Annotated in this window: 100 protein-coding genes and 2 pseudogenes (1 of these 102 only partly in view); 67 read left to right on the forward strand and 35 right to left on the reverse strand. The window is 73.0% G+C overall.

Annotated elements, in window-relative coordinates; translation table 11 throughout:
- A protein-coding gene (locus ACZ7LV_RS12785) for an SGNH/GDSL hydrolase family protein (RefSeq protein ID WP_471938642.1) crosses the window boundary here: on the reverse strand, positions 1-1509 show its 5' portion. It extends 225 nt beyond the left edge of the window; the window shows 1509 of its 1734 coding nt (coding positions 1-1509); its start codon is at positions 1507-1509; its stop codon lies beyond the left edge, outside the window.
- A 220-nt stretch (positions 1510-1729) separates the two neighbouring features.
- Between ACZ7LV_RS12785 and ACZ7LV_RS12790 the strand changes: the two genes are divergently transcribed.
- Positions 1730-2137 (forward strand): DUF6278 family protein, encoded by a 408-nt coding sequence (locus tag ACZ7LV_RS12790; RefSeq protein WP_401665581.1) that lies wholly within the window; start codon positions 1730-1732, stop codon positions 2135-2137.
- Positions 2138-2556: 419 nt separating this feature from the next.
- Here the strand turns inward: ACZ7LV_RS12790 and ACZ7LV_RS12795 are convergent, their stop codons facing one another.
- Both ACZ7LV_RS12795 and ACZ7LV_RS12800 read right to left on the reverse strand, forming a co-directional pair.
- Entirely contained in the window at positions 2557-4125 is a 1569-nt protein-coding gene (locus ACZ7LV_RS12795) for a CocE/NonD family hydrolase (protein WP_471938644.1), read from the reverse strand.
- 118 nt (positions 4126-4243) lie between these two features.
- Positions 4244-4993: a hypothetical protein gene (locus ACZ7LV_RS12800; RefSeq protein WP_471938646.1), complete on the reverse strand. Its 750-nt coding sequence runs from the start codon at positions 4991-4993 to the stop codon at positions 4244-4246.
- Positions 4994-5119: 126 nt separating this feature from the next.
- On the opposite strand from ACZ7LV_RS12800, the gene ggt reads away from it, so the two are divergent.
- Complete coding sequence (ggt, locus tag ACZ7LV_RS12805; RefSeq protein ID WP_471938648.1) at positions 5120-6928, forward strand: gamma-glutamyltransferase; 1809 nt, start codon at positions 5120-5122, stop codon at positions 6926-6928.
- A 4-nt stretch (positions 6929-6932) separates the two neighbouring features.
- On the opposite strand, the gene ACZ7LV_RS12810 is transcribed toward ggt, so the two are convergent.
- Positions 6933-9467 carry an ATP-dependent Clp protease ATP-binding subunit gene (locus ACZ7LV_RS12810; RefSeq protein ID WP_471938650.1) on the reverse strand — a complete coding sequence of 845 codons (2535 nt, stop codon included), beginning with the start codon at positions 9465-9467 and terminating at the stop codon, positions 6933-6935.
- Positions 9468-9702: 235 nt separating this feature from the next.
- Here ACZ7LV_RS12810 and ACZ7LV_RS12815 point away from each other — a divergent pair, with 235 nt between their 5' ends.
- The 9 genes from ACZ7LV_RS12815 (at position 9703) to ACZ7LV_RS12855 (ending at position 20485) form a co-directional block, all read left to right on the forward strand.
- On the forward strand, positions 9703-9954 hold the full coding sequence (locus tag ACZ7LV_RS12815; protein WP_471938652.1) for a helix-turn-helix domain-containing protein: 252 nt from the start codon (positions 9703-9705) through the stop codon (positions 9952-9954).
- A 127-nt stretch (positions 9955-10081) separates the two neighbouring features.
- Positions 10082-11416: a hypothetical protein gene (locus ACZ7LV_RS12820; RefSeq protein WP_471938654.1), complete on the forward strand. Its 1335-nt coding sequence runs from the start codon at positions 10082-10084 to the stop codon at positions 11414-11416.
- A gap of 149 nt (positions 11417-11565) precedes the next feature.
- Positions 11566-12408 (forward strand): nitrilase-related carbon-nitrogen hydrolase, encoded by an 843-nt coding sequence (locus ACZ7LV_RS12825; protein WP_401665602.1) that lies wholly within the window; start codon positions 11566-11568, stop codon positions 12406-12408.
- Positions 12405-13691 carry an aspartate aminotransferase family protein gene (locus ACZ7LV_RS12830; protein ID WP_471938656.1) on the forward strand — a complete coding sequence of 429 codons (1287 nt, stop codon included), beginning with the start codon at positions 12405-12407 and terminating at the stop codon, positions 13689-13691. The genes ACZ7LV_RS12825 and ACZ7LV_RS12830 overlap by 4 nt, the downstream gene beginning before the upstream one ends.
- 83 nt (positions 13692-13774) lie before the next feature.
- Positions 13775-15346: a PucR family transcriptional regulator gene (locus tag ACZ7LV_RS12835; protein ID WP_471938658.1), complete on the forward strand. Its 1572-nt coding sequence runs from the start codon at positions 13775-13777 to the stop codon at positions 15344-15346.
- Positions 15347-15510: 164 nt separating this feature from the next.
- Complete coding sequence (locus ACZ7LV_RS12840; RefSeq protein ID WP_471938660.1) at positions 15511-16353, forward strand: nitrilase-related carbon-nitrogen hydrolase; 843 nt, start codon at positions 15511-15513, stop codon at positions 16351-16353.
- 28 nt (positions 16354-16381) lie between these two features.
- Complete coding sequence (hydA, locus tag ACZ7LV_RS12845) at positions 16382-17782, forward strand: dihydropyrimidinase (protein ID WP_471938662.1); 1401 nt, start codon at positions 16382-16384, stop codon at positions 17780-17782.
- 11 nt (positions 17783-17793) lie between these two features.
- Complete coding sequence (locus tag ACZ7LV_RS12850; RefSeq protein WP_471938664.1) at positions 17794-18813, forward strand: TIGR03842 family LLM class F420-dependent oxidoreductase; 1020 nt, start codon at positions 17794-17796, stop codon at positions 18811-18813.
- A 121-nt stretch (positions 18814-18934) separates the two neighbouring features.
- On the forward strand, positions 18935-20485 hold the full coding sequence (locus tag ACZ7LV_RS12855; RefSeq protein ID WP_471938666.1) for an NCS1 family nucleobase:cation symporter-1: 1551 nt from the start codon (positions 18935-18937) through the stop codon (positions 20483-20485).
- Between the two features lie 33 nt (positions 20486-20518).
- On the opposite strand, the gene ACZ7LV_RS12860 is transcribed toward ACZ7LV_RS12855, so the two are convergent.
- Together ACZ7LV_RS12860 and ACZ7LV_RS12865 are read right to left on the reverse strand one after the other, a co-directional pair.
- A complete protein-coding gene (locus tag ACZ7LV_RS12860; protein ID WP_471938668.1) occupies positions 20519-21178 on the reverse strand; it encodes a hypothetical protein in 660 nt (219 codons plus the stop codon).
- 214 nt (positions 21179-21392) lie between these two features.
- Complete coding sequence (locus ACZ7LV_RS12865) at positions 21393-23288, reverse strand: Na+/H+ antiporter NhaA (RefSeq protein WP_471938670.1); 1896 nt, start codon at positions 23286-23288, stop codon at positions 21393-21395.
- Positions 23289-23620: 332 nt separating this feature from the next.
- Between ACZ7LV_RS12865 and ACZ7LV_RS12870 the strand changes: the two genes are divergently transcribed.
- The 10 genes from ACZ7LV_RS12870 to ACZ7LV_RS12915 all read left to right on the forward strand — a co-directional run bounded on the left by ACZ7LV_RS12870 (position 23621) and on the right by ACZ7LV_RS12915 (position 36265).
- A complete protein-coding gene (locus ACZ7LV_RS12870; protein WP_471938672.1) occupies positions 23621-25447 on the forward strand; it encodes a gamma-glutamyltransferase family protein in 1827 nt (608 codons plus the stop codon).
- A gap of 146 nt (positions 25448-25593) precedes the next feature.
- Positions 25594-26439: an inositol monophosphatase family protein gene (locus ACZ7LV_RS12875; protein ID WP_471938674.1), complete on the forward strand. Its 846-nt coding sequence runs from the start codon at positions 25594-25596 to the stop codon at positions 26437-26439.
- Between the two features lie 143 nt (positions 26440-26582).
- Complete coding sequence (locus ACZ7LV_RS12880; RefSeq protein WP_471938676.1) at positions 26583-27992, forward strand: phytoene desaturase family protein; 1410 nt, start codon at positions 26583-26585, stop codon at positions 27990-27992.
- The gene (locus ACZ7LV_RS12885; protein WP_471938678.1) at positions 27989-28501 is read left to right on the forward strand and encodes an O-acetyl-ADP-ribose deacetylase; all 513 of its coding nucleotides are present in this window, start codon (positions 27989-27991) and stop codon (positions 28499-28501) included. Before ACZ7LV_RS12880 ends, ACZ7LV_RS12885 begins: the two co-directional genes overlap by 4 nt.
- Positions 28502-28717: 216 nt before the next feature.
- Positions 28718-32602, forward strand: a complete 3885-nt coding sequence (locus ACZ7LV_RS12890; RefSeq protein WP_471938680.1) for a glycoside hydrolase family 2 TIM barrel-domain containing protein — start codon at positions 28718-28720, stop codon at positions 32600-32602.
- 111 nt (positions 32603-32713) lie between these two features.
- Positions 32714-33355 carry a phosphoribosyltransferase gene (locus tag ACZ7LV_RS12895; RefSeq protein ID WP_401665644.1) on the forward strand — a complete coding sequence of 214 codons (642 nt, stop codon included), beginning with the start codon at positions 32714-32716 and terminating at the stop codon, positions 33353-33355.
- Positions 33356-33378: 23 nt separating this feature from the next.
- Positions 33379-33804: a CBS domain-containing protein gene (locus ACZ7LV_RS12900; RefSeq protein WP_471938682.1), complete on the forward strand. Its 426-nt coding sequence runs from the start codon at positions 33379-33381 to the stop codon at positions 33802-33804.
- A gap of 28 nt (positions 33805-33832) precedes the next feature.
- A complete protein-coding gene (locus tag ACZ7LV_RS12905) occupies positions 33833-34147 on the forward strand; it encodes a DUF6343 family protein (protein ID WP_471938684.1) in 315 nt (104 codons plus the stop codon).
- 52 nt (positions 34148-34199) lie between these two features.
- The gene (gene lpdA / locus ACZ7LV_RS12910) at positions 34200-35630 is read left to right on the forward strand and encodes a dihydrolipoyl dehydrogenase (RefSeq protein ID WP_471938686.1); all 1431 of its coding nucleotides are present in this window, start codon (positions 34200-34202) and stop codon (positions 35628-35630) included.
- Between the two features lie 191 nt (positions 35631-35821).
- Entirely contained in the window at positions 35822-36265 is a 444-nt protein-coding gene (locus tag ACZ7LV_RS12915; RefSeq protein WP_471938689.1) for a DUF7144 family membrane protein, read from the forward strand.
- Between the two features lie 49 nt (positions 36266-36314).
- Here the strand turns inward: ACZ7LV_RS12915 and ACZ7LV_RS12920 are convergent, their stop codons facing one another.
- Positions 36315-36671, reverse strand: coding sequence for an ArsR/SmtB family transcription factor (locus tag ACZ7LV_RS12920; RefSeq protein ID WP_471938691.1), 357 nt, complete (start codon positions 36669-36671; stop codon positions 36315-36317).
- Positions 36672-36728: 57 nt separating this feature from the next.
- Here ACZ7LV_RS12920 and ACZ7LV_RS12925 point away from each other — a divergent pair, with 57 nt between their 5' ends.
- From ACZ7LV_RS12925 to ACZ7LV_RS12935, 3 genes and pseudogenes are all read left to right on the forward strand, one after another.
- Complete coding sequence (locus ACZ7LV_RS12925) at positions 36729-38675, forward strand: heavy metal translocating P-type ATPase (protein ID WP_471939205.1); 1947 nt, start codon at positions 36729-36731, stop codon at positions 38673-38675.
- A 61-nt stretch (positions 38676-38736) separates the two neighbouring features.
- Positions 38737-40191, forward strand: a pseudogene (locus ACZ7LV_RS12930) (AlkA N-terminal domain-containing protein); the annotation flags it as partial.
- Between the two features lie 54 nt (positions 40192-40245).
- A pseudogene (locus ACZ7LV_RS12935) lies at positions 40246-40707 on the forward strand (methylated-DNA--[protein]-cysteine S-methyltransferase); the annotation flags it as partial.
- 16 nt (positions 40708-40723) lie between these two features.
- Here ACZ7LV_RS12935 and ACZ7LV_RS12940 read toward each other — a convergent pair.
- On the reverse strand, positions 40724-41473 hold the full coding sequence (locus tag ACZ7LV_RS12940) for an SIR2 family NAD-dependent protein deacylase (RefSeq protein ID WP_471938693.1): 750 nt from the start codon (positions 41471-41473) through the stop codon (positions 40724-40726).
- An 82-nt stretch (positions 41474-41555) separates the two neighbouring features.
- Between ACZ7LV_RS12940 and ACZ7LV_RS12945 the strand changes: the two genes are divergently transcribed.
- Entirely contained in the window at positions 41556-41756 is a 201-nt protein-coding gene (locus ACZ7LV_RS12945; RefSeq protein WP_401665671.1) for a type II toxin-antitoxin system VapB family antitoxin, read from the forward strand.
- Between the two features lie 35 nt (positions 41757-41791).
- Here the strand turns inward: ACZ7LV_RS12945 and ACZ7LV_RS12950 are convergent, their stop codons facing one another.
- Both ACZ7LV_RS12950 and ACZ7LV_RS12955 read right to left on the reverse strand, forming a co-directional pair.
- Complete coding sequence (locus tag ACZ7LV_RS12950) at positions 41792-42283, reverse strand: NUDIX domain-containing protein (RefSeq protein WP_471938695.1); 492 nt, start codon at positions 42281-42283, stop codon at positions 41792-41794.
- Positions 42284-43016: 733 nt separating this feature from the next.
- A complete protein-coding gene (locus ACZ7LV_RS12955) occupies positions 43017-44090 on the reverse strand; it encodes an ADP-ribosylglycohydrolase family protein (protein WP_471938697.1) in 1074 nt (357 codons plus the stop codon).
- 181 nt (positions 44091-44271) lie between these two features.
- Between ACZ7LV_RS12955 and ACZ7LV_RS12960 the strand changes: the two genes are divergently transcribed.
- The gene (locus ACZ7LV_RS12960) at positions 44272-45408 is read left to right on the forward strand and encodes a glycerate kinase (protein WP_471939207.1); all 1137 of its coding nucleotides are present in this window, start codon (positions 44272-44274) and stop codon (positions 45406-45408) included.
- A gap of 46 nt (positions 45409-45454) precedes the next feature.
- Here the strand turns inward: ACZ7LV_RS12960 and ACZ7LV_RS12965 are convergent, their stop codons facing one another.
- Positions 45455-45658, reverse strand: coding sequence for an aldo/keto reductase (locus ACZ7LV_RS12965; protein ID WP_471939209.1), 204 nt, complete (start codon positions 45656-45658; stop codon positions 45455-45457).
- Positions 45659-45724: 66 nt separating this feature from the next.
- Between ACZ7LV_RS12965 and ACZ7LV_RS12970 the strand changes: the two genes are divergently transcribed.
- Positions 45725-46042: an MmyB family transcriptional regulator gene (locus ACZ7LV_RS12970; protein WP_471938699.1), complete on the forward strand. Its 318-nt coding sequence runs from the start codon at positions 45725-45727 to the stop codon at positions 46040-46042.
- Positions 46043-46141: 99 nt separating this feature from the next.
- Here the strand turns inward: ACZ7LV_RS12970 and pssA are convergent, their stop codons facing one another.
- The 9 genes from pssA to ACZ7LV_RS13015 form a co-directional block, all read right to left on the reverse strand.
- Complete coding sequence (gene pssA, locus ACZ7LV_RS12975; protein WP_365444057.1) at positions 46142-46996, reverse strand: CDP-diacylglycerol--serine O-phosphatidyltransferase; 855 nt, start codon at positions 46994-46996, stop codon at positions 46142-46144.
- Positions 46983-47639, reverse strand: coding sequence for a phosphatidylserine decarboxylase (locus tag ACZ7LV_RS12980; RefSeq protein ID WP_401665688.1), 657 nt, complete (start codon positions 47637-47639; stop codon positions 46983-46985). The genes pssA and ACZ7LV_RS12980 overlap by 14 nt, the downstream gene beginning before the upstream one ends.
- A gap of 172 nt (positions 47640-47811) precedes the next feature.
- Positions 47812-49017 carry an acyl-CoA dehydrogenase family protein gene (locus ACZ7LV_RS12985; RefSeq protein WP_471938701.1) on the reverse strand — a complete coding sequence of 402 codons (1206 nt, stop codon included), beginning with the start codon at positions 49015-49017 and terminating at the stop codon, positions 47812-47814.
- 2 nt (positions 49018-49019) lie between these two features.
- A complete protein-coding gene (locus tag ACZ7LV_RS12990) occupies positions 49020-49538 on the reverse strand; it encodes a MaoC family dehydratase (RefSeq protein ID WP_471938703.1) in 519 nt (172 codons plus the stop codon).
- A 4-nt stretch (positions 49539-49542) separates the two neighbouring features.
- The gene (locus ACZ7LV_RS12995) at positions 49543-50502 is read right to left on the reverse strand and encodes an HpcH/HpaI aldolase/citrate lyase family protein (RefSeq protein ID WP_471938705.1); all 960 of its coding nucleotides are present in this window, start codon (positions 50500-50502) and stop codon (positions 49543-49545) included.
- Positions 50499-52526 carry a protein meaA gene (locus ACZ7LV_RS13000; RefSeq protein ID WP_471938707.1) on the reverse strand — a complete coding sequence of 676 codons (2028 nt, stop codon included), beginning with the start codon at positions 52524-52526 and terminating at the stop codon, positions 50499-50501. Before ACZ7LV_RS13000 ends, ACZ7LV_RS12995 begins: the two co-directional genes overlap by 4 nt.
- Positions 52527-52536: 10 nt before the next feature.
- Entirely contained in the window at positions 52537-53880 is a 1344-nt protein-coding gene (ccrA, locus tag ACZ7LV_RS13005) for a crotonyl-CoA carboxylase/reductase (protein WP_471938709.1), read from the reverse strand.
- Between the two features lie 412 nt (positions 53881-54292).
- Positions 54293-55102: a TetR family transcriptional regulator gene (locus ACZ7LV_RS13010; RefSeq protein WP_471938711.1), complete on the reverse strand. Its 810-nt coding sequence runs from the start codon at positions 55100-55102 to the stop codon at positions 54293-54295.
- A 249-nt stretch (positions 55103-55351) separates the two neighbouring features.
- Positions 55352-57157: a 3-hydroxyacyl-CoA dehydrogenase family protein gene (locus ACZ7LV_RS13015; protein ID WP_471938714.1), complete on the reverse strand. Its 1806-nt coding sequence runs from the start codon at positions 57155-57157 to the stop codon at positions 55352-55354.
- A 398-nt stretch (positions 57158-57555) separates the two neighbouring features.
- Between ACZ7LV_RS13015 and ACZ7LV_RS13020 the strand changes: the two genes are divergently transcribed.
- Positions 57556-58137 carry an adenylosuccinate lyase gene (locus ACZ7LV_RS13020; RefSeq protein ID WP_471938716.1) on the forward strand — a complete coding sequence of 194 codons (582 nt, stop codon included), beginning with the start codon at positions 57556-57558 and terminating at the stop codon, positions 58135-58137.
- A gap of 29 nt (positions 58138-58166) precedes the next feature.
- On the opposite strand, the gene ACZ7LV_RS13025 is transcribed toward ACZ7LV_RS13020, so the two are convergent.
- The 4 genes from ACZ7LV_RS13025 to ACZ7LV_RS13040 all read right to left on the reverse strand — a co-directional run bounded on the left by ACZ7LV_RS13025 (position 58167) and on the right by ACZ7LV_RS13040 (position 61920).
- Positions 58167-58697 carry a GNAT family N-acetyltransferase gene (locus ACZ7LV_RS13025; protein WP_471938718.1) on the reverse strand — a complete coding sequence of 177 codons (531 nt, stop codon included), beginning with the start codon at positions 58695-58697 and terminating at the stop codon, positions 58167-58169.
- Positions 58694-59092 carry a RidA family protein gene (locus tag ACZ7LV_RS13030; protein WP_471938720.1) on the reverse strand — a complete coding sequence of 133 codons (399 nt, stop codon included), beginning with the start codon at positions 59090-59092 and terminating at the stop codon, positions 58694-58696. The genes ACZ7LV_RS13025 and ACZ7LV_RS13030 overlap by 4 nt, the downstream gene beginning before the upstream one ends.
- A 65-nt stretch (positions 59093-59157) precedes the next feature.
- A complete protein-coding gene (locus tag ACZ7LV_RS13035) occupies positions 59158-60714 on the reverse strand; it encodes an alpha/beta hydrolase (protein WP_471938722.1) in 1557 nt (518 codons plus the stop codon).
- A 165-nt stretch (positions 60715-60879) separates the two neighbouring features.
- On the reverse strand, positions 60880-61920 hold the full coding sequence (locus ACZ7LV_RS13040; RefSeq protein ID WP_471938724.1) for an Rv2578c family radical SAM protein: 1041 nt from the start codon (positions 61918-61920) through the stop codon (positions 60880-60882).
- A gap of 180 nt (positions 61921-62100) precedes the next feature.
- On the opposite strand from ACZ7LV_RS13040, the gene ACZ7LV_RS13045 reads away from it, so the two are divergent.
- From ACZ7LV_RS13045 to ACZ7LV_RS13090, 10 genes are all read left to right on the forward strand, one after another.
- Positions 62101-62544 (forward strand): SRPBCC family protein, encoded by a 444-nt coding sequence (locus ACZ7LV_RS13045; RefSeq protein WP_401665723.1) that lies wholly within the window; start codon positions 62101-62103, stop codon positions 62542-62544.
- A 151-nt stretch (positions 62545-62695) separates the two neighbouring features.
- Positions 62696-65083 (forward strand): MFS transporter, encoded by a 2388-nt coding sequence (locus ACZ7LV_RS13050; protein WP_471938726.1) that lies wholly within the window; start codon positions 62696-62698, stop codon positions 65081-65083.
- 142 nt (positions 65084-65225) lie between these two features.
- Positions 65226-67691 (forward strand): ATP-binding SpoIIE family protein phosphatase, encoded by a 2466-nt coding sequence (locus ACZ7LV_RS13055; protein WP_471938728.1) that lies wholly within the window; start codon positions 65226-65228, stop codon positions 67689-67691.
- 163 nt (positions 67692-67854) lie between these two features.
- A complete protein-coding gene (locus tag ACZ7LV_RS13060; RefSeq protein WP_471938730.1) occupies positions 67855-68580 on the forward strand; it encodes a methyltransferase domain-containing protein in 726 nt (241 codons plus the stop codon).
- Between the two features lie 118 nt (positions 68581-68698).
- Complete coding sequence (locus ACZ7LV_RS13065; RefSeq protein WP_471938732.1) at positions 68699-69532, forward strand: M55 family metallopeptidase; 834 nt, start codon at positions 68699-68701, stop codon at positions 69530-69532.
- Positions 69525-70829: a M20/M25/M40 family metallo-hydrolase gene (locus ACZ7LV_RS13070; RefSeq protein WP_471938734.1), complete on the forward strand. Its 1305-nt coding sequence runs from the start codon at positions 69525-69527 to the stop codon at positions 70827-70829. The genes ACZ7LV_RS13065 and ACZ7LV_RS13070 overlap by 8 nt, the downstream gene beginning before the upstream one ends.
- Before the next feature lie 4 nt (positions 70830-70833).
- A complete protein-coding gene (locus ACZ7LV_RS13075) occupies positions 70834-72798 on the forward strand; it encodes a S9 family peptidase (protein WP_471938736.1) in 1965 nt (654 codons plus the stop codon).
- The gene (locus tag ACZ7LV_RS13080; protein ID WP_471938738.1) at positions 72795-73718 is read left to right on the forward strand and encodes a S66 peptidase family protein; all 924 of its coding nucleotides are present in this window, start codon (positions 72795-72797) and stop codon (positions 73716-73718) included. Before ACZ7LV_RS13075 ends, ACZ7LV_RS13080 begins: the two co-directional genes overlap by 4 nt.
- 136 nt (positions 73719-73854) lie before the next feature.
- Positions 73855-75633: a CocE/NonD family hydrolase gene (locus ACZ7LV_RS13085; protein ID WP_471938740.1), complete on the forward strand. Its 1779-nt coding sequence runs from the start codon at positions 73855-73857 to the stop codon at positions 75631-75633.
- Between the two features lie 52 nt (positions 75634-75685).
- Entirely contained in the window at positions 75686-76237 is a 552-nt protein-coding gene (locus ACZ7LV_RS13090) for a GNAT family N-acetyltransferase (protein WP_471938742.1), read from the forward strand.
- Here the strand turns inward: ACZ7LV_RS13090 and ACZ7LV_RS13095 are convergent.
- Entirely contained in the window at positions 76209-76556 is a 348-nt protein-coding gene (locus tag ACZ7LV_RS13095) for a DUF6204 family protein (RefSeq protein ID WP_471938744.1), read from the reverse strand. The genes ACZ7LV_RS13090 and ACZ7LV_RS13095 overlap by 29 nt on opposite strands.
- A gap of 61 nt (positions 76557-76617) precedes the next feature.
- Here ACZ7LV_RS13095 and ACZ7LV_RS13100 point away from each other — a divergent pair, with 61 nt between their 5' ends.
- From ACZ7LV_RS13100 to ACZ7LV_RS13175, 16 genes are all read left to right on the forward strand, one after another.
- Positions 76618-77514 carry an arginase family protein gene (locus ACZ7LV_RS13100; RefSeq protein WP_471938746.1) on the forward strand — a complete coding sequence of 299 codons (897 nt, stop codon included), beginning with the start codon at positions 76618-76620 and terminating at the stop codon, positions 77512-77514.
- Positions 77515-77554: 40 nt separating this feature from the next.
- Positions 77555-79519, forward strand: coding sequence for a DUF5107 domain-containing protein (locus ACZ7LV_RS13105; RefSeq protein WP_471938748.1), 1965 nt, complete (start codon positions 77555-77557; stop codon positions 79517-79519).
- Positions 79520-79610: 91 nt separating this feature from the next.
- Positions 79611-80126: a phage holin family protein gene (locus ACZ7LV_RS13110; RefSeq protein ID WP_471938750.1), complete on the forward strand. Its 516-nt coding sequence runs from the start codon at positions 79611-79613 to the stop codon at positions 80124-80126.
- A gap of 165 nt (positions 80127-80291) precedes the next feature.
- Positions 80292-81713 carry an NAD(P)/FAD-dependent oxidoreductase gene (locus ACZ7LV_RS13115; RefSeq protein ID WP_471938752.1) on the forward strand — a complete coding sequence of 474 codons (1422 nt, stop codon included), beginning with the start codon at positions 80292-80294 and terminating at the stop codon, positions 81711-81713.
- On the forward strand, positions 81710-83557 hold the full coding sequence (locus ACZ7LV_RS13120; RefSeq protein WP_471938754.1) for a transketolase: 1848 nt from the start codon (positions 81710-81712) through the stop codon (positions 83555-83557). The genes ACZ7LV_RS13115 and ACZ7LV_RS13120 overlap by 4 nt, the downstream gene beginning before the upstream one ends.
- A complete protein-coding gene (gene ligD / locus ACZ7LV_RS13125) occupies positions 83554-84480 on the forward strand; it encodes a non-homologous end-joining DNA ligase (RefSeq protein ID WP_471938756.1) in 927 nt (308 codons plus the stop codon). The genes ACZ7LV_RS13120 and ligD overlap by 4 nt, the downstream gene beginning before the upstream one ends.
- 105 nt (positions 84481-84585) lie before the next feature.
- Positions 84586-84933, forward strand: coding sequence for a gas vesicle protein GvpO (locus ACZ7LV_RS13130; RefSeq protein WP_471938758.1), 348 nt, complete (start codon positions 84586-84588; stop codon positions 84931-84933).
- Between the two features lie 75 nt (positions 84934-85008).
- Positions 85009-85434, forward strand: coding sequence for a gas vesicle structural protein GvpA (locus ACZ7LV_RS13135; protein ID WP_471938760.1), 426 nt, complete (start codon positions 85009-85011; stop codon positions 85432-85434).
- Entirely contained in the window at positions 85431-86204 is a 774-nt protein-coding gene (locus tag ACZ7LV_RS13140; RefSeq protein ID WP_471938762.1) for a GvpL/GvpF family gas vesicle protein, read from the forward strand. Before ACZ7LV_RS13135 ends, ACZ7LV_RS13140 begins: the two co-directional genes overlap by 4 nt.
- Before the next feature lie 4 nt (positions 86205-86208).
- Positions 86209-86472, forward strand: a complete 264-nt coding sequence (locus tag ACZ7LV_RS13145; RefSeq protein ID WP_401665770.1) for a gas vesicle protein GvpG — start codon at positions 86209-86211, stop codon at positions 86470-86472.
- Complete coding sequence (locus tag ACZ7LV_RS13150; RefSeq protein WP_471938764.1) at positions 86469-87122, forward strand: DNA primase; 654 nt, start codon at positions 86469-86471, stop codon at positions 87120-87122. The genes ACZ7LV_RS13145 and ACZ7LV_RS13150 overlap by 4 nt, the downstream gene beginning before the upstream one ends.
- Positions 87119-88291: an SRPBCC family protein gene (locus ACZ7LV_RS13155; protein WP_471938766.1), complete on the forward strand. Its 1173-nt coding sequence runs from the start codon at positions 87119-87121 to the stop codon at positions 88289-88291. Before ACZ7LV_RS13150 ends, ACZ7LV_RS13155 begins: the two co-directional genes overlap by 4 nt.
- Positions 88288-88614, forward strand: coding sequence for a gas vesicle protein (locus ACZ7LV_RS13160; RefSeq protein ID WP_401665779.1), 327 nt, complete (start codon positions 88288-88290; stop codon positions 88612-88614). The genes ACZ7LV_RS13155 and ACZ7LV_RS13160 overlap by 4 nt, the downstream gene beginning before the upstream one ends.
- Positions 88611-89453: a GvpL/GvpF family gas vesicle protein gene (locus ACZ7LV_RS13165; RefSeq protein ID WP_471938773.1), complete on the forward strand. Its 843-nt coding sequence runs from the start codon at positions 88611-88613 to the stop codon at positions 89451-89453. Before ACZ7LV_RS13160 ends, ACZ7LV_RS13165 begins: the two co-directional genes overlap by 4 nt.
- Positions 89450-89638, forward strand: coding sequence for a gas vesicle protein (locus tag ACZ7LV_RS13170; RefSeq protein WP_401665785.1), 189 nt, complete (start codon positions 89450-89452; stop codon positions 89636-89638). Before ACZ7LV_RS13165 ends, ACZ7LV_RS13170 begins: the two co-directional genes overlap by 4 nt.
- Positions 89635-89916: a gas vesicle protein K gene (locus ACZ7LV_RS13175; protein WP_401665788.1), complete on the forward strand. Its 282-nt coding sequence runs from the start codon at positions 89635-89637 to the stop codon at positions 89914-89916. Before ACZ7LV_RS13170 ends, ACZ7LV_RS13175 begins: the two co-directional genes overlap by 4 nt.
- A 15-nt stretch (positions 89917-89931) precedes the next feature.
- On the opposite strand, the gene ACZ7LV_RS13180 is transcribed toward ACZ7LV_RS13175, so the two are convergent.
- From ACZ7LV_RS13180 to ACZ7LV_RS13190, 3 genes are all read right to left on the reverse strand, one after another.
- Positions 89932-90102, reverse strand: a complete 171-nt coding sequence (locus ACZ7LV_RS13180) for a hydrophobic protein (RefSeq protein ID WP_401665790.1) — start codon at positions 90100-90102, stop codon at positions 89932-89934.
- 40 nt (positions 90103-90142) lie between these two features.
- On the reverse strand, positions 90143-90964 hold the full coding sequence (locus ACZ7LV_RS13185) for a class I SAM-dependent methyltransferase (RefSeq protein ID WP_471938776.1): 822 nt from the start codon (positions 90962-90964) through the stop codon (positions 90143-90145).
- Between the two features lie 102 nt (positions 90965-91066).
- Positions 91067-92563 (reverse strand): phosphatase PAP2 family protein, encoded by a 1497-nt coding sequence (locus tag ACZ7LV_RS13190; RefSeq protein ID WP_471938778.1) that lies wholly within the window; start codon positions 92561-92563, stop codon positions 91067-91069.
- Between the two features lie 71 nt (positions 92564-92634).
- Between ACZ7LV_RS13190 and ACZ7LV_RS13195 the strand changes: the two genes are divergently transcribed.
- Both ACZ7LV_RS13195 and ACZ7LV_RS13200 read left to right on the forward strand, forming a co-directional pair.
- The gene (locus ACZ7LV_RS13195) at positions 92635-93300 is read left to right on the forward strand and encodes a histidine phosphatase family protein (RefSeq protein ID WP_471938780.1); all 666 of its coding nucleotides are present in this window, start codon (positions 92635-92637) and stop codon (positions 93298-93300) included.
- Between the two features lie 71 nt (positions 93301-93371).
- Positions 93372-94991, forward strand: coding sequence for an ABC-F family ATP-binding cassette domain-containing protein (locus ACZ7LV_RS13200; protein ID WP_471938782.1), 1620 nt, complete (start codon positions 93372-93374; stop codon positions 94989-94991).
- A 33-nt stretch (positions 94992-95024) separates the two neighbouring features.
- On the opposite strand, the gene ACZ7LV_RS13205 is transcribed toward ACZ7LV_RS13200, so the two are convergent.
- Positions 95025-96143 carry a baeRF2 domain-containing protein gene (locus ACZ7LV_RS13205; protein ID WP_471938784.1) on the reverse strand — a complete coding sequence of 373 codons (1119 nt, stop codon included), beginning with the start codon at positions 96141-96143 and terminating at the stop codon, positions 95025-95027.
- 57 nt (positions 96144-96200) lie between these two features.
- On the opposite strand from ACZ7LV_RS13205, the gene ACZ7LV_RS13210 reads away from it, so the two are divergent.
- On the forward strand, positions 96201-96536 hold the full coding sequence (locus tag ACZ7LV_RS13210) for a DUF6158 family protein (protein WP_471938786.1): 336 nt from the start codon (positions 96201-96203) through the stop codon (positions 96534-96536).
- Positions 96537-96617: 81 nt separating this feature from the next.
- On the opposite strand, the gene ACZ7LV_RS13215 is transcribed toward ACZ7LV_RS13210, so the two are convergent.
- From ACZ7LV_RS13215 to ACZ7LV_RS13230, 4 genes are all read right to left on the reverse strand, one after another.
- Complete coding sequence (locus ACZ7LV_RS13215; protein ID WP_471938788.1) at positions 96618-97160, reverse strand: type 1 glutamine amidotransferase domain-containing protein; 543 nt, start codon at positions 97158-97160, stop codon at positions 96618-96620.
- A gap of 91 nt (positions 97161-97251) precedes the next feature.
- Positions 97252-97710 carry a CBS domain-containing protein gene (locus ACZ7LV_RS13220; RefSeq protein WP_471938790.1) on the reverse strand — a complete coding sequence of 153 codons (459 nt, stop codon included), beginning with the start codon at positions 97708-97710 and terminating at the stop codon, positions 97252-97254.
- On the reverse strand, positions 97707-98090 hold the full coding sequence (locus tag ACZ7LV_RS13225; protein WP_471938792.1) for a DUF2795 domain-containing protein: 384 nt from the start codon (positions 98088-98090) through the stop codon (positions 97707-97709). The genes ACZ7LV_RS13220 and ACZ7LV_RS13225 overlap by 4 nt, the downstream gene beginning before the upstream one ends.
- Before the next feature lie 102 nt (positions 98091-98192).
- The gene (locus tag ACZ7LV_RS13230; RefSeq protein ID WP_471938794.1) at positions 98193-100013 is read right to left on the reverse strand and encodes a thiamine pyrophosphate-requiring protein; all 1821 of its coding nucleotides are present in this window, start codon (positions 100011-100013) and stop codon (positions 98193-98195) included.
- A 237-nt stretch (positions 100014-100250) separates the two neighbouring features.
- Between ACZ7LV_RS13230 and ACZ7LV_RS13235 the strand changes: the two genes are divergently transcribed.
- From ACZ7LV_RS13235 to ACZ7LV_RS13250, 4 genes are all read left to right on the forward strand, one after another.
- The gene (locus ACZ7LV_RS13235) at positions 100251-101051 is read left to right on the forward strand and encodes an RNA polymerase sigma factor SigF (protein WP_471938796.1); all 801 of its coding nucleotides are present in this window, start codon (positions 100251-100253) and stop codon (positions 101049-101051) included.
- Between the two features lie 184 nt (positions 101052-101235).
- Complete coding sequence (locus ACZ7LV_RS13240; protein WP_471938798.1) at positions 101236-101874, forward strand: hypothetical protein; 639 nt, start codon at positions 101236-101238, stop codon at positions 101872-101874.
- Between the two features lie 135 nt (positions 101875-102009).
- A complete protein-coding gene (locus ACZ7LV_RS13245) occupies positions 102010-103257 on the forward strand; it encodes an aminotransferase class I/II-fold pyridoxal phosphate-dependent enzyme (RefSeq protein ID WP_471938800.1) in 1248 nt (415 codons plus the stop codon).
- Positions 103254-104336, forward strand: a complete 1083-nt coding sequence (locus tag ACZ7LV_RS13250) for an MBL fold metallo-hydrolase (protein WP_471938802.1) — start codon at positions 103254-103256, stop codon at positions 104334-104336. Before ACZ7LV_RS13245 ends, ACZ7LV_RS13250 begins: the two co-directional genes overlap by 4 nt.
- 465 nt (positions 104337-104801) lie before the next feature.
- Here the strand turns inward: ACZ7LV_RS13250 and ACZ7LV_RS13255 are convergent, their stop codons facing one another.
- Entirely contained in the window at positions 104802-105413 is a 612-nt protein-coding gene (locus ACZ7LV_RS13255) for a DedA family protein (protein WP_471938803.1), read from the reverse strand.
- Positions 105410-106183 carry an MBL fold metallo-hydrolase gene (locus ACZ7LV_RS13260; RefSeq protein WP_471938805.1) on the reverse strand — a complete coding sequence of 258 codons (774 nt, stop codon included), beginning with the start codon at positions 106181-106183 and terminating at the stop codon, positions 105410-105412. The genes ACZ7LV_RS13255 and ACZ7LV_RS13260 overlap by 4 nt, the downstream gene beginning before the upstream one ends.
- Before the next feature lie 82 nt (positions 106184-106265).
- On the opposite strand from ACZ7LV_RS13260, the gene ACZ7LV_RS13265 reads away from it, so the two are divergent.
- The 6 genes from ACZ7LV_RS13265 to ACZ7LV_RS13290 all read left to right on the forward strand — a co-directional run.
- On the forward strand, positions 106266-106667 hold the full coding sequence (locus tag ACZ7LV_RS13265) for a hypothetical protein (protein WP_401665832.1): 402 nt from the start codon (positions 106266-106268) through the stop codon (positions 106665-106667).
- 134 nt (positions 106668-106801) lie between these two features.
- Positions 106802-108937 (forward strand): phage holin family protein, encoded by a 2136-nt coding sequence (locus ACZ7LV_RS13270; protein WP_471938807.1) that lies wholly within the window; start codon positions 106802-106804, stop codon positions 108935-108937.
- 226 nt (positions 108938-109163) lie between these two features.
- The gene (locus ACZ7LV_RS13275; protein WP_471938809.1) at positions 109164-109589 is read left to right on the forward strand and encodes an OsmC family protein; all 426 of its coding nucleotides are present in this window, start codon (positions 109164-109166) and stop codon (positions 109587-109589) included.
- A 64-nt stretch (positions 109590-109653) separates the two neighbouring features.
- Positions 109654-110454: a glycerophosphodiester phosphodiesterase family protein gene (locus tag ACZ7LV_RS13280; RefSeq protein WP_471938811.1), complete on the forward strand. Its 801-nt coding sequence runs from the start codon at positions 109654-109656 to the stop codon at positions 110452-110454.
- 132 nt (positions 110455-110586) lie between these two features.
- The gene (gene dnaK, locus ACZ7LV_RS13285) at positions 110587-112458 is read left to right on the forward strand and encodes a molecular chaperone DnaK (protein ID WP_471938813.1); all 1872 of its coding nucleotides are present in this window, start codon (positions 110587-110589) and stop codon (positions 112456-112458) included.
- 214 nt (positions 112459-112672) lie between these two features.
- Positions 112673-113673, forward strand: a 1001-nt coding sequence (locus ACZ7LV_RS13290; RefSeq protein ID WP_471938815.1) for a HAMP domain-containing protein, incomplete at its 3' end; no start/stop codon positions are given.

A 113673-nucleotide genomic window follows, 5' to 3' on the forward strand; every position in this document is an offset into this window, starting at 1 on the left:
TTCGCCGCCGCACGGCACCAGGGTCGCCGCCAGTACCCGCAGCCCGCGCTCGTGCGCCCGCTCGGCGATCTCCCGCAGCCCCTCGGTCAGCTGCTCCGCGCTCCGGCCCGCCAGCAGGTCGTTGATGCCTTCCAGGACGATCGCCGTGCGCACCGAGGTCTGGGCGTGCACGTCCCGGTCCAGCCGGTGCAGCGCGCTCACGCCGGCCGCGTCCGTGGACACCCCGTCGCCGGGGTAGCGGTCGGCGACCACGCTGTTGCCCGCGATGCCCTGGTTGAGCACCCCGTACCGCGGCACCGCGCTCTGCGCCCGCAGCCGCCCGGCCAGCACGTCGGGCCAGCGCCGGTTGGCGTCCACGGTGGACTTGTCCCCGTCGGTGATCGAGTCGCCGAGCGCGACCACCGACCCGGGCCCGCCGGCCACGTCCACCCCGGTCAGCAGCGGCCAGTTCGTCAGGCCTCCGGTGTACGCGGTGGCGGCGCTCTCCCCGGTGTGGTCGCCCGGTTCGCTCAGATACGACCGCTGCTGCGCGAGCCGGTGCACGGGTGCCGCCGCGACCGGGCCGGGCAGATGGAAGCTCACCAGCAGCTCGTCTCCGGCGGGTACCTCGAAGGCGAGCGGATCGCTGTACGCCTGCGCCCCCGCCGGGATCTCGACATCCCGCGCCCCGCCGAACGTCAGCGGCACCGGCGTCGCCTGGGCCGCCGCGCCCGTGTCCTGCACGGCCACCGTCGCGCCGCCGATCCGTACCGGCGCCGCGGCGAACGTGTTGTCGAAGCGCAGCCGCACCCGGGGTCCGCCCACCGAGGTGTGCACCACCAGCCGCAGCGTCCGGTCGGTCCACGGGCCCACGGCCGGATACCCGGAGGTCGCCGTGGCCCAGCTGCCCGTCCAGCCGGTCGCGGCCGCGCGCACGGACAGGGCGAAGACATGCAGGTCGGGGGCGAGGGGCAGCTGCACGGAGGCGACGGACCGCCCCGCGTCGACGGGCACGGTCACGACGTACAGCCGTGCCTGCTCGGTGAGTTGACCGTCCGGCGTGTTGACGTGCGCCGTCGCCACCGCCTTGGTGGCGAGCGGCCCACGTCGCCAGTCGGGTGCGGTCAGCACGTACGGCGCGACGGTGCCGTCGGCGTAGGAGACGGTGCCTGAGGCGGTGAGATCGGCGCCGGACGTGCTCGCGACCAGGAAGGCGAGCGCGTCGCCCTGGCCGGGCAGCACCACGCTCTGGCCGTCGGCCCGCACGTTGTCCGGCCCGCCCGCGACGGGGTCCGGCCAGGTCAGCGTGGCACCCTGGACGGTGAGCGCCCGGCCGGGCGTCCAGCCGGCGCCGGTGAGGTCCTGGGCGGACAGCGAGGCGCCGGCGCCGTCGAAGTCGGCCGCCGCGGGGCTCGCGTCGTCGCTGACGGCGGTGTTGTCGAAGAGCTGCTCCAGCGGCAGCGGCGCGGCCCGGTCGCGGTCCTGCTCGGCCTGCGCCGAGGCCGTGGGCAGCACGGACGCGATCAGCACGAGAACGACCGCGGCCCCCCGGACACCTCGGCGTACCAAGCGATCCTCCAGCTCTCGGGTGTGACGGCGCGGTGGTGCGGCGATGATCGCGAAGCTAGGGAGAAGGTGGGGTCGGGTCAACGAACCATGCGCGAACTCGGTGTGAAACCGCCCGGACGACCGGATGTGACCGTCCGCGCGCCTGTGGTGCGCACGCGGGTGCGAATGACAGGCTGGAGGTATGAACATCCCTTTCCTGGGCCACCGACGCCGCAGGCCCGGGGTCTTCGACCCCGAGGGCATCGCCGAGCTCCTGGCCGAGTGCGAGCTGCTCCGTTCCCAGGCGGGCCGGGCTGGCGTCCAACTCGACGACACCGTGGACTCGTTGGAGGCGCTCGACCAGCTGCTGCCGCGCTGGCGGGACGACGAGGAGATCCTGCCCTGGCTGGGCAACGACGCGGGTCTGTATCTCGGCACGGTGATCGTGCGGACCGTGCCCGGCGCGGTCTGGGAGATCTGGCCGGACGGCCAGCCGGTGGTGCGGCTGGAGTCCGGCCGTGAGTTCGACGTCGTGACCTCCGGCCAGGAGTGGGCCGCCAGCGGGGCGCCCGAGCTGTCCCAGCTGTACGCCGAAGTGGCCGAATCCTGACCCTTATGATCAATTGCGGTTAAATACGGCTTATGCCCGAAAGTGCGTGTCGGGCATCAACGCCTTCCCCGTCTGGATAGTTTGCGGCAGCCACGGAACGGCCGACAGTGACTGGGGGAGAGCATGGCCGTCGATCCACCGATCGAGTGCCTGCCCGGTGCCACACCCTCGCCGACCGCGTGCGAACGCCGTCGAACGCGGGCCGTGACAGGCCGCGTTCGCGTCCGGCGCAGGTACGAGGCGGCTCACGCGCTGCGCCCTCGCGCCCCAGGCCCCCTCCGCTACGGCCGGACGACTCCTCGCGCCCCGGCCTCGACTAGGATGTGCCGTTCAGCCCTGTGATGGGTGCTCCCCCCACGGCCCCTCGGCCGCAGGGGCAGCGGTACCCCGAGCCAGGCCCGTCCGGCGGCGGCCGGAGATCACTGTTCGCGCAGCGGAATCGACACGTACGACGGGTCGTTCGCGGGCGAGGAGAAGGTCAGCCGCGCGCCGGACGGGTTGTGCTCGATGTAGAGCGGGTCGACCGTGTCGACCACCAGGGCGAGCCGATGGCCCTTCGGCACGTCGTAGGCCGTGGAGAACAGCTCCAGATCGACACCGAACGGCTGTCCGGGCGTGCGGCCGTGGAAGGTGTACGGCGCGTTGGTGACCAACTTGCCCACGCCGAGCGGCCCCACGTCGTACAGGTAGGCGACGAGGGTTCCGCTCCCGGCGGTCGGCGTGAGGGTCGTGTGCAGCTTCGCCGTGCCGCGCACCTGCTGGGCCGTCGCGTACCGCTCGGACTGCCATACGGCGGCCCAGCGGCGCGGCAGCAGCGGGATCGAGGCCGTCGGGGGCAAGCGGGCGATCTGGTCGAGGAGGCTGGACAGGAAGAGGACGCCGCCGTCCGCCCCGGAGTTGACGTCGGTGCGGATCGTGGTGGAGCCGGCGAGGTCGATCTTCCGGCTGGTCGCGGCGACCGACTTCCAGTCCGGGTAGCCCTCGTAGCCGCCGCCCGTGCGGGACTTGAGGCGGACCGGCTGTTCGCGGTCGACCCCATTGTCCTCGCCCCTGAGATGGTGGTCGAACCAGCGCCCGGTGTCGGTCCAGACGTCGTTGGGCAGGCCGAGCAGGCCGGTCGCCTCCGCGGTGGCGTGGTCGCCGGGGCGCAGTTCGAGTCTCTTCGGGACCGTCAGCCGCTCGTAGAAGTCGGCGTACTGGTTGGGCGGGAAGATCGTGTCGCCCCAGGCGTTGGCGAGCAGGATCGCGGCGCCGTTGTCGTTGATCCGGTCGAGGTAGGTCGCGGGGGAACGTTTCTTCCCCCAGGCGATCAGCTCGGGCTCCTTCTCGAGGCGGGAGGCGAGGAAGTCGTCGAAGACCTGCCGGAGTTCGGCGCTGGGCCGCCCGGTCAGCTGTCCCGCGCCCTGCAACAGGGTGGCGGCCTGGGCGTGCTGGGTCCGGCCGGAGTAGATCGAGTCGATCAGGTCGGCCCAGCCGCTGAGGGCGGCGACGGCCCGGACGCGCTTGTCGTGGGCGGCGGCCAGCAGGCTGATGCCCGCGCCGTAGGAGACGCCCGCCATGCCGACGCGCCGCGCGTCGGACGGGGTGTGGGCGAGCGCCCAGTCGATGACCCTGGAGGCGTCGGCCACGTCGGGTGGGCCGGCGACCTCGATGCGGCCGCCGGACTGCCAGAAGCCCCGGGTGTTGTAAGTGACCACGACGTAGCCGGAGTCGGCGAACTTCTGGGCCTGCGCGAGGTACTCGATCTGGGGTGTGGCCCAGCTCGTGGGCAGCACCAGCAGCGGGTGACGGCGGCCGGCGTCGGCGCCCGCGGGCGTGACGACGTTCGCCTTGAGGACCGTGCCGCCGTCGCCGGTGATGTCGACGAAGCGGACGGTGGGCGGGGCCGCTTGGGCGGCGGGGGAGAGCCCGAGGGCGCTACCGGCGACCAGGGTCGCGGCGACGGCGCCCACGGCAGTCGTACGCAGGGCCTTGCGAGGGAGTCCCACGGGTCACTCCTCACTCGTGTCAGTGCAAAGTGACCCGACGGTAACCTCGGCGGCTTACCGCAGGTAACCCATCGGTAAGTTACGTGAAAGTAACAATCATTGAAAGGTACGCGACAGGCTACGACGCCCGGTGCGAGGAGCGTGCCGGGGCGGGGGTGGGTATCGGTGCCTGCGCCGCCCGGGTCACGTCGGCGACCAGCTCGACCACGTCCGGGCCGTAGGCCTGCGAGTTCACCACCTTCAGCAGCAGCACGAAGGTGTGGTTGCCGTGCTTGCGCGCCAGCCGCTCGTGGTGGCGGGCGAGATAGCGGGTGGCCGCCTGGTTGGTGATCGCCCGCTGGCCGCAGAAGAGGAACACCGGTCTCGACTCGCCCGCGATGACACGGGCCAGCAGGACGTACTCCGTGACGCCAGGCTCCATGCGGTAGCGCTCGCTGCCGATCTGGAACGCGCCGCGGTCCGGGCCCGGTTCGGCGTCGATGTTGACGCGCACGCCCGGCAGCATCGCCGACATGTGGGCGAGCATCCGCCGGTTCGAGCCCGGCCCGCCCACACAGAACTCGGTTCGCTCGCCGAAGCCCTGCTGCGCCGCGTCCTGGGTGACCACCTGGGTGTTCGCCCCGCAGTCCTTGATGAGCGCGGAGAGTTCCAGCAGGGCGAACACGTCGTGGCGGTGCACCGCCAGGTCCGGGCTGCCGGCGTCCCGGTTCACCACCAGCAGGGACTCGGAGTTGTCGGGCAGACCGAAGAAGGCCTGCTTGCGCCGGAGCTTGCGCTTCCAGAGATAGGTGCGGGCCACCCAGCCGATCGCGGCGCTGAGGCCGGCCGCGATCACGCCGAGGACGATGTTGCGCACGTCGTCAGTCATGGGCGCGCATGGTAGCGGGCGCAGGGAAACCGTGTTCGAGTGGTGAGTGAGGGTACGCGTGCGCGCTCCTGACGCGGGCATGTCCATGGATTAGGCTGCGCGAACGGTCCCTGACTGGAGGTGCGGATGCGTCGCCCTGTCGTGCGGAAACTGACGGTTCTGGCGGTGTCGGCCGCCGTGGTGTCCGTGGGGGCCGCGGCGCCCCCGGCACCTCGGACGGCGCCGGCGCAGAAGGTCCCGGTCGCCGTGGGGTACGGCGGCGCGGTGTCGAGTGTCGACGCGGACGCCTCCGCCGCCGGCATCGAGGTGCTCAGGAAGGGCGGCAACGCCGTCGACGCGGCGGTGGCCACCGCCGCCGCGCTGGGGGTCACCGAGCCCTACTCCGCCGGAATCGGCGGGGGCGGCTACTTCGTCCTCTACGACGCCTCGTCCCGCACCGTGCACACGATCGACGGCCGCGAGACGGCGCCGCTGAGCGCCGACGAGAACCTCTTCGTGGAGAACGGCAAGCCCGTTCCCTTCGCCGAGGCCGTCACCAGCGGACTGAGCGTCGGCACCCCCGGCACCCCCGCGACCTGGCAGACGGCGCTCAGGAGTTGGGGCAGCAAACCGCTGCGCACCCTGCTGGAGCCCGCCGAACGGCTCGCCCGCGAGGGCTTCACCGTCGACGCCACCTTCCGCGCGCAGACCGCGGCCAACGAGGCCCGGTTCCGCAACTTCCCCGACACCGCCAAGCTCTTCCTGCCCGGCGGCGAACTGCCCGTCGTCGGCTCGACCCTCACCAACGGCGATCTGGCCGCCACCTACGACGAACTGGGCCGCAAGGGCGTCGACACGCTGTACCGGGGCAAGCTGGCCGAGGACATCGTCGACACCGTGGGCCGGCCCCCGGTGGACGCCTCCTCCGGCTACCGCGCCCGCCCCGGCGACCTGTCGCTGCGGGACCTGGCCACCTACCGCACCAAGAGGCAGGCGCCCTCCCGGACCACCTACCGGGGCCTCGGGGTCTACTCGATGGCGCCCTCCTCCTCGGGCGGCACCACGGTCGGCGAGGCCTTGAACATGCTGGAGCGCGGCGACCTCTCCAAGAAGCGGACCAGTCAGGAGCGGTACCTGCACCGCTTCATCGAGGCGAGCCGCATCGCCTTCGCCGACCGGGGGCGCTGGGTCGGTGACCCCGCCTTCGAGGACGTACCGACCAAGGAACTGCTCTCGCAGCGCTACGCCGACTCGCGGGCCTGCCTGATCAAGGACGACGCGGTACTGACCAGCCCGGTCGCGCCGGGCGATCCGCGTGACCCCGCGGCGTGCGCCACCGGCGGCACGCCGGCCCCCACCACGTACGAGGGCGACAGCACCACCCACCTCACCACGGCCGACCGGTGGGGCAACGTCGTCTCCTACACGCTCACCATCGAGCAGACCGGCGGCAGCGGCATCACCGTCCCCGGCCGCGGCTTCCTGCTCAACAACGAGCTGACCGACTTCTCCTTCACCCCGGCGAACCCGGCCGTGCACGACCCGAACCTGCCGGGCCCGGGCAAGCGCCCGCGCTCCTCGATGTCGCCGACGATCGTGCTCGACGGGCACGGCAGGCCCGTGGTGGCCCTGGGCTCGCCCGGCGGCGCCACCATCATCACCACCGTGCTCCAGACGCTGACCGGGTTCCTGGACCGGGGGCTGCCCCTGGTCGACGCGATCGCCGCGCCCCGGGCCAGCCAGCGCAACGCCGCGCAGACCGAGCTGGAGCCGGGCCTGTACGACGACGTCGCGCTGCGCAAGCGGCTGGAGGACATCGGCCACTCCTTCCGCCTCAACCCGGAGATCGGCGCCACCACCGGTGTCCAGCGGCTGCCCGACGGCAAGTGGCTGGCGGCGGCCGAGACCACCCGCCGCGGCGGCGGCTCCGCGATGGTGGTGCGCCCCGCCCGGTGATGAGCTATGCCGCCGCGCCCTCGGTGCGGAAGGCCAGCCTGCCGTTCTCCTCCTCGACCCGTACCCGGTCGCCGTCCTTGACCTGGCCGTCGAGGAGGAGACGGGAGAGCTGGTTGTCCACCTCGCGCTGGATGGTGCGGCGCAGTGGCCGGGCGCCGTACTCCGGCTCGTAGCCCTGGCGGGCCAGCAGGTCGACCGCCGGGTCGGAGAACTCGACCGCGATGCCCTGGGCGTGCATCAGGCGGCGGGTGCGCTCCAGCAGCAGGTTGGTGATCCGGTGCAGCTGTTCCGGCGTGAGCTGGCGGAAGAAGACGATCTCGTCGATCCGGTTGAGGAACTCCGGCCGGAAGTGCTCGCGCAGCGGTCGCAGGATCTGCTCGCGGCGCGCCTGTTCGTCCGCGTCGGCGCCGCCCGAGCCGAAACCGATGCCCGCGCCGCGCCGGGTGATCGCCTCGGAACCGAGATTGCTCGTCATCACGATCACCGTGTTGGTGAAGTCGACGGTGCGGCCCTGGGAGTCGGTGAGACGGCCGTCGTCGAGGACCTGCAGAAGGATGTTGAAGACGTCCGGGTGCGCCTTCTCCACCTCGTCGAGCAGCAGCAGGGAGTACGGGTGCCGGCGCACGACCTCGGTGAGCTGGCCGGCCTCCTCGTGGCCGACGTATCCGGGCGGCGCGCCCACCAGCCGGCTGACGGTGTGCCGTTCCTGGTACTCGCTCATGTCGAGGCGGACCATGCGCTCCTCGCTGCCGAACAGCGCCTCGGCGAGGGCACGGGCCAGCTCCGTCTTGCCGACCCCGGTCGGGCCGAGGAACAGGAAGCTGCCGATCGGCCGGTCGGGGCTGGCGAGCCCGGCGCGGGAGCGCATGACCGCCTCGGAGACGACCCGGACCGCCTCGTCCTGGCCCACGACCCGCTCGTGCAGGTGCTCCTCCAGGCCGAGCAGCCGCTCCTTCTCCTCCTCGGTCAGCCTGCTCACCGGGATGCCGGTCTGCCGCGACACCACTTCGGCGACGGCCTCGGTGGTGACCTCCAGGTTCTGGCCCTCGTCGGCCTGGCCGTCGCCGGAGGCCGCCGAGATCCGCTCCTTCAGCTCCGTGATCCGGTCCCGCAGCTGGGTGGCCCGCTCGTACTGCTCGGCGGCGGCCGCCTGGTCCTTGTCCCGGGCCAGCTGTTCGGCCTCCCGCTCCATCGCCCGGACGTCCGTGCCCTTGGTGCGGGCGCGCAGCCGCACCCGGGCGCCCGCCTGGTCGATCAGGTCGATGGCCTTGTCGGGCAGGCGCCGGTCGGTGAGATAGCGGTCGGACAGCTCGACGGCCGCCACCAGGGCCTCGTCGGTGTAGCGGACCTGGTGGTGGGCCTCGTAGCGGTCGCGCAGCCCGCGCAGGATCTCGATCGCGTCCGCCGGGGTCGGCTCGGGGACCAGGATCGGCTGGAAGCGGCGGGCCAGCGCCGCGTCCTTCTCGATCCGGCGGTACTCCTCCAGGGTGGTGGCCCCGACGATGTGCAGTTCGCCGCGGGCCAGGGCCGGCTTGAGGATGTTGCCCGCGTCCATGGAGCCGCCCTCACCGCCGCCGCCCGCGCCCACCACCGTGTGCAGCTCGTCGATGAAGACGATCAGCCGGTCGGAGTTGGCGCGGATCTCCCCGACGATGGTGTTGAGCCGCTCCTCGAAGTCGCCCCGGTAGCGCGTCCCGGCGACCACACCGGGCAGGTCCAGGGCGACCACCCGGCGCCCGATCAGCACGTCGGGCACGTCGCCGTCGGTGATCCGCTGCGCGAGCCCCTCCACGATCGCCGTCTTGCCGACGCCCGCGTCGCCGATGAGCACGGGGTTGTTCTTGCCGCGGCGGGAGAGCACCTCGATGGTCTGCTCGATCTCCTCGTCCCGCCCGATCACCGGGTCGATGCGGCCCTGCCGGGCCAGTTCGGTGAGATCGCGGCCGTACTTGTCGAGGGTCGGCGTGGCCGTGGGCCGCGCCTGCTCGGTGCGGGCCTGCGGGGCCTCCGGGGACTCGGTCGGCATCCCGCCCGGCGCGAACCGGGCCGCGCCCAGGATGTGCCCGGCGGCGGAGTCGGGATTGGCCGCGAGGGCGCTGAGCACGTGCTCGGGGCTGATGTAGCCGGTGCCGCCGGCACGGGCCAGGTCGTGCGCGTCCAGCAGGGCGCGCTTGACGGCCGGGGTGAGCGAGAGCGAGGTGGGCGGCGGCGCCTCGTTCTGCGGGTGCTGGACCGGGCCCGAGCGCTCGTCGATCTGCGAGGCCAGGCTGTCGGGGTCCGCCCCGGCCCGGCTGAGCAGGCTGCGGGTCGGCTCGGTGGAGAGGGCGGCGCGCAACAGGTGCTGGGTGTCGAGGTCCCGGCTGCCGTGCTCGGCCGCGTACTGGGCGGCGTCGCGCACCATGTCCCGGGCAGGCTGACTGAGCAGCCGGCCGATGTCGATCTGGCGGGGACCCGGACGAGGTCCGCCGAAGAAGCGGGCCAGGAATTCGCCGAACGGGTCCGAGTTCATGCCCTCCGGGCCGGGGAAGCCGCTGGTCATCACAGTTCCGTTTCGCTGGTCGGCGTACGGGTCTGCACGAGTGCGCCGGCGCCGCGCGGCTAAACGTGGGGCACGCTCCTGGCCACCTGTGCCTCTCACACCTTGGCACGATCGGGCGTGCGCGGCATGTGGGCGCCTGCCGCCCGGGCCCGCCCGCGGGGGCAGGCGCCGGGGCAGGGGGTGGCCGTCTTGAGCTGCACCGTGCAAATTACTATACCGGTATTAGAATGGCGCCATGGTGCGCACCCCTCTCACCCCCGAAGAGCGTGAACGCGGCGAGCGGCTCGGGCGGCTGCTGCGCGAGGCGCGCGGCGGCCGCAGCATGGCCGAGGTCGCGGCCGACGCCGGTCTCTCCGCGGAGACCCTCCGCAAGATCGAGACCGGCCGGGCCCCCACCCCGGCCTTCTTCACGGTGGCCGCGCTGGCCCGCGCGCTCGGCCTGTCCATGGACGAACTCGCCGGGGCGTGCGCGCCCGTGACGGTCTGAGGTCACCGGCGCGGGGCGGCCGGTCGGAGGCCGCCGCGTTCCGCCGGAAAACTCCCTGTGACCGCCCCGTAACACGACTGGTGTTGTCTACGGCCCGGAAGGCTTCGCTCCATACGGGGGTCGCGCGATGGCGGTGGGACAACTTCCTGTCCGGATCCAGGAGTTCGCGAACTACCTGACGGGCCTGCTGGCAGGCCTGGACCACGGCGCCGGGTGGTGCGCGGTGTTCTGGCAGCGGGACCCGGAGGGCATGCGGGCCTGCCTCGACGGGCGCGAGGTGCCGCCGTGGGACGTGGTCGAGGCGCTGCTGCACGATCTCGCCGCGCGGTACGGACCCGAGGCCGCCGACGCCGAGAAGGGCCGGGCCCGGCCCCTGCACGCCGCCGCGCTCCTCGCCTACGACACCCGCCCCGGCGGCCGGGACGCCCTCGCCGACCGACTCGACGTCATGCTCCGTGAACAGCGGTACGCCACCGAACGGCTCGCGGAGCTGGGGAGCTTACTGCCCACGGCCGCGAGCCGGGAGGCCGCCGACGCCCTCCGTCTGGACCTGGCGTGGGCCCGCGACGACCACACCCGCGCGACGGCGCGCTGCGCGGAACTCCGCCGGAGGATGGCCGACCTCGACCGCCGCGACGCGAACGCCCCCGACGCGGAGGGTGTCCAGCCCGCTCCCGGCACCCCCGGGTCGCCGGGCCCGGAGGCCGACCGTGGGGTGCAGCGCAGGCGCCGTCGGGGTGGGGCCCGGTTCGCCGGGGCGGCGGAGGAGGCGGCCGGCCCCGCCGCCCCGGCCCCGCCGGCGGTGCCCTTACTGCCCGAACCCGCCCCGGCCGGCGGTCGCGGCCCGCGCGGAGCGCGTTTCGCCGGGGCGCAGGAGGAGCCGGACGCCGCGGTGGCGCCACGGGCCGAGGCGGGAGACGCGGCCGGGGACGCGGCGGCGCGCCGTGCGGCCGCCGGGACGGTCGAGACGCTGCTGCGGCTGCGCGGCGAGGGGCGGACGGGGGAGGCCCACGTCCTGCTGGCGGAGGCCGCGCACGGGCCCGCCGCCGGCTTCCCGCCGCTCGCCGCCGCGATGGAGGCCGCCGGGCTCGGCGCCGACTGGGCAACGCTGCTGTGGGAGGCCGCCTCGCTGCCCGCCGGGCGGCTCGCCGCCGTGGCGGACAGGCTGGCCGCGGCGGGCCGGGAGGCGGACGGCGAGCAGATCCTGCGGCAGGGCGTGGGACGGCCCGCGTACGAGATCGGCCTCGCCGTGCTCGGGCTGACCGGGGAGGGCCGCCACCGCGAGGTGCGCGCCCTGCTCGACGCCTACGTCCGCGTCCGCACCCCCGAGGAGGCCGCGCGCAGCGCCGGCCCCGACCCGCAAACGCTCGTACCGCTCCTGCTGGAGGCCGCGCGAGGCGTCTCCGCCGAACGGCACCGCGACCTCACCCACGCCCTGCGGGTCGCCGGACTCACCGCCTAGCGGCGATCACCCACAGGAGTGCGAAACGGCGCCGGCTCCGCGGGTTGGCGACGATGGTCTTGGCAAGGCCTTCCCCTAGGCATACGTTCGTGCCTCTACGCCGTGCTCTACGGGCGTAGAGGCGCTGACGCCCGTCGAAGGAGCAGCTCATGGCGAACGTCGTCCGTGCCGCTCTGGTCCAGGCAACCTGGACCGGCGACACCGAGTCCATGGTGGCGAAACACGAGGAGCACGCCCGCGAGGCGGCCCGGCAGGGCGCCAAGGTCATCGGGTTCCAGGAGGTCTTCAACGCCCCCTACTTCTGCCAGGTCCAGGAGGCCGAGCACTACCGCTGGGCGGAGCCGGTGCCCGACGGACCGACCGTGCGCCGTATGCGGGACCTGGCACGCGAGACCGGCATGGTCGTCGTCGTCCCGGTGTTCGAGGTCGAGCAGTCCGGCTTCTACTACAACACCGCGGCGGTGATCGACGCCGACGGCTCCTACCTCGGCAAGTACCGCAAGCACCACATCCCGCAGGTGAAGGGCTTCTGGGAGAAGTACTACTTCAAGCCCGGCAACCTCGGCTGGCCCGTCTTCGAGACCGCCGTGGGGAAGGTGGGCGTCTACATCTGCTACGACCGCCACTTCCCGGAGGGCTGGCGCCAACTCGGCCTGAACGGCGCCCAGCTGGTGTACAACCCGTCCGCCACGCACCGCGGACTCTCCTCCTATCTGTGGCGGCTGGAGCAGCCCGCCGCCGCCGTCGCCAACGAGTACTTCGTCGCCGCCATCAACCGGGTCGGCGTCGAGGAGTACGGCGACAACGACTTCTACGGAACGAGCTACTTCGTCGACCCGCGCGGGCAGTTCGTGGGGGAGGTCGCCGACGACAAGAGCGAGGAACTCGTGGTGCGCGACCTCGACTTCGACCTCATCGAAGAGGTGCGGCAGCAGTGGGCCTTCTACCGCGACCGCCGCCCCGACGCCTACGAAGGGCTGGTGCAACCGTGACCAAGGACCTGCTCGGACGCCACCGTGCCGTGCTCCCCGACTGGCTCGCGCTCTACTACGACGAGCCGATCGAGATCACCCACGGCGAGGGCCGGCACGTCTGGGACTCCGCCGGGAACCGCTATCTCGACTTCTTCGGCGGCATCCTGACCACGATGACCGCGCACGCCCTGCCGGAGGTCACCAAGGCGGTGAGCGAGCAGGCCGGGCGGATCATCCACTCCTCCACGCTGTACCTCAACCGTCCGATGGTCGAACTCGCCGAGCGCATCGCGCAGTTGAGCGGCATCCCGGACGCGCGGGTCTTCTTCACCACCTCCGGGACGGAGGCCAACGACACGGCCCTGATGCTGGCCACGACGTATCGCCGCAGCAACACGATCCTGGCGATGCGCAACAGCTACCACGGCCGTTCCTTCAGCGCCGTCGGCATCACCGGCAACCGCGGCTGGTCCCCCACCTCGCTCTCGCCGCTCCAGACGCTGTACGTGCACGGTGGCGTGCGCACCCGCGGTCCGTACGCCGATCTGAGCGACGACGAGTTCATCGCCGCCTGCGTCGAGGACCTGACCGACCTGCTCGGCCACACCCGGCCGCCCGCCGCGCTGATCGCCGAGCCCGTCCAGGGCGTCGGCGGCTTCACCGCCCCGCCGGACGGGCTGTACGCGGCCTTCCGCGACGTGCTCCAGGAACGCGGGATCCTCTGGATCGCCGACGAGGTGCAGACCGGCTGGGGCCGCACCGGCGAGCACTTCTGGGGCTGGCAGGCGCACGGCCGCAGCGGGCCGCCTGACATGCTCACCTTCGCCAAGGGCATCGGCAACGGCATGTCCATCGGCGGGGTCGTCGCCCGCGCCGAGATCATGAACTGCCTCGACGCCAACAGCATCTCCACCTTCGGCGGCACCCAGATCACCATGGCGGCCGGACTCGCCAACCTCACCTATCTGCTGGAGCACGACCTCCAGGGCAACGCCCGGCGGGTCGGCGGGCTGCTGATCGAGCGGTTGCGGGCCGTCGCCGCGCAGGTGCCGGCGGTGCGGGAGGTGCGCGGACGCGGGCTGATGATCGGTGTCGAGATCACCCGGCCGGGCACCGACCAGGCCGATCCGCAAGCGGCCTCGGCCGTGCTGGAGGCGGCCCGCGAGGGCGGGCTGCTCATCGGCAAGGGCGGCGGGCACAACACCAGCGCCCTGCGCATCGCCCCACCGCTGTCCCTGACCGTCGCGGAGGCCGAGGAGGGCGCCGCCGTCCTCGAACGCGCCCTGAGGAGCATCGGCTAGTGCCGCGTCGGTCAGGGTCTGCCCGACGGGGCGAACTCTGGCTGACGCGGCAACAGCACCGAGCGAGGCAAGGGAACGCCACCATGACCACCACCCCGGAGTCCTGGGAGCCCCTCCAACCGGCCCTGTCGGTCCGCCAGATCCTCATGCTGGAGCGGGTGCTCGCCGGAGAGCCCGAAGTGGTGGCCGGCGCGCACCGGCTGGACCGGCCGGTGCGCTGGGTGCACGTCGCCGAGGCCGCCGACGTCGGCGTCATGCTCAGCGGCGGCGAGATGGTCCTCACCACCGGCGTCCTGCTCGCAGGTGACCCCGACAAGCAGGCCGACTACGTGCGCTCGCTGCACCGGGCGGAGGCCGCGGCCGTCGTGCTGGGTCTGGGCCGTGCCTTCCCCGCCGCGCCGGACGCGATGCGGCGGGTCGCCGAGCGGTGCGGCCTGCCCCTGGTCGTGCTGCACCGCCCCTTCCCCTTCGCCCAACTGACGGAGGAGGTCCAATCCCGTCTGGTGCGGCGCAAGTTCGCGGCGGTCAGCCTCTCCGAGGCGGTACGGACCGAACTCACCGCGCTGATCACCTCCGGCGCCCCGCTGCGGCGCCTGCTCGACGAGGTGGCCCGGCACAGCGCCTGCCCCGTCGTCCTGACCAACCTCGCCCACCGCGTCCTCGCCACGGCGGGGGAGCGGCCGGCCGTCGACGACGTGCTGCGCGACTGGGAGCGCATCGCCCGCCAGGCCGGCGGCACCGAGGGCGACGGCTGGATCCGGGCCGAGCTGGGCGGCCGCGGCGAGCGGTGGGGGCGGATCGTGCTGTGCGGCTACCGGGGCGACACCGCCACCGGGCGGCTGCTCGCCGACCGGGCCGCCGAGGCCATCGTGCTGCACCGCCTGCTCGGCGGCTCCTCGGGCAACTGGGAGGAACAGTCGGCGCAGAGTCTGCTGACGGACCTGATCACCGGTGTCGTACCGGCACGGCAACTGCTGCCCAGGGCGCGCGCGGCCGGACTGCCCGTCAACCGGCGCACCTTCGTCCCGCTGGTCGTGCGCGACAGGGAACCCGGCCGGCTCGACCGGGTGATGCGCCTGCTGGGGCTGCCCGGCCTCGCCGCCGAACTCGCCGACGGAGCGACCGCCGTGCTGCTCAGTCTGGCCCGGGACCAGGACGCCGAGGCGCTGACAGCCCACTTCGCGGCCCGGCTGCGCGCCACGACGCGCACCGTCGTGGCCGCCGCGGATCCGCGCGCCGCGTGGGAAGACGTCCCGGCCGGTCTGCGCGAGGCCCAGCACGTGGCCGACGCCGTCGCCGACTCCTCGTCCGCCCTCGACCTCCCGGACGTCGTCCGCCTCAAGGACGTCCATCTGCGGGGCCTGATCCGGCTGTTGCGCGACGATCCGCAGGTGCAGTCCTTCGCCGAGCGGGAGCTGGACGGGCTGCTGTGCGGGCGGGACGGCGAGGCGGGGGCCCTGCTCGCCGTGCTGCGCACCTATCTCGCCACCGGCCGCAACAAGTCCAGGACGGCCCAGCTCCACCATGTCTCCCGGCCCGCGCTCTACCGCCGACTGGAGGCGATACAGACCCGCCTCGGGGTCGACCTCGACGACTTCGAGCAGGCCGCGTCGGTGCACATCGCGCTCCTCGCGCACGACGCGCAACAGGGGTGAAACATGCGACGACCTGCGAATACGGCGGTGAAACATGAGCCTGCGCAAGGGTGACACGGTGGCACGCCGCGGCCGCGCAGACGTGACACGGTGCAACTCAACGACGCCGTACGGACTTCCTAGGCTCACCGCACACCGAGCTACCGGAGCGACCGGAGGTCCCGATGAGCCGAGTGATCCGCGCCGCCGTCTTCCAGACGTCCTGGACCGGCGACAAGGAGTCGATGATCCAGGTGCACGAGCAGGCGGCGCGCGACGCCGCCGCGCAGGGTGCCCAGGTCCTGTGCTTCCAGGAGCTGTTCTACGGACCCTACTTCTGCCAGGTGCAGGACCCGGCCTTCTACGAGTACGCCGAGCGGATCCCGCAGGGGCCGATCGTCGGGCGGTTCCAGGCGCTCGCCCGCGAGCTGGGCATCGTCCTCGTGCTGCCGATGTACGAGGAGGAACAGCCCGGCGTCCTGTACAACACCGCCGCGGTGATCGACGCCGACGGCTCCTACCTCGGCAAGTACCGCAAGACGCACATCCCGCAGGTGCGCGGCTTCTGGGAGAAGTTCTACTTCCGGCCCGGCAACAGCGGCTGGCCCGTCTTCGACACGGCGGTCGGCAAGGTGGGCGTCTACATCTGCTACGACCGGCACTTCCCCGAGGGCTGGCGGGCGCTCGGCCTCGCGGGCGCCGAGATCGTCTTCAACCCCTCGGCGACCTCGCGCGGACTCTCCGGCTACCTGTGGCAGTTGGAGCAGCCGGCGGCCGCCGTCGCCAACGAGTACTTCGTCGGCGCCATCAACCGGGTCGGCGTCGAGGAGTACGGCGACAACGACTTCTACGGCACCTCGTACTTCGTCGACCCGCAGGCCCAGTTCGTGGGGGAGGTCGCGAGCGACAAGGAGAGCGAACTCGTCGTCCGGGACCTGGACATGGCGAGGCTGCGCGAAGTGCGGGACCGCTGGCAGTTCTACCGCGACCGGGCGCCGGGGGCCTACACGCCGCTGACTGCGCCCTGACAGCACTCACCACGGCAGGAGAGGGAGCATGAGCCGTACCGTGATCCGCGGTGGCCTCGTCATCACCGCGTCCGACGAGATGCACGCCGACGTCCTGATCGAGGACGGCCGAATCGCCGCCCTCGCCGCCTCCGGCACCCCGGCCGCCGAGGCCTGGACGGCCGAGACGGTGATCGACGCCTCCGGCAAGTACGTCATCCCGGGCGGCGTCGACGCCCACACCCACATGGAGCTGCCCTTCGGCGGCACCTTCGCCTCCGACACCTTCGAGACCGGCACCCGGGCCGCCGCCTGGGGCGGCACCACGACGATCGTCGACTTCGCGGTGCAGAGCGTCGGCCACAGCCTGCGCGAGGGCCTGGACGCCTGGCACGCCAAGGCCGAGGGCAACTGCGCGATCGACTACGGCTTCCACATGATCGTCTCCGATGTGCACGACGAGACGCTCAAGGAGATGGACCTGCTGGTGGAGGAAGGGGTGACCTCCTTCAAGCAGTTCATGGCCTACCCCGGCGTCTTCTACAGCGACGACGGCCAGATCCTGCGCGCCATGCAGCGCTCCGCCGACAACGGCGGACTGATCATGATGCACGCCGAGAACGGCATCGCCATCGACGTCCTGGTCGAACAGGCGCTGGCCCGCGGGGAGACCGACCCCCGGTACCACGGCGAGGTGCGCAAGGCGCTGCTGGAGGCCGAGGCCACCCACCGCGCCATCCGGCTCGCCCAGGTCGCGGGCGCGCCCCTGTACGTCGTGCACGTCTCGGCGACGGAAGCGGTCGCCGAGCTGGCGAAGGCGCGCGACGAGGGGCTCCCCGTGTTCGGGGAGACCTGCCCGCAGTACCTGTTCCTGTCCACCGACAACCTCGCCGAGCCTGGCTTCGAGGGCGCGAAGTACGTCTGCTCCACGCCGCTGCGGCCCCGCGAGCACCAGGCGGCCCTGTGGCGGGGGCTGCGCACCGACGACCTCCAGGTGGTCTCCACCGACCACTGCCCGTTCTGCTTCGTCGGGCAGAAGGAGCTCGGCCGCGGCGACTTCTCCAAGATCCCCAACGGGCTGCCGGGCGTGGAGAACCGGATGGACCTGCTCCACCAGGCCGTCCTCGACGGACACCTCACACGCCGGCGGTGGATCGAGATCGCCTGCGCCGCCCCGGCCCGGATGTTCGGCATGTACCCGAAGAAGGGCACCATCGCGCCCGGCGCCGACGCCGACGTCGTCATCTACGACCCGAACGCCGAGCAGGTGATGTCCGCCGAGACGCACCACATGAACGTCGACTACTCGGCGTACGAGGGCAAGCGGGTCACCGGCCGGGTCGAGACCGTGCTCTCCCGCGGCGTCCCCGTCATCACCGAGCGGGAGTACACCGGGCACGCCGGGCACGGCCTCTTCACCCCCCGCTCCACCTGTCAGTACCTCACCTAGGAGCGCAGCCCATGGAATTCGGACTCGTGCTGCAGACCGACCCGCCGGCCTCGCGGGTGGTCTCCCTGATGAAGCGCGCCGAGCGCAACGGATTCACCTACGGCTGGACCTTCGACTCGGCCGTGCTCTGGCAGGAACCGTTCGTGATCTACAGCCAGATCCTGGCCAACACCACGAAGCTGACGGTCGGCCCGATGGTCACCAACCCGGGCACCCGCACCTGGGAGGTCACCGCCTCCACCTTCGCCACCCTCAACGACATGTTCGGCAACCGCACGGTGTGCGGCATCGGACGGGGCGACTCGGCGATGCGGGTGGCCGGCCGCAAGCCCAACACGCTCGCCCGGATCAGCGAGGCGATGAAGGTCATCCGGGAACTGGGCAGCGGCCGCCAGGCCGACCTGGGCGGTACGGTGATCCGCTTCCCGTGGATCAAGCCGGACGCCCGGCTGCCCGTCTGGATGGCCGCGTACGGGCCCAAGGCGCTGAAGATGACGGGCGAGGAGGCCGACGGCTTCATCCTCCAGCTCGCCGATCTGTATCTCACCGAGTACATGGTCAAGGCCGTCAAGGACGCGGCCGTCGCCGCCGGGCGCGATCCCGACGAGGTGACGATCTGCGTGGCCGCCCCCGCCTACGTCACCGAGGACGACTCGCCCGAGGCGCTCGCCCACGCGCGCGACCAGTGCCGCTGGTTCGGCGGGATGGTCGGCAACCACGTCGCCGACCTGGTCGCCAAGTACGGCGAGCACTCCGCCGCCGTCCCGGGTGAACTCACCGACTACATCAAGGCCCGCGAGGGCTACGACTACTCCCACCACGGGCGCAGCGGAAACCCCGACACCCGGTTCGTGCCCGACGAGATCGTCGACCGGTTCTGCCTCGTCGGGCCGGTCGAGAAGCACATCGAGAAACTCCACGCGCTGCGCGAGCTGGGCGTCGACCAGTTCGCGGTGTACGACATGCACGACGCCCAGGAAGCGGTGATCGACGCGTACGGCGCGCAGGTCATCCCCGCGGTCCGCTCCTGACCGCAGCACCCCGACCGACCCTCCCGACCCCCCACACCTAGCCTCCCTCCCCGCCGTCCCGGGGAGGGGGCCCAAGGCCCCCGCACGGCCTCTCCCGTCCCACCTTGTCGATTGGCCTGCCATGACCGATACAGTCCCCACGGGGTCGCCCACCGCCCAGCGCACCGACGCCGACGGCCGGATAGAACTGGCCCCCGAGGCCTTCCCCACCGACAGCCCCTTCGCCAACGAGGACCTGCGTCCCGTCCCGGTGGCCGAGCGCAAGTGGACCACGTACAACTTCGCGGCGCTGTGGATCTCCATGGCGCACTGCATCCCGAGCTGGACGCTGGCCTCGGGCCTGGTCGCGCTCGGCATGGACTGGAAGCAGGCGGTCTTCACGATCGCCCTGGCCAACGTCATCGTGCTGCTGCCGATGCTGGCCACCGGTCACGCCGGACCCAAGTACGGCATCCCCTTCCCGGTGCTCGCCCGCGCCTCGTTCGGGCTGCGCGGCGCCAACGTCCCGGCGCTGATCCGGGCGGCGGTGGCCTGCGGCTGGTTCGGCATCCAGACCTGGATCGGCGGCAGCGGCATCTTCGCCCTCGGCTCCAAGCTCACCGGCGGCGAGTGGGAGAAGGCCGGCCAGATCGCCGGCAACCCCTGGCCGCTCTGGCTGTGCTTCCTGCTGTTCTGGGCCCTTCAGATCGCCATCATCTATCGCGGTATGGACTTCCTGCGGCACTTCGAGAACTGGGCCGCGCCCTTCGTGATCGTCGGCGCCCTGGTGCTGCTGATCTGGATCGCGGTGAAGGCGGACGGCTTCGGCGAGTTGCTGTCCCAGCCCTCTACGCTCGGCTGGGGCGTGGACTTCTGGCCCGTCTTCTTCCCGTCCCTGATGGGCATGATCGGCTTCTGGGCGACACTGTCGCTCAACATCCCCGACTTCACCCGCTTCGGCGCCAGCCAGCGTGCCCAGACCCGGGGCCAGACGCTGGGGCTGCCGACCACGATGACCCTGTTCGCGATCCTCGCCGTGCTGGTCACCTCCGGCTCCCAGGCGGTCTACGGCGAGGCGATCTGGGACCCGGTCACCCTCGCCGCGAAGGCCGACAACGTCTTCGGCCTGCTCTTCGCGCTGATCACCGTGCTGGTCGCCACCATCTCCGTGAACATCGCGGCGAACGTTGTCTCCCCGGCCTACGACCTGGCCAACCTGGCACCCAAGTTCATCAACTTCCGTACCGGCGCGCTGATCACGGGCGTCGTCGGGATCCTGATCTTCCCGTGGAAGCTGATCTCGACGCCCGAGTTCTACATCTTCACCTGGCTCGGTGTGGTCGGCGGTCTGCTCGGCACCGTCGCGGGCATCCTGATCGCCGACTACTGGATCGTCCGGCGTACGGTCCTGCACCTGGCGGACCTGTACACGCCGGGCGGACGGTACTGGTACGCGGGCGGCTGGAACTGGCGGGCCCTGGTCGCCTTCGGGGTCGGCGGCCTGCTCGCCGTCGGCGGCTCGTACTCGACGGTGAACGCGGACGGGGTGCGGTCCGGACCCTTCCCGGCGGACGGGCTGATCCCGTTCCTCAAGCCGCTCGCCGACTACGGCTGGGCGGTGGGCCTCGCGGCCTCCCTGCTGCTCTACGTGGCGCTGATGCTGCCGCGTGAGCGGGCGCTCGCGGCCGAGTGAGACCGGGCGTCGCGGCTGGAGGGCGGCCGGTGGCTACCGGCCGCCCTCCAGCGCCGCCACCGCCTCCTTGGCCGCCTTGATGGCGCCCTTGTTCATCTCGTCCGAGCTGGGCGCGTCCTTCGACTCGAAGTCCGAGCCGTTGTAGGTGACGACCACCAGCGCGTTGGACGCGCGCACGACCACCATGGCCTCGCGCGTCTTCTGGTCGTCCTCGGTGGTGAGGTTGACGACCGAGTAGGCCGCCTCGCCCGTGCCGGGGACCTCGCCGCCGCCGCTCTTCTCCTTGACCCGCGAGTCGTACTGCTTCTCCGCCTTCTCGTCCGACTCGCTGATCTCGAAGGAGACGTCGAGCCAGCGGTAGTCGAACCCCTTGAGGGCGTTCCAGGAGCAGGTGCGGCGCACCGCCTTGTCCGTCGAGGAGATCTCCTTGCCGGCCGTCTTGGCGCCGGGCACGAGGGAGGTGATCGTCTTCTGGGCCAGGCCGGAGCACGGCGCGGGGGCGGCGGTGTACGTCTTCGGCGCGGTCGTCGAGGACGGCGCCGAGGCGGACTGGGTCCCGGTCCGGTCCGTCTCCTTGGCCTGGGCGGCGGGGGCACTGGGCTCCGGGGAGCTGAGCGCCCAGCCCGCGCAGGCGAGCACGACGACCGGCGTCAGACGCGCGGTGAGAGCGAGCGGCAGAGGAAGAGAACGCACGACGCACTTCTCGTGGGGGATGGTGCGGAGGTGGTCCGCACTGCGGACGGGACGCCAGTGTCACACGACTCACTGTGGTGCGGAAGTGCCAACTCGCTCCGTGCCTGCGCGGTAACTGAGCCTGACCGCCGACGCGTTGTGTGTCCGGTTATGTCCCCGTGATCGCCGGGGAGCGGGTGCCGGAGCCGCCGCGGGGGAGCCCGCACGGCACGGGTCAGGACGCCACGACGGCCGCGCGCTCGCGGGCACTGCGGACCGCTTCGCTCAGACTCGCGAGGTCGTACGGCCCGCGATGCAGACGGCCGTTGACGAAGAAGGTCGGTGTGCCGGCCACGCCACTGAGGTCGGCCGACTCGACGTCCTCGGCCACCCGGGCGAGTGCCGCGGGCGAGCGCAGGTCCCGCTGGAAGCGCTCCGTGTCCAGCCCGAGATCCTCGGCGTGGCGCAGCAGCTCCGCCAGGCGCAGCTCGCCCTGGTGGGCCAGGAGGGCGTCGTGCATCGGCCAGAAGGCGCCCTGCCCGGCCGCCGCCTCCGCCGCCTGGGCCGCGAGCTGGGCGTGAGGATGGACGTCGCCCAGCGGAAGGTGGCGCCAGACGTAGCCGACGTCCCCGGCGTCGGCGAGCAGCCGGCGCATCACCGGCTCCGCCCGGCCGCAGTAGGGGCACTCGAAGTCACCGTATTCGACCACCGTGACCGAGGCGGTGCGCGGGCCCCGGACGTGGTCCCGCTCCCGGTCCACCGGCAGGGCGAGGTCGACGATGCCCTCCGCTCTGCCCAGCAGGGCCCGGGCACGGGTGGTCCCGGGCAGCGCGTGCACCACCGTGGTGATCGCCCAGGTGAGCGCGAAGGACAGCGGCACGGACGCGAGGATGCCCACCTTGGCCTGCATCAGGTCCTCGCCGTCGAGGGCGAGGGTGGCGATGAGCAGGGAGACCGTGAAGCCCACGCCCGCCGCGCTGCCGCCGGCGAGGACCGCGCCCCAGCCGATCTGCGGGCGCAGCCGTCCCCGGCTCAGCCAGGTCGTCAGCAGCTCCGCGAGGGTGATGCCCAGGGGCTTGCCCAGCAGGAAGGCGACGAGAACGCCGAGGGTGATCGGTGAGGTGAGACTCGCGGCGAGGCCGCTGGAGGTCACATGGACACCGGCGTTGGCGAGGGCGAAGACGGGGACGACCAGGTAGCTGGTGAAGGGGTGGTAGCGCTGCTGGAGGCGCTCGTTGGGAGAGATCGCGGCCTGCAGCCCCTGACGCAGGGAGCGTTCCAGTTCCGGCGTGGGCTGCTCCCGGAAGAGCCGGAAGAGCCCACTGGCGCGCTCCAGGTCCGAACGCGTGGCGGGGTAGGCGTAGGTGATCAGACCGAAGGCGAGACCGGTGACGACCGGGTCGACTCCCGAGCGCAGCAGCGCCCCCCACACACCGACGGCGAGGGCGGCGTGGACGGCGCCGTGGCGGACGTGGAGCCTGCTCAGGACGAGCGCCACCAGGAAGAGCACCAGGGCGACCAGGAGCGCCGGCCAGGACAGAGTGCCGCTGTGGACGACGGCGATGACCGCCAGGGCGACGAAGTCGTCGACGACGGACGCCGTCAGCAGGAAGGAGCGCAGGGCCCGGGGCAGCCGGCCGCCCAGGAGCGCGAGGGTGCCCAGGGCGAACGCGGTGTCGGTCGACATCGCCGCCCCCCACCCGCCGGCGGCGCCGTGCCCCGCGGTGAACGCCAGGTAGAGCGAGACCGGAACGGCCATCCCGGCGATCCCGGCGGCCAGCGGAAGCGCGATGCGTCGGCGGTCGCGCAGCTCGCCCATGTCGAACTCGCGGCGCGCCTCCAGACCGATGACGAAGAAGAAGAGCGCCATGAGGCCGCTGTTGACCCACTCGCGCAGCCCCATGTCGACGCCGGCGGAGCCGGCGCGGACCGACAGCACCGTCGTCCAGGCGGCCTCGTAGCCGCCCGGGGCGAGGTTGGCCCACACCAGGGCGGCGAGCGCCGCGGCCGCCAGGACCAGGGCGCTGCCGGTCTCGGTGCGCAGGAAGTCCCGCAAGGGGGTGCGCGACGTCTCGGAGCGGACGGTCTGTCCGCCGCCCGGCGGTCCGGCGCCGGGTGTGCCGGTGTTCATCGTCCGCGCTCGCGGGCGGGTACGGCGGTCCGCCCCGGCCGCGTGACGTGCCCGGCCGTCACGGGAAGCGAGGCCCCGGTCGTGCGCCGGCCGGCCGCTGGGCAGCATTCATGTTCCGACGTTACGTGGTGACCGCGCACCCCGCCTCGTGAGCCGGACCCGGTCCCGCGCCGTCCGGGAGGCGGGGGAGTGGACGCGCGAGGCGGTGGATAGCCTGCGGGCAGAGCGCGGGGAGGCGGGTGCGTGGCCCGGACTCCCCGGTTGTCCCCGAGCCGATCGTGCGGGCCGACCCCTTCGGCCGACGCACGCGAACGAGCAAGGTGAAAGGCCGCATGTTCACCACCCGTCCCACCCTCCAGGGCACCTTCGGCATGGTGTCGTCCACCCACTGGCTCGCCTCGCAGTGCGCGATGGCCGTGCTGGAGGACGACGGCAACGCCTACGACGCGGCCGTCGCCGGGGCGTTCGTGCTGCATGTCGTCGAGCCGCACCTCAACGGGCCCGCCGGCGAGGTGCCCATCCTGCTCGCGCCCGCCGGTGGCCAGGTGCGGGTGCTGTGCGGACAGGGCGTGGCGCCCGCCGGGGCGAGCGTCGCCCACTACCGGGGGCTCGGCCTCGACCTCGTCCCCGGCACCGGGCCCCTGGCCGCAGCCGTCCCGGGCGCCTTCGACGCGTGGATGCTGCTGCTGCGCGACCACGGCACGAAGCCGCTCGCCGAGGTGCTGAAGTACGCCATCGGGTACGCGGAGCACGGACACGCGCCCGTGGAGCGCGTCGGCGAGACCGTCGAGACCGTGCGCGAGCTGTTCGAGACGGAGTGGACCTCGTCGGCGGAGGTGTACCTGCCGGGCGGCAGGGCCCCGCGCCCCGGCGAACTGCTGCGCAACCCCGCGCTGGCCGCCACCTGGAGGCGCCTGCTCGCGGAGGTCGCCGGGGCGGGGGACCGGGAGGCGCAGATCGAGGCGGCCCGTGAGGTGTGGCGCACCGGATTCGTCGCCGAGGCCCTGACCCGTCAGGCGGGCCGCCCCACGCTGGACACCAGCGGCGAGCGCCACACCGGCACGCTCACGGCGGCCGACCTCGCCGGCTGGTCCGCTGCCTACGAGGCGCCGGCGACCTACGACTGGAACGGCTGGACCCTGTGCAAGGCCGGCCCCTGGAGCCAGGGCCCCGTGCTGCTCCAGCAGCTCGCGCTGCTGCCGCCCGAGCTGCCCGCCTACGGCTCCCCGGACTACGTCCACCTGCTGATCGAGGGCTCCAAGCTGGCCATGGCCGACCGTGAGGCCTGGTACGGCGACGCGGCCGACGTGCCGCTCGACGACCTGCTGTCGGCGCCCTACAACGCGCTGCGGCGCTCACTGGTCGGCGACCGGGCCTCGCACGAGCTGCGGCCCGGGAGCCCCGGCGGGCGCGCGCCCCGGCTGTCCGCCCAGGCGCACGTGGTGGCGGGCGAGGAGCCCGGGTTCAGCCCGATGGGGGTGGGAGAACCCACCGTCGCCAAGGGCCCGGCCTCCCCGGTCCCCGGCGAACCCGACGTCCACGCCGACGGCGGCACCCGGGGCGACACCTGCCATCTGGACGTCGTCGACCGGTGGGGCAACATGGTCGCCGCCACCCCCAGCGGCGGCTGGCTCCAGTCCAACCCCGTCGTGCCCGAGCTGGGCTTCCCGCTGGGCACGCGCCTGCAGATGACCTGGCTGGAGGAGGGGCTGCCGAACTCGCTCACACCGGGACGCCGCCCGCGGACCACGCTCACGCCGTCGATCGCGCTGCGTGAGGGGGTGCCGGTGATGGCCTTCGGCACGCCCGGCGGGGACCAGCAGGACCAGTGGCAGCTGCACTTCTTCCTGGCGGTCGCCCTGCGCGGCACGGTCCGCGGCGGACTCGACCTCCAGGGTGCCATCGATGCTCCGAACTGGCACCAGGACAGCTTCCCCGGTTCGTTCTACCCGCGCGGGATGCGCCCGGGAAGCGTGACGGTCGAGGGGCGGACGGACCCCCGGGTCGTCGAGGAGCTGCGGCGGCGCGGGCACGACGTCACGGTGGGTGACGACTGGTCGGAGGGCCGGCTGTGCGCGGTGGCGCGGGACCCGCGCACGGGCGTGCTGTCGGCGGCGGCGAACCCGCGGGGGATGCAGGGGTACGCGGTCGGTCGCTGACCTGCGGCTCGGGCTTCGGACCGGGGCACCGGCCGCGGCACCGGCCCGGGGCGATCGGGACGGCGGGCGTCGGGAGTTCATCCCGATTCCACCCGGAGTGCACCGGCGGGGCGGGGATTGTCAGCGCCACGTGCTCTCATGGAGGCATGTTCGAAGACAAGGAAACCATCGAGGAGTTTCTCGCACGGCACGCGGCCGACGTCGAGGAAGCGGTGCGCAAGGCCGCGGCCGCCGAGATCATGCCCCGCTTCCGGCAGCTTGCCGCGCACGAGATCGACCAGAAGAGCGGCCCGCACGACCTGGTGACCGACGCCGACCGGCTGGCCGAGCGGCACCTCACCGAGGCGCTCGGCGCCCTGCTGCCCGGCTCCGCCGTGGTCGGCGAGGAGGCGGTGCACGCCAACCCCGCCTCGTACGAGGCGATCCGCGGCGAGGCCCCGGTCTGGATCATCGACCCCGTCGACGGCACCCGGCAGTTCGTGGCCGGCGACGAGGGCTTCTGCACGCTGGTCGCGCTGGCGCACCACGGCGTCGTGCTGGCCTCGTGGACGTACGCGGCCGCCCGGGACCAGCTGGCCACGGCCGTGCGGGGCCAGGGCGCCTTCCTCGACGGCGAGCGGCTGTTCGCGGGCCCGCCCACCCCGGGCCGTGACCTGCGGATCGCCACCTCCCACCCGGACTACACGAGCGACGAGGAGAAGCGTGCGCTGCTCGGCCTGTGGACGGACGGCGTCGCCCCGCGCGAGTGCGGTTCGGCAGGCCTGGAGTATCTCGCCGTCGCCCGGGGCGAGTCGGACGCGACGGCGTTCTCCTGGGAGGCCGCCTGGGACCACGCGGCGGGCCTGCTGCTGGTCGAGGAGGCCGGTGGCGCCCACCTGACGCGCGCGGGGGAGCCGTTCCGCATCACCGGGGGCAACACCCTGCCCTTCACCGCGGCCCGCGACGCGGCCACGGCCCGCCGGGTGGTCGCGCTGCTGTCGTCGGCGGTCTGAGCGGCCCCTTCCCACGCCCCTGCCGCTCCTCACAGGGCGTACGGCGGCAGGGCCGCACCCCCGTCGCGGGGGTGTGACAGTCCCCCGGCATATCCTGATCCTGAGTGGCCATCGGCTGACGAAGGAGTCCGAAGGTGCCGTCGATGCTCGATGCGGTCGTGGTGGGTGCGGGGCCGAACGGACTGACGGCCGCCGTGGAGCTGGCCCGCCGCGGCTTCTCCGTGGCGGTGTTCGAGGCGCGGGACACGGTCGGCGGGGGTGCGCGCACCGAGGAGCTCACACTCCCCGGCTTCCGTCACGATCCGTGTTCGGCCGCCCATCCCCTCGGCATCAACTCCCCGGCGTTCCGCGCGCTCCCGCTGGACCGCTACGGCCTTCAGTGGTTGCACGCCGAACTGCCCATGGCGCACCCCCTGCCCGACGGCACCGCGGCGGTCCTGTCCCGCTCGGTCGGTGAGACGGCGGCCTCCCTCGGCCCGCGCGACGCGGGGGCGTACCGCAGGCTGGTGGAGCCCTTCCTGCCCCACTGGGACACGCTCGCCCGCGACTTCATGTCCCTGCCGCTGACCGCGCTGCCCCGGGACCCGGTGACCCTCGCCCGCTTCGGCCTGGTCGGCCTGCCGCCGTCCACCTGGCTGACCCGCCGCTTCCGCGACGAACCCGCCAAGGCCCTCTTCGCCGGGCTCGTCGCCCATGTGATGGCCCCGCTCACCGGCCTCGCCACCGGCGCGATCGGCCTGGTCTTCGCCCTCGCCGCGCACGCCCGGGGCTGGCCCGTGGCGCGTGGCGGCTCCCAGTCCATCTCGGACGCGCTGGCCGCGTACCTGAAGGACCTCGGCGGCGCGATCCACACGGACTACGAGGTCAAGCGCCTGGACGACCTGCCGCCCGCGCGGGCCTACGTCTTCGACACCTCGCCGACGGCCCTGGCCCGCATCGCCGGTTTCGGCCGCTACTACGAGGGGTACCGGTACGGCCCCGGCGTCTTCAAGCTCGACTACGCGCTGGACGGCCCGGTGCCGTGGACCGCCGAGGAGCCCCGCAGGGCCGGCACCGTGCAGATCGGCGGCAGCAGCGCCGAGATCGGCACCGCCCTGCGTGACGCGTCCCGTCTCGGCCGGGCGCCCGAACGGCCGTTCCTGATCACCGTGCAGCCCGGCGTCGCCGACCCCACCCGGGCCCCCGAGGGCAAGCAGGTCTTCTGGGCCTACGGCCATGTCCCCAGCGGCTGGACCGGCGACCTCACCGACGCCGTCGAGCGCCAACTGGAGCGCTTCGCCCCCGGGTTCCGCGACCGTGTCCTCGCCCGTGCCACCGCCGGACCGCCCGAACTGGCCGCCCGCAACGCCAACTACGTCGGCGGCGACATCGCCTCCGGCGCGTTCAGCGGACTGCAGAGCCTGTTGCGGCCCAAAGCGTCCCTGTTCCCGTACAGCACCCCGCACCCGGCCGTGTACCTCTGCTCGTCGGCCACCCCGCCGGGGCCGGGCGTGCACGGCATGTCGGGACACAACGCGGCGAAGGCCGTGTGGAGGAGGCTGAGACAGACATGACCCCTCACATCACGCTCGTCCAGGGCGACATCACCCGCCAGAGCGCCGACGCCATCGTCAACGCCGCCAACTCCTCGCTGCTGGGTGGCGGAGGTGTGGACGGCGCGATCCACCGGCGCGGTGGCCCCGCGATCCTGGAGGACTGCCGCAGGCTGCGCGCCTCCTCGCACGGCAAGGGCCTGCCGACGGGCCGGGCGGTGGCCACGACGGCCGGCGATCTCGACGCGCGCTGGGTGATCCACACCGTGGGCCCGGTCCACTCCGCGCAGGAGGACCGCTCCGCCCTGCTGGCCTCCTGCTACCGCGAATCCCTGCGCGTGGCCGATGAGTTGGGCGCGCGTACCGTGGCGTTCCCGGCCGTCTCCGCCGGCATCTACGGCTGGCCGATGGACGACGCCGCACGGATCGCGGTCGAGACCGTGCGGGCCACGGGGACGTCGGTCGAGGAGGTCAGGTTCGTGCTCTTCGACGAGCGGGCGTACGAGGCGTTCGCGGGGCAGGTGGGCTGAGCGGGGGCCGGCATGCCGGGCTCCCTCAGGAACGAACAGGGTCCGACGGGGCAATTGCTCGGTCGTGTGCGAAGTCCTAGGGTGAGCCGGGCGCAGCAGCCGACACCGTCCTCGCGAGCCGCGTCCCGCCACGACGGCAACGGCTGTCCCGTCACCGCGAGGTGACCCGCCCTCAGTTCGTGCAGCGCACTGTCCGTCCCGAGGAAGGACACGGTCATGCCGCACAGTCAGCCCTCGTTCGCCGGCCGGCCCGTCGTCAGCCGCCGCCGGCTTCTGGAGTCGGGCGCCGCCGTGTTCGGCGCGCTCGCCCTGTCCTCGCCCCCCGCCACCGCGTACGGCGCCCCGCGCGACGCGGCACAGGCCGGGCCGCCCGAGTGGAACGGCCACATCGACCTGTTCCGGCTGGGGACCGAGCCCCCGCACACCACCCTCACGCCCTACGCGGACGTGGCGCAGGCCCTTGCCGCCGACCGCGGCCGCTCGCCCTACCGGCTGAGCCTCGACGGCACCTGGAGATTCGCCTACGCCGACCGCCCCGACGACCGGGACCCCGACTTCCACCGCACCGACGTCGACGACTCCACCTGGGACACCGTCCCGGTCCCCTCCTGCTGGCAACTGCACGGCTACGACGCCCCGATCTACATCAACATCACCTACCCCTGGTGGGGCCCCAACGGCCGGGGCGAGGACGCGCAGCCCCCGGCCGCCCCCACCCGCCACAACCCCGTCGGCCAGTACCGGCGTACCTTCACCGTGCCCCGCTCCTGGTCGGGGCGGCGGACCTTCCTGCACTTCGAGGGCGTCAAGTCGGCGCACTACGTGTGGATCAACGGGGAGCTGGTGGGCTACCACGAGGACTCCTACACGCCCGCCGAGTACGACGTCACCGAGCACCTGAGGCCCGGCACCAACCAGATCGCGGTGGAGGTCTACCGCTACTCCGACGGGGACTGGCTGGAGGACCAGGACATGATCCGGCTGAGCGGCATCTTCCGCTCGGTCCACCTGTACTCCACCCCGTCGGTGCACGTGCGCGACTTCCGTCTCGACACCCCGCTCGCCGACGACTTCGGCACCGCCGAACTGGCGGTCACCGCGCACGTGCGTGACTACGGCGGCGGCGGTGGGCGCCACACCGTGGAGACCCAGCTGTACGACGCCGGCGGGCACCCGGTCTGGCCCCGGCCGCTCCGGCAGGAGACCGACGTACCGGCCGGCGAGGAGACGACCGTGCGCGCCGCGCGTGCCGTCCCCGCGCCCCGGCTGTGGTCGGCCGAGGACCCGTACCTCTACACGGCCGTCCTGCGCCTGCGCGACCCGGCGGGCAAGGTCGTCGAGACGCTGTCGCACCGGGTGGGCCTGCGTGAGTTCGCGCTCAAGGACGGCCTGATGCGTATCAACGGCAAGCCGGTGTCCCTGCGCGGCACCAACCGGCACGAGATGCACCCCGACCGCGGCATGGCGCTCACCCGCGCCGACCTCGCCCGGGACATCGAGGTGATCAAGCGGCTGAACATCAACACGGTCCGCACCTCGCACTACCCCAACAACCCGCTGTGGCTGGAACTCGCCGACGAGTACGGCCTGTACCTCGTGGACGAGACCAACTTGGAGACCCACGGCATACGCGACGAGTACCCGGGCGACCACCCGGAGTGGACGCGGGCCTGCCTGGCCCGCGCGCAGAACATGGTCCACCGCGACAAGAACCACGCCTGCGTGGTCATCTGGTCGCTCGGCAACGAGGCCGGCGGCGGCAGCACCTTCACCGCCATGCACGAGTGGATACGCTCCTACGACCCCACCCGTGTCATCCAGTACGAGGGCGACGACCGACCCGGCATCAGCGACATCCGCTCCCGGATGTACGAGAGCCCCCAGCGCGTCGAGGCCCGCGCCGAGGACGCGGACGACACCCGGCCGTACGTGATGATCGAGTACTCGCACGGGATGGGGAACTCCAACGGCAACTTCAAGAAGTACTGGGACGTCGTGCGCCGCCACGACGTCCTCCAGGGCGGCTGGATCTGGGACTTCGCCGACCAGGCGCTGACCTGGCCCACGCCGGCCCGCACGCTGTTCACCGAGTCCGGGCCCGCCGCGCTGAGCGGCGAGCTCCTCGCCTCCGCCGGCACCTTCGACCGCGACAAGGGCCTCACCGGTGCCACCGTCTTCGCCCGCGACGACCGCCTCGACCTGACCGGATCGCTGACGCTGGAGGCCTGGATCACCCCGGGGGTGACGGGCGGTCACCAGCCCGTCCTCGCCAAGGGCGACACCCAGTACGCGCTGAAACAGACCGGGGAGAGCCTGGAGTTCTTCCTCCACTCCGACGGACAGTGGATCACCGCGAGCTGGACCCTGCCGGGCGGCTGGAGCGGCCGCGAGCACCACGTCGCCGGAGTCTTCGACGCGGACGCGGGCACCCTCACCCTCCACGTCGACGGCGCCGTACGGGCGACCCGCACCACCGACCGGCGCCCCGGCAGCAACACCGCCCCGCTCGCGCTCGCCACCGACGTCGACCACCCGACCCGTGAGTTCAGCGGCACCGTGCGCCGCGCCCGCGTCTACGCCCGTGCCCTGAGCGCCGCCGAACTCGCCTCCGACGGCCGCGGCCCCGGCGACGACGGCGTGCGCTTCTGGTTCGACGCCGCCACCGTGCGCCGCACCGAACGGCGGCCCGCGCAGCGGACGTTCCTCGCCTACGGCGGGGACTGGGGGGACAACCCCAACGACGGGGCGTTCTCCGGTGACGGCATCGTCAGGGCCGACCGCGGCAGCACCGGCAAGGCCGTCGAGGTCAAGCAGATCTACCAGGCGATCGACGTCTCCGCCGCCCCCGGTGGTCCCGGCGCGGTCACCCTCACCAACGAGTACCTGTTCACCGGCCTGCGCGCGTTCGACGGCCACTGGACGCTCGTCGCCGACGGCACACCGCTCCAGCGCGGCCGGCTGAGCCGCGACCAGCTGGACGTCCCCCCGCTGAGCAGCAAGGACATCACCCTTCCGGTGCGGCTGCCGGGCGACCCGGCGCCCGGCACGGAGTACTTCCTCCAGCTGTCCTTCACCACCAAGGAGCCCACCAGGTGGGCCGAGGCCGGATTCGAGGTCGCCAAGCGGCAGCTTCCGCTCGACGTGCGCGTCCCCGCGGTCACCCCCGCGCCGCTGGACAGCGTTCCGGCGCTCACGTACGACGACGGCGCGCACGCGATCACCGTGACGGGCGAGGGGTTCTCCGTCACCGTCGACAAGGGCAGCGGCGTCATCACGTCGTACGAGGCGGCGGGCACCCGCCTGATCACCTCGGGGCCCGCGCCGAACTTCTGGCGGGCGCCCACGGACAACGACCGGGGCAACGGCCAGCACACCCGCAACCAGACCTGGCGGGACGCCGGCGCCCGGCGCGAGGTGACCGGCGTGCGCGTGCGCGCCCTGCGGGACCGGGCCGTGCGGATCGAGGTCACGGGCACCCTGCCCACGACGACCGAGTCGGCGTACACGACCACCTACACGGTGTTCGGCAACGGCGAGATCAAGGTCGACCACACCCTGCACCCGGGCGCGGCGCATCTGCCGTACCTGCCGGAGGTCGGCAGCCTGCTGGTGCTGCCACGGCGCCTGGACCGGCTGCGCTACTACGGCCGCGGCCCCGACGAGAACCACTGGGACCGCAACAACGGCACCGACGTCGGTGTGTACGACGGCACCGTCGCCGGCCAGTGGACGCCGTACCTGCGCCCGCAGGAGAACGGCAACCGGACCGACGTGCGCTGGGCGGCGCTGACGGGGCGGGACGGGGCGGGTCTGCTGGTCAGCGGGGAGCCGCTGCTGGAGGTCAACGCCTCGCACTTCACCCCGGAGGACCTGTCGTGCGGCAGACGACACGACTACCAGCTCACTCCCCGTGACGCGGTCGTGCTGCGGGTGAACCACCGGCAGATGGGCGTCGGCGGCGACGACAGCTGGGGCGCCCACACCCACGCCGAGTACAAGCTGCTCGCCGACCGCGACTACGCCTGGACCTACCGGCTGCGCCCGCTGCGCGACGTACGGGACGCGATGGCGCGGGCCCGCCGGCCGACGGACACCGCGTAGCGCGGCGCGGCGCCCGGCCAGGACGCCGTCCGCGTGTCGGGCGCCGCAGGTGGGAAACCCGTACGAGCACAGGGGCGAGAGGACGACGCCCTCGTGGCGGAAGGGGAGCACATGCGTTTCCGTGACCGTGCGCACGCCGGCCGGGAACTGGCCGGGCATCTGCGCATCCTCCAGGAGAAGGGGACACTCCCGGACCCCGTGGTCCTCGCCCTGCCCCGCGGCGGTGTCACCGTGGCCCGGGAGGTCGCGCCCGCGCTCGGCGCGCCGCTCGACGTCCTGGTGGTCCGCAAGATCGGGGCGCCGTTCCACGAGGAGTTCGGCGTCGGGGCCCTCGCGGGCGACGAGCCGCCGTTCTTCGACCCCCGGGCCCTGGAGCAGATGGGCCTGAGCGAGGCCGAGCTGGCGCCGATCGTGGCCCGGGAGCGGACCGAGCTGCACCGCAGGGAGGAGCGGTACCGAAAGGACCGGCCGCCCGCCGAGCTGCGCGGACGTACCGCCATCCTCGTCGACGACGGACTGGCCACCGGCTCCACCGCGCGGGCCGCGGTGCGCGCGGTCCGCCACCGGGACCCCGAGCGGATCGTGGTCGCCGCGCCGGTCTGCTCGCACGAGGCCGCCGAGCTGCTGCGCGACGAGGCGGACGACGTGGTGTGCCTGCTGCGGCCGAGCCCCTTCCACGCGGTGGGCCTGTGGTACGAGGACTTCGAACAGCTGACGGACGAGGACGTGCTGGAGGCGCTGCACGGCAGCTGACCCGGCGGGCCCAGGAGGTCTTCATGAGCAGGCGGATACGTGACGTGATGTCTCCGGGCAGCGCGTCGATCGAACCCATGGCGACGGTGGCCGTGGCGGCACAGGTCATGCGGGACCAGGACATCGGCGACGTCCTCGTGGCGTACGGCCGGGACCTGTTCGGCGTGCTCACCGACCGGGACATCGCGGTACGGGCGGTCGCCGAGGCCCGCGACCCGCGCACCACCCCGGTCGGTTCGCTGTGCACGCGCCCGCCCGTGGTCACGGTGGCGCCGGACGACACGGTCGAGCGGGCCCTCACGCTGATGCGCCAGTACGCCGTCCGCAGGCTGCCCGTCGTCGACCACGGCGGCCGTCCGGTCGGCATGGTCAGCCTCGGCGACCTCGCCACCACCGAGGACCCCCGCTCCGCACTGGCCGACATCAGCCGGGCCGCCCCCAACCACTGAGCCACCGCACCACGGAAGGCGGGCCGTCATGCCCCCTGAAGAGCCCCTGCCCGGGGAGCGGCCGGGCGCACGGCACGCTCGCCGCACCGGCACCGAACCCCGCACCGCCCGCAGCCCGCTGCGCCTGCGCATGCTGCTCAACGCCGTGTTCCTGCCCGTGTTCGTGGTGGCGACGGTGCTGTTCGCCCTCTGGGCCGCGAACGCCTCGCCGTCCGGCGTACCCGGTCCTGCGGCGCTGACCGGCCTCGCCGTCGCCTGCGGTGTGCTCGCCCTCGTCGCCGCCGTGGACGCGGTCGTCGTACGGCGCCGGATGCGGCAGGAACGCGACGGGCACCCGACCTGAGACCGGCGTCGCGACGGACCGCGCCGGATCACGACCGAAAGGGACCTGACGCATGGACGAGCGGGACGAGCAGGACGAGCAGGACGAGCGCTTCGACGTCGTCGTTCTCGGAGCGGGCCCCGGCGGCTACGTCGCCGCCGTCCGCGCCGCCCAGCTGGGCAGAAGCGTCGCCGTGGTCGAGGAGAAGTACTGGGGCGGCGTCTGCCTGAACGTCGGCTGCATCCCCACCAAGGCCCTCCTGCGCAACGCCGAGCTCGCGCACATCGTGACCCGTGAGGCCGGGACCTTCGGCATCAAGGTCGACGGCGAGGTCTCCTTCGACTACGGCGAGGCCTTCCGCCGCAGCCGCCGGGTCGCGGACGGCCGGGTCAAGGGCGTCCACTACCTGATGAAGAAGAACAGGATCACGGAGTTCGACGGCCGCGGCATCTTCCTCGACCCCCACACCCTCCAGGTCACCGACTACGAGGGCACCACCCGCACCATCGGCTTCGAGAACTGCGTCATCGCCACCGGCGCCACGCCCAAGCTGCTCCCCGGCACCCGCCGCACCGCGCGCGTGGTGACGTACGAGGAGCAGATCCTCGCCGAGGACCTGCCGCGGTCGATCGTGGTCGCGGGTGCCGGGGCGATCGGCGTCGAGTTCGCCTACGTGCTGCACAACTACGGCGTGAAGGTCACCGTCGTCGAGTTCCTGGACCGCATCGCCCCCCTGGAGGACGCCGAGGTCTCGGCCGAACTGGCCCGCCAGTACCGCAAGCTGGGCATCGACGTGCTGACCTCGACCCGCGTCGACGCCATCGACGAGTCCGGGCCGCAGGTCCGCGTCACGGTCACCGCCAAGGACGGCTCCCAGCAGGTGCTGGAGGCCGACAAGGTGCTCCAGGCCATCGGCTTCGCGCCCAACGTCACCGGCTACGGCCTGGAGAACACCGGCGTCCGCGTCGGCGAGCGCGGCGCGATCGAGATCGACGGCCGCTGCCGCACCTCCGTGCCGCACCTCTACGCCATCGGCGACGTCACCGCCAAGCTCATGCTCGCGCACGCCGCCGAGGCCATGGGCATCGTCGCCGCCGAGACGCTCGCGGACGCCGAGACCATGGAACTCGACTACGCGATGATCCCGCGCGCCACCTACTGCCGGCCGCAGGTCGCCAGCTTCGGCCACACCGAGGAGCAGGCCCGGGAGCTCGGGCACGACATCAAGGTGGTCAAGTTCCCGTTCACCGCCAACGCCAAGGCGCACGGCCTCGGCGACGCCTCCGGCTTCGTCAAGCTGATCAGCGACACCCGGTACGGCGAGCTGATCGGCGGCCACCTCATCGGCCCGGACGTCACCGAGCTGCTGCCCGAGCTGACCCTGGCCCGGCAGTGGGACCTGACCGTCCACGAGCTCGCGCGCAACGTACACGCGCACCCGACGCTCGGCGAGGCGGTCAAGGAGGCGCTGCACGGGCTCGCCGGCCACATGATCAACATGTGAGCGCTGTGCCCGTTCCCGCAGGTGGCGGCCCCTTTCCGCCGGAACGCCGACGTTCCGGGTGTCACCCGACCGGCGTAGTCGAGATGGCGGCACCCGGGCGGCGCCCGGACGCTGGAAGTCACCCGTACGGGGACACCTGCACGGGACATCGACACGGGGACACCGACACGGGGACGGAAGGGACGGCCGCCATGGCTCAGCACGCTGCACATCCGACGGGAAGCCCGCACACCGCGCCGACGGAGCGCCGCGAGGGATGGGTGACCGGGAGCGTCACGTTCGCCGGTGTGCTGATGTTGTGCGCCGGTGTGCTGGCGGTGCTCCAGGGCATCGCGGCGATCGCCGAGGACAACGTCTACGCCCGCGTCGGCACCTACGTCTACGAGATCAACCTCACCGGATGGGGCTGGATCCACCTGGTCCTCGGCGTCCTGGTGGCGGTCACCGGCTGGGGCCTGCTGGTCGGCCAGTCCTGGGCGCGCTACACCGGTATCGCCCTGGCCGCGATCAGCCTGATCCTGCAGTTCATCTTCCTGCCGTACCAGCCCGTCTGGTCGGTCGTGATGATGGCGATCGACGTCTTCATCATCTGGGCGCTGTCCACCTGGCGGGAGGACCCGGCCGCCACCCGCTGACGTCCGCGCGGCGCGCGGGGCGGTTCCCCTCGGGGGCCGCCCCGCTCGGCTACCCGGTGGTGTCGCTGACGCCCAGCCGCAGATGCTCCACGTGGTACACGGCCTGGTCGAGGAGCTCCGCGACATGGTCGTCGTGCAACGCGTAGACCACCGACCGGCCGCGGCGCTCGCCGACCACCAGCCCGAGATTGCGCAGCAGTCGCAGCTGGTGCGAGCAGGCCGACTGCTCCATGCCCACCTCGGCGGCCAGCTCCGTGGCGGGCAGGGGGCCCTCGCGCAGCCGCGCGAGGATCAGCAGCCTGGACGGCGTGGACAGGGCCTGGAGGGTGGTGGCCACCTTGGCGACGTTTCCCTCGTCCAGGCGGAGACGCTCGGTGGCTGAGGTGGCGGCGGCTCCATGACCCATGAGCGGCATCCTACCCGTCACATATGAACGCATGAACGAGTCTTCATGTGTTCCTGTATGGTGTGCGGCGTGTCAGCGACTCTCGCGCCGCAAGCGGCGTCCTCCGCCCCCTCCCCGACGGCACCCCGCCGCCGCACCCGCCTCCTCGCCCTGCCCGAGGCCCGCTGGGCGTCGGCCGCACTGGTGGCCTTCCTGCTGGGCCTCGCCCTGGACCTGGGAGCCGCCCCCGCCTGGGCGTACGGCCCGCCCTACGCCGTCGCCTACCTCGCCGGGGGCTGGGAGCCCGCGCTGGAGGGCCTGCGCGCGCTGCGCCGCAAGAGCCTCGACGTCGACCTGCTGATGATCGTCGCGGCACTGGGCGCGGCGGCGATCGGGCAGGTCCGCGACGGGGCCCTGCTGATCGTCATCTTCGCCACGTCCGGCGCGCTGGAGGCGCTGGCCACCGCCCGCACGGCCGACTCCGTGCGCGGGCTGCTCGACCTCGCCCCCGCCACCGCGACCCGGCTCACCGCGGACGGGCGCGAGGAGACCGTGCCGGCCTCGCGGCTCGCTGTGGGCGACGTGCTGCTGATCCGGCCGGGGGAGCGGATCGGCGCCGACGGCCAGGTGCTGGACGGCACCGGCGAGGCCGACCAGGCGACCATCACCGGCGAGCCCCTGCCGGTCCTCAAGCGCCCCGGCGACGAGGTCTTCGCGGGCACCCTCAACGGCACCGGCGCGTTGCGCGTCCGCGTGGAGCGCGACCCGGCCGACTCGGTGATCGCCCGGATCGTGACGCTGGTGGAGGAGGCGTCCCGCACCAAGGCGCCCACACAGCTGTTCATCGAGAAGGTCGAACAGCGCTACGCGGTGGGCGTGGTGGCCGCGACGCTCGCCGTGTTCGCCGTGCCGCTCGCCTTCGGCGCCGGCCTCACGGACGCGTTGCTACGGGCCATGACCTTCATGATCGTCGCCTCGCCGTGCGCGGTCGTCCTCGCCACCATGCCGCCGCTGCTGTCGGCGATCGCCAACGCCGGGCGGCACGGAGTGCTGGTCAAGTCGGCGGTGGCGATGGAGCGGCTCGGGGAGATCGACACCACGGCACTCGACAAGACGGGCACCCTGACCGAGGGCGCGCCCGAGGTGACGGACGTACGGCCGCTGCCGGGCTCCGGGCTCGACGCGGACGGGCTGCTCGCGCTGGCCGCGGCGGCCGAGCATCCCAGCGAGCATCCGCTGGCGCGGGCGATCGTCGCCGCGGCGCGGGGAAGGGGGCTGTCGCCGGCCACCGCCGACGCCTTCACCGCCCAGCCGGGCCGGGGCGTCACCGCCACCGTCGACGGGCACGAGGTGCGCGTCGGCCGCGCACGGGAGGACGCGGGCCACGATGACGGCCGCACCGTCGTCCAGGTGGACCGCGACGGCACCCCGGTGGGCACCCTCGCCCTCACCGACCGCCTGCGGGCCGGCGCCCCCGCGACCACCGCCGCCCTCACCGCGCTGACCGGCACCCCGCCCGTCCTGCTCACCGGCGACAACGCGCACACCGCCGCCCGCGTCGCCGAGGCCACCGGCCTCACCGACGTCCGCGCGGACCTCTTTCCCGAGGACAAGGTGAAGGCCGTACGGGAGCTTCAGGACGCCGGCCGCAAGGTGCTGTTCGTGGGCGACGGCGTCAACGACGCCCCCGCGCTCGCCGCCGCGCACTCCGGCGTGGCGATGGGGCGCGCCGGCGCCGACCTCGCGCTGGAGACGGCGGACGCGGTCGTCGTGCGCGACGAGCTCGCCACCGTCCCGGCGGTCGTGCGGCTCTCCCGGTCGGCCCGCCGGCTCGTCGTGCAGAACCTGGTCGTCGCGGGTGCGTTCATCACCGTCCTGGTCGTCTGGGACCTGGCCGGGCATCTGCCGCTGCCGCTCGGTGTCGCCGGGCACGAGGGGTCCACCGTGCTGGTCGGCCTGAACGGGCTGCGCCTGCTGCGCGAGTCCGCATGGCGATCCGGGCAGGTCCAGGACAGCGAAGGTTGATGTCGGATTCTCGCCAGCCCCGGGCCGCCCGGTGGACGATGCTGGAGGCATGCAGAAGGGGATGCACATCGACACCGAGCGCTGTCTGCGGGCCGTCCGGTCCAAGGACGCGCGCTTCGACGGCTGGTTCTTCACCGCCGTCCTGACCACCGGCATCTACTGCCGACCGAGCTGCCCGGTGGTGCCGCCCAAGCCGGAGAACATGGTGTTCCACCCGAGCGCGGCGGCCTGCCAGCAGGCCGGGTTCCGGGCGTGCAAGCGCTGCCGCCCGGACACCAGCCCCGGCTCACCGGAGTGGAACCGCCGCGCCGACCTGGTCGCCCGCGCCATGCGGCTGATCGCCGACGGCGTGGTGGACCGCGAAGGCGTTTCCGGTCTGGCCGCCCGGCTCGGCTACAGCGCCCGGCAGATCGAACGCGAGCTGCTCGCCGAACTCGGCGCCGGTCCGCTCGCCCTCGCCCGCGCCCAGCGCGCCCAGACCGCACGGCTGCTCGTCGAGACGACCGCGCTGCCCATGGCCCAGATCGCCTTCGCGGCCGGATTCGCCTCCGTGCGCACCTTCAACGACACCGTCCGCGAGGTCTACGCCCTCACCCCCAGCGGCCTGCGCGCGCGGGTACCCGAGGGACGCAAGGGAGCCACGCCGGGCGCCCTGTCCCTGCGGCTCCCGTTCCGCGCCCCCCTCAACCCCGACAACCTCTTCGGCCACCTCGCCGCCACCGCCGTACCCGGCGTGGAGGAGTGGCGGGACGGCGCCTACCGGCGCACGCTCCGCCTCCCCTACGGGCACGGCGTCGTCGCGCTCACCCCGCACGCCGACCACATCGCCTGCCGTCTCACCCTCGGCGACCTGCGCGACCTGCCCGTCGCCATCAGCCGCTGCCGCCGGATGCTCGACCTGGACGCGGACCCGGTCGCGGTCGACGACCAGTTGCGAACCGATCCGGTGCTGGCGCCGCTGGTGGACAAGGCGCCCGGCCGGCGGGTGCCGCGCACGGTCGACGAGGCCGAGTTCGCCGTACGGGCGGTGCTCGGACAGCAGGTGTCCACGGCCGCCGCCCGCACCCACGCCGCCCGGCTGGTCACCGCGCACGGCGAGCCGGTCGAGGACGCGGAAGGCGGGCTCACCCGTCTCTTCCCGTCGCCCGAGGCGCTGGCGGCCGTCGAACCCGAGTCACTCGCCATGCCGCGCACCCGCCGCACGACCCTCACCACGCTCGTCGGCCAACTCGCCGACGGCTCACTGCGTCTGGGCGTGGAGAGCGACTGGCCGCAGGCCCGCGCCCGGCTGCTGGCCCTGCCGGGCTTCGGCCCCTGGACGGCTGACGTCATCGCGATGCGCGCCCTCGGTGATCCCGACGCCTTCCTCCCCACCGACCTCGGCATCCGCCGCGCGGCACGGGAGCTGGGCCTGCCGTCCACCCCGGCCGCGCTCACGGCGCGCGCGAGCGCCTGGCGCCCCTGGCGGGCGTACGCGGTCCAGTACCTGTGGGCGACCGACAGCCACCTGATCAACTTACCTGCGCGAGAACCCGTACGAGGACGCCCGATGCGACAGCACACAGTCATCGACAGCCCCTACGGCCCGCTCACCCTCGTCGCCGACGACGGCGTCCTGAGCGGCCTCTACATGACCGGCCAGCGCCACCGCCCGGGGGAGGAGACCTTCGGCGGGCGCGACGAGACGCCCTTCGGCGAGACCGTCGAGCAGCTCATGGCCTACTTCGACGGCGAGTTGGAGCACTTCACCGTGGCGCTGCGCCTCAACGGCACGCCGTTCCAGCGCTCCGTCTGGGACCAACTGCGCCGCATCCCCTACGGCCAGACCCGCTCGTACGGCGAACTGGCCGGGGCCCTGGGAAGTCCCCAGGCCTCCCGCGCGGTCGGTCTCGCCAACGGCAGGAACCCCATCGGCATCATCGTCCCCTGCCACCGGGTGATCGGCGCCGCCGGCGGCCTCACCGGCTACGGCGGCGGACTGGAACGCAAGCAGCGCCTGCTGGACTTCGAACGCGGCGCGGCGCTGTTCTAGGGCCTGTCAGTGCCTGTCAGTGCCTGTCAGAAATCTGGCCCTGGCCGGCGAGGTCCCGCAGGAGGCGCGGGAGCGCGGTGCCGATCGGCTCCCGCACGACCTCGTCGGCCCGTTCGTCGTACGGTGTCGGCTCGGCGTTGACGATGACGAGCCGTGCCCCGTGGTCGGCGGCGACGCCCGCGAGCCCGGCGGCTGGCTGCACCTGGAGGCTGCTGCCGACCGCGAGGAACACCTGACAGGCCTTGGTGATCGCGACGGCCTCGCCGAGGACGACCGGGTCGAGCCGCTCGCCGAACATGACCGTCGCCGACTTGAGGATCCCCCCGCACTCCCGGCACGGCGGATCGTCCTCACCGGCCTCGACCCGGGCGAGCGCGTCCGCCATGGAGCCCCGCGCGTGGCACCCGGTGCACACCACGCCGCGTGCGCTGCCGTGCAGTTCGAGCACCTTGCGGGCGGGCATCCCGGCGAGCTGGTGCAGCCCGTCCACGTTCTGCGTGATCACCCGCACCGGGATCCCGGACTTCTCCAGCTCGGCGACGGCCACGTGCGCGGCGTTGGGTTCGGACTTCAGCGCCTCGACCCGCCGCCGCATCTGCCAGGAGCGCCGGCGGATCTCCGGATCGCCCATGTAGTACTCGTAGGTCACCAGCTTCTCGGCCTCGGGATCCCGGCGCCACAGCCCGTTCGGGCCGCGGTAGTCGGGGATGCCGGAGTCGGTGGAGATGCCGGCGCCGCTGAGGAGGGCGACGAGGGGCCTGTTCATGCGGTCGAGGGTAGGGCGGGGCGAACGGGACGGCGAACGGATATACGAGTCGCCGGGGACCGGCCGCTGCTAGGGTCCGCCCATGGCCAAGGTCAATGTCTCGCTCGACGCCGAACTCGTCGTCGAGGCCATGGTGCTCGCGGGGGTCGGCAGCCCGCAGGACGCGGTGGAACTCGTCCTGCGCGACTACATCGAGCGCGGCCACCGCACGGAGGCGAGGACCGCCGAGCGGGACGAGGCGCTCCGCGAGGTGGACGCCGAGCCGCGTGACGTGCAGGGCTGAACCGGCGGCGCCCGCGGCCCGCGTCCCGCGACGGATCAGCCGGCGGCGTGGCCGTTCTCCAGCTCGACCGTGTCCGAGCCGTTCTCCAGGGCGTCCAGGGCGGCGAGGACCCGGCGGCCCGTGGCGCCGGGCAGGCGCTCGGGGAGCTCGTCGGGGGCGACGAACCGCCACGACAGGAGCTCCTCCTCCTGCAGCCGGATCGCCTTGATGTCCTCCTCGCCGAGGACGCCGCCGTCGTAGAGATACGCCACCAGCGGCGGCCGGGCGGTGCCGTGCACCCAGTCGACGGCGAGCAGGCGCCCGAGCTCGCGGTCCAGGCCGATCTCCTCCGCGGTCTCCCGGCGCGCACCCTGCCGGGGGGTCTCGCCGTCGTCGGACTCGATCGTGCCGCCCGGCAGCGCCCAGCCCTCTCGGTAGTTGGGCTCGACGAGCAGCACCCGGCCCTCGGCGTCCCGGAAGAGCGCGGCGGCACCGGCGAGGACGCGCGGCAGGCTCGCGATGTACGTGGCGAAGTCAGGAGTGGTCACCCTGGCAAGGGTAACCAGCGCCCAGGGCGCCCTTCCCCGGCGCACAAGGCCCCCGCCCCCCGCCGTCCCACCCCCGCGCCCCCCGGCACCCGGCGGCTCCGCCCGATCCCCCGGCCCAGGCCCTCCACCCGCGCCGGCGCCTTGCCCCGAGCCCCGACACTCATAAGCTCCGGGCCCTAGCCCTGGGCCTCAGCCCCGCGCCCGGGCTCCCCGACACCTAGCCCCAGCCCCGAGCCTGAGCCCCGACACCCAGCCCCTCGTTCCGGCCTCCAGCCCTCCGCCCCCCGGGCCCTGGCCCTCCGCCCGAGCCCCGACCCCCAGCCCTTCGTTCCGGCCCCCAGCCCTCCGCCCCCGGGCTCTAGCCCTCCGCCCGAGCCCTGACACCCCGTCCCGAGTCCCGACACCCCGTCCCGAGTCCCGGCATCCCGCCGCCCCGAGCCCTGACCCCCGGGCCTTGGTCCGCCCCCCAGCCCCGAGCCGTGACCCCCGGGCCCTGGCCCGCTCCCCGGCATCCAGCCTTCCGCCCGAGCCCGAGCCCCAGCCCTGCGCCCGCGCCCCCGGCGCCTCGCCCCGAGCCCTCGGTCCGAGCCCCAGCCCTTCGCCCGCGCCCCCGGAGCCTCGCCCCTAGCCCCGGCCCTGCGCCCGCGCCCCCGGCGCCTCGCCCCGAGCCCTCGGCCCTAGCCCCGGCCCTGCGCCCGCCCCCGCCCAGCACCCACCCCCTGGGCCCCGGTGCCTAGCCGGACGTCCGGGCCAGGTGCAGGGTGCGCTGTGCCAGTTCGGTGATGCGGATTCCGTCGAAGCCGAAGACCGCGCTGCGTACGGTGTCCTCCAGGGGTTCCTTCCACTGGTCCGGGATCGCGTCCGCGCCGGTCAGGACGCCGGCCACCGAGCCCGCCGTGGCGCCGTTGGAGTCGGTGTCCAGGCCGCCCCGCACGGTCAGGGCGATGGTCCGGGTGAAGTCGCCGTCGCCGTACAGCAGCCCGGCGGTGAGCACCGCGGCGTTCGGGACCGTGTGGATCCAGCCGAGCCCCGCCGTCTCCTCGCCCACCGTGGTGAGCGTGTCCTCCCACGTCATCCGGGTCTCGTGCAGCGACATCACCCGCCGGACCGTGCGTGCCAGCCGGCTGCTCGCCGGGACCACGCCGAGCGCCTCGTCCAGCGCCTGCCGCACGGTGGACACGGTGAACGCGGCCGAGACCAGCGCCGCCGCCCACATGGCGCCGTAGACACCGTTCCCGGTGTGCGAGAGCACCGCGTCCCGGCGGGCCAGCCCGGCCGCCCGCCGGGGCTCGCCGGGACAGGTCCAGCCGTAGATGTCGGCGCGGATCAGGGCGCCGATCCACTCCTGGTAGGGGTTCTCGTACGTCGCCGTGAGCGGCGGCTTCAGACCGCTCGCCAGGTTCCGGTACGCCGCCCGCTCGGCCGTGAAGGTCTGCAGGTACGGCAGCCGCAGCAGCCACAGGTCCCCGACCTGCTCGGTGCTGAACCCGAAGCCATGGGTCTCCAGCAGGTGCAGTCCGAGGATCGCGTAGTCGACGTCGTCGTCCCGGCAACTGCCGTGGATACGGCCCCGGACGCACTGACGCCACTCCGGGCGCAGTTCGGGCCCGGTCCCGCCGGGCGGCGGCTCGGGGATGTAGTCGGTCAGGGGCAGCGCGGAGGCCTGCCGCAGGTAGTCGTCGATACGGTGCCGCGTCCACAGGTCGCCCTGCTCGACCGGTTTGCCCAGCATGTTGCCGGCGATCCGGCCCAGCCAGCCCCCCAGGACGCGGTCGGCGAGCTCTGGCTCGGTGCCCTCAGGGGTCATAGCTCCGGTCTACCCACTTCCGGCCACCGCCACGGTGCCCGCACGGCCGGCCGCGCGGGCGTCCCGCGGACCGGGCCGGGCATGACGGCGGGGGCGTCCTGCGGTTAAGGTCGCAGCGGCGCGACTGGCCCTGACGTGCGCGGGGCCCGGAAAGCGAGGGGAAGACAAGGTGGCTGACGCTGTGGACGGTGCCCGTGGGGTGCTCATCGCCGCGGACAAGTTCAAGGGGTCGCTGACGGCCGTGCAGGTCGCCGAGCGGGTGACGGCCGGGCTGCGCCGCGTCGTGCCGGACCTCGCCGTGGAGGCGCTGCCGGTGGCCGACGGCGGCGACGGGACCGTGGACGCGGCGGTCGCGGCCGGCTTCGAGCGGCGTGAGGTGCGGGTCGCGGGACCCCTCGGGGACCAGGTGACGGCCGCCTTCGCGCTGCGCGGCGACACCGCGGTCGTCGAGATGGCCGAGGCGAGCGGGCTCCAGCGCCTGCCGGCCGGGGTCTTCGCACCCCTGACGGCCTCCACGTACGGCTCGGGCGAGCTGCTGAGGGCCGCCCTCGACGCCGGGGCACGCACGATCGTCTTCGGGGTCGGCGGCAGCGCGACCACCGACGGCGGCGCGGGCATGCTGTCCGCGCTCGGGGCGCGCTTCGCGAAGGCGGACGGGGAGCCGGTGACGCCGGGCGGCGGCGGGCTCGCCGAGCTGGCGTCGGCCGACCTGTCGGGTCTTGACGCGCGGCTCTCCTCGGTGGAACTGGTGCTGGCCAGCGACGTCGACAACCCGCTGACCGGCCCGAAGGGCGCGCCCGCGGTGTACGGGCCGCAGAAGGGGGCGTCCCCGGACGACGTGGCGACGCTGGACACGGCGCTCGGGCACTTCGCGAAGGTGCTGGAGCGGACCGTGGGTCCCACGGCCGGCGAGTACGCCGCGGCGCCCGGCGCCGGCGCGGCGGGCGGCATCGGGTACGGCGCCATGCTGCTCGGCGCCCGTTTCCGGCCCGGCATCGAGGTGATGCTCGACGTGCTGGGCTTCGCGCCCGCCCTGGAGCGTGCGCACCTGGTGATCACCGGTGAGGGGTCCCTGGACGAGCAGACCCTGCACGGCAAGGCCCCCGCGGGCGTCGCGGCGGCCGCGCGGGCGGCGGGCAAGGAGGTCGTCGCGGTGTGCGGGCGGCTCGCGCTCACGCCCGAGGCGCTGGAGCGGGCGGGCATCCGGCGGGCGTATCCGCTGACCGAGATCGAGCCGGACGTGGCGAAGTGCATCGCGGACGCCGGCCCGATCCTGGAGCGCACGGCGGAACGCGTCGCGCGGGACCACCTGGCCTGAGCGCCGCCCGCCGGCCGCTCCCCGAGGCGGCGGCACAGGTGCCGGATCACGCGCCCGGCGCGCTCCCGATCCCGTCCAGCCGGGCCATGGTCTCCGGCGGCAGCTCCAGCTCCGCCGCGGCCAGGTTCTCGCGCAGATGGGACACCGACGACGTACCCGGGATCACGGCGATCGCCGGGGAGCGGTGCAGGAGCCAGGCCAGGGCGACCTGCTGCGCGGAGGCGCCGAGCGCCGCGGCCACGTCGTCCAGGGTCCGCGACTGCGCCGGGACTTAGAGGAGCCCCCCGAGGAGGGTGTCGCCGTCCTGCGCACCCATGTGGGGCCGGACGTGGACGATCCCCGGCTCCAGCACCTGGTGGGGGAGCTGTCCGTGCGCAGCGAGCGCTTCCGGCGGCTCTGGGGCCGCCACGACGTCCGGCCCCACCGCGGACGCGTCAGCCGACTGCGCCATCCGCAGGTGGGCGACCTGGACCTGCACTCGGACAAGCTCGTCCTCGACGGCGAGGACGCGCTGATCCTGGTCGTCTTCCACGCCGAGCCGGGCGGCCGCAGCGCGGAGCTGCTGGACATCCTCGGCAGCCTCAGCGCCCCGCACGAGGACAGACCCGCGCACGAGCCGACCCGGGAACAGTGAGCGGCTGCCCGGGAACGACGCGCACGAAGAAGGGCCCCGAACCTCAGGGGTTCGGGGCCCTTGCTCCACGGATCTCCACGGATCACCGTGCTCCGGCGGCTACGGCAGCTGCGCCGCCCGCGCCTCGCGCCGGTTGTCGCGGAAGTTGTTCACCCGGCGGGCCGTGGCGAACAGCGGGATCACCGCGCCCATGACCAGCTGGAGCGCACAGCCCGTCTGGAGCAGCAGCTGCCCGCTGGGGGCGCCGAAGGCCCAGGCCACCAGCAGCCCCATGCTGAGCACGATCCAGGCGAGCATCGCGCCGGCGAGGCGGCCCCGCGGCTTCGGGTACTCGACGCGGCTCACCATCAGCCACGCGGTGCCCAGGATCGCCAGCAGCGTCGCCGCGAAGGGCAGCTCCAGGAGCACGATCGCGACGACCGTCAGCGCCCCGAAGGGACTGGGCATGCCCTGGAACATGCCGTTGGTCGGCGTCACACAGGAGAATCTGGCCAGCCTGAGCACCACGGCCAGCAGGACGACGATCGCGCCGACCGCCGCCACCCGCTGGTGCGCGTCGTCGGCGACCATCCCGTAGACCAGGACGAAGTACGCCGGTGCCAGACCGAAGCTGATCAGGTCCGACAGGTTGTCCAGCTCGGCGCCCATGGGGGAGGAGCGCAGCTTGCGCGCGACCAGGCCGTCGAACAGGTCGAAGACGGCCGCGCAGAGCATCAGGATGACCGCCGTGGCCGCGCTGTGGCGGGCCATGCCGGTCTCCTGGCTGCCCGTGAGGTGCGGGATCAGGATGCCGGTGGTGGTGAAGTACACCGCCATGAAGCCGCACGTGGCGTTGCCGAGGGTGAGGGTGTCCGCTATCGAGAGGCGGAGAGAGAGCGGCATCTCCTCCTCTTCGTCGGACTCCTCGGCCTCGGGCACCCAGCCGGCCTGGGTCTCCGGGTCAATCACGGTCAATTCGAGTCACCCCAGCCACGGTCTTCTGACCGACCTCGACCGCGACCTCCACGCCCTCCGGCAGATAGAGGTCCACGCGCGAGCCGAAGCGGATCAGTCCGATCCGGTCGCCCTGCTCGACCTTCGTGCCCTCGGGCACGTAAGGCACGATACGCCGGGCGACGGCGCCGGCGATCTGGATCATCTCGATGTCGCCGAGCTCGGTGTCGAAGTGCCACACGACCCGCTCGTTGTTCTCGCTCTCCTTGTTGAAAGCGGGAACGAATCCGCCCGGGACGTGCTCGACCGACGTCACGGTGCCGGCCAGCGGGGCGCGGTTGACGTGGACGTTCAGCGGGCTCATGAAGATCGCGACGCGGGTACGTCCGTCCTTCCACGGCATGATGCTCTGCACCACACCGTCGGCCGGCGAGATGACCCGGCCCTGGGCGATCTCACGCTCGGGGTCGCGGAAGAACCACAGCATCCCCGCCGCGAGCGCGGTGGCGGGGACGGCCACGGCCTTCGCTGCGCCGGAGCGGCGGGCGCGGGCCAGGCTGAGGGCAGCGGTGGCGACGGTCGGCAGAAGCCACGGCGATGCTCCGCGCGCGAGGCGTACGCCGACCAGGCTGTCGCGAGGTGCAGAGGTTTGGCTGTGGGGCATGGATGACCTTCGTAGCGGATGATGCCGCGCTTCTGACGGGGGACGGCGGCTTTCCCGCGATCGTAGCGGCTAAGCGCCACAACTGGGTAAGCCAGGAAGCCGAGTCGGCGGCCGGAGAGTGCCTACGGGGTGTGATCTTCTTCTCGAAGAAAACACCCCGCTTCCGGACAAGTCAGCCCTGGAACCGATACTCTTCGAGCAACCGCCGCCCGATGATCATTTTCTGGATCTCGGCGGTACCTTCACCGATGAGCAGCATCGGAGCCTCGCGGTAGAGGCGCTCGATCTCGTACTCCTTGGAGAAGCCGTAACCGCCGTGGATCCGGAAGGCATCCTCCACGACCTCTTTGCAGTACTCCGAGGCCAGGTACTTCGCCATCCCGGCCTCGAGGTCGTTTCGTTGCCCGGAGTCCTTTTTACGCGCAGCGTTCACCATCATCGCATGCGCGGCCTCCACCTTGGTAGCCATCTCCGCGAGTTTGAACTGGATCGCCTGGTGCTGCGCGATCGGCTTGCCGAAGGTGTGGCGCTGCTGGGCGTACTGGACACCGAGTTCGAACGCACGCTGGGCGACTCCGCAGCCACGTGCCGCCACGTTGACCCGGCCCACCTCGACGCCGTCCATCATCTGGTAGAAACCGCGTCCGGTGACCCCGCCGAGCACACGATCCGCGGGAATCCGCAGGCCGTCCATGATGAGCTCGGTGGTGTCGACCCCCTTGTAGCCCATCTTGTCGATCTTGCCGGGGATGGTCAGGCCCGGGCGGACCTCGCCGAAGCCCGGCTCCTTCTCCACGAGGAAGGTCGTCATCGACTTGTGCGGCGCGGAGCCCTCGGGGTGACCTTCGTCACTTCGCACCAGAACGGCGACGAGGGACGACGTGCCCCCGTTGGTCAGCCACATCTTCTGACCGTTCAGGACGAATTCATCGCCGTCCCGGACCGCCTTGGAGGTGATGGCCGACACGTCGGAGCCGAGTCCCGGCTCGGACATCGAGAAGGCGCCGCGGATGTCGCCGGCCGCCATGCGGGGCAGGTAGTGGTCCTTCTGCTCCTGCGTGCCGTGCTGCTTGAGCATGTACGCCACGATGAAGTGCGTGTTGATGATGCCGGACACCGACATCCAGCCGCGGGCGATCTCCTCCACGCAGAGGGCGTACGTCAGGAGCGACTCGCCCAGACCCCCGTACTCCTCGGGAATCATGAGGCCGAACAGGCCCAACTCCTTGAGGCCGTCGACGATCTGCTGCGGGTACTCGTCGCGGTGCTCCAGCCCGGTGGCGACCGGGATGATCTCCTTGTCCACGAAGTCCCGGACCGTGGACAGGATCTCCTGCTGGACGTCGGTCAGACCGGCGGTCTGGGCGAGTCGCGCCATCGCTACTTCCCCTGTTCCTTTTCCTTGAGTTCGGGCCGGCCGGGCTGCTCGCCGCCGCGCTCCTTGATGTACGTCTCGGTGGGGACCATCACCTTGCGGCGGAACACGCAGACCAGCGTGCCGTCCTGCTTGTAGCCCTTGGTCTCCACGTGCACGATGCCGCGGTCGTTCTTCGACTTCGACGGCCACTTGTCCAGCACGGTCGTCTCGCCGTAGATCGTGTCGCCGTGGAAGGTCGGCGCCACGTGCTTGAGCGACTCGATCTCCAGGTTGGCGATGGCCTTGCCGGAGACGTCCGGCACGGACATGCCGAGCAGCAGGGAGTAGACGTAGTTCCCGACGACGACGTTCTTGCCGAAGTCCGTCGTGCTCTCGGCGTAGTTGGCGTCCATGTGGAGCGGGTGGTGGTTCATGGTGAGGAGGCAGAACAGGTGGTCGTCGTACTCGGTGACCGTCTTTCCCGGCCAGTGCTTGTACGTCGCCCCGACCTCGAACTCCTCGTAGGTGCGCCCGAACTGCATGGCCTCACGCCTCCGGGATCTCGAAGGAGCTGGTGCGCTTCAGGCCGGCGGCCCGGCCCTTGCCGGAGACGACGAGCGCCATCTTGCGGCTGGCCTCGTCGATCATCTCGTCGCCGAGCATCGCCGAGCCCTTCCTGCCGCCCGCCTCGGACGTGTAGTAGTCGTACGCGTCCAGGATCAGCTCGGCGTGGTCGTAGTCCTCCTGGGAGGGCGAGAAGATCTCGTTGGACGCCTCGACCTGGCCCGGGTGCAGCACCCACTTGCCGTCGAAGCCGAGCGCCGCGGCGCGCTGCGCGACCTCGCGGTAGCCGTCGACGTTGCGGATCTGGAGGTAGGGGCCGTCGATCGCCTGGAGGTCGTTGGCGCGGGCGGCCATCAGGATCTTCATCAGGATGTAGTGGTAGGCGTCCGCCGGGTAGCCCGGCGGCTGCTCGCCCACGACCAGCGACTTCATGTTGATGGACGCCATGAAGTCGGCCGGGCCGAAGATGATGGTCTCGACCCGCGGCGAGGCCTGCGCGATCTCGTTGACGTTGTTCAGGCCCCGCGCGTTCTCGATCTGGGCCTCGATGCCGATCCGCCCGACCTCGAAGCCCATCGTCTTCTCGATCTGCGTCAGCAGCAGGTCCAGCGCGACGACCTGCTGGGCGTCCTGCACCTTCGGCAGCATGATGCAGTCGAGGTTGGGGCCCGCCCCCTCGACCACGGTCACGACGTCGCGGTACGTCCACTCCGTCGTCCAGTCGTTGACGCGCACGACCCTGGCCTTGCCCGTCCAGTCGCCCTCGTTGAGGAACTTGACGATGGTGTGCCGGGCCTCCGGCTTGGCGAGCGGCGCGCAGGCGTCCTCCAGGTCGAGGAAGACCTGGTCGGCCGGGAGGCCCTGCGCCTTCTCCAGGAAGCGGGGGTTGCTTCCCGGGACCGCCAGACAGGAACGGCGGGGGCGCAGACGGTTGACGGTCATGCGGAGACCTCCAGGGGGTCGAGCTTGTTCGCTGTGCGGATCTCGTCGACGATACGGCCGATGATCCCGGTGATGTCGAAGTCCTTCGGGGTGAAGACCGCGGCCACTCCGGCGGCCCTGAGCTGCTCGGCGTCGGCGTTCGGGATGATCCCGCCGGCGACCACCGGGATGTCGGGCGCCCCGGCCTCGCGCAGCCGGACCAGCACGTCCGGGACCAGCTGGGCGTGCGAGCCGGAGAGGATCGACAGGCCCACGGCGTGCACGTCCTCGGCGAGGGCCGCGTCCACGATCTGCTCGGGCGTCAGCCGGATGCCCTGGTAGACCACTTCGAAGCCGGCGTCCCGCGCGCGCACCGCTATCTGCTCGGCTCCGTTGGAGTGCCCGTCCAGACCCGGCTTGCCGACCAGGAAGCGCAGCTTGCCGACGCCCAGGTCCTTGGCCGTCAGGTCCACCTTGCGGCGCACCTGGGACAGGGCGCTGCCTTCCTCGACGGGGACGGCCACCGGCGCGGACGAGACGCCGGTCGGGGCGCGGAACTCGCCGAACACCTCGCGCAGGGCCCCGGCCCACTCGCCGGTCGTGACCCCGGCGCGGGCGCACTCCAGGGTGGCCTCCATGAGGTTGCCGGTGCCCTTGGCGGCCTCCTTCAGCCGGTCCAGCGCCTTGCAGGGCCGGGGGTGGTTGAAGGGCGGCTGGTAACGGGTGTCGCGCCACTGCTGGAGCGCGGTGACGACCCGGGCCTCGACCGCGGGGTCGACCGTGTGGATCGCGGTGTCCAGGTCCGCGGTGAGCGGGTTCGGCTCGGTGGTCTCGAAGACGTTGACACCGATGATCTTCTCCTGGCCGGACTCGATCCGCCCCCGGCGCTCGGCGTGCGAGGCGACCAGCTGCGACTTGAGGTAGCCGGACTCCACGGCGGCCATCGCGCCGCCCATCTCCTCGATGCGCTCCATCTCGGCGAGCGACTCCTCGACGAGCTCGCCCACCTTCGCCTCGATCACCGTCGAGCCCGCGAAGATGTCCTCGTACTCCAGCAGGTCGCTCTCGTGGGCGAGCACCTGCTGGATGCGCAGGGACCACTGCTGGTCCCAGGGGCGGGGCAGGCCGAGCGCCTCGTTCCAGGCGGGCAGCTGGACGGCCCGCGCGCGGGCGTCCTTGGAGAGGGTGACGGCCAGCATCTCCAGGACGATGCGCTGGACGTTGTTCTCCGGCTGCGCCTCGGTCAGACCGAGGGAGTTGACCTGCACGCCGTAGCGGAAGCGGCGCTGCTTGGGGTTCTCGATGCCGTACCGCTCGCGCGTGATCCGGTCCCAGATCCGCCCGAACGCCCGCATCTTGCACATCTCCTCGATGAAGCGGACGCCCGCGTTCACAAAGAAGGAGATGCGGGCCACGACGTCCCCGAACTTCTCCTCGGGAACCTGCCCCGAGTCGCGTACGGCATCGAGAACCGCGATCGCGGTGGACATCGCGTACGCGATCTCCTGCACCGGAGTGGCGCCCGCCTCCTGCAGGTGGTAGCTGCAGATGTTGATCGGGTTCCACTTCGGGATGTGGGAGACCGTGTAGGCGATCATGTCCGTGGTCAGCCGGAGTGAGGGCCCCGGCGGGAACACGTGCGTCCCCCGCGACAGGTATTCCTTGACGATGTCGTTCTGGGTCGTGCCCTGGAGCTGGGTGATGTCCGCGCCCTGCTCCTCCGCGACGACCTGGTAGAGCGCCAGCAGCCACATGGCCGTGGCGTTGATGGTCATCGAGGTGTTCATCTGTTCCAAGGGGATGTCCTGGAACAGCCTGCGCATGTCACCGAGGTGCCCGATCGGCACGCCGACCCGGCCGACCTCGCCGCGGGCGAGGACGTGGTCGGAGTCGTAGCCGGTCTGCGTCGGCAGGTCGAAGGCCACCGACAGACCCGTCTGGCCCTTGGCGAGGTTGCGCCGGTACAACTCGTTGGACGCCTCGGCCGTGGAGTGACCGGCGTAGGTGCGCATGAGCCACGGCCGGTCCTTCTGACGCTCAGTCATGCATCGCCCCTCAGATGTTCCGGAAGCGGTTGATCGCGTCGACGTGCTGGGCGCGCATCTCCTCGTCGCGCACGCCGAGGCCCTCCTCGGGCGCCAGGCACAGCACGCCGACCTTGCCCTGGTGGGCGTTGCGGTGCACGTCGTGCGCGGCCTGGCCGGTCTCCTCCAGCGGGTAGACCTTCGACAGCGTCGGGTGGATCCTGCCCTTGGCGATGAGGCGGTTGGCCTCCCAGGCCTCGCGGTAGTTGGCGAAGTGGGAGCCGATGATCCGCTTCAGCGACATCCACAGGTAGCGGTTGTCGTACTCGTGCATGTAGCCCGAGGTCGAGGCGCAGGTGGTGATGGTGCCGCCCTTGCGGGTGACGAAGACGCTCGCGCCGAAGGTCTCGCGGCCGGGGTGCTCGAAGACGATGTCGATGTCCTCGCCGCCGGTCAGTTCGCGGATGCGCTTGCCGAAGCGCTTCCACTCCTTGGGGTCCTGGGTCTGCTCGTCCTTCCAGAACCGGTAGCCCTCGGCGTTGCGGTCGATGATCGCCTCGGCGCCCATCGACCGGCAGATGTCCGCCTTCTGGTCGCTGGAGACGACACAGATCGGGGTCGCGCCGCCGGCCAGCGCGAACTGCGTGGCGTACGAACCGAGTCCGCCGCTCGCGCCCCAGATCAGGACGTTGTCGCCCTGCTTCATGCCGGCGCCGTTGCGGGAGACCAGCTGCCGGTACGCGGTGGAGTTGACCAGGCCCGGGGCGGCGGCCTCCTCCCAGCTGAGGTGGGCCGGCTTCGGCATCAGCTGGTTGGACTTGACGAGCGCGATCTCGGCGAGGCCGCCGAAGTTGGTCTCGAAGCCCCAGATGCGCTGCTCGGGGTCGAGCATGGTGTCGTTGTGGCCGTCGCTGGACTCCAGCTCGACCGACAGGCAGTGCGCGACGACCTCGTCACCGGGCTTCCAGGAGTTGACGCCCGGGCCGGTGCGCAGGACGACGCCCGCGAGGTCGGAGCCGATGATGTGGTACGGCAGGTCGTGGCGCTTGGCGAGGTCGTTGGTGCGGCCGTAGCGCTCCAGGAACCCGAAGGTGGACAGCGGCTCGAAGATCGAGGTCCACACGGAGTTGTAGTTCACCGACGAGGCCATGACGGCCACCAGGGCCTCACCGGGGCCGAGTTCCGGCACCGGCACCTCGTCCAGGTGGATCGACTTGCGGGGGTCCTTGTCGCGGGTCGCGAGGCCCGCGAACATCTCCGTCTCGTCCTTGTGCACGGTGATCGCGCGGTACGACTCGGGGATCGGCAGTGCGGCGAAGTCGGCCGGCGTCGAGTCGGGCGACTGGATCGCGTCCAGGATGTCCTTCACGGTCACGGTGTTGCCTCCGGCGGTGAACGCCCCTGAGGGAGGGGACGCTGAGGGTTACGTCGGTGCTGCTGAGGGATGAGGGAGTGCCGTCGGTCCGGCGGTGGTGCTTGTCCGGCAGCGCTTTGTGGCGCGGGAGGTTGCCTGTGACGCAGGCGTCCGGGCGCGCAAACCAGCGGCTTGCGGGGACAGCCGGCGTACGAAGGGTCGCTGCACGCCGGCCGCCCGGACACCTTCAACGTATGGCACCCCGTGTCATCCGGCAAGGCACTGGGTGCCAGAACTTCCTCTCAGATGAAATCTTTACGTAACAAATGAGCGATGATCGATCGAACGAGGGCTCAGAACGCGCTGAAAAGGTGCCCTGACATGCCAAAACGGCCACCCGGGCAGGGTGGCCGTCCTCACGGTGCGGAGCCGCTCAGCGGTCCTTGAGGGCCTCCTCGATGGTCCTCATGACCTCGTCGAGCGGGGCGTCGGTACGCGCGACCGTCACCAGCACCTCGCCGTGCGCCGAGACCGCCGCCGGGGCGGGCTTCGGCGCCGTGGAACGCCCTATCCCGATGCCCGCCCCGAACGTCCTGCGCACGATCGCGAAGGCGTGGTCGAGCTGCGCCTCCACGTCGCCCTGGCCGCCCGCGCGCAGCCAGCGCCGCAGTACGTGGTTGTGGGCGGTGACGACGGCGGACGCGGCGACCTCGGCCAGCAGCGGGTCGTCGTTGGCGTCGTCGTCGTGCGCGTGCTCGTCGAAGTGGCCCAGCAGATAGCGCGTGAACAGGCGCTCGTAGCGGGCCACCGAGGCGATTTCGGCCTCACGCAGGGTCGGCACCTCCCGCGTGAGCTTGTAGCGGGCGACCGAGATCTTCGGCCGGGCCGCGTACATCTTCATGACTTCCTTGATCCCGCGGCACACCGTGTCGAGCGGGTGCTCGTGCGCGGGCGCCGCGTTGAGCACCGCCTCGGCCCGGATCAGGGTGTCGTCGTGGTCGGGGAAGATCGCCTCTTCCTTGGAGCGGAAGTGGCGGAAGAAGGTGCGGCGGGCCACCCCGGCCTGGGCCGCGATCTCGTCGACGGTCGTCGCCTCGTAGCCCTTGGTCGCGAACAGCTCCATGGCCGCGGCCGCCAGTTCCCGGCGCATTTTGAGCCGTTGGGCGGCGGCGCGACCGCCCGCGGCGCTCTCCGGCGCGTCCGGCGTGGCGGGTGTACGTGAGGACCTGGCGGGCTGGGGCATGCCCCGAACGTACTGCATGTCCGCAGCTCGATGCGCAGGTCCGGGGTTTCCCCCGCCCCTGACGGGCGGGGGAGCGGCGGGCCGGGCGGCCGGGGGGCGGCGGCCCGGCTCCAGCAGCCCGCCCCACTCCCCGCCCGTCCTGAACCGGTCGCCCGGCCGGCCGGGCGGCCCCTCGTGGAGCGGACCGGCGGGGTCCCGCGGGTTCGTGCCGTGCCGCTCTCCACGGCGGGGCCGGTCCACGGGTGGCCCTCAGCGGCGGGCGTACTCGCGGAAGCCGCGGCCCGTCTTGCGGCCGAGGCAGCCCGCGGCCACCAGGTGCTCCAGCAGAGGTGCCGGCGCCAGCCCGGGGTCACGGAACTCGCGGTGCAGGACCTTCTCGATGGCCAGCGACACATCGAGCCCGACCACGTCCAGCAGCTCGAACGGGCCCATGGGGTAGCCGCCGCCGAGCTTCATCGCCGCGTCGATGTCGTCCAGCGACGCGTAGTGGTCCTGCACCATCTTGATCGCGTTGTTCAGGTACGGGAACAGCAGGGCGTTGACGATGAATCCGGCCCGGTCGCCGCAGTCGACGGGGTGCTTCCTGACCTTGGCGCAGACCTCGCGGACGGTGGCGTGGACGTCGTCGGCCGTGAGCACCGTACGGACCACCTCCACCAGTTTCATCGCCGGCGCCGGGTTGAAGAAGTGCATGCCGATCACGTCCTGCGGGCGCGAGGTGGCACGGGCGCACGCGACGACCGGCAGCGACGAGGTCGTCGTCGCGAGGACCGCGCCGGGCTTGCAGACCTTGTCCAGCGCGGCGAACAACTGCCGCTTGATCTCCAGGTCCTCGGCGACCGCCTCGACGGCGAGGTCGACCTCGGCGAAGGCGTCGTAGGAGCCTGCCGGGGTGATCCGCTCCAGCGTCTGCGCCGCCGCCTCGGCCGTCAGCCTGCCCTTGTCGACGGAGCGCGCCAGGGACTTGCCGATCCGGGCCTTGGCCGTCTGCGCCTTCTCCTCGCTGCGGGCCGCCAGGACCACGTCGTAGCCCGCCTTCGCGAACACCTCGGCGATGCCCGACGCCATGGTTCCGGAGCCGGCGACACCGACCGAGCGGACCGGGCGACCCGCCGTGAGGTGCCCGCCCTCCTGGGGCGTCAGCGCGTCCGGCACCACGGTGGCGCCGCCCGGAGCGTCGTAGGTGTAGAAGCCGCGGCCCGCCTTGCGGCCCGTCAGGCCCGCCTCGCTGAGCTGCTTCAGGATCGGCGCGGGGGCGTGCAGCCGGTCGCGGGAGGCGGTGTACATGGCGTCCAGGACCGTGCGCGCGGTGTCGACGCCGATCAGGTCGAGCAGCGCGAGCGGGCCCATGGGCAGTCCGCAGCCGAGCCGCATCGCGGCGTCGATGTCCTCGCGGGAGGCGTACTTCGCCTCGCACATCGCGGCGGCCTGGTTGAGATAGCCGAACAGCAGCCCGTCGGCCACGAAACCGGGCCGGTCGCCGACCGCCACGGGTTCCTTGCCCAGTTCGATCGCGAGGTCCGTGACGGCGGCGACGGCCTGCGGCGCGGTGAGCACCGAGGAGACCACCTCGACGAGCTTCATCGCCGGCGCCGGGTTGAAGAAGTGCAGGCCCAGCACGCGCTCCGGACGGGCCGAGTCGGCCGCGAGACGCGTGACGGACAGGGCGTTGGTGCCGGTCGCCAGGATCGTCTCCGGGCGCACGACGCCGTCCAGTTCGCGGAAGATCTGGTGCTTGATCTCGTACGACTCGGGCGCCACCTCGATCACCAGGTCGGCGTCGGCGGCGGACCGCAGGTCGGTCGAGGTGCGGACGCGGGCGAGGGCGTCCGCGCGCTCCTGCTCGGTGAGGCGGCCGCGCTCGACGGCGCGTGCCGTGGAGGCCTCCAGGGCGGCGGCACAACGCACCGCCTGGGCCTCGCTGATGTCGATGCCGACGACGTCACGGCCCGCCTTGGCCAGGACTTCGGCGATGCCGGTGCCCATGGTGCCGAGGCCGACGACGGCAATGGTCTGGAGCGGGGACAGGGGGCGGTCGGACAGGGGAGCGGCCATCGCGAGACTCCTGGAAATGAGGGTGACGACTGGAAACGCGTCCCGGTGCGCCGAGGGCGCGCCGGGTGCGTGAGAAGTGCGGGTGGTTGCCGGGCTGCGAGCGCACACGCCCGGTGCCGTCGCCGCGGACGTGCACACGTCCGGGGAACGGTGATGACCGACCGGCCCTGTCCCGTGGCCGAGTCGCACTGCGGTACCTGACGTACCGAACCGACTCCCCCACTGCCCGTCGAGCGTGGGAGATGTTCCCGTCGCGGCGGCTGCGTCACCAGGCCGACACGAACGGGTGCGAGTGGGTAACTCGCTCCTATGAGCTTAACTCGCGGGTAACGAGCGCGCCAGCCCTCGGTCTTTGTGATCCGGGTCCCAGACTCCGAGATCGTTTGTACGCTCGCGTCATGGACGAAGAGTTGCGAGCGCTCACGGAGCGCTTACGGCGGGAGGCCGGGGGCGCCGCGGAGTACGAGCGGCTGGCGGCCACCGAGGACCACGGCGAACTCGCCGGCGTGCTCGTCGCGCCCGGCCGGCCCCTGTGGGCCAGGGAACTGGCCGCGTTCCGGCTGGGGCTGGCCGGCGACCGGCGGGCCTTCGAGTCCCTCGTCCTGTTCCTCAACCACCGTGACCCACCGCGCTGCGCGTCCGCCGCCCACGCCCTCGCCCGGCTCGGCGATCCGCGCACCGCCCGCGCCGCAGCGGCCCTCGCCACCAACGAACTGCGCGTCGCCTACGCCCTGCACCCGGTGCGCCTGCTCGTCGCGTTGCGCGCCCCCGAGTCCGTTCCGGCGCTCATCACCACGCTGCGCCGCCGGCTCCGCCCGCACGACCCCTACGGGCGCGTGGCCCTCGCCTGCGTGGAGGGACTGGGGGAGCTGGGCGACAGCAGGGCCGGACCCGTTCTGAACGAGGCCCTGGCGCATCCGGGGCTGGCGGCGGCGGCCGTGACGGCGCTGGCCCGGATCCCCGGGCAGCGGCGGGGATGAGGCTCCGGGGACGAGGCACCGGGGCCGGGCTATCCCGCGTCCGTCAACTCCCGTGCGTACCGCACCTCCGGCACCTGGACCCCCGCCACCTCGAACGGCTCCTGCGCGCCGTCCGCCGCGAAGCCCGCCCGTTCGTAGAAGCGCCGGGCGGCGGTGTTGTCCCGGAGCACCCACAGCAGCATCCTCCGGTGACCGGCGGCCCGGCAGCGGCGCACGGACTCCGTCAGCAGCGCCTGCCCGATGCCCTCGCCGTACCGCTCGGGGTGGACGTAGATCGCGTACAACTCGGCGTCCTCCGTGCGGACTTCGCCGTCCCGGTAGGGGCCGTGACAGGCCCATCCGAGGACCTCGCCCGCCCGCTCGGCCACCAGGTTCACCACCGTGCCGTCGCCCTGCCCGAGACGGGCCCGGTGCCGGTCGGCTTCCTGCCGGACGCTCAGCGCGTCGAGGTAGGACTGCGGCATCAGCCCCCGGTAGGCGCTGCGCCAGCCGCCGACGCGGATCTCGGCCACCCGGTCGCAGTCGGCGAGCCTCAGCTCCCGGACGAGCGGGCCGGTCACGGGGCGACCACGGCGAACGCCTCGATCTCCATCAGGTACTCGGGGCGGACGAGCCCCGCCACCCGCACGGCCGAGGCGGCCGGGAGGCGGTCCCCGGGGATGTGCTCGGCGCGGGCCGCGCGGACGGCGGGCATGTGCGCCATGTCCGTGACGAAGTAGGTGAGCTTGACGACGTCGTCGAACGTGGCCCCGGCCGCGGCCAGGCAGCGGCGCAGGTTCTCGAACACCTGGCGGGCCTGGGCGGCCGGGTCGCCCGCGCCGACCAGTTCGCCGCGCTCGTCGAGCGGGAGCTGCCCGGCGACGGCGACGAAACGGCCGGTGCCGATGACCACGTGGGAGTACTGCTCGGCGGCGGCGACTCCGTCGGGGGCGGGAATCCTGGTCGGCTGACTCATGCGTCCATCGTGGACCACGGGCCGGCCGGGCCCCCGACGGGGGTCGCCCCGTGCTGGTTCCCGCTTCAGCCGCGGAAGCCCAGCAGCCTGTGCAGCGTCGCGCCCTGCGACCGGCCGGCGGACTTCGCCACCAGCGGCTCGGGGTCGGGCAGCGCCGGGCAGACCGCGTCGGCCTCTCCGGCCGCGCGCGGCACCGTGCCGTCGGTCAGATACGCCGCCAGATGCCCGTCGAGGCAGTCGTTCCCGCTCAGCGTGATGCCGTGGTTGCCGCCGTCCTTCTCGACCACCAGGCTGGAGCCGCGCAGCAGCCCGTGCACCGTCGCGCCGCCCTGGTACGGGGTGGCCGCGTCGTGCGTCGCCTGGAACAGCAGGACCGGCGGCAGCTTGTCGTTGGCCACGTCCACCGGCCCCAGCGAGTCCGTCGGCCAGAACGCGCAGGGCGCGTTGTACCAGGCGTTGTTCCAGGTCATGAACGGCGCCTGCGCATGCACCGCCCAGTTGTCCTTGCGCCACTGCGCCCAGTCGCGCGGCCAGCCGGCGTCCCGGCACTGCACCGCGGTGTAGACGCTGTAACCGTTCTCGGAGGCGGCGTCGGCCGCGCCGAAGTCCTCGTACGCCTCCACCAGCGGGGCGCTCCGCCGCTCGCCCACGTACGCCGCGAAGGCCTCGGCGAGATAGGGCCAGTAGCCGTTGTAGTAGCCGCCGGGCAGGAACGTGTCCTCCAGCTCCGACGCGCCCACCGTGCCCTGCGCGGGCCGCTCGGCCAGCGCCGCCCGCATCGCGTACCACCGGTCCTCGACCTTCTGGGGATCGGTGCCCAGCCGGTAGGTGGCGTCGTGCCGGGCGACCCAGGCCATGAAAGCCCGGTGGCGGTCGTCGAACGCGTGGTCCTGCGCGAGGTTCGCCTCGTACCAGACACCGGTGGGGTCGACCACGGAGTCGAGGACCATCCGCCGTACCCGGTCCGGGTGCAGCTTGGCGTAGACGGCGCCGAGGTAGGTGCCGTACGAGTAGCCGAAGTAGCTGAGGCGCGGGGCGCCGAGGGCCTGCCGGATCAGGTCGATGTCCTGCGCGGCGCTGAGCGTGTCCATGTGCGGCAGCTCGCGCGCGTACTTCTCGCCGCAGGCGTCGGCGAAGGACTTGGCGCGCGCGAGGTCGGCCCGCTCGACGGCCTCGGTGGCCGGCACGGAGTCGGCGCGCACCGGGTCGAAATGGCCCGGAGCGCAGTTCAGCGCGGGCTTGCCGGCACCGACGCCGCGCGGGTCGAAGCCGATGACGTCGTACTGGGCCGCCACCGTCTTGGGCAGCGAGGAGGCGACGAACCCGGCGAGGGCGAGGCCGCTGCCGCCGGGCCCGCCGGGGTTGACCAGCAGCGGCCCCTGGTAGGTCTTCGCGGTGTGCGGGACGCGCGACAGGGCGAGGGTGATCTTCCGCCCGCCGGGGTCGGCGTGGTCCAGCGGAACCTCCAGGGACGCGCACTGGAGCGTCGGATGGTTCGCGGTGGCGCACTTCTTCCAGGCGGGCCCGGTCTGCTCCGGGGCGCCGGCGCGGGCGGGGACGGCCGCGAGCGTCCCGGCCACCACGACGGCGGCGCCGCACAGCACGGCTGCACGTTTCTTCAAGGGGGGTCCTCCCAGGACGGAGGGTCGCGGGCCGCGAGTCCCGCGGCCCTCGCCGGATCGTCCCGGAGTGGACACCCGTCAGAACGTGTTCGGTCGATTCTTGACCCGATTGGGCCGCCAGGTGCGCTCGAACGCCCAGGCGGAACGCCTTCGGCCGGAACGCTCTCAGATGAGCGAGAGTTGGGTCTGTCCGGCCGTCGCCGCGGGCGGCGCGGGCTCCGGTTCCCTGATCCGGCGGTGCGCTCCCGCGCGCGTGGGGCCGATGCCGTACTCCTCGGCCAGCTCGTGCACCTGACGGGTGATCCGGCGCTGGTACCACTTCGGGGCGTAGGCCCCGTCCGCGTAGAGCCGCTCGTAGCGGCCCACCAGGTGCGGGTGCTCCCGGCCGAGCCAGGCCATGAACCACTCGCGCGCGCCCGGCCGCAGATGCAGCACCAGCGGGGTCACCGAGGTGGCCCCGGAGGCCGCGATCGCCCGCACGGTGTCCCGCAGTTGGGCCGGACGGTCGCCCAGGAACGGGATCACCGGCGCCATCAGCACCCCGCACCCGATCCCGTGCTCGCCCAGCGTGCGCACCACGTCCAGGCGCCGCTCCGGCGCGGGTGTGCCCGGCTCGACGGTGCGCCACAGCTCGGGGTCGGTGAAGCCGACGGAGACCGAGATGCCGACGTCCGTCACCCGGGCCGCCTGCGTCAGCAGGTCCAGGTCGCGCAGGATCAGGGTGCCCTTGGTCAGGATCGAGAAGGGGTTCGCGTGGTCGCGCAGGGCGCTCAGGATGCCCGGCATCAGCCGGTAGCGGCCCTCGGCCCGCTGGTAGCAGTCGACGTTGGTGCCCATCGCGATGTGCTCGCCCTGCCAGCGGCGCGAGCCGAGCTGGCGGCGCAGCAGGTCCGGGGCGTTCACCTTCACCACGATCTGGGAGTCGAAGCCCAGGCCGGTGTCGAGGTCGAGATAGCTGTGCGTCTTGCGGGCGAAGCAGTACACGCAGGCGTGCGTGCAGCCTCTGTAGGGGTTCACCGTCCACTCGAAGGGCATGCGGGAGGCCCCCGGCACCCGGTTGATGATCGAGCGGGCCCGCACCTCGTGGAACGTGATGCCGGCGAACTCGGGGGTGTCGAACGTACGGGTGGTCACCGCGTCCGCGCCGAACAGCGCGGCGTCGGCGGGGCTGTCGCCGGATTCCAGGGTGAGGTTCTCCCAGCGCATGACGCCTCCTCGGTAGCACTGGTCCCACAATAGAACATCTGTTCCCATGATCGTGCGGGTGTCACCTCCGATCGCGCTCCGAAACGCGATCGATCACATCCGTGCCCCCGATTTGGGCGGCCGGGGACCGGGGTGGTTGGCTTGCCCCGACCCCGAGAACTCAGGTGCTGGAGGAACTCCATGGCGCAGGTCGAGGCCACCACGGAACGCGTCGTAGCGGCGGATGCGGAGAAGGTGTTCGACACCCTCGCCGACTACAGCGGCACACGCGCGAAGCTGCTGCCCGAGCACTTCAGCGAGTACGAGGTGCGCGAGGGCGGCGACGGCGAGGGCACCCTCGTGCACTGGAAGCTCCAGGCCACCAGCAAGCGCGTCCGGGACTGCCTGCTGGAGGTCACCGAGCCGACCGACGGCGAGCTGGTCGAGAAGGACCGCAACTCCTCCATGGTCACCACCTGGCGGGTCACCCCGGCCGGCGAGGGCAGGTCCCGCGTCGTCGTGGTCACCGTCTGGCAGGGCGCGGGCGGCGTCGGCGGCTTCTTCGAGAGGACCTTCGCGCCCAAGGGGCTCGCGCGGATCTACGACGCGATGCTCGCCAAGCTCGCCGCCGAGGTGGAGAAGTAGCCCAAGAGGCCGGTCCGCAAAGGCCGTTGGTCTCTCACCGGTTCGAGTGGATCTCCGGTTCCGGCGGCATGGATCCGTAACTCGTCGTGCTTGTTGGCAGTTGTCGCTTTTACGCGGTAATGGTGCGGCAGCGCGACGAGGGGAGCGGAACGTGGGCGGGACCACTGTGGTGCAGGACGGACCGGTCGTGGCGGTGGCGCCCCCCAGGCTTGTGGCCCCACCGCCCGCCCCGGCCGCCGGACTCGGTCCGCGCCGGGTGCGGCTGGTCTTCTTCGGGCTGATGCTCGCCCTGCTCCTGGCCGCCCTGGAGCAGATGATCGTCGCCACCGCGCTGCCGAAGATCGTCGGCGAGCTGCACGGCCTCGACAAGATGTCCTGGGCGATCACCGCCTACCTGCTCACGGCCACGATCGGACTCCCGATCTACGGCAAGCTCGGCGATCTGCTCGGCCGCAAGGGTGTGTTCCAGTTCGCCATCGTCGTGTTCGTCGTCGGCTCCGCCCTCGCGGGCCGCGCGCAGACCATGGACCAGCTGATCGCCTTCCGCGCCGTGCAGGGCGTCGGCGCGGGCGGACTGATGATCGGCGTCCAGGCGATCATGGCGGACATCGTGCCGCCCCGGCAGCGCGGCAAGTTCATGGGGCTGATCGGCGCCGCCTTCGGTCTCGCCTCCGTCGCGGGCCCGCTGCTCGGCGGCTACTTCACCGACCACCTCTCCTGGCGCTGGTGCTTCTACATCAACGTGCCCTTCGGCCTCGTCACCATGGCCGTCGTCGCCGTGGTCCTCGAACTCCCCAAGCCCCAGGTCAAGGCCCGGCTCGACATCCTCGGCGCCCTGCTGCTCACGGTGGCCTCCACCTGTCTGGTCCTGCTGACCAGCTGGGGCGGCACCGAGTACGCCTGGGGCTCGCGCGTCATCCTCGGCCTCGCCGCCGGCGCCGTCGCCGCCACCGCGCTGTTCGTCCTCGCCGAGCACCGCGCCGCCGAACCCCTCATCCCGCTGCGGCTGTTCCGCGACTCGGTCTTCAACATCACCGGTCTCGTCGGTCTGGTGCTGGGCGTCGCGCTGTTCGGCGCCGCCAGCTACCTGCCCACGTTCCTGCAGATGGTCGACGGGGCCAGCGCCACCGAGTCCGGGCTGCTGATGCTGCCCATGATGGGCGGCATCGTCGCGGCCTCCATCATCTCGGGGCAGCTCATCAGCGCCACCGGCCACTACCGGATCCACCCCATCCTCGGCAGCGCCCTGTCCGTCGTCGGCATGTGGCTGCTCTCCCGCCTGGAGGCCGACACCCCCCGGCTGCACTACAGCATCTGGATGGGCGTCCTCGGCGCCGGGATGGGCATGGTGATGCCGGTACTGATCCTCGCCGTGCAGAACTCCGTGCGCCCCGCCGACCTCGGCACGGCCACCAGCGCCAACAACTTCCTGCGGCAGATCGGCGGCAGCGTCGGTGCCGCCGTCTTCGGCACCCTCTTCGCCGACCGCCTCACCGACTCCCTCGCCGATCGTCTGCCGCGCACGTCCGCCGCGCTGCCCGACGCCGAGTCCATCACCCCCCAGGCCGTCCACGCACTGCCCCCGGCGCTGCGCGACGGCTACATCCAGGCGTACGCCGACGCCATGCCGAGGATCTTCCTCTACCTCGTGCCCGTGCTCGCGGTCGGCCTGCTCCTGTCGTTCTTCCTCAAGGAGAAACCGCTGGTGACCCACCACACCCCCGAGACGGACACCATGCCGGTGAACACCTCGGTCCCGCAGGCCCGTTCGCCGCACGCCGCCGGAATCGCCGTCTGCGGCACCGTGCAGCACCCCGACGGGACCGTCGTGCCGCGCGCGGCGCTCACCCTCATCGACGTCGCCGGACAGCAGATCGGTCGGGGCGCCAGCGGCCAGGACGGCCGCTACGCGCTCGCGACGCCCGGCTCCGGCGCGTACGTCCTGATCGCGGCGGCCGGCGGTCATCAGCCGCAGGCCGTCTCCGTGACCGTCGGAGAGCGCCCCGTCGAGCTGGACGTGGTGCTCGGCGGCGCCGGGCGCCTCGCGGGCAGCGTGCTCACCGCCGACGGCACGCCCGTGCGGGACGCCATGGTCACCCTCACCAACGTGCACGGCGAGGTCGTCTCCAGCACCCGCAGCGGCCGCGAGGGCGGCTATGTCATCACCGAGCTGGTCGCCGGTGAGTACACCCTCGCCGCCAGCGCGCCGGCGTTCCGCCCCGCCGCGCTGCCCGTCACCGTCCAGGCGGCCCGCGAGACCCGCCAGGACGTCGAACTGGCCGGCGGCGCCGTGCTGCGCGGCACCGTACGCGCGAGCGGCGGACGGCCCGTGGAGGACGCCCGCGTGACTCTGCTGGACGCCGCGGGCAACGTCGTCGACACCCTCACCACCGGGCCCGACGGCACGTTCCGGTTCGTCGACCTGTCCTCGGGTGAGTACACGGTCATCGCGGCCGGGTACCCGCCGGTGGCCACCGTGCTCCAGGTGGCGGGCGGGGGGCGCACGGAACGTGACCTCCAGCTGGGCCACGAGGACTGAGCGGCCCCCGGGGGCGCACGAGCGTGCGCCCGCGTGACCGGCGGCCCCAATTCCCGTATTGGCGCACATGGCGTGCGGAGGGCCCCGTACGGTGGTGACCGGGGCACAGATCTTGCACAGCCGTGGAGAGAGGGCCTGGGCCATGAGGCGTGGCACCGACCGGGAAGCACCCGCCGGCCAACTGGCCGGTGGCGCGGCGCCGGTGGGAAGGGTCCCGCTGGCGGTGGTCGTCGTGGACCGCGAAGGCCTCGTCTCCCACTGGAGCACCGGTGCGCGCCGCCTGTTCGGCACCGCCAAGGAAGCGGCGATCGGCCGCCCGGTCGGCGACCTGCTGCCGGTCGCCGGCGCACTGCCGCACCAGCAGGAGGACTCGCCGTACGGGCCCTACGGGGCCTACGAGGGTCTCGGTCCCGACCTCGGGGCCTCGCTCGACGGCGGGCTGTCCTACCCGGCCGCGGGCAGTGCCCGCCTCACCGTGCCGGACGGCGGCCGGGTCGACGTGCTGTGGTGGGCGTACCCGCTCGTGGGGCCCGGCACGGAGCGGCTGCTCGTGCTCGCCGCCGACGCCGACACGCTGCGGCGGCAAGGAGACGGCGGGGACGGCGAGGACGGTGGGGACGCGGCCACCGAGCGGATCGCGCCCGCCTTCGCACTGCACACCGACTTCCCCGGCGCCGACGAACTGGCCCGCGGGCTCCCCGAGATCCTGCCCAGCATGAGTGTCCAGGAGAGCGCCCGGATCGTCGGACAGGTCCTCGAACTGGGCTACCCGATCCTGGAGTTCAGCCAGAACGACCGCGTGCCGGTCACCCCCGACTGGGGTGTGCCCCGGCGGGCCGAGCGCACGGCGCGGCGGGCGCGGCTCGCCCGGGCCCTGGCCGCGGGCGAACCGGTGCCTCAGGAACCGGGCGACGAGCCGGAGGACCTGGAGTACGCCGCCGTGCGCGAGCGGCTGGAGTTCCTCAACGAGGTCAGCGGGAGGATCGGCACCTCGCTCGACCTGGCGCGCACGATCGTCGAGGTCAGCAGGGCGGTCGTACCGCGCTTCACCGATGTCGCGGGCACCTATCTGCGGGAGCAGGTGGTCGCCGGTGAGGGGTTCCCGGACGGGGCGCCCGACACGACGACCATGTGGCACCGGGTGGCCCTGGAGCACACGGACGAGCCGGGCCGCTGGGACGACGTCGTCCCCGTGGGGGAGGCCATGCCGTTCCCGGCGCACACGCCGTTCTTCCAGTGCATGACCACCGGTGAGCCCGTCCTCGTGCCCAGGATCAGCGAGGCGATGGGCCACGCCATCGCCTCGCAGTTCGAGAAGCGCGACATCCGGCCGCTGATCAGCGGCCGCAGCATGCTGGTCGTCCCGCTGAAGGCACGCACCGTGGTGCTCGGGTTCATGATCCTGCTCCGGCATCCGGAGCGCGCCGAGTTCAACGACATGGACCGCGTCACGGGCGCCGAACTCGCCGCCCGTGCGGGCCTGGTGCTCGACAACGCACGCATGTACACCTTCCAGGAGAGCGTCGCCGAGACCCTCCAGGACAGCATGCTGCCGCACATCCCGGCGCGCATGGCGGCCTGCGACATCGCCACCCGCTATCTGCCCGGCACGCTGCTCGGACGGGTCGGCGGCGACTGGTTCGACTCGGTGAAGCTCCCCGGCGCGCGCACCGCGTTCGTCGTCGGCGACGTCATGGGGCACGGCCTGAACTCCGCTGCCATGATGGGACAGTTGCGTACGGCCGTGCAGACCATGGCCGCCCTCGACCTGCCGCCCGCGCAACTGCTGCGCAATCTCGACGGCCTCGCCCAGCGGCTCGGCGACACCTATCTCGCCACCTGCCTGTACGCCGTCTACGACCCGATCGCCGGCGAACTGCACCTGGCCAACGCGGGCCACATCCCGCCCGTACTCGTCCGTGCCGGGGACGGCCGCAGCGAGCTGCTCGACCTGCCCACCGGCGCGCCCATCGGCGTCGGCGGGGTGCCGTTCGAGTCGGTTCGCGTGCGGGTGGAGCCCGGTGACCGGCTGGTGATGTGCACCGACGGACTCGTCGAGATGCGCGGCGAGGACATCGGTGTCGGACTCGCCACGCTGTGCGAATCGGCCGCCCATCCGGCGGCGTCCATGGACGACGCCTGCGACACCATCATCCGCGCCCTGAACACCCGCGGCGGGCGCAAGGACGACGTCGCCCTGCTGATGGCCCGCCTCGGCGGCATCGCGCCCGGCGACGTCGCCGCATGGCGCTTCCCCCTCGAACCCGCCGAGGTCCGCCGGGCCCGCGCGGTGGTCCGCGAGCAGCTGCACGAGTGGGGGCTGTCCGAACTGGCCGCCCCTGCCGAGCTGATGGTCGCAGAGCTGGTCACCAACGCTGTACGGCACTCCCACCACAGGCCGGTGGAACTGCGCCTCGTGCGCGGCGACACCCTGCTGTGCGAGGTGGACGACGACGACCACGACCTGCCCACGCTGCTCAGCGCGGGGTCCCTCGACGAGGCGGGGCGCGGGCTGCGCGTGGTGAGCACCCTGGCGCGCGAGTGGGGCGCGAGCCGGACGAAGGCGGGCAAGACCGTCTGGTGCGAACTCACGCTGCCACGCCGCTGACTGCCCCGGACCTCGGCCCCGGCGGCGTACTCCGCTCGAACGAGCCGTGAAGGTATGCGCGGTGTGCGCGCCGCGTTCTTGTGAGCGCGCGCCGGGCGCGATAGACCCGTACCGGCCCGTCGCGTGTGGCGGCAGATCGGCTTTGCACCCTGGGGAGTTGGCCATGAGCGTGACCAGTCGGTACCGGGAGGCCTGGGACGGGTTCTGGCGCGAGGCGCCGGGCGGGCAGGGCGCCGTCCTGTGGGACGCCGAACCCGTGCTGACCGCCGGACGGCATGTGGCGCTGTTCGAACCGCGGCTGGCCGACCCCGGCCTGCCGATGATCGACCTGGGCTGCGGCAACGGCACCCAGACGCGTTTCCTCGCCGGCCGCTTCCAGCGCGTGCTCGGCGTCGACCTGTCCGCGGCGGCCGTGGCGCACGCCGAGGAGGCGGACCCGGCGGGGCAGGCGGTCTACCGGGAGCTGGACGCCGCCGACAAGACCGAGGTGGAGGTCCTGCACGCGCAGCTCGGCGACGCCAACGTGTACATGCGCGGTGTCCTGCACCAGTGCGAGCCGGGTGACCGCCAGCCGCTCGTCGACGGGATCGCGACCCTCGTCGGCGCCCGCGGCCGGGTCTTCCTCGTCGAACTCGCCGAGGCCGCCGGACTCGCGCTGCGCGCCCTGGCACAGAGCCCCGACGGTCCGCCCGCCAAGCTGGCGCCGGTCTTCCGCCACGGCATCGCGCCCGGTGAGGTCGCCGACGCCGCGGTGCCCGAGTTCCTGACCGCCGCCGGCCTCACCGTGCTGGCCGGCGGCGACCTGCCGCTGACCACCACGGAGACCAGGCCGGACGGCACCCGGATCGAGCTGCCCGCGAAGTGGCTGGTGGCGGGCCGCACCGGGTGAGGCCGCCCCGGCGCGGTCGCGTAGGGTCGAGCGTGCCGGGGCCACCTGGCACCAGGGGAACGGGTACGCGCGATCCCGTCCTGGTCGCCCGTCGATTCTCCGCGTAACGTGACGCACCATGAAGATCCTCATCAGCGCCGACATGGAGGGCGCCACCGGCGTCACCTGGCCGGCGGACGTGCTGCCCGGGACACCCCAGTGGGAGCGCTGCCGGTCGATGTTCACCTCCGACGTGAACGCCGCGGCGCTCGGCTTCTACGACGGCGGCGCCGATGAGGTCCTCGTCAACGAGGCGCACTGGACGATGCGCAACCTGCTGCTGGAGCAGCTGGACGAACGGGTGCAGATGCTCACCGGCCGGCACAAGTCGCTGTCGATGGTCGAGGGCGTGCAGCACGGCGACGTGGACGGGATCGCCTTCGTCGGCTACCACGCGGGCGCGGGCGCCGAGGGTGTCCTTGCCCACACCTACCTCGCGAACTCGATCACCGGCGTGTGGCTGGACGACGTACGCGCCAGCGAGGGACTGCTCAACGCGCGTGTCGTCGCCGAGTACGGGGTGCCCGTCGTGCTGGTGACCGGCGACGACGTGGCCTGTGAGGACGCGCTCGGGTACGCGCCCGAGGCGCGGAAGGTCGCGGTGAAGGACCATGTGTCGCGCTACGCGGCCGTGTGCCGCACACCGGCGCGGACCGCGGCCGACATCCGGGCCGCCGCCAAGGAGGCGGCCGCGCTCGCCGTCCGGCACGAGCCGGCCCGGTCCGGCCCGCACACCGTCGCGGTCGAGTTCGACGCCGAGCACCTCGCCATGGCGGCGACCGTGGTGCCGGGCGTCGCACGGACCGGGGAGCGGAAGGTGGCGTACACCTGCGCGACCATGTACGAGGCGATCCGCACCTTCAAGGCGGTCACCACTGTCGTCTCGGCTGCCGTGGAGGAGCAGTATGGCTGATCAGCAGGCGCTGGACGAGGTCGTGGAGTTCACTTCCGGCCTCATCCGCATCGACACCACCAACCGGGGCGGCGGCGACTGCCAGGAGCGGCCCGCCGCCGAGTACGCGGCCGAGCGGCTGGCCGGAGCCGGTCTCGAACCGACCCTCCTGGAGCGCACCCGGGGGCGTACCAACGTGGTCGCCCGGATCGAGGGCACCGACCCGTCCGCGGACGCGCTGCTGGTGCACGGGCACCTGGACGTTGTGCCCGCCGAGGCGGCCGACTGGAGCGTGCACCCGTTCTCCGGCGAGATCCGCGACGGGGTCGTCTGGGGCCGGGGCGCGGTCGACATGAAGAACATGGACGCGATGATCCTGGCCGTCGTGCGGTCCTGGGCCCGCCAGGGCATCCGGCCGCGGCGGGACATCGTGATCGCGTTCACCGCGGACGAGGAGGCCAGCGCCGAGGACGGCTCCGGCTTCCTCGCCGACCGGCACGCCGCGCTGTTCGAGGGGTGCACCGAGGGCATCAGCGAGTCCGGGGCGTTCACCTTCCACGACGGGTCGGGCCGCGAGATCTACCCGATCGCGGCCGGTGAGCGCGGCACGGGCTGGCTGAAGCTCACCGCGCGCGGCCGGGCGGGGCACGGCTCCAAGGTCAACCGCGAGAACGCGGTGACCCGGCTGGCCGCCGCCGTCGCGCGGATCGGCGCGCACGAGTGGCCGCTGCGGCTCACCCCGACCGTGAGCGCCGCGCTCACCGAGCTCGCCGCGCTGTACGGCCTCGGCACCGGCCTCGACGAGGTCGACCGGCTGCTGGAGAAGCTCGGCCCGGCCGCCAAGCTCGTCGAGGCCACCGTCCGCAACAGCGCCAACCCGACCATGATGGACGCCGGCTACAAGATCAACGTCATCCCCGGCGAGGCCGTGGCCCATGTCGACGGGCGCTTCCTGCCGGGTGGCGAGCAGGAGTTCCGGGACACCCTGGACCTGCTCACCGGACCGGACGTGGAGTGGGAGTTCGAGCACCGCGAGGTGGCCCTGCAGGCGCCGCTGGACTCGCCGACCTACGCGCGGATGCGCGCCGCTGTCGAGGAGTTCGCCCCCGAGGGGCATGTCGTGCCGTACTGCATGTCGGGCGGCACCGACGCCAAGCAGTTCTCCCGGCTCGGCATCACCGGATACGGCTTCGCGCCGCTGAAGCTGCCCGAGGGCTTCGACTACCAGGCCCTCTTCCACGGCGTCGACGAACGCGTGCCCGTCGAGGCGCTGCACTTCGGCGTCCGCGTCCTCGACCGGTTCCTGCGGGACGCCTGACCACATGGGGGAGAACGTGCAGAGCCTGCCGTACGGTTCCTGGCCGTCGCCCATCGACGCGGCCCTCGCCGCCGCGCACGACGGGCACCCGGAGTTCGTGGGGTTCGTCGGCGACGAGGCGTGGTGGACCGAGCCCCGGCCCACCGAGGGCGGCCGGCGCACCCTCGTGCGGCGCCACCCCGACGGCACCGAGGAGTCCGTGCTGCCCGCGCCGTGGAACGTGCGCAGCCGGGTCATCGAGTACGGCGGCCAGCCCTGGGCGGGCGCCTTGGTCGACGGCCGTCCGGTCGTGGTGTTCGTGCACTTCGCCGACCAGCGGCTGTACCGGTACGAGGAGGGCGCCGAGCCCCGTCCGCTGACCCCGGTGTCGCCGGTGGGCGGCGGGCTGCGGTGGGTGGACCCCCAGCTGCGGGTGGAGCGCGGCGAGGTGTGGTGCGTGCTGGAGGAGTTCACCGGCGAGGGACCCACCGACCTGCGGCGCGTCCTCGCCGCGGTGCCGCTGGACGGCTCCGCCGCGGAGGACCGGGACGCCGTCCGCGAGCTCACCGACGACGCGCACCGCTTCGTCACCGGCCCCCGCCTCTCACCCGACGGACGGCGCGCCGCGTGGCTCGCCTGGGACCATCCGCGGATGCCGTGGGACGGCACCGAGCTGGTGCTCGCCGAGGTCGGCGACGACGGCACGCTCACCGGGGCCCGCACGGTCGCGGGCGGCCCGCGGGAGGCCGTCGCCCAGGCGGAGTTCGCCGCCGACGGCGCCCTGCTCCACGTCAGCGACCGCACCGGCTGGTGGAACCTCTACCGGGACGGCGAGCCGCTGTGCCCGCGCGAGGAGGAGTTCGGCGGGCCGCTGTGGCGGATCGGCCACCGCTGGTTCGCGCCGCTGGAGGGCGGGCTCGTCGCCGTCGTGCACGGCCGCGGCGCCACCGCCCTCGGCATACTCGACCCGGAGACCGGCGAGGTGGTCGACGCGGCCGGCCCCTGGACGGAGTTCGCGCCGACCCTCGCGGTGCACGGCGAGCGGATCGTCGCCGTCGGCGCCAGCCCGCGCAGCGCCTACGAGGTGGTCGAACTGGACGCCCGCACCGGCCGGGCCCGGGTGATCGGCGCCGAGCACGACGACGTGGTGGACCCGGTGTTCTACCCGGAACCGCAGATCCGCGCCTTCACCGGCCCCGACGGGCGCGAGATCCACACGCACGTCTACCCGCCGCACCACCCCGGCTGCACCCCGCCCGGCGCCGAGCTGCCGCCGTACGTCGTCTGGGCGCACGGCGGTCCGACCAGCCGCTCCCCGCTCGTCCTCGACCTCCAGATCGCCTACTTCACCTCGCGCGGCATCGGGGTCGCCGAGGTCAACTACGGCGGCTCGACCGGCTACGGCAGGGAGTACCGCGAGCGGCTGCGCGAGCAGTGGGGCGTCGTCGACGTGGAGGACTGCGCGGCCGTCGCGCTCGCCCTCGCCGAGGAGGGCACCGCCGACCCCGGGCGGCTCGCCGTACGCGGCGGCAGCGCGGGCGGCTGGACCACCGCCGCGTCGCTGACCATGACCGACGTCTACGCGTGCGGCACGATCATCTACCCGATCCTCGACCTGGCCGGCTGGGCGACGGGGGAGACCCACGACTTCGAGTCGCAGTACCTGGAGGGTCTGGTCGGACCGCTCGCCGAGGTGCCGGGGCGGTACGCGGAGCGCTCGCCCGCCGGGCACGCCGACCGGATCACCGCGCCCTTCCTGCTGCTCCAGGGCCTGGACGACGTGATCTGCCCGCCCGCCCAGTGCGAGCGGTTCCTGGAGGAGATGGCGGGACGGCAGGTGCCGCACGCGTACATCGCCTTCGAGGGCGAGGGGCACGGCTTCCGGCGGGCGGACACCATGATCCGCGCACTGGAGGCCGAACTGTCCCTGTACGCCCAGGTGTTCGGACTCAACCCGCCCGGGGTCACGACATTGGAGCTGACCACGTGAGGGAACTCGTACGACCACCCCGACTGGCCGCCGGGGCCAGGGTGGCCGTCGTCGCGACCAGCGGGCCGGTGCCCGAGGAACGGCTGCAGAGCGGGCTCGACGTGCTCCGGGGCTGGGACCTCGACCCGGTGGTGGCGCCGCACGTGCTGGACCGGCACGCGGACTTCCCCTACCTGGCCGGCACGGACGCCGACCGGGCCGCCGACTTCCAGGCCGCCTGGTGCGACCCGGCCGTGTCCGCCGTGCTGTGCGCCCGCGGCGGCTACGGGGCGGGGCGGATGATCGACCTGCTCGACTGGGACGCGCTGCGGGCGGCCGGGCCCAAGGTGCTCGTCGGCTTCAGCGACGTCACCGTGCTGCACGAGGCCTTCGCCACCCGGCTCGGACTGGTCACCCTGCACGGCCCGATGGCGGCCGGCGTCGACTTCATCAAGAACGCGCGGGCGCAGGACCATCTGCGGGCCACGCTGTTCGCCCCGGAGACGATGCGCACGATCGCCTCCGGCGGCGGCGCGCTGGTGCCCGGCCGTGCCCGGGGTGTGACGTTCGGCGGCTGCGCGAGCCTGCTCGCCGCCGAACTCGGCACGCCGCACGCCCGCACCGACACCCGGGGCGGGCTGCTGATGCTCGAGGACGTGGGGGAGGAGCCGTACCGGCTCGACCGGATCCTGACGCAGCTGCTGCGCGCCGGCCGCTTCGACGGGGTGGCGGGGATCGCCCTCGGCTCCTGGCTCGACTGCGGGCCGTACGAGAGGCTGCGCCAGGTGTTCGCCGACCGGCTCGGCGGGCTCGGGGTGCCGGTCGCCGAGGAGTTCGGATTCGGGCACCGCGAAGGGGCGTTGACGATTCCGTTCGGGGTCCGGGCGGAGCTGGACGCGGAGGCGGGGACCCTGACGCTGGAGGAACCGGCCCTGCGCTGAGTGCCCGTCAGTTCCCCTGCGGAAACCGCCCTTACGGTGGTTGACCTCGGCTGACACGTGTCACAGCATGTCAACCGGCCGGTCTCCACCGGCCGATGTCCGGGTGTGTCAGGGTTGTGCCCAGCGTGGAGGTCGCGTGTTCCGACGTGTGCCCAGCTCCCGTGCCGTGCTCGCCGCCGTGCTGGGCGTCGCGCTCGCCGTCCCCCTCGCCGTCACCCCGCCCGCCACCGCGGCGACCGGCCGGTACACCGTCACCGCCCTGGAGTTCACGGTCCGGGCGGGTGGGCGCACCTGCACGATCGACGCCGATCTCTACCGGCCGGCGGACGTGGACGGCGCCCGGCCCGCCCCCGCCGTCCTCGCCACCAACGGCTTCGGCGGCAGCAAGGACGACGGCTCCACCGACGTCGTCGGACGGAGCTTCGCGCAGCGCGGCTACGTCGGGCTCGTCTACTCCGGACTGGGCTTCGGCCGCTCGGGCTGTCCCATCTCACTCGACGACCCGGCCGTCGACGGCCGGGCGGCCGCGCGTCTCGTGGACTTCCTGGCCGGCGAACGCGCCGCCGACGACGGCACCCGCGCCGACTACGTCACCCTGGACGGGCCGGGCGACCCGCGGGTCGGGATGATCGGCGGCTCCTACGGCGGAGCGGTCCAGCTCGCCGCGGCCTCCGTCGACCACCGGGTCGACGCACTGGTGCCGATGATCACCTGGCACGACCTCGCGTACTCGCTCGCCCCGAACAACGCCGTCGGCGCCGGCGAGGTCCCCGGCGTCTTCAAATGGCAGTGGACCAACGGCTTCTACCTCATCGGCGAGGGCCGGCCCCTGCTCCAGCCCGCCCTGGACCCCTCCCGCATCACCTCCCTGCCCTGTCTGCACTTCGTCGCCCGGGCGTGCGAGACCGTCCGCACCCTCAACTCCGGACGCTTCACCGCCGACCGGACCCGGGAGCTGCTCGCCTACGCCCGCAGCGTGTCGCCCGCGTCCTACCTGCACCGGGTGAAGGCGCCGACCCTGCTGGTCCAGGGGCAGGCCGACACCTTGTTCAACCTGGGCGAGGCGACCCGGACGTACCGGACGCTGCGGGCGCGGGGCACGCCGGTGCAGATGATCTGGCAGTCCTGGGGCCACAGCGGCGGCGTCGACGATCCGGCGGCGGGCGAACTCGACCTCGCCACGGGCAACCTGGAGACCAGCTACGTCGGCCGCCGGATCCTGGCCTGGTTCGACCGCTACCTGCACCGGAGGGCCGACGTCGCCGCCGGGCCCGCGTTCGCCTGGTACCGGGACTGGGTGAGCGACCCCGGCAGCCGCTACGCCACCGCCGACCGGCTTCCCGCGGCGGGGCGGAAGCTGTACCTCTCCGGCGACGGCAGGCTGGTCGAGGACCGGCGGAAGGTCACGCGGGGCAGCCGGACGTATGTCAACGGGCCGGTTCCCACGAGTCATTCGGAGTCCTCCCTGGCGGCGATGCTGGGGCTGCCGGACCCCGCGCCCCACGACACCGAGGGCACCCACCTGGCCTGGACCGGCGAGCCGCTCGCGCGGGCCGTGGAGGTGGTGGGGGAGCCCCGGGCCACCCTGAGGGTTCTCTCGCCCGAGGCCCGGCAGGACCAGGACTCCGGCGACGCCGCCGACCGGCTGGTGCTCTTCGCCAAGCTGTACGACGTCGCCCCCGACGGCACGCAGACCCTCGTTCACCGGCTGGTCGCGCCGGTGCGGGTGCCGGACGTGCGCGCGCCGTTCACCGTGCGCCTGCCGGCGATCGTGCACCGCTACGAGCGGGGACACCGGCTGCGGTTCGTGGTCGCGGCGAGCGACGGGGCCTACTTCGGCAACCGGGGGACCAGGACGGTGACCGTGGTGAGCGCGCCCGGCGACACCGGGGTGCTCGAGCTGCCCGTGGTCTGAGGACCGGCGGCCCGGGGCTGCGGCGGCCGGGGGCCGGCCGTAGGGTGGCGGGATGCCGCACATCGCCTCCCGCCATCTCGCCGAGGGCCCTCGCGTGGGCATACGCCACTTCACCTACGAGGACGGCGCCGAGTTCACGGCGCGGGTCCGCGAAAGCAAGGACCTGCACCACCCGTGGCTGTTCCCGCCGGACACGGCCTCGGTGTACGCCCGTTACGCCGGCCGGCTGATCGAGGATCCGGGGAGCGCCGGGTTCCTGGTCTGCGAGACGGTCACCGGCGCCCTCGCCGGATACATCAACATCAACAACATCGTGGGCGGCGCCTTCCAGAGCGGTGCCCTCGGCTACGGCGCCTTCGCCCACGCCGCCGGGCGCGGCCTGATGCGTGAAGGGCTGGGCCTGGTGATCGGCCACGCCTTCGGGCCGATGCGGCTGCACCGGCTGGAGATCAACGTGCAGCCCGGCAACGTCGCGTCCATCGCCCTGGCCCGCGCCTGCGGGTTCCGCCTGGAGGGCTACTCGCCCCGCATGCTCCATGTCGACGGCGCCTGGCGGGACCACGAGCGCTGGGCGCTCACCGCCGAGATGCGGACTTGTAGTTGATCTTCATGGTGTCGAGGTCGGTGACCGTCGAGCGCAGCTCCCGGAAGCCGTGGCCGAGGCCCCGCAGGACCGTCTCGGCGCGTTCCTCCGCGAGCGCGGCCGCCATCTCCTCGCCGTCATCGGCGTCGGAGACCACCACGAAGCGCATCGAGAAGTGCTTCAGCGGCGACGCCTGGTACGACAGCGTGCCCTCCTTGGTGAAGCGCATGCTCGTCATCCCGTGGTCGGCGGCCTCCGCCAGCAGCCGCGTGCGGGCCTCGTCGGTCAGCCCGTCCCAGGTGCCCCGGACGATGACCCGGTAAGTGTGCTGCTCGCTCATACGTCGGTCCTCGCGTGAAAGTCGTTGAAGGCCCGACTGTACGTCGGGAAGGATGCCGCGCATGCGGAATATCGTGGTGATGGACGCCCCCTCGAACCTGGGCCTGCGCCCGCCCGCCCCGGGCACCGTGCCCGGCTGCCACAAGCTCGCCGGGGCGCTGCGCGAACAACGGATCGTGCAAAGACTGCGGGCCCTGGAGGGCGGGGTGGTCGTCCCGCCGCGCTACGACCGCGGGGACTGGCAGGAGGGCGACGGGGTGTTCAACGCCGCCGCCATCGCCTCGTACACGCGCAGGCTGGCCGACCGCATCGAACACCATGTGCGCGCCGGGGACTTCCCTCTCGTGCTCGGCGGCGACTGCTCCATCCAGCTCGGCGCCTCCCTGGCGCTGCGCCGCGTCGGCCGGTACGGGCTGGTGGCGGTCGACGCCTCCGCGGACTTCCGGCACCCCGGGAACTCCGACCGGGTGGGCGCGGCGGGCGGCGAGGAACTCGCGCTGGCCACCGGACGGGGCCAGGAGGACCTGACGGACCTGGAAGGGCTCAAGCCCTATCTGCGCGACGAGGACGTACGGCTCTTCGGGATCCGCGACGACGATCCGGAGCGTACGGAACTGGCCGCGCTGAAGATCCCGGTCGTGACCGTCGGTGACCTGCGTGAGTGGGGCGGCGAGGCGCTCGCACGGGCCACCGCCGAGGCCTTCGAGATCCCCGAGGTGCGGGGGTTCTGGGTGCACCTGGACGCCGACGTGCTCGACCCCGAGGTGATGCCCGCCGTCGACAGTCCCGATCCCGACGGTCTGTTCCCCGACGAACTCGTGGCCCTGCTGCGCCCGTTGCTCGCCTCACCGCACTGCGTCGGTCTCAACGTCACCATCTACGACCCCGACCTCGACCCCGAGGGCACCGCGGGCGCGCTGCTCGCGGACGTCGTCGTGGACGCCTTTGCGCAATCCTGACCGGCCGCTCCCCTGGCCGACTCGGCGGTGGGCGGGTTCCATGGAGATCGTGACGACGATCCGACGTGACGTAGTGACACTGCCCGCCGCCGAGTTGGGACCGGACAACCCCCTGCCCCCGCTGCGGACCCTCGACGAGATGCACCGCATCGACGACCGGGACCGCGAGGAGCTGCCGCGTGACATGGCGCGGCAGGTCGGGTACGAGCCCTTGCACAGCCTGCTGCCGGTCGGGGTCCGCGACGGCTACGAACGGGCCCGCACACCACGGGACTTCGACGCCGTGGTGATCGAGAACGACCGGCTGCGCGCCACCGTGCTCCCCGCCCTCGGCGGACGGCTGGTCTCCCTGGTCCAGCTGCCGTCCGGACGGGAACTCCTCTACCGCAACCCGGTGTTCCAGCCCGCCAACTTCGCCCTCAACGGCGCCTGGTTCTCCGGTGGCGTCGAATGGAACATCGGCGCCACCGGCCACACCACCCTGTCGTGCTCGCCCCTGCACGCCGCCCGCGTCCCGGCCCCCGACGGCGGCGAGATGCTGCGTCTGTGGGAGTGGGAACGGCTGCGCGACCTGCCCTTCCAGGTCGACCTCTGGCTGCCCGACGGCTCGGACTTCCTCTTCGTGGGCGTCCGTGTCCGCAACCCGCACGAGCGGCCCGTCCCCACCTACTGGTGGTCCAACATCGCCGTCCCCGAGGAGTGCCGGGTGCTGGCCCCGGCCGAGGAGGCCTGGAACTTCAGCTACGAACGCCGCCTGCGCCGCGTCCCGGTCCCCGCCCACGACGGGATCGACCGCACGTATCCCCTCAACAGCGTCTACCCCGCCGACTACTTCTACGAGCTGCCGCAGGGACGGCGGCCCTGGATCGCCGCGCTCGACGCCGACGGGCAGGGCCTGGTGCAGACGTCCACCGACGTGCTGCGCGGGCGCAAGCTGTTCGTGTGGGGCTCGGGCAGCGGCGGGCGGCGCTGGCAGCGGTGGCTCACCGAGCCCGGCACCGGCGGCTACTGCGAGATCCAGGCCGGGCTCGCCCGGACCCAGCTGGAGCATGTGCGGCTGGAGGCGGAGAGCGAGGTGTCCTGGCTGGAGGCCTACGGCCCGCTGCGGGCCCGCTCGCGGGGCGACGACTGGGCCGCGGTGGTCCAAGAGGCCGAGGCCCGGCTGGAGGCGGTGCTCCCGCGCGCGGACGTGGCGGCGGCCTACGAGGCCTGGAAGCCGTGCGCCGACACCGAACCCGGCGAGCGGCTCGCGACCGGCTCGGGGTGGGGCGCCCTCGAAGTGCTGCGCGGCGGCTGGAAACTGCCCGGCACCCCCTTCGAGGAGGGGGTCCTCGGGGACGCCCAGGCGCCGTGGCTCCATCTGCTGCGCGCCGGATCACTTCCCGAGCCGCGCCGGGTGCGGCCGCCGGGCCGGACGCCGGTCGGGCCGCACTGGCGGGACATGCTGGAGACGGCGCCCGCGACGCCCCTCACCGAGTACCACCTCGGGGTCGCGCAGTGGCACGCCGGGGACCGGGCGCAGGCGGTGCGCAGCTGGGAGCGGGCGCTTTCGCTGGCGCCCTCCGAGTGGCCGCTGCTGCGCTGCCTGGCGGTCGCGGACCAGGAGAACGGCCACCACGAACGGGCCGCCGACCGGTACCTGGAGGCCTTCGACGACCTGTGCCGGGAGCGGCGCGACGACGGCGAGGTGTGGACCGCGGCCACGGCGGCGCTGGGGCGGGAGGCGATCGGCGCGCTGCTCGCCGTGCGGCGTCCGGCTCCGGCGCGGGCCGTGTGGGAACGGCTCCGTCCCGCGACGCGGGCCCGGGGCCGCTTCCGGCTGCTGGAGGCCGAGTTGCTGGCCGCCGAGGGACGGATCGAGGACGCCCGCGCGGTCTTCGAGGCGGGCTTCGAGGTGGCCGACCTGCGGGAAGGGGACGAGGTCGTCGGGCGCACGTGGGACCGGGTCGACGGCGGCCCGCTGCCCGCACGCTACGACTTCCGGATGCGGCCGCCCACGTCCTGAGGCCGGGCCGGCCGCGGCCGGCGCCTGGAGTCCGGCGCCGGACGGGGGCGGGCGGCCGTTAGGCGAGGGCGGCCACGGGTACCCGGCGGCCATGGACCGCATGGATCATCTGGAGCACCTGGACAAGCATCTGGTGGACGAGCTGGCGCAGGTCGCGCGGGAGACGATCCGCGACGAACTGCGCCAGCAGACGCGCAAGCAGCGCCGCAAGGCGACGCTGTACGCCGCGTCCGGCGCCGTCGCCCTGTACGCGGGCGCGGCGGTCGCCCTCGGCGTGGGGCTGGCGCTCGCCCTCGTCCTGCCGGGCTGGGCCGCCGCGCTCATCACCGCGGCGATCCTCGGCGTGGTCGCGTACCTGCTGCGCGGCGCCGCCCGGCCGCACGCCCCCGGGACGCTGCACGGGCGCGCCGAGCTGACGGCGGACCGGGACCGCGCGCACGGCGCCGCCCCGCACGCCGGCCCGCCCGCCGGCCCCGGCGAGGCGTCCTACCCGCCCGTGCCGCCCGTCCCGCCCGCGCCGCCCGGGGCGGCCGCCCCGACCGGGACGCCGGGTCCGCCGCCGCGCACCGACGGCATCGACCCCGGTGGCCCGCACCACCGGGCCTGACCCCGACGGGGCACGCGCACCGACAGGCCGCGGCCGGGACGACGTCCCGGCCGCGGCCTTCTCCTGCGTCCCTCGCCTCCGGTGCGGCGGGTCCGTCCGGGTTTGGGTGGGCTGACCAGGGGGACGCGGAACACCTCGGACGCAACGACCGCCGGAGGCGTAACCGTGAGTCGACCCCGCATCGTGATCGTCGGAGCCGGCTTCGCCGGCTACCGGACGGCCCGCGACCTGTCGCGGCTGGCCCGGGGCAGGGCCGACATCACCCTGCTCAACCCGACCGACTACTTCCTGTACCTGCCGCTGCTGCCGCAGGTGGCCGCCGGAATCCTGGAGCCCCGCCGTGTGACGGTCTCCCTGTCCGGCACCCTGCCGCGGGTGCGGCTGGTCCTCGGCGAGGCGGACGGCATCGACCTCGACGCCCGCACCGTGCACTACTCCGACCCGGAGGGCGGGGGAGGCACCCTGGAGTACGACCGGCTGGTGCTGGCCGCCGGCAGCGTCAACAAGCTGTTGCCCATCCCCGGCGTCGCCGAGCACGCGCACGGCTTCCGCGGCCTGCCCGAGGCGCTCTACCTGCGCGACCACGTGACCCGGCAGGTCGAGCTCGCGGCCGCCGCCGAGGACGCCAAGGGCTGCGCGGCGCGCTGCACCTTCGTGGTGGTCGGGGCCGGCTACACCGGGACCGAGGTCGCCGCGCACGGGCAGATGTACACCGACGCGCAGGTGCGCGGACGCCCCCTGCGGGAAGGGATGCGGCCGCGCTGGATCCTGCTGGACATCGCCCCGCGGGTGCTGCCCGAGCTGGACGAACGGCTCTCCCGCACCGCCGACCGGGTACTGCGGGAGCGGGGCGTCGACGTGCGGATGGGGACCTCCGTGAAGGAGGCCACGCACGACGGCGTGCTGCTCACCGACGGGGAGTACATCGACACCCGCACGCTCGTGTGGTGCGTGGGCGTCCGGCCCGACCCGCTCGTCGACGCCCTCGACCTGCCCATGGAACGCGGGCGGCTGCTCGTCGACCCCTATCTCCAGGTGCCCGGCAGGCCCGAGGTGTTCGCGTGCGGGGACGCCGCCGCCGTGCCCGACCTCGACAAGCCGGGCCAGTACACGCCGATGACCGCGCAGCACGCCTGGCGGCACGGCAAGGTGTGCGCGCGGAACATCGCCGCCTCCTTCGGGGACGGCGAGCGGCGGCCCTACCGGCACCGGGACCTGGGCTTCGTGGTCGACCTCGGTGGCGCCAAGGCGGCCGCGAACCCGCTGGGCGTGGCACTGTCCGGGGTCACCGCCGGTGCCGTGACCCGCGGCTACCACCTCGCCGCCATGCCGGGCAACCGGGTGCGGGTGGCGGCGGACTGGCTGCTGGACGCGGTACTGCCGCGCCAGGCAGTGCAGTTGGGGCTCGTACGGTCCTGGTCCGTGCCGCTGGACACGGCGTCGCCGGAGCTGGCCCGGGTGCCGGCCGGGGTGCGGCACGGCGGCGGCGCACCCGCCGAGGAGCGGCCCGCCCCGGGGACCGGCGGCGACCACCCCTCGCCCGGTCCCGTGAAGCGCACCGACACCTCCGACGAAGGAGACCGATGAACACCAGCGAACTCGTGGAGCTGGCCCAGCAGTTGCGTGTGGACAGCGTGCGGGCCTCCGCCGCGGCGGGCTCCGGGCATCCGACGTCGTCGATGTCCGCCGCCGATCTGATGGCCGTCCTGATGGCCCGTCACCTGCGCTACGACTTCGACCGTCCGGACCACCCGGGCAACGACCGCCTCGTCCTGTCCAAGGGGCACGCCTCGCCCCTGCTCTACTCCGCCTACAAGGCGGCCGGCGCCGTCGACGACGGCGAGTTGCTCACCTTCCGCAAGCTGGGCAGCAGGCTCGAAGGGCACCCCACACCGCAGCGGCTGCCGTGGGTCGAGACGGCCACCGGGTCGCTGGGGCAGGGACTGCCCGTCGGCGTGGGCATCGCCCTGTCCGGCAAGCGGCTCGATCGGGCGGACTACCGCGTGTGGGTGCTGTGCGGGGACAGCGAGCTCGCCGAGGGCTCCGTCTGGGAGGCCGCCGAGCACGCCTCGTTCGAGAACCTCGACAACCTCGTCGCGATCGTCGACGTCAACCGGCTCGGCCAGCGCGGCCCCACCCGGCACGGTCACGACCTCGACGCCTACGCCCGCCGCTTCCAGGCGTTCGGCTGGCACACGGTCGAGATCGACGGGCACGACGTGGACGCGATCGACCGGGCCTACGGAGAGGCACTGTCGACCAAGGGCCAGCCGACCGTCGTCCTCGCCCGCACCCTCAAGGGCAAGGGCGTCGAGGCCGTCCAGGACCGCGAGGGGCTGCACGGCAAGCCGCTGCCCGACGCCGAGGAGGCCGTCGCCGAACTCGGCGGTGTCCGGGACCTGCGCTTCCACGCCCAGGAGCCGCCCGCCGCGCGCCTGTTGCACGCCGTCCGCGAGGACCACGTCGAACTGCCCCGCTTCGATGTGGGCGAGGAGGTGGCGACCCGCGACGCCTACGGCAAGGCGCTCGCCGCCCTCGGCACCGGACGCGGGGACGTCGTCGCCCTGGACGGCGAGGTGAGCGACTCCACGCGCGCGGAGGCCTTCGCCAAGGAGCACCCCGAGCGGTTCTTCGAGTGCTACATCGCCGAGCAGCAGATGGTCGCCGCCGCCGTGGGCATCTCGACGCGGGGCTGGGTGCCGTACGCCTCCACGTTCGCGGCCTTCCTCACCCGGGCCTACGACTTCGTGCGCATGGCCTCGATCAGCGGGGCCGGGATCAACCTGGTCGGTTCGCACGCCGGCGTCGCGATCGGGCAGGACGGGCCCTCCCAGATGGGCCTGGAGGACCTCGCGATGTTCCGGGCCGTGCACGGCTCGACCGTGCTCTACCCGTGCGACGCCAACCAGACGGCGCGGCTCGTCGCCGCCATGGCCGACCTGGACGGCATCCGCTACCTGCGCACCTCACGCGGCAAGAACAAGGTGATCTACGGGCCCGACGAGGAGTTCCCGGTGGGCGGCAGCAAGGTACTGCGCTCCTCCGCCACCGACCGGCTGACCCTGGTCGCCGCGGGCGTCACCGTGCCCGAGGCGCTGGCCGCGGCCGACGCGCTGGACCGCGAGGGCGTCCAGGTGCGGGTGATCGACCTGTACTCGGTCAAGCCCGTCGACCGGCCGACCCTGCGCCAGGCCGCCGAGGACACCGGATGCCTGGTCACCGTGGAGGACCACCGCGAGGAGGGCGGCCTCGGCGACGCCGTGCTGGACGCCTTCCTCGACGGACGTCCCACGCCGCGGCTGGTGCGTCTCGCGGTGCGCACCATGCCCGGCTCGGCCGCGCCCGACCAGCAGCTGCACGCCGCGGGCATCGACGCCGACTCGATCACCGCCGCCGTGCAACTGCTGGTGGAGCAGGCGGTCGTGCGGTGAGCGGTGGCGAGGTGCGCACCGTGCGGGCCGGCCGGCGCACCGTTGAGGTGCACCGGCCGGACAAGGTGCTCTTCCCCGGCGGCGGGGACGCGAAGGAGTACACCAAACGGGACCTCGTCGACTACTACCGGGCCGTCGCGCCGTTCATGCTGCCGCACCTGCGGGGCCGTCCGCTGATGCTCCAGCGCCGTCCGGACGGCCTCGACGGACCGGAGTTCATGCAGAAGAACACGCCGGAGAGCTATCCGGAGTGGATCACCCGCGTCGAGGTCCCCAAGGAGGGCGGCACCGTCTGCCACACGGTCTGCGACGACGCCGCCACCCTCGTCTACCTCGCCGACCAGGCCTGCCTCACCCTGCACCGCTGGCTCTCCCGGGCCGGCGGGCTCGACCGGCCGGACCGGCTGGTCTTCGACCTCGACCCGTCCGGCGAGTCCTTCGCGCCGGTGCGCGAGGCGGCCTGGCGGCTGGGTGAGCTGCTCGACGGACTGAAGCTGCCCTCGGCGCTGATGACCACCGGCTCGCGCGGGCTGCACGTGGTCGTGCCGCTCAACGGGCGTCACGACTTCGACGAGGTGCGGGAGTTCGCCCGCGACGTCGCCGACACCCTCGCCGCCGCGTACCCCGACCGGTACACCACCGCCGCCCGCAAGAAGGACCGCGGTGACCGGCTCTACCTCGACGTGCAGCGCAACGGCTACGCGCAGACCGCCGTCGCCCCGTTCAGCGTGCGCGCCAGGCCCGGCGCGCCCGTCGCCGTCCCCGTCGGCTGGGACCAGCTCGACCACCCCGGATTCGGGCCGCGCCGCTGGACCGTGGCCGACGCCGTCGACCAGGCCCGCACCAACCCCTGGGCCGGCGTGCTGAACCGCGGGCGTGCCCTCGGCCCGGCCCGGCGGCGGCTCGACGCGATGCGTGGCTGACGCACGTACCGCCGCTGCGCAGGCGCGATACGCCCCCGGGGGAAAGCGGGCGACTGCAGAAGGTTTGGCCAAGGGATCAGCGGCCACCCGAACTGCGAGGTGGCCATGACGAACACAAAGAACACATCAGAGTCGCAGGATTCACGTAACTCCCCCAAGAAGCAGGAAGAAGAAGCGAGGGCGGACTCCCGGCCGAGCCCCATGCAGGTGCTGCGCGACGCGCGCCTGCAGCTCGCGGAACTCACCGGAATGGCCGCCGAGACCGTGTCGTCCTTCGAACAGACCGAGGACGGCTGGTCCCTGGAGGTCGAGGTCCTCGAACTCGCCCGGGTGCCGGACACGATGAGCCTGATGGCGAGCTACGAGGTGGAGCTGGACTCCGACGGGCAGCTCACCGGCTACCGGCGGTTGCGCCGCTACGAGCGCGGCAGGGCCGACACCGGCAAGCGCTAGGCGTCCAGCCCTGGCCCCGTACCCCCAGACGTCAATGGACGAGATGGACGAGAAGAACGAGGAGGAACAGCCGGCATGACCGTTGTACCGGCACAGCAGACCGGCGGTGGAGGCGGCAGCAGCGGCCTCTACGACGTGCTTGAACTGGTGCTCGACAGGGGGCTCGTGATCGACGCCTTCGTCCGCGTCTCCCTGGTGGGCATCGAGATCCTGAAGATCGACGTGCGGGTCGTGGTGGCCAGCGTCGACACCTATCTCCGCTTCGCCGAGGCGTGCAACCGGCTCGACCTGGAGTCCGGACCGCGCAAGAGCCCCGGCCTGCCCGACATCGTCGGCGAGATCACCGAGTCCGGCGCGCGCGGCAAGTCCAAGGGCGCCCTCTCCGGTGCCGCGCAGACCATATCCGACGCCTTCAGCCAGGCGCGCGAGGAAGGCGAGTCGCAGTCGCGGCCGCGCGCCCGCAAGAGCACGTCCTCGCGGCGCAGGGAGGAGCAGGAGTGAGCACGTACGTCTACGGCATCGCGTCCGGCGCGCATCCCGCCCTCCCCGACGGCATGGGCGGGGTCGGCGACCCGGCCCGGCCCGTGCGCATCCTCAAGGAGGGCGCGCTGGCGGCCGTCGTCAGTGACGCGCCCGAAGGACTGCGCCCCAAGCGCAAGGACCTGCTCGCCCACCAGAACGTGCTCGCCGAGGCGGGCGCGGCCGGCTGTGTGCTGCCGATGCGGTTCGGCAGCGTCGCCCCGGACGACGCGGCGGTCACGGGTGTGCTCGTGGAGCGCGCCGCGCACTACCAGGAGCGTCTGACGGCGCTGGACGGCCGGATCGAGTACAACATCAAGGCCAATCACGTCGAGGAAGCCGTCCTGCACCACGTGATGGCCGAGAGCCCCGAGATCCGCTCGCTCGCCGAGGCCAACCGCACGTCGGGCGGCGGCGGTTACGAGGACAAGATCCGCCTCGGCGAGATGGTCGCGGCCGCCGTGCAGGCCAAGGAGGCCGAGGACGGGCTCGCCCTCCAGCGGCTCCTGGAACCGGCCGCGGAGGCGACCAGCGTCGGCCCGGAGTCCAGCGGCTGGCTCGCCAACGTGTCGTACCTGGTGGACCGGGGCTCGGCCGAGAACTTCCTGGCGGCCGTGGAGCAGGCCCGCAAGGAGCTGCCGCACCTGGAGGTGCGGGTGAACGGCCCGCTGCCCCCGTACAGCTTCGTCGAGCCCGGCCCCGCCGAGCCGGCGGGCAGCACGGCCGGCGGCGCGGACACCGGGGCCGGGTGACGGCATGGGACTGATCTCGGAGGTGCTGCTGCTGCCGTTCGCACCGGTGCGCGGCAGCGCCTGGGCCATCAGACAGGTGCTCCAGGAGGCGGAGCGGATCTACTACGACCCCGCCACGGTCCGGGCGGAACTCGCCCGGCTGGAGGAGCGACTGGAGGCCGGTGAGATCAGCGAGGAGGAGTTCGACCGGGAGGAGGACGAACTCCTCGACCGGCTGGAGATCGCTTCGCGCAACGGCGCGGGAACGGGCAACGGGACAGCACCATGAATCGAGTGGGACTAGGCCTCGCGGTAGGGGCCGGATACATCCTCGGACGAACGAAGAAGATGAAACTGGCGTTCGCCGTCGGCACGCTCGTCGCCGGCAAGCGCATGAACCTCGGCCCGCGTGCGATCGCGGACCTGGTGTCCGGGCAGCTGCGGAACAACCCGCAGTTCAAGGAGCTCGGCGACCAGCTCCGCCAGGACCTGCGCGGCGTGGGCGGCGCGGCGACGGGCGCCTTGGTGGAACGGCAGCTCGGCTCGCTCGCCGACCGCCTGCACGACCGGACGGCGGGCATGCGCGAGCAGCTCGGCGGCGCCGTGCCGGGCGGCCGGGACCTCGGGTACGACGACGAGGAACCGGACGACGAGGGGCGCGACGAGGACGAGGGCTACGACGACGACCGGGACGACGACGGTCGGCGCCACGACGAGGACGCCGCCCCGAAGGAGCTCCCGGCCAAGAAGGCCGCGGCCAAGAAGACGGCGGCGAAGAAGGCCGCCAAGAAGGCGCCCGCGCGCAAGGCGGCCCCGGCGAAGAAGGCGGCGGCCCAGCGCACCGCCGCGCGCCAGACGGCCTCCGCCAAGACGGCAGGCCGCAAGACGGCCTCCGCGCGCCCCGGCGCCCGGACACCGAAGGGAGGCGGTGACCGATGACCGAGACCCTCGGATCGGCCACGTCCACCGCGGGCCGGGCGGCCCGCTCCAACCCGCTCAGCGAGGTGGCCCACAGCGAGGCCGCGGACCGCCTCAAGGCCGAGGCCCAGGAGTATCTGGCGGCGCAGGCCACCCGGCTGCTCACCGGCGTCGGCCGCAAGCTCGGCGAGACCACCGGCAAGCTCAACGACATCGCCGACGGCCGCAGCCCCGGCTTCCCCCGGCTCGCCCTGGACGGCGGCCGCAAGCTCGCCGAGGGCAAGGGCCCCCTGCGCACCGCGCTGGAGCTCGGGGCGTCCCGGGCCAAGGACAACGTGGTGGGCGCGCTGAAGAACCTGACCGGCGGCAAGGGCAAGGGCAAGGGCGGCTCCGGCCACCGGCCCACCGTGATCCTGGAGTACGTGGACGTCGGCGTGCCGGTGCGCACCGCCTACGACCAGTGGACGCGCTACCAGGACTTCAGCACCTTCGCCAAGGGCGTCAAGAGCGCCCAGCGCGCCGACGACACCAGCTCGGACTGGCAGCTGAAGGTCTTCTGGTCCAACCGCAGCTGGAAGGCCCGCACCACCGAGCAGGTCCCCGACGACCGGATCTCCTGGACGTCGGAGGGCGCCAAGGGCACCACCAAGGGCGTCGTCTCCTTCCACCGGCTCGCCGACAACCTCACCCGGGTCCTGCTGGTGATCGAGTACTACCCGAAGGGCCTGTTCGAGAAGACCGGCAACCTCTGGCGCGCCCAGGGCCGCCGCGCCCGGCTCGACCTGAAGAACTTCGCCCGTCACATCACGCTCCGGGGCGAGGCGCAGGACGGCTGGCGCGGGGAGATCCGCGACGGCGAGGTCGTGCGGGACCACGACGAGGTGGTCGCCGAGGAGGAGCGGGAGGCCGCGGGCGACGAGGCCGGCCAGGACGAGGCCGAGCGGGACGACGACGGCTACGACGGCTACGACGAGTACGAGGACGACTACGACGAGGAGGGGGAGCCCGAGGAGGAGTACGAGGACGAGGATCCTCGCGCGCAGGGGGAACACGGTTCGCAGGACGAGACCGAGGAACCCGAGGAGAGTGAGGAGACGGACGAGCCCGAGGCGACCGACGAGAGGGAGGACCCCGAGGAGTTCGACGACGAGTACCGGGACGAGCGCGCAGAGGCCCGGAGCCGTCGATGACGTCACCGACCCGCCTGCCCGACCCCTACGGTCACGACAGCGGTGCCAACCTCGCCGACATCCTGGAGCGGGTGCTCGACAAGGGCGTCGTGATCGCGGGTGACATCCGGATCAACCTGCTCGACATCGAACTGCTCACCATCAAGTTGCGGCTCATCGTGGCCTCCGTCGACAAGGCGAAGGAGATGGGCATCGACTGGTGGGAGGACGACCCGGCTCTGTCGTCGGGCGCTCGCCGCAAGGAACTCGCGAAGGAGAACGCCGAGTTGCGGGAGCGGCTGGCGGCGCTGGAGACCGGCCGCGCACAGGAGGAGAGCACATGACCGGACTGCGGTACGTGTACGCCGTCTGCCGCCCCTTCGGCGCGGCGCTGCAGTCCCAGCTGACGGGCGTCGCGGGTGCGCCACCCAAGCTGCTGCACCACGGCGGCCTGGTCGCGGTGGTCAGCTCGGTGCCGGAGGACGACTTCGCCGAGGAGCCGCTGCGCGCCCATCTGGAGGACCTCGACTGGCTCACCGCCACGGCCCGGGGCCACCAGGGCGTGATCGACGCGCTCACCACCGTGACCACGCCGCTGCCGCTCCGGCTCGGCACGGTCTTCCGGGACGACAGCGGGGTCCGGATGATGCTGGAGGCCCGCGAGGGCGACTTCCTGCGCACCCTGGACCGGCTGGCGGGCCGGGTGGAGTGGGGCGTGAAGGTCTACGCCGAACCCGCGGCCGGCGAATCCGGTGAGCCGGGCGGGTCCGAGGTGTCCGCCCGGCCCGCCGGCGCGGCCGGGGAGCCCGGCGGCACCGCGCCGGGCCCGGACGCCGTGGACGGGGTGGCCGTGACGGCGATGTCGGGGCGGGACTACCTGCGGCGGCGCAGCCGCAGCGTCAAGGAACGCGAGACGGGCCTGCGCAAGGTCGAGGAGTTCGCCGACCGGCTGCACGAACGGCTGACCGCGCACGCCGAGGACGCGCGCATGCACGCGCCCCAGAGCGCCCAGCTGTCCGGGGCCTCGGGACGCAACGTGCTGAACGCGGCCTATCTGGTGCCGCGCGGCCAGTCCGAGGAGTTCGTGGAGATCGTGGACCGAACGAAGGACGAGATGCCGGGGGTCCGGGTGGAGCTGACCGGCCCGTGGGCGGCCTACTCCTTCGCGGGGGAGAAGCCGTGACGGTGATCGAACGGCGTGAGATCGCCCTGGTGGACCTGCTCGACCGGCTGCTGTCGGGCGGCGTGGTCATCACCGGCGACATCACCCTGCGCATCGCGGACGTCGACCTCGTCCGCATCGACCTCAACGCACTGATCAGCTCCGTGAACGAACAGGTTCCGTCGCCCTGGGGTGATCTGACGTGACGGCACCCCGCAAACTCGACCTGGAGCCCGACACGGTCGAACGCGACCTGGTCAAGCTCGTCCTCACCGTCGTGGAGCTGTTGCGCCAGCTGATGGAACGGCAGGCGCTGCGTCGCTTCGACGAGGGTGACCTGAGCGAGGAGCAGGAGGAGCGGATCGGGCTCACCCTGATGCTGCTCGACGACCGGATGAAGGAGCTGCGGGACCGCTACGGCCTGCGGCCCGAGGACCTGAACCTGGACCTCGGGCCGCTCGGACCACTGCTGCCCCGGGACTGAGCGCCCGGGGGCGCGTCACCAGCGGTACCAGCGTCCCCTGGAGCCGCCGGCGGTCGTGCCACGCAGCAGGAATCCCAGCAGCCACAGGACCAGCACCGCGATGGCGACCCACCAGAGCACCTCGACGGCGAACCCGGCACCGAAGAGAATCAGCACGAGAAGCAGCACGAGCAGGATGGGAACCATGATGAACCTCCTGTCCGCCGAGTTTCCCGAAACGGGTGTCTCAGACGGTTCTGCGGCACAGGATCTCCCCGTGCAGCACGCCGAACCAGCCGTCCTCCGCCGCGCCCCAGTCACGCCAGGCCTGAGCCATGGCCCGCAACTCCGCCTCGCTCGCGTGGCCGGCCTCGACCGCCCGGCGCGCGTACGCGGACGCCACGGTGCGCTCGGCCCACAGCTCGCTCCACCAGGCGCGCTCGTCCGCCGACGCGTAGGTCCAGGTGCTCGACGTCGCCGTGACCTCGGTGAAGCCGGCCCTCAGGGCCCAGGACCGCAGCCGCCGGCCCGCGTCCGGCTCGCCGCCGTTCGCACGGGCCGTCCGCCGGTACAGGTCCAGCCAGGCGTCCAGGCCGGGTGAGGCGGGGTACCAGGTCATCGCGGCGTAGTCGCCGTCGCGGGCGGCGACGATCCCGCCCGGTTTCGTCACCCTCGCCATCTCGCGCAGCGCCCCCACCGGGTCGCCGACGTGCTGGAGCACCTGATGGGCGTGGACCACGCAGAACGTCCCGTCGGGGTGGTCCAGCGCGTGCACGTCCGCCACCTCGAAGGTGACGTTGGCGAGCCCCCGCCCCGCTGCCGTGGCCCGCGCCCGCTCCAGGACCTCGGGCGCCCGGTCGGCGCCGGTGACGTGCCCCTGCGGGACCAGCGCGGCCAGGTCGGCGGTGAGGGTTCCGGGGCCGCAGCCGATGTCCAGGATGCGCATGTGCGGCTTCAGGGAGCCGAGGAGGTACGCCGCGGAGTTGGCGGCGGTCCGCCAGGTGTGCGACCGCAGCACCGACTCGTGGTGCCCGTGCGTGTAGACCGCGGTCTCCTGTGCTCTCGCCATGGCGGTGCCCCTTCTCGTCCGGCCGGATCGCGTCCCTCGGCCACGGTACGCGTCCGGCCGGATGATGAGACGGAAACTTTCACCATACGGACTGACGGAACGTCAGTCCTCCGGGGGGAGCGGCCGGTAGACCACCAGCGCCTCGGGCACCTTCTCCAGCGCCACCTCGCCCTCCACCTCGGTGACCTCGCCGTCGTAGGCGAGCAGCGTGCCCGGGGCGACGCCGGACAGCCGCAGCCGCCGGACCTGGACGGCGGCGTGGGCGGGGGAGCGGGTCAGCGGCCCGGCGAACGCGGCGGCGAGCAGCCGTAGCGCGGGCCTGCGGCCTCCGTGCACCACCCGCACGTCGAGGTGCCCGTCCGCGAGGTCCATCCGGCGGGCCGGGGCGAGCCCCATCCGGTGGTAGGTGCCGTTCCCGGCGAACAGCAGCCACAGCGGGCGTGCCCTGCCGCCCATCTCGGCCTCCAGCGGATGACCGTCGGCGCGCAGCACGCGCAGCGCCGCGAGGACCCCGGCGGGCCAGCTGCCGATCCGGTGCGACCAGCGGTCCCGCTCGCGCACCAGCTCCGGATAGACGCCGAGGCTGCAGGTGTTGACGAAGACGCCCCGCTTGTCGCCGCAGGCGAACCGGCCCACGTCCACACGGACCGCGTCGCCCTGCTCGACGGCCGTGGCCAGCGCCCGGGCCTCCTCCACGCCCAGGTCGAGGGCGAAGTGGTTGAGCGTGCCGCCGGGCAGCACCGCGAGCGGCAGACCGTGGCGCAGGGCGATCTCGACGGCGGTGTTCACCGTGCCGTCCCCGCCGCACACGCCCAGCACCCGGGCCCGTGCCGCCGCCTTCTCCAGCTCCTCCGGCACCTCCTGCGGCCGGCACTCGACGACCTCCGCCCGGGGCAGCGCGTCCCGCAGCGCCCGCACCCGGTCCGAACTGCCCGCCGCCGTGTTGGCCACCACGACCAGCCCCTCGCCCTCGGGCAGTGCCGGGGCGTCGGCGCGTGGCCGCGGCGGCAGGGTGGCCTGGTCGCGGGTCGGCACCAGGGCCCGTACGGCGAAGGCGGCGCCCACGCCGAGGGCCGCGCCCGCCAGCACGTCGCTCGGGAAGTGGACGCCGGTGTACACGCGGGACATGGCGACGGAGAAGGCGACCGGGGCGACCACGGCACCCCAGGTCGGCGACTCCATGGCCACGCCCGCCGCGAACGCGGCGGCGGAGGCGGAGTGACCGGACGGGAAGGACGTGGTGATCGGCTGGCGCTTGAGGCGGCGCACGGACGGTACGGCGTCCAGGACCGGCCGGGTGCGGCGCACGCTGCGCTTGCCGACCGTGTTGATGGTCGCCGACGCCAGGGCGAGGGAGGCCACCCCGCGCACGGCGGCCCGGCGGGCCCTCGGGGTGCGGCTGGCCGCGATGACGCCGGCGGTCGCGAACCACAGCAGCCCGTGGTTCGCGCCGCGGCTCAGCCTCGGCAGAACGGGTTCGGCGGCGGGCCAGTCCCGTGCGGCGGCGAACTCGAACAGCCGGTTGTCCAGCGCGAGCAGCCGCTCACGCAACACGTGGCGGCCGGGTGTGAGGGCGGTGAGGTCGACGTCTGGGCTCATGTAGGGGCGGGTACCCTGAAGTGGCCGTCTTCTGTCCGGCCCGAGGCGGTCGGCACCCGGAGGAACCCATCGTGCGCCTGCTGCTCGTCCGTCACGGCCAGACCCCCTCGAACGTCGCCTATCTGCTGGACACCGCCGTTCCGGGGCCCGGTCTGACCGAGCTGGGGGAGCGTCAGGCCGCCGCACTGCCGGCCGCGCTCGCCGACGAGGACATCGAGGCCCTCTACGCCTCCACCCTGCTGCGCACCCAGCTCACCGCGGCGCCGCTCGCCGCGGCCCGCGGCCTCGACGTCCTGGTCAGGGACGGCATCCGTGAGGTGTTCGCGGGCGACCTGGAGATGCTGCCGGGCGGCTCGCCGCGGGGCGAGGAGTACATGCGCACCGTGTTCGCCTGGGCGGAGGGCGGGACCGGCCTGCGGATGCCGGGCGGGGAGAGCGGCGCGGAGACGCTCGCACGCTTCGACGCCGTGGTCGAGGAGGCCGCCGCCGGCGGGGCCGGGACCGTCGCCATGGTCAGCCACGGCGCGGTGATCCGTATGTGGACCGCCGCCCGCGCCGACAACGTCGACGTGCCCTTCGCCGCCGCCCGCCCCCTCGACAACACCGGCGTGGTGATCCTCGAAGGCTCACCGTCCGACGGCTGGAAGGCCCTGAGCTGGGCAGGTGCCACGGTCGCCCCCGCGGGCGAGGGCGGCCCCACCGGGCGCCCGATGGACGAGAGCGGGCACGCCCGGTAGCGCCCGGGGCGCCGTACCCGACCCGTTATCGGTTTGCCCCGCCTCGCCGGCGGCCCGCACAATGCGGCCTCATGGGACATCTGGAAGCCGCGCACATCGAGTACCACCTCCCCGACGGGAGGACCCTGCTCGGCGACGTGTCCTTCCGGGTGGGCGAGGGGGCCGTCGCCGCCCTCGTCGGACCCAACGGCGCGGGCAAGACCACCCTGCTCCGGCTGCTCTCCGGCGAACTCAAGCCGCACGGCGGCTCCGTCACCGTCAGCGGCGGGCTCGGCGTGATGCGGCAGTTCGTCGGATCCGTACGGGACGAGACGACCGTGCGTGACCTGCTGGTGTCGGTGTCGTCGCCGCGTGTCCGCGAGGCCGCGAAAGCCGTCGACGCCGCCGAGCACGCCGTCATGACCGTCGACGACGAGGCCGCCCAGATGCGGTACGCGCAGGCGCTGGCCGACTGGGCGGAGGCGCGCGGCTACGAGGCGGAGACGCTGTGGGACATGTGCACCACGGCCGCGCTCGGGATGCCGTACGACAAGGCGCAGTGGCGGCAGGTGCGGACCCTCTCCGGCGGTGAGCAGAAACGGCTCGTGCTGGAGGCGCTGCTGCGTGGCACCGACGAGGTGCTCCTGCTCGACGAGCCGGACAACTACCTCGACGTCCCCGGCAAGCGCTGGCTGGAGGAGCGGCTCACCGAGACCCGCAAGACGGTCCTGTTCGTCTCCCACGACCGTGAACTGCTCGCGCGCAGCGCCCAGCGGATCATCTCCGTCGAACCCGGTCCGGCCGGTGCCGACGCCTGGGTGCACGGCAGCGGCTTCGCCACCTACCACGAGGCCCGGCGGGAACGCTTCGCCCGTTTCGAGGAGCTGCGCAAGCGCTGGGACGAGAAGCACGCCCAGCTGAAGAAGCTGGTGCTGAACCTGCGTCAGGCCGCCGCCGTCAGCCACGAGATGGCCTCCCGCTACGCCGCGGCCCAGACCCGGCTGCGCAAGTTCGAGGAGGCGGGACCGCCTCCGGAGCCGCCGCGTGAGCAGGACATCACGATGCGGCTGCGGGGCGGGCGCACCGGCGTGCGGGCCGTCACCTGCGCGGGGCTCGAACTCACCGGCCTGATGAAGCCGTTCGACCTGGAGGTCTTCTACGGCGAGCGGGTCGCCGTCCTGGGCTCCAACGGCTCCGGCAAGTCGCACTTCCTGCGGCTGCTCGCCGGGGAGGACGTGGCGCACTCGGGGCAGTGGAAGCTCGGGGCGCGGGTCGTGCCCGGACACTTCGCGCAGACGCACGCCCACCCCGAGCTCACGGGCCGCACCCTGCTCGACATCCTCTGGCGGGAGCACGCCCAGGATCGCGGCGCCGCGATGTCCCGGCTGCGGCGCTACGAGCTCACCGGCCAGGCCGAACAGACCTTCGACCGGCTCTCCGGTGGCCAGCAGGCCCGCTTCCAGATCCTGCTGCTGGAGCTCCAGGGCGTCACCGCCCTGCTCCTCGACGAGCCCACCGACAACCTCGACCTCGAGTCCGCCGAGGCACTCCAGGAGGGCCTGGACGCGTTCGACGGCACCGTCCTGGCGGTCACGCACGACCGCTGGTTCGCCCGCTCCTTCGACCGCTTCCTGGTCTTCGGCAGCGACGGCCGGGTCCGGGAGACCCCGGAGCCGGTGTGGGACGAGCGCCGCGTGGAGCGGGCCCGCTAGGGCCCGCGCGTCGGGCGGTCCGTGCCGGTCGGATCAGGGCCGGCGCAGCAGCGCGCCGAGGCCGCCCGCCGGTACGTCCCGCTCATCGGCCGCCTCGACGGGGGCCAGCGAGACCACCGGCGCGTTCGTCGCCACCGCCGCGCGCAGCAGGGCGTCGTCCACGCGGGCGGACCAGGAGTTCTGCTCGCCGAGGATCGTCAGCTCGGTGCGGCGGACCGCCAGCTGGTCGGCGTCCTCGCCGACCCAGACCTCGCGGTGCGTGTCGCCGCCGTCGGGGCGGACGACCAGCTCCTCGACACGCTGTTCGCGTACCGCCTGCACCAGCGCGGGCACGCCTTCCGCCGCCCGGGGGCGGCCCTCGTCGTCCGGTGCGGCGCGCGCCGCGAGGAAACGTTCCAGTTCCGCCTCGGCGTGCCGGCGCACATGCGCGGCACGGGCCTGCTCCACGTCCTCGTCGAGCAGCCGGCTGCCCGCACCGTGCCGGGCGTCGACCACCCGCTCGTGCAGCCGCTTGGGCAGCCGCTCGTGCACGGAGCGCCGCTCCCGGTCGTCACCGACGAGGATCAGCAGGTCGGCGCGGGTCTCCTCCTGGCACACGGCGAGCGCGTCGGCGATCTCGGCCGCGTTGTGCTCCCAGGTGTTCTCCACCCGCAGCTGGAAGTGCCGCTCCGACCAGTCGCCGGAACCGGCCCGGTGCACGGGCCACTGCCGCCCGGTGACCGAACCGGCCCTCTCGCGGGTCACGGCGCTGCGCAGTTCGAAGTCGGCGCCCCGGCGGTCGATGTAGGCCACGACGGCCACCGCGTCCTCGCCGGTCAGGTCCAGCAGCGGGGTGGCCCGGGGCAGCGGTGCCCACAGCGCCCGGTCGTGCCGCGGGGCGCGGGCCAGCGGGGGATCGAGGACCACCGCGCCCGCACGGGCGAACAAGGCCCTGCCGTGCGGCTCGGGCAAGTTCTTGAGCTCCTCGATCGCGTTCCGTACGGCCCGGCAGGTCGCCTCGTCGGCGCCCTGCCCGGCGAGCTCCTCGGACATCGCCTCGGCCGTCAGGCTCCGCCGGCGGGGCGTGTCCTCCGGGTGGTGCGACAGGTCGACGTACACGGAGGCCCAAGGGCCCGGATGTTCGTAGAGTGGATGCAGGAACGCGAGATCCATGGCTCCCTCCCGGTTGCCGCTCGGGGGCAGTGCTTGCCGGGCGGGTACCCGTACCGCATGAGAGAACACGACGAGCGGGGCACCACCATGACCGGAGTCGACCCGGGCCGGCTGGACGATCAGCAGCTGATGAAAGAGCTGGAGACCATCCACCGCACACGCCACGACACCCTGCTGTACGGCTCGAACGACGCGCTGCGCGTGCACAACGACCGTATGGCCCAGCTGGAGGGCGAGTACCTGCGCCGCAATCCGCGCCGCTTCGTCGCCCCCGGCCGCACGCGTGACGGCGCCCGGGAGCGCACCTGCGGCGACGAGGCCCGCGACGCGCGGACCCCGGTCGGCAAGTGGGGCTCGGGCGGCCCGGCGGCCCGGGAGTCCGGGCCCGTATGACGGGCGCCCCGCTCCGCGACCGACGGCGGGCCGGGCCGCGCGGTGCGCGGCCCGGCCCGTGGCCGCCTACAGGCGTGGGCGTCAGGCGCTCTCCTGCGCGAACACCTCGAGGAACGTCTCGCAGAACGCCTTGAGGTCGTCCGGCTTGCGACTGGTGACCAGCTTGTTGTCGCCGTGGTCGCACACCTTGACCTGCTCGTCCACCCAGGTGCCGCCCGCGTTGCCGATGTCGGTCCGCAGGCTCGGCCAGGAGGTCAGCACCCGGCCCCGTACGACGTCGGCCTCGATGAGCGTCCACGGCGCGTGGCAGATCGCCGCGACCGGGCGGCCCTGCTCGAAGAAGTCCCGCACGAAGGCCACCGCCTTGTCGTCCATGCGCAGGAAGTCAGGGTTGGCGACCCCGCCCGGGAGCACCAGACCCCCGAACGAGTCGGCCGAGGTCTCGCCCACCACCTCGTCGACGGGGAACGTGTCCGCCTTGTCGAGGTGGTCGAAGGCCTGGACCTCGCCTTGTGCGGTCGACAGCAGGACGGGCTCGTGCCCCGCGTCGGTGACGGCCTTCCAGGGCTCGGTCAGCTCGACCTGCTCGACGCCCTCGGGCGCGGTCAGAAAAGCGATACGCATGATGTCTCAGCGTCCTTCCATGTGCCTGTGCGTGCGGCGGGAAGCGGGTGGTGGGCGGCGGTGGCGGGGCCGCGGGCGGCCCGGTCCCGCCTCATACGGCACCGCGTATGCGGGGGGCCGGGCGCCCGGCGATGTCCGGTTCGGCCCTGCTGATGTCGGCGAGAGCGCTCTCCGGGTCCTGGGCGAGTGCCAGGTCGCCGAGGCTCACCATGCCGACCGGCATGCCGTCCTCGACGACGGGAAGCCGGCGCACCGCCCGCTCGCGCATCAGCGCCACCGCCGTGGAGACCGGGTCGTGGGGGCCGACGACGACCGGGTCCGGCGTGCACATCGACGCCGCGCTCACCGTCAGCGGGTCGATGCCCTCGGCCACCGCCCGCACGGTGATGTCCCGGTCGGTCAGCACCCCGACCACCCGCTGTCCGTCGGCCACCACCACGTCGCCGATGTCCTGGGAGCGCATCAGCTGCGCCGCCTCCACCAGCGAGGCGTCCGGACGGACCGCCACCACCCCCGGCGTCATCACCTCCCGCACGAAGTCGGCCGTCATGAGGTCTCCCTCCGCCGCTCACCATGGGTCAGGGCCTCGGCCAGCTCCTGCACGTTGCCGTAGCGGGCCGAACGGGGCAGCCGCCGCAGCGGCTCGATCAGGGCGTCGGGCGCGTTGCGCCGGCGCAGGGCGCTCATCAGCGCGTCCGGGCCCGCGGGGAACGCGCCACGGCCCAGGATCCGGCCCAGCTCCAGCCGGATCTCGGCCAGCGAGCCCGGCATGGCCGGACCGCCGGCGAGGCGCGGGTCGTCCTCGGCGGTGGGCTCGGGGTCGTGCCACTCCTGCGATCGGGTGGGGTGGCCCGACCGCAGCAGCCCCTGCAGTTCGTGCTTCATCTCCTCGTCCCGGTGGACGCTCAGCCGGTCACTGCCTCGCTGCATGTCTTGCTCCAGTCCTCGGGGTCGGGCACCGCGTACCCGACAGGAGGGCCGCGACACGGGCCGCGCACGACCGCATTCGGCCCGATTTCGCCCTCTCCCCGGCTACTCCCGCTCCGGCTGCTCCTGCGGCTGCTTCTTCTCCCGACCCGGCAGGAACTCCTGCATCTTCGCCTTGAAGCCCTGCCGGACCATGGCGCCCCGGTCGGCGTCGCCCTTCAGGATCGACGCGGCCGTCGCCTCCATCTGCTCCCAGGTCGCGTGCGGCGGGATCGGTGGAACGGCCGGGTCGGTCACGAACTCGATCACCGCCGGCCCGTCGGCCTCCAGCGCGGCCCGCCAGCCCGCCTCGACGTCCTCCGGCTTCTCCACCCGCACCCCGGTCAGGCCGAGCGACCGGGCGAAGGCCGCGTACTGCACGTCCGGCAGCTCCTGGGAGGGCAGGAAGGACGGCGCTCCTCCCATGGCCCGCATCTCCCAGGTGACCTGGTTCAGGTCGCGGTTGTTCCACACGGCGACCACCAGCCGCGGGTCCTGCCACAGGTCCCGGTACTTCGCCGCCGTGATCAGCTCCGCCAGCCCGTTCATCTGCATCGCCCCGTCGCCGACCAGCGCGATCGCGGGCCGGTCCGGGTGGGCGAACTTCGCGCCGATCGCGTACGGCACCCCGCAGCCCATCGTGGCCAGCGTCCCGGAGAGCGAGGAGCGCATGCCGGCGCGCATCGTCAGATGGCGGGCGTACCAGTTGGACGTCGAACCCGAGTCCGACGTGACGATCGCGTCGTCCGGCAGCAGCGGGTCCAGCGCCCGGGCCACGTACTCCGGGTTGATCGGATCCGCCGACAGCGCCGCCCGGCGCTCCATCACGTCCCGCCAGCGGTGCACGTTGTCGCACACCGTGTCGAACCACTCGCGTCCCCGGTCGCCGTCCAGCATCGGGATCAGCCGCCGCAGGGTCTCCTTGGCGTCCCCGACGAGATTCACCTCGTAGGGGTAGCGCATCCCCACCATGTGCGGGTCGATGTCGATCTGCACCCCGCGCGCGCTGCCGAACTCCGGCAGGAACTGCGAGTACGGGAAGGACGAACCGATGGTCAGCAGCGTGTCGCAGTCACGCATCAGCTCGTACGACGGACGCGTGCCCAGCAGGCCGATCGAGCCGGTGACATACGGCAGCTCGTCGCTCAGTGCGTCCTTGCCCAGCAGCGCCTTGGCGACGCCCGCGCCGAGCAGCTCGGCGATCCGCTCCACCTCCGCGCGCGCCCCCGACGCGCCCTGGCCGATCAGGATCGCCACCTTGTCACCGGTGTTGAGCACCTCCGCCGCCCGGCGCAGCGAGTCCTCCGAGGGGACCGCCGTCCAGGCACTGCGGTCCAGGCTGGAGGGCACCATCTTGAACTCGTGCGTGGGCGGCTCGTAGTCGAGCTCCTGGACGTCCCCGGGAATGATGACCGCCGTGGGGGCGCGGCGCGCGTACGCGGTGCGGATCGCCCGGTCCAGCACGTTCGGCAGCTGCTCGGGCACCGTCACCGTCTCCAGGAAGTCCGAGGCGACGTCCTTGAACAGCGAGTGCAGGTCCACCTCCTGCTGGTACGAGCCGCCCATCGCGCTGCGGTGCGTCTGGCCGACGATCGCCAGCACCGGCACATGGTCGAGCTTGGCGTCGTACAGTCCGTTGAGGAGATGGATCGCGCCCGGTCCCGACGTCGCGGCGCACACCCCGAGGCGACCGCTGAACTTGGCGTAGCCGACCGCCTGGAACGCCGACATCTCCTCGTGCCGCGACTGGACGAAACGCGGCTGGTTCTCGGCGCGGCCCCAGGCGGCGAGCAGGCCGTTGATGCCGTCGCCGGGGTATCCGAAGACGTGCTCCACACCCCACTCGCGCAGCCGCTGCAGGACGTGGTCGGAGACCTTGGTGCTCATGGAGTGACCTCCCGGACGAGACGACATGGCAGCACCCGTCACGAGTCACCCTCAGCCCGGCCCGAAAACCCGAGGTGTTTGCGCCCAGGGGCCACGGGCAGGCGCGCCTTCGTGCTTCGGACCGCAGGCACGTCCGTGGGAGCTGCCCGCAGGCTCCGCGTACGGCCCGTCCGACCGGCTGCGCGCTTCCGCGGTGACCCTCCAACCCAAAGCACCGCAAGGGAGTTGGGACGCACCATGCGCACCCGAGTCAGCAGGCGGCACCCGCACGACGACGCACCCGACACCGCCGACGCCTTCCGCCGGCTGGCCGCACTGTCGGCCGGCCCCGAGCGCGACGCGCTGCGCGACGAGCTGGTCGAGGCCTGGCTGCCCATGGCCGACCGGCTGGCCGGACGCTTCCGCAGCCGGGGCGAGAACCACGAGGACCTGCGCCAGGTCGCGGCGCTCGGACTGGTCAAGGCCGTCGACCGGTACGACCCCGCGCGCGGCCACGCCTTCGAGAGCTACGCCGTCCCGACCGTCACCGGAGAGATCAAGCGGCACTTCCGGGACCACATGTGGACCCTCCACGTGCCGCGCCGGGTGCAGGACCTGCGCAACAAGGTGCGGGTCGCGATGCAGGAGCTGTCCGCGGACGGCCCGGGCACCCCGGGGCGGCAGCCCGACGTGGCCGGGATCGCCCGGCACACCGGCATGTCCGAGGAGGACGTACGGGCCGGGCTGGAGGCGCTGGAGAGCTACAGCGCGCTGTCCCTCGACGCCGAGCTGCCCGGCAGCGAGGACGGCCACTCGCTCGGCGACGCGCTCGGCGCGGCCGACCCCGCCCTCGAGACGGTGGTGGACCGCGAGGCCGTCAAGCCCCGGCTGGCCGAGCTGCCCGAGCGGGAGCGGGAGATCCTCTACATGCGGTTCTTCCGCGACATGACACAGAGCCGGATCGCCGAGCAGCTGGGCATCTCCCAGATGCACGTCTCCCGGCTGATCAACCGCTCCTGCGACCGGGTGCGGCAGGAAGTGATGCGGGACAGGTCCTGAGGGCCTGCGCGCGAGATCCCAGGTCTGCGTGGGACCGGAGTGCGCCCACGGCGGGCTTGTCACCTGGTTGGGCGTGCCGTTCCCGCGAATGGGGTCCGGGCGCGGGCAGGAGTGGGGGCCGCGGGCTGTGATGGCTGTGGGGGTGCGGATCCGTACCCCTCCGTCGGTCTAAGGAGTCCCTCCCATGCGCCGCAGCGCCCGTGTCCTGTCCGTACTCCTCATAGCCGGGGCTGCTCTGGGTGGGGCGGTTCCGCTCGCGTTCGCGGATCCGGAGGCGGAGGTGTCGCCCGCGGCCGCCCAGCCGGACGGCACGGTCACCGTCGCCGTCGTCTGCGACGCCCTGACCGGGACACCGCCCGAGGTGATCGAGGCGACCTCCGAGGCCTTCGCCGACGGCACGGTGGAGCTGAAGCTGGTCGTCGACGAGGAGGCCACCGCCACCCCGGCGGCCGGGCCCGTCTACGAGGGCAGCGCCCTCCTTTTGCCCGAGAGCACGTTCACCGCCGGTACGGCGGCCGCCGGCACGGCCTCGGCGTGGAGCGTCGACGGGACCTGCCCCGCTGCGGCCGGCGCGACGGCCAAGGCGTGGAGCACGACCTTCACCGTGCCGGTCGAGGCCGCCATTGCCGGGACACCCGGCTGCGCCGAACCGAAGCAGTGGTGCGGCGGCGGTCCCGCGATCGAGTACGGCGTGCGGGCCGGCAACGGCGGAAGCTTCGAGGACTCGGTGCCCGCGCTGGTCGCCGGCGGCCTGCTGATCGCCGGAGCGGCCGGTGCCGCCGGTCACCGGCTGTGGCGCAGGGACACGCGAGGGGACGCCTGAGGCGGCGCCCTGCTGGGTACGCAGAGCGAGAGCACGACCGGGACCGTACGCATCACACCGCCCGACGCCCCGACCCGGCACCCGGGCGGCACCACACGGCACCGGCAGGCACCGGCAACTGGCGCGGAGGTACGCATGCGGCGGACGGAACCGGAAGGCCACGGGCCCGTCCGTTACGGGCCGCACTTCCCCGACGACGGCCTGCCCGTGCTGCCCGAGCTGTCCGCCGTGCTGGCCGCCGCCGCGGGCCGCGCCGCCGGCGAGCCGGTGGGCGGCGACGGGGCACTGCGGGAGGCGGCGGCCGGCTACTGGGAGCGACGGGGACTGGCCGCCGGTCCCGACCGCGTCGTGGCCGCGCCGGGCGCGCCCGCGTTGCTGCTGGCGCTGACCGCGGCCGTCGGCGGTGACGTGCTGGTGCCGCGGCCCTGCGCCGCCTGGTGGGCGCCGTACGCCCGGCTGCTGGGCCGGCCGGTGTTCCATGTGGCGACACCCGCCGAGTGCGGCGGCGTGCCGGATCCGTACGCCCTGCTGGAGACCGTGCGCCGGGTGCGCGCCGAGGGCGGGGACCCGCGGCTGCTGGTGCTGTCCGTCGCGGACGATCCCACGGCCACGGTGGCGCCGCCCGAACTGCTGCACGAGACCGTCGAGGCCGCCGCCGGCGAGGGACTGCACCTGGTCAGCGACGAGACCTGGCGGGACACCCTGCACGCCCCGCACGCCACGGTGCTTCTCAGCCCGGCGGAGATGTTGCCCGGCCGGGCCACCGTCGTCACCGACCTGGCCGGTTCCCTGCTGCCCGCCGGATGGCCCGCCGCCGTGGCCCGGTTCCCCGAGGGCGAGACCGGGGACGGGCTGCACGCGCGCGTGCTGGATGTGCTGACCGCCCTCGACGCCCGCGTCGCCGGACCGGTCGCCGCCGCGGCCGGCTACGCGCTGGGCGAGCCCGAGCCGCTCGCCGCCCACGCGCGCGCCGTCGTACGCCTGCACGCCGGCGTGGCCGAGGCCGCGCACCGTACGGCGATCGCCGCGGGCGCGCTCTCCCCGCCGCCGCAGGCCGGCCGGCACCTGTACATGGACCTGGGCCCGCTGCGGTCCGGGCTCGCCGCGCACGACGTGGGGGACGCCCAGGAACTGGAGGACTTCCTCGCCGCCCGGCTCGGCACGCCCGCGCCGGGCGGTCACCGCTTCGGGGACGACCTGCCGGCACTGCGCGTACGGCTGTCCACCGGCCCGCTGCTGGGCCGGACCGACGCCGAGCGCGCGGAATGCCTCGCCTCCCCGGCGCCGTTGGAACTGCCGCACGTGGAACGCGCGTTGCTCAACCTCAGGTCGGTACTCGACGATCTCCGTGACGACGCCCAGCGACGGGAGTCTCCTCGATGACGCAACAGTCCGAGTCGACCACGAGCACGTCCGCCCAGGAGGCCGACGATACGGCGTCCAGGGAGGCGGCACCGGCCGTGCCACCGCTCGCGCGGCCCTGCCCGCCGCTCGCCGAGCCCCGTCCGCTCGCCGAACGGCGCGTGTGGCCCCGCACCTTCCACGACCGCCTGACCGCGCCGCTGCCCGGACTCAAGGCCGTCGCCCGGTTCGCCCGCGAAGGCGCCGTACGCCCCGGACGTGAGGGCCTCGCGGACATCCCCCGGGTCCCCTTCGCACCCGGCCCGCTGCCCCGCGTCGACGCCCGTACGATCGCCGTCACCTGGGCGGGACACGCCAGTTGGGTGCTGCGCGTCGGCGGGCTCACGGTACTCACCGACCCCGTCTGGTCCCGTCGCATCCTCGGCACCCCGGCGCGGATCACCCCGGTCGGGGTGCCCTGGAGCGAGCTGCCCCGCGTCGACGCGGTGGTCATCAGCCACAACCACTACGACCACCTGGACGCCCCCACGCTGCGCCGACTCCCGCGGGACACACCGGTGTTCGTCCCCGCCGGGCTCGGCCCCTGGTTCAAGCGCCGCCGCTTCACCCGCGTCACCGAGCTGGACTGGTGGGAGGCCGCCGAACTGGACGGCGTGCGCTTCGACTTCGTCCCCGCCCACCACTGGTCCAAGCGCACCCTCACCGACACCTGCCGCACCCTGTGGGGCGGCTGGGTGCTCACCGACCCCGACGGCGGGCGCGTCTACTTCGCGGGCGACACGGGCTACGGCCACTGGTTCTCACGCATCGGCAGCCGCTACCCCGGCATCGACCTCGCGCTGATGCCGGTCGGCGCGTACGACCCGCGCTGGTGGCTCAGCGACGTGCACTGCGACCCGGAGGAGGCGGTCCGCGCCGTGGAGGACCTGGGCGCCCGGCGGATGGCGCCGATGCACTGGGGAACGTTCGTGCTGTCCGCGGAACCGGTCCTGGAACCCCTCGCCCGCACCTGCGCCGCCTGGGCCCGCACCGGCCGCCCCCGCGACCACCTGTGGGACCTCCCCATAGGAGCCTCCAGGGCCCTGCCCCCCACCCCCTGACCACGCCACACGCCCACCCCGCCCCCCCCACAAACCACCGAACGCACCCCCCGACCTCCAGGGCCGGGAGCACCGCAGCCCCCGGACGCGCCCCACGACCTCCAGGGCCGGGGGGTCCGCAAACCGCCGGACGCGCACGCCGACCTTCAGTAACGCGGGTGTCCGCAAGACGCCGGACGCGCACGCCGACCTTCAGGGGCGCGGGCCCCCGCAAGACGCCGGACGCGCACCCCGACCTCCAGGGCCGGGGGGTTCCGCAAGACGCCGGACGCGCACGCCGACCTCCAGGAACGCGGGCCACCGGAAGACGCCGGACGCGCACGCCGACCTCAAGGGGCGCGGGGAACTGCGCGACCAGCCACCCACGACCCGCACCCCGAAGACACCCGCACCCCCGAGAACCATCCGCCGAGAAGGCCCCGCCCAAGAAAACACCCCGTACCGAAACCCCCCGCCCCCGGAGGCCTACCGCACGCGCCGCCAAACCCCCGGCACCACACTGACGACCAGCGTCAGCGCCACCGCCGCGACGACCCCCTCCCACGGCTCCGGAAACAGCGACCCACCCAGAATCCCGATCAGCTGGTACGTCACCGCCCACGCCAGACACGCCGGCAGGTTCCCCCGGGCGAACCGCCGCATCGGCCACTTCGCCAGCAGACACGCCAGCATCACCGGCAGCCGGCCCGCCGGCACCAGCCGGGACAGCACCAGCACCGCGACACCGTGCGAAGCGAGTTTGTCCTGCGCCTGCGCGAGCCGCTCCTCCGGCGCCCGCGCCCGGATCCCCTCCAGCCACCGCGAGCCGTTCTTCGACTTCAGGCCGCGCCGCCCGAGCCAGTACAGCGTGGCGTCGCCGAGGAAGGCGGCCAGCGACGCCGTCACGAACAGCAGCGCCAGCGAGAACGGCGCCGTCTGATGGAAGGCGACCACCGCCGCCGAACTCACCAGCGCCCCCGTCGGCACGACAGGTATCAGCGCGCCCGCGAGCACCAGCAGGAACAGCGTCGGATAGCCGAACGCCTGCTGGGTCGACTCGGCGGGTATCGGCGACGGCACCGCCGCGAGCCAGCTCACCGGGCGACCTCCGGCCGCACGCTCTGCCCGTGCCCCAGCAGATGCACCGCCACCTTCGGCGCCCGCACCGCCGCCAGCCGCACGAACTCGTCGCCGGGCGTGTGGAACTCGTGCGGCCGTACCGCGTCCATGCCGATCGGCCAGTACGTGCCGAAGTGCACCGGCACCGCGCTGCGCGGCGCCAGCCGGAGCAGCGCCTCGGCGGCCAGCCCGGGATCCAGGTGCCCGTGTCCGAGATAGGGGCCCCAGCCGCCGACCGGCAGCAGCGCCACGTCGACGGGTCCCACCTCCGCCGCCATGGTGTCGAACAGCCCGGTGTCCCCGGCGAAGTAGGTGCGGGCCTCACCCTCGACGACGTAGCCGAGGGCGGGGACGCGGTGCGGTCCGACCGGCAGCCGCCGGCCGTCGTGCCGGGCGGGCACGGCCCGTACGGTCAGGTCGGCCACCCGGGTGGTGTCGCCGGGGGCCATCTCCGTCAGGCGCAGATGGGCGAGCCGGCGCAGCGCGGGTACCGCCCGGGGTGCGCCCCGGGGTACGAGCAGGCGCGTGCCCGGCGCGAGCCGGGCCAGGGACGGCACGTGCAGATGGTCGGCGTGCAGGTGGGAGACGAGGGCGACGTCGGCGCCCCAGGCGCCGGGCGGGGGTATCGCGCCCCGGCGGCGGCGCAGGTGCGCGAGCCTACGGGCGAACAGGGGATCGGTGAGCACCCGCGTGTCCGAATCGGCGACCGTGCAGGTGGCGTGCCCCCACCAGGTGATCTCCACCGGCACTTCTTTGCCTCCTTCGCGCGACTCCCCGAAGCCTACGGGCAGGAGTAGGGTCGGCGGCGAAACCCGGAGGTGAGGGGGCGCCATGGGAGCAATGCGCGTCACGGCGATCGCCAGTCTGACGCCGCTGGAGCAACTCGACGCGGACCCCTTCCTGGTCGACTCCCGCAGTCAGCACGCGATGTGCGCGCGCTGGGCGGCGGAGCGCGGGTACGTCGTCGCCCGGGAACTGCTGGTCCGCGCGCTGCGCCCCGACCACTGCGCCCTGTGGGACGGCGTGCGGCCCGGACGCGACCTCTTCGTGGCGCCGAGCCGCCGGGTGCTGGAGTGCGCCCTGGCGAACGTCGAGGAGTTCACCGCGGAGTGCGCGCGGCGCGGGGTGCGGGTCGAGACGGTCGGGCACGCCGAGCCGTCCTACGACGCCCAGATGAAGGCCCGGGTGCACCGGCGGCTGTCGATGCCGACGGCGGGCTACGACGGAGGCTGACGGACCGTCGTACCGCCGTCGTACCGCCGTGCCACCGCCCCGCACCGGGGGAACGCGAGGGTTCCGGCACGCGTTGTGACAATCTGGACGCAGGCTCGCGGCGGTGTCGGGCCGGGACGTGAGGTGTACGGGGAGTGCTCGGAGGGCGTTGGCGGCGGGTCGTCAGCCAGGTGGGGCGGAGCGTCGCGGTGTGGGCCGTCAGCACCGTCACCATGCTCGTGCTCGCGGGGATCCTGCCGGACTTCCAGTTGCAGCACGCCGACGGCGACAGCGCCACCACGATCGCCGTGACCGCGGCCTTCGCGGCCGGCGCCTTCGGTCTGCTGTCCGCCCTGGTCTGGCCGCCGCTCGTCCGGCTCCTGCTGCTGGTGCCCGCGCTGGTGCTCGGGCTGCTGGTGTTCTTCCTCAACGGTGCGCTGCTGCTCGTGGCACTGCGTCTGAACCCGGCCGAGCGCGGCGCCGTCGATCCGGAGACGGCGGTGGTCGTGGCCGCCGTGATGTCCGCCGTCGCCTCCGCCACCGGCGCCGCGCTCGCCGTCCGCGACGACGACGCCTACCGGCGCCGCCTGTACCGCCTGGCCCACCGCGGTCGCCGCCCGGCCCCGGACGGCGCGGCACCCCCGGGCACCGTCTTCGTCCAGCTCGACGGCGTCGGGCACGACGTGCTGACGGCCGCCGTCGGCAAGGGGCTGATGCCGACGGTCGCCCGCTGGCTCGGCTACGGATCGGCCGAGGGCCCCGGCAGCGTCACCCACCGCCTCACCCCGTGGCGCACCGACTGGTCCAGCCAGACCGGCGCCAGTCAGCTCGGCATCCTGCACGGCAGCACCTTCGACGTCCCGGCCTTCCGCTGGTACGAGAAGGACACCCAGGAGGTGATGGTCAGCAACCGGCCGACCAGCGCCGCCGAACTCCAGCGCCGCGCCGTCGAGCGCACCGGCGACGGCGGACTGCTCACCGTCGACGGCGCCAGTCGCGGCAACCTCTTCAGCGGCGGCGCCGACGAGCAGGCCCTCGTGCTGTCCATCGCCACCCGGCGGCGCAGCCGCGAGACCCGCTCCCGGGCGGGCTACTTCGCGTACTTCTCCGACCCGGCCAACGCCGTGCGCACGGCGCTGTCCTTCGTCGCGGAGACCGGCCGCGAGACGGTCCAGTCCACCCGGGCCCGGATACGCCGGATCCGTCCGCGCGTCTCGCGCGGCGGCCTCTACCCCTTCGTCCGCGCCTTCGCGACCGTCGTGGAGCGCGACGTCGTCGTCGCCGCGGTCATGGGCGACCTGCTCGCCGGGCGCACCGCCGTCTACGCCGACCTGGTCGCCTACGACGAGGTGGCGCACCACTCGGGGCCGACGAGCCGGGACGCCGAGAAGGTCCTCGAACGCCTCGACCGGTCGCTCGCGCTGATCGAGAAGGTCGCCGAGCACGCCCCGCGCCCGTACCGGATCGTCGTCCTGTCCGACCACGGCCAGAGCCCTGGCGAGACCTTCCGCGCCCGCTACGGCCTCACCCTCGCCGACCTGGTCCGGGCCGGCTGCGGGCTGCCCGTGCCGCGCCGTGCGCGCCGTACCCGCAGCGGCACCGAGGCCCGCGCCGCCGTCCGGGCCGCGCTGCGCCGGCCGGTGGAGGAGGAGTACGAGGAGCGCCGCCCCGCGCGCCGCTCGGAGCCGGTCGTGCTGGCCTCCGGCAACCTGGGCCTGGTCTCCTTCCCGGACGTGCGCCACCGGATGAGCAGGGAGGAGATCGACGCCCGCCACCCGGCGCTGCTGCCGACCCTCGCGAACCATCCCGGCATCGGCTTCCTGCTGGTCAGCAGCGAGGAGCACGGTGGTGTCGTGCTCGGTGCGAACGGCGCCGAGACACCCGTGAGCGAGCTGAGCGACGAACACCCCGGGCCGCTGGCCGGGTTCGGGATAGGGGCCGCGGACGCCGTGCGCCGCACGCACTCCTTCCCGCACACCGCCGACATCATGGTGAACTCCTTCCACGACCCCGCCGACGGCGAGGTGCTCGCCTTCGAGGAGCAGATCGGCTCGCACGGCGGGCTCGGCGGCTGCCAGGGGCGGCCCTTCCTGCTGTCGCCGCTCGACCTGTCCGCGCCGGTGGCGGACGGCGAGCCGCTGGTCGGTGCGGAGCAGGTGCACCGGGTGCTGCGCCGCTGGCTGCGGGAGGGCAACGGCCCCCAGGTGCCGCTGGACGATTCCCCGCGCACGGTCCGCGAGGCCACAGCTTTTCCGGTGCCGAACCAGGCCACACGGGACAATATCCTGTGAGGTGGACGCACCACCTCATGCACGCCACCGGGACCGTACCCGGGGCCGTACCCCCTTCGGCTCCGGCCCCGCAGGAGAGCCCCGGCGGCCCCGGCGTTCAGGGCGCCCGGCTGCCGTTCACCGGACGTGGTCCGGTGTTTCGCGTGCGGTGAGCCGGAATGTGATCGGATAGGGCCCGAGAACCCCGGGCACGGGGTCGCATCGAGAGCATGCGAAAGGAACAACCGTGGCAACCACGCGCTCCGCACACACCGTCTGGGAAGGCAACCTGCTCGAGGGCAACGGCGTCGTCACCTTCGACTCCTCCGGCATCGGCCAGCAGCCGGTGTCGTGGCCGTCGCGCGCCGAGCAGGCGAACGGCAAGACCAGCCCCGAGGAGCTGATCGCCGCCGCCCACTCCAGCTGCTTCTCCATGGCCCTGTCGCACGGCCTGGCCGGCGCCGGCACCCCGCCCACGAAGCTCGTCACCTCGGCCGACGTGACGTTCCAGCCGGGTGAGGGCATCACCGGCATCGTCCTGACCGTCGAGGGCACCGTCCCCGGCCTGGACAACGACGCGTTCGTCGCCGCCGCCGAGGACGCGAAGGCCAACTGCCCGGTGAGCCAGGCCCTGAAGGCCGTCCCGATCACGCTGTCGGCGAAGCTCGCCTGAGGCACGCAGCACCAGAGCCAGGCCGTCCCCGCGGGGGCGGCCTGACCGTGCGGAGGAGAACGTCATGCCGCCACGCCCCGCCGTCTGTGCCCACCGGGGTGGCGGCGAGCGCTTCGGCCCCGCCACCTGGGAGGCCTACGAGGACGCCCTGCTGTCGGGCGCGGAGTACGCCGAGTTCGACGTCCGGCGCACCGCCGACGGGGTGCTCGTCGTCCACCACGACGCCCGGGTCGGGCCCGACGGTCCGCCGCTGACCGCGCTCACCCACGCCGAGCTCAGCGCGCGCACCGGACGTCCGGTCCCCTTGGTGGAGGACGTCATGGAGCTGCTCGCCGGGAAACTCGTCGCCCACCTGGACCTCAAGGAGACCGGGTACGAGCGTGCGCTGGTCGATCGCGCGGTCGCGCTGCTCGGCCGGGACGGATTCGTCGCCACCACTCTGGAGGATCGTTCCGTCGCCGCCATCACCGGCGCCTTTCCCGGGGTCCGCACGGCCCTCTCCCTCGGCCGGGGCGGCGCCAGGATCGCGCCGGCGCGGCTGGCCGCCGTCCGGGCGAGCGAGCTGTTCCCGATGCGACGGGTGCGGGCCTGCGGGGCGCACGGCGTCGCCGTGCACCAGCGCCTGGCCAGGGCGAACGTACTGCGCGAGGCCGCCCGGCACGGCCTGTACACCATGGTGTGGACGGTCAACGAGGAGCCCGCGATGCGGACCTTCCTCGGTGACGCGCGGGTCGACGTCCTGATCACCGACCGCCCCCGGCACGCCGTGGCCCTGCGCGACGGCGCCCCGGACGGCGCGGCCCCGTCGGAGGGGACCCGCGCCACCCGGCCGGACGCACCGGCCCGGCAGCCGCGCGCGGACTGAGCGGGCCCTGTCCGGGTATGTACGTCCATGGCCGCCTGCACGACCGTTCGCACGATCTGGGGCCCCATTGACAGGAGCCCACCCGCGTTCTGTGCTGGACTTCAAGGGGCGCCCTGGCGGAAGGGGACAGCGATGGCACGCGCGGTCGGAATCGATCTCGGGACCACGAACTCCGTGGTGGCCGTCCTGGAGGGCGGCGACCCCACGGTCGTGGCCAACGCGGAGGGGGCGAGGACCACACCGTCGGTCGTGGCCTTCGCCAAGAACGGTGAGGTACTCGTCGGCGAGGTCGCCAAGCGGCAGGCCGTGACCAACGTCGAGCGCACCGCGCGCTCCGTCAAGCGGTACATGGGCGACGCGAGCTGGCGCTTCCCCGAGGAGGGCTCCGTCGACGGCACCCGCTTCCGGGCCCAGGAGCTGTCGGCGCGGGTGCTGCAGAAGCTGAAGCGGGACGCCGAGGCGTATCTCGGCGAGGACGTCACGGACGCGGTGATCACCGTGCCCGCGTACTTCGACGACGCCCAGCGGCAGGCGACGAAGGAGGCCGGGGAGATCGCGGGCCTGAAGGTGCTGCGGATCATCAACGAGCCCACCGCCGCCGCCCTCGCCTACGGTCTCGACCGGGGCGAGGAGCAGACCGTCCTCGTCTTCGACCTCGGCGGCGGCACCTTCGACGTCTCGCTCCTGGAGATCGGTGACGGCGTCATCGAGGTCAAGGCCACCAACGGTGACACCCACCTCGGCGGCGACGACTGGGACCAGCGGATCGTCGAGTACCTCGTCAAACGCTTCAAGGGGCACAACGGCATCGACCTCGGCAACGACAAGATGGCGCTCCAGCGCCTCCGCGAGGGCGCCGAGCGGGCCAAGATCGAGCTGTCCAGCTCCTCGGAGACGACGATCAACCTGCCGTACATCACCGCCTCCGCCGAGGGCCCGCTGCACCTGGACGAGAAGCTCACCCGCGCCCAGTTCCAGGAGCTCACCGCCGATCTCCTCGACCGCTGCAAGACCCCCTTCCACCAGGCGGTCAAGGACGCCGGCGTCAAACTCGCCGCGATCGACCACGTCATCCTCGTGGGCGGCTCCACCCGGATGCCCGCCGTGACCGACCTGGTCAAGGAGCTGACCGGCAAGGAGCCGCACAAGGGGGTCAACCCGGACGAGGTGGTGGCCGTCGGAGCGGCCCTCCAGGCCGGTGTCATCCGCGGCGACGTCAAGGACGTGCTGCTCCTCGACGTCACCCCGCTGTCCCTGGGCATCGAGACCAAGGGCGGCATCATGACCAAGCTCATCGAGCGCAACACGACGATCCCGACCAGGCGTTCGGAGATCTTCACGACGGCCACCGACAACCAGCCGTCGGTCGGCATCCAGGTCTACCAGGGCGAACGCGAGATCGCCGCCTACAACAAGAAGCTCGGCACCTTCGACCTCACCGGCCTGCCGCCCGCCCCCCGCGGTGTCCCGCAGATCGAGGTCGCCTTCGACATCGACGCCAACGGCATCATGCACGTCTCCGCCAAGGACCTCGCGACCGGCCGGGAGCAGAAGATGACCGTCACCGGCGGCTCCGCGCTGCCGAAGGACGACATCGACCGCATGATGCGGGAGGCCGAGCAGTACGCCGAGGAGGACCGGGGGCGCCGGGAGGCCGCCGAGACGCGCAACCAGGCCGAGCAACTCGTGTACCAGACGGAGAAGTTCCTGCGGGAGAACGAGGAGCGCGTCCCGGCCGACACCCGCGCGGAGGTCGAGTCGGCGATCACGGAACTGAAGCAGACACTGGAGCGCGACGCGGACACCGGTGACCTGCGGGCCGGCGTCGAGAAGCTCGCCGGCGTCAGCCAGCGGATGGGCCAGGCCATGTACGCGCAGGCCCAGCAGACGCCGGCCGGGGACGCCGCCGGCGGCGACGGGGAGCGTGCCGCCCCGGGGGACGAGGACGTCGTGGACGCGGAGATCGTCGACGACGAGCGGGACACCAAGGGCGGCGCGGCCTGAACCCGCCGGGCGGTGGGCGGCGTCACGGAATCTCCTCGACCCGGCGCCGCCCGCGCGCGGCCCTGGTCTGTTTCCGGCCAGGTGAGCCCCCGCATGTGCGCATAGGGGGGAGAGTGTGTGCGCACCCTGGAGACTGTTAGCCTGCGGCGTATTTCTCCGCCGCACGGATCCAGGAACAGTCGGCATTGCCCCTGGGAGGGGAACGAGGGTGCGCATGACCAGCAACACGAGCGAGGTCACCGAGTCGGTGCCGGGCGACCAGGAGCTCAGGCGGCTCCTGGCGGGCCTGACAGCGGTCCGGGACGGTGACTTCGGCACGCGGCTGCCCGAGGACGCCGACGGCCTCATGGGCGACATCGCCACGGTGTTCAACGGCATGGTGGACCAGCTGTCCGTGTTCACCTCCGAGGTCACCCGCGTCGCCCGCGAGGTGGGCACCGAGGGGACGCTGGGGGGCCAGGCGGAGGTACCCGGGGTCTCCGGCACCTGGGCCGATCTGACCGACTCGGTCAACGCCATGGCCGGCAACCTCACCACCCAGGTCCGCGACATCGCCCAGGTGGCGACGGCGGTGGCCAAGGGCGACCTGTCCCAGAAGATCGACGTGCCGGCGCGGGGCGAGATCCTGGAGCTGAAGGAGACCGTCAACACGATGGTCGACCAGCTCTCGGCATTCGCCGACGAGGTCACGCGCGTCGCCCGTGAGGTCGGCAGCGAGGGCAGGCTCGGCGGTCAGGCCAAGGTGCCCGGGGTCGCGGGCGTCTGGCGCGATCTGACCGACTCGGTCAACCTCATGGCGGGCAACCTGACCTCCCAGGTCCGCAACGTCGCCCAGGTGACCACGGCGGTGGCCAAGGGCGATCTCTCGCAGAAGATCACGGTGGACGCGCGGGGCGAGATCCTGGAGCTGAAGAACACCATCAACACGATGGTCGACCAGCTCTCCGCGTTCGCGGACGAGGTCACGCGGGTGGCCCGTGAGGTGGGCACCGAGGGGCGCCTCGGCGGCCAGGCGGACGTCAAGGGCGTCAAGGGCACCTGGCGTGACCTCACCGACTCGGTGAACTTCATGGCGGGCAACCTGACCTCCCAGGTCCGCAACGTCGCCCAGGTCGCCACCGCGGTGGCCAAGGGCGATCTCTCGCAGAAGATCACGGTGGACGCGCGGGGCGAGATCCTGGAGCTGAAGAACACCATCAACACGATGGTCGACCA

It is taken from the genome of Streptomyces sp. NPDC107562 (genome assembly GCF_055657325.1).

Excerpts from the sequence above, each read along its gene's own strand:
- ACZ7LV_RS12980 (WP_401665688.1), bottom strand. The coding sequence starts at position 47,639 with ATGCCCCACAGCCAAACCTCTGCACCTCGCGACAGCCTGGTCGGCGTA.
- ACZ7LV_RS13265 (WP_401665832.1), top strand. The coding sequence starts at position 106,266 with ATGGGAGCAATGCGCGTCACGGCGATCGCCAGTCTGACGCCGCTGGAG.
- ACZ7LV_RS13205 (WP_471938784.1), bottom strand. The coding sequence starts at position 96,143 with ATGGATCTCGCGTTCCTGCATCCACTCTACGAACATCCGGGCCCTTGG.
- ACZ7LV_RS13060 (WP_471938730.1), top strand. The coding sequence starts at position 67,855 with ATGAGCGTGACCAGTCGGTACCGGGAGGCCTGGGACGGGTTCTGGCGC.
- ACZ7LV_RS13185 (WP_471938776.1), bottom strand. The coding sequence starts at position 90,964 with ATGGCGAGAGCACAGGAGACCGCGGTCTACACGCACGGGCACCACGAG.
- ACZ7LV_RS12885 (WP_471938678.1), top strand. The coding sequence starts at position 27,989 with ATGACCCCTCACATCACGCTCGTCCAGGGCGACATCACCCGCCAGAGC.
- ggt (WP_471938648.1), top strand. The coding sequence starts at position 5,120 with ATGCGTCGCCCTGTCGTGCGGAAACTGACGGTTCTGGCGGTGTCGGCC.
- ACZ7LV_RS13220 (WP_471938790.1), bottom strand. The coding sequence starts at position 97,710 with ATGACGGCCGACTTCGTGCGGGAGGTGATGACGCCGGGGGTGGTGGCG.
- ACZ7LV_RS13145 (WP_401665770.1), top strand. The coding sequence starts at position 86,209 with ATGGGACTGATCTCGGAGGTGCTGCTGCTGCCGTTCGCACCGGTGCGC.
- ACZ7LV_RS13200 (WP_471938782.1), top strand. The coding sequence starts at position 93,372 with ATGGGACATCTGGAAGCCGCGCACATCGAGTACCACCTCCCCGACGGG.
- ACZ7LV_RS13030 (WP_471938720.1), bottom strand. The coding sequence starts at position 59,092 with ATGAGTCAGCCGACCAGGATTCCCGCCCCCGACGGAGTCGCCGCCGCC.
- ACZ7LV_RS13240 (WP_471938798.1), top strand. The coding sequence starts at position 101,236 with ATGCGCCGCAGCGCCCGTGTCCTGTCCGTACTCCTCATAGCCGGGGCT.
- ACZ7LV_RS13015 (WP_471938714.1), bottom strand. The coding sequence starts at position 57,157 with ATGGCCGCTCCCCTGTCCGACCGCCCCCTGTCCCCGCTCCAGACCATT.
- ACZ7LV_RS12865 (WP_471938670.1), bottom strand. The coding sequence starts at position 23,288 with ATGAACACCGGCACACCCGGCGCCGGACCGCCGGGCGGCGGACAGACC.
- ACZ7LV_RS12985 (WP_471938701.1), bottom strand. The coding sequence starts at position 49,017 with ATGGCGCGACTCGCCCAGACCGCCGGTCTGACCGACGTCCAGCAGGAG.
- ACZ7LV_RS13215 (WP_471938788.1), bottom strand. The coding sequence starts at position 97,160 with ATGCGTATCGCTTTTCTGACCGCGCCCGAGGGCGTCGAGCAGGTCGAG.
- ACZ7LV_RS13070 (WP_471938734.1), top strand. The coding sequence starts at position 69,525 with ATGGCTGATCAGCAGGCGCTGGACGAGGTCGTGGAGTTCACTTCCGGC.
- ACZ7LV_RS13155 (WP_471938766.1), top strand. The coding sequence starts at position 87,119 with ATGACCGAGACCCTCGGATCGGCCACGTCCACCGCGGGCCGGGCGGCC.
- ACZ7LV_RS13045 (WP_401665723.1), top strand. The coding sequence starts at position 62,101 with ATGGCGCAGGTCGAGGCCACCACGGAACGCGTCGTAGCGGCGGATGCG.
- ACZ7LV_RS13065 (WP_471938732.1), top strand. The coding sequence starts at position 68,699 with ATGAAGATCCTCATCAGCGCCGACATGGAGGGCGCCACCGGCGTCACC.
- ACZ7LV_RS12920 (WP_471938691.1), bottom strand. The coding sequence starts at position 36,671 with ATGGGTCATGGAGCCGCCGCCACCTCAGCCACCGAGCGTCTCCGCCTG.
- ACZ7LV_RS13130 (WP_471938758.1), top strand. The coding sequence starts at position 84,586 with ATGACGAACACAAAGAACACATCAGAGTCGCAGGATTCACGTAACTCC.
- ACZ7LV_RS13180 (WP_401665790.1), bottom strand. The coding sequence starts at position 90,102 with ATGGTTCCCATCCTGCTCGTGCTGCTTCTCGTGCTGATTCTCTTCGGT.
- ACZ7LV_RS13135 (WP_471938760.1), top strand. The coding sequence starts at position 85,009 with ATGACCGTTGTACCGGCACAGCAGACCGGCGGTGGAGGCGGCAGCAGC.
- ACZ7LV_RS12820 (WP_471938654.1), top strand. The coding sequence starts at position 10,082 with ATGGCGGTGGGACAACTTCCTGTCCGGATCCAGGAGTTCGCGAACTAC.
- ACZ7LV_RS13075 (WP_471938736.1), top strand. The coding sequence starts at position 70,834 with ATGGGGGAGAACGTGCAGAGCCTGCCGTACGGTTCCTGGCCGTCGCCC.
- ACZ7LV_RS13100 (WP_471938746.1), top strand. The coding sequence starts at position 76,618 with ATGCGGAATATCGTGGTGATGGACGCCCCCTCGAACCTGGGCCTGCGC.
- ACZ7LV_RS12810 (WP_471938650.1), bottom strand. The coding sequence starts at position 9,467 with ATGACCAGCGGCTTCCCCGGCCCGGAGGGCATGAACTCGGACCCGTTC.
- ACZ7LV_RS12915 (WP_471938689.1), top strand. The coding sequence starts at position 35,822 with ATGGCTCAGCACGCTGCACATCCGACGGGAAGCCCGCACACCGCGCCG.
- ACZ7LV_RS13280 (WP_471938811.1), top strand. The coding sequence starts at position 109,654 with ATGCCGCCACGCCCCGCCGTCTGTGCCCACCGGGGTGGCGGCGAGCGC.
- ACZ7LV_RS12880 (WP_471938676.1), top strand. The coding sequence starts at position 26,583 with ATGCTCGATGCGGTCGTGGTGGGTGCGGGGCCGAACGGACTGACGGCC.
- ACZ7LV_RS12825 (WP_401665602.1), top strand. The coding sequence starts at position 11,566 with ATGGCGAACGTCGTCCGTGCCGCTCTGGTCCAGGCAACCTGGACCGGC.
- ACZ7LV_RS13090 (WP_471938742.1), top strand. The coding sequence starts at position 75,686 with ATGCCGCACATCGCCTCCCGCCATCTCGCCGAGGGCCCTCGCGTGGGC.
- ACZ7LV_RS12940 (WP_471938693.1), bottom strand. The coding sequence starts at position 41,473 with ATGAACAGGCCCCTCGTCGCCCTCCTCAGCGGCGCCGGCATCTCCACC.
- ACZ7LV_RS13165 (WP_471938773.1), top strand. The coding sequence starts at position 88,611 with ATGACCGGACTGCGGTACGTGTACGCCGTCTGCCGCCCCTTCGGCGCG.
- ACZ7LV_RS13245 (WP_471938800.1), top strand. The coding sequence starts at position 102,010 with ATGCGGCGGACGGAACCGGAAGGCCACGGGCCCGTCCGTTACGGGCCG.
- ACZ7LV_RS13000 (WP_471938707.1), bottom strand. The coding sequence starts at position 52,526 with ATGACTGAGCGTCAGAAGGACCGGCCGTGGCTCATGCGCACCTACGCC.
- lpdA (WP_471938686.1), top strand. The coding sequence starts at position 34,200 with ATGGACGAGCGGGACGAGCAGGACGAGCAGGACGAGCGCTTCGACGTC.
- ACZ7LV_RS13040 (WP_471938724.1), bottom strand. The coding sequence starts at position 61,920 with ATGCGCTGGGAGAACCTCACCCTGGAATCCGGCGACAGCCCCGCCGAC.
- ACZ7LV_RS13235 (WP_471938796.1), top strand. The coding sequence starts at position 100,251 with ATGCGCACCCGAGTCAGCAGGCGGCACCCGCACGACGACGCACCCGAC.
- ACZ7LV_RS12925 (WP_471939205.1), top strand. The coding sequence starts at position 36,729 with ATGGTGTGCGGCGTGTCAGCGACTCTCGCGCCGCAAGCGGCGTCCTCC.
- ACZ7LV_RS13210 (WP_471938786.1), top strand. The coding sequence starts at position 96,201 with ATGAGAGAACACGACGAGCGGGGCACCACCATGACCGGAGTCGACCCG.
- ACZ7LV_RS12835 (WP_471938658.1), top strand. The coding sequence starts at position 13,775 with ATGACCACCACCCCGGAGTCCTGGGAGCCCCTCCAACCGGCCCTGTCG.
- ACZ7LV_RS12850 (WP_471938664.1), top strand. The coding sequence starts at position 17,794 with ATGGAATTCGGACTCGTGCTGCAGACCGACCCGCCGGCCTCGCGGGTG.
- ACZ7LV_RS12955 (WP_471938697.1), bottom strand. The coding sequence starts at position 44,090 with ATGACCCCTGAGGGCACCGAGCCAGAGCTCGCCGACCGCGTCCTGGGG.
- ACZ7LV_RS13190 (WP_471938778.1), bottom strand. The coding sequence starts at position 92,563 with ATGAGCCCAGACGTCGACCTCACCGCCCTCACACCCGGCCGCCACGTG.
- ACZ7LV_RS13010 (WP_471938711.1), bottom strand. The coding sequence starts at position 55,102 with ATGCCCCAGCCCGCCAGGTCCTCACGTACACCCGCCACGCCGGACGCG.
- ACZ7LV_RS12815 (WP_471938652.1), top strand. The coding sequence starts at position 9,703 with ATGGTGCGCACCCCTCTCACCCCCGAAGAGCGTGAACGCGGCGAGCGG.
- ACZ7LV_RS12995 (WP_471938705.1), bottom strand. The coding sequence starts at position 50,502 with ATGACCGTCAACCGTCTGCGCCCCCGCCGTTCCTGTCTGGCGGTCCCG.
- ACZ7LV_RS13095 (WP_471938744.1), bottom strand. The coding sequence starts at position 76,556 with ATGAGCGAGCAGCACACTTACCGGGTCATCGTCCGGGGCACCTGGGAC.
- ACZ7LV_RS12900 (WP_471938682.1), top strand. The coding sequence starts at position 33,379 with ATGAGCAGGCGGATACGTGACGTGATGTCTCCGGGCAGCGCGTCGATC.
- ACZ7LV_RS13250 (WP_471938802.1), top strand. The coding sequence starts at position 103,254 with ATGACGCAACAGTCCGAGTCGACCACGAGCACGTCCGCCCAGGAGGCC.
- ACZ7LV_RS12990 (WP_471938703.1), bottom strand. The coding sequence starts at position 49,538 with ATGCAGTTCGGGCGCACCTACGAGGAGTTCGAGGTCGGGGCGACGTAC.
- ACZ7LV_RS13230 (WP_471938794.1), bottom strand. The coding sequence starts at position 100,013 with ATGAGCACCAAGGTCTCCGACCACGTCCTGCAGCGGCTGCGCGAGTGG.
- ACZ7LV_RS12945 (WP_401665671.1), top strand. The coding sequence starts at position 41,556 with ATGGCCAAGGTCAATGTCTCGCTCGACGCCGAACTCGTCGTCGAGGCC.
- ACZ7LV_RS12790 (WP_401665581.1), top strand. The coding sequence starts at position 1,730 with ATGAACATCCCTTTCCTGGGCCACCGACGCCGCAGGCCCGGGGTCTTC.
- ACZ7LV_RS12905 (WP_471938684.1), top strand. The coding sequence starts at position 33,833 with ATGCCCCCTGAAGAGCCCCTGCCCGGGGAGCGGCCGGGCGCACGGCAC.
- ACZ7LV_RS12895 (WP_401665644.1), top strand. The coding sequence starts at position 32,714 with ATGCGTTTCCGTGACCGTGCGCACGCCGGCCGGGAACTGGCCGGGCAT.
- ACZ7LV_RS13020 (WP_471938716.1), top strand. The coding sequence starts at position 57,556 with ATGGACGAAGAGTTGCGAGCGCTCACGGAGCGCTTACGGCGGGAGGCC.
- dnaK (WP_471938813.1), top strand. The coding sequence starts at position 110,587 with ATGGCACGCGCGGTCGGAATCGATCTCGGGACCACGAACTCCGTGGTG.
- ACZ7LV_RS12840 (WP_471938660.1), top strand. The coding sequence starts at position 15,511 with ATGAGCCGAGTGATCCGCGCCGCCGTCTTCCAGACGTCCTGGACCGGC.
- ACZ7LV_RS12855 (WP_471938666.1), top strand. The coding sequence starts at position 18,935 with ATGACCGATACAGTCCCCACGGGGTCGCCCACCGCCCAGCGCACCGAC.
- ACZ7LV_RS13110 (WP_471938750.1), top strand. The coding sequence starts at position 79,611 with ATGGACCGCATGGATCATCTGGAGCACCTGGACAAGCATCTGGTGGAC.
- ACZ7LV_RS13225 (WP_471938792.1), bottom strand. The coding sequence starts at position 98,090 with ATGCAGCGAGGCAGTGACCGGCTGAGCGTCCACCGGGACGAGGAGATG.
- ACZ7LV_RS12890 (WP_471938680.1), top strand. The coding sequence starts at position 28,718 with ATGCCGCACAGTCAGCCCTCGTTCGCCGGCCGGCCCGTCGTCAGCCGC.
- ACZ7LV_RS13160 (WP_401665779.1), top strand. The coding sequence starts at position 88,288 with ATGACGTCACCGACCCGCCTGCCCGACCCCTACGGTCACGACAGCGGT.
- ACZ7LV_RS13105 (WP_471938748.1), top strand. The coding sequence starts at position 77,555 with ATGGAGATCGTGACGACGATCCGACGTGACGTAGTGACACTGCCCGCC.
- ACZ7LV_RS12875 (WP_471938674.1), top strand. The coding sequence starts at position 25,594 with ATGTTCGAAGACAAGGAAACCATCGAGGAGTTTCTCGCACGGCACGCG.
- ACZ7LV_RS13120 (WP_471938754.1), top strand. The coding sequence starts at position 81,710 with ATGAACACCAGCGAACTCGTGGAGCTGGCCCAGCAGTTGCGTGTGGAC.
- ACZ7LV_RS12870 (WP_471938672.1), top strand. The coding sequence starts at position 23,621 with ATGTTCACCACCCGTCCCACCCTCCAGGGCACCTTCGGCATGGTGTCG.
- ACZ7LV_RS13055 (WP_471938728.1), top strand. The coding sequence starts at position 65,226 with ATGAGGCGTGGCACCGACCGGGAAGCACCCGCCGGCCAACTGGCCGGT.
- ACZ7LV_RS12800 (WP_471938646.1), bottom strand. The coding sequence starts at position 4,993 with ATGACTGACGACGTGCGCAACATCGTCCTCGGCGTGATCGCGGCCGGC.
- ACZ7LV_RS13150 (WP_471938764.1), top strand. The coding sequence starts at position 86,469 with ATGAATCGAGTGGGACTAGGCCTCGCGGTAGGGGCCGGATACATCCTC.
- hydA (WP_471938662.1), top strand. The coding sequence starts at position 16,382 with ATGAGCCGTACCGTGATCCGCGGTGGCCTCGTCATCACCGCGTCCGAC.